Origin of the sequence: Candidatus Palauibacter scopulicola (assembly GCF_947581915.1) — a bacterium.
GTDB lineage: Bacteria > Gemmatimonadota > Gemmatimonadetes > Palauibacterales > Palauibacteraceae > Palauibacter > Palauibacter scopulicola.
On sequence record NZ_CANPWG010000060.1, the window covers coordinates 1 to 114,872 of the forward strand.

Here is a 114,872-nt window from a genome sequence, read left to right on the forward strand (position 1 = left end):
CGCCCGTTACGCCGAGCCTGAGTCGGTGCATGTCCGCCCCCGGGGAGGTGTGTGCAGGGAACGTCGATCTCGGACTGGGGACACAGGTTCGACGCAAGAGAGTTGCGTCGCGTTTACGTCACGACCCCGCGCGATCCGGCCGGGTCACTTCGCGAGGTCTCTCAGCGCCTTCCGGAATCGCTGCTGAGCCTCGACCGCGATGGCGAGTCCGTCGTCCACATCCGGGTCGTGGGGGGTCAGCAGGATCCCGCTCGCCGTCTCGACCGCGAGCACTTCGTCGCCCGCCTCGAGGTGGAGGCGTTGCACCATGTCCTCTGGCAGCGTGACGCCGATGGACCCGCCCATTCGCCGCAGCCTCACACGTCGAACCATGAAGTCTCCAGGTGACACCCGAATGTTCCGCCTGGTCCGGGCCTATCGTTCCCACAAGTTGAACATCGTATGATGAGACGCACGCCCCCATTATACCCCTGGTATCGAGGTTCAGATGCGTTCCCTGTCCGTTGCCCTCGTTCTTCCCGTCGCCGCTCTCGCGCTGCCCGTCGAGACGCCGCTCGCGGCGCAGGAGCGGCCGTTCACGTTCATGGATGTGCAGGAGATGAAACGCGCCGGTTCGATGACGCCGAGTCCGGACGGGGCGTGGATGCTGTACACGGTGACGACGCCGGACTGGGAGGCGGCGGAGTCCCAGACGGACATTCACCTCGTGTCGCTGAGCGAGGGCGTCCCGTCGGACCGTCGGCTCACCTACACGGAAGACAAGAACGAGACGAACCCGACCTGGGCTCCGGACGGGTCGTTCTTCCTCTTCGCCTCCAACCGGGACGGGGACGACACGCAGCTCTACATGATGCGCCACGACGGGGGCGAGGCCCGGAAGATCACCGACGCAGCGGAGGGCGTGTCCGGCTTCGCGTTCAGCCCCGACGGGCGCTGGCTCGTGTACCGCTCCGGCGAGAACGGCCGGGAACAGCTCTACCGGCTGCCGGCCGGCGACCTCGCGGACGCGGAACCCGAGCAGCTCACCGACGGCGAGGCCGGCGTCGACCAGTGGGACTTCTCCCCCGACGGGACCCGCGTCTACTTCGCTCGTCCGGATTCATTCGACGAGGACGAGGTGAAGCGGCGCGAGGAGGGCTTCACGGTCGACGTCCGGAACGCGGTCACGCCGCTCTCGAGCCTGTGGAGCGTGGAGATCGAGACCGCCACGGAGAGCCGCGAGACGGACAATCCATCCTACAGCGTGAACGGCTTCACGATCTCCGATGACGGCCGCTGGATCGGGATCACCGGCGGCTCGACGAAGCGCTACGAACGCAACATCACGGCGCAGCGGCTCTACGCGGACCTCTATCTCATGGAAGTCGCGACGGGCGAGATCGAGCGCCTCACGAACAACTACGAGGTCGGCGAGGGCGGGCTCAGCTTCTCCCCCGACGGCCGCTGGCTCGCCTTCTCCGCGCCGGCTGAGATGGAGCGCTACTCGATGACGGAGAACCGCGTCTACATCCGCGAGGTGGACGACCGCGGGGGCGCGTTCCGGAAGCTCGGCGCCGACTTCGACCAGAGTTCGAGCGTCGGGTTCTGGTCCGAGGATTCGAACACGATCTACTTCAACGCCGGCGTGAAGGTGACGACGCAGTTGCACGCCCTCGACGTGGAGACGGGGGCGGTGCGGCAGCTCACCGACGAGCGGGCGGCGCTTTCGGTCTCCCGCGACGACGACACGGGCACGCTTCTCATCGGCTACAGCGACCCGAAGACGCCCCCCACGGTGTTCGCGGTCGCGAGCGTGGACGATGTCCCGGACCGCTCCAAGTGGACGCAGCTGATCGACGTGAACCCGCAGTTGCGCGAGGTGGCCTTCGGCGAGGAGACCGAAGTCAACTGGCGTTCGTCGGACGGCAAGATGGTCGGCGGCGTCCTCGTCTATCCCGTCGGGTACGAGGAGGGGACGCGCTATCCGCTCATCGTCTCCATCCACGGGGGCCCGGCGTCGGCCGACATCCTGCGCTTCAACGGCGGCTACAACGCGCAGGTCTACGCGGGCGCGGGCTACGCCGTGCTCAAGCCCAACTACCGCGGCTCGCGCAACTACGGGAACGCGCACCGCACGGACATCGTCGGCGACTACTTCACGATGGGCTACGAGGACATCATCACGGGCGTCGACTACCTGATCGCCGAGGGGATCGTGGACGGCGATCGCATGGGCGCGCTCGGCTGGAGCGCGGGCGGCCACTGGTCCAACTGGATCCTCACCCAGACGGATCGCTTCAAGGCAATCAGTTCGGGAGCCGGGACGATGAACTGGATCAGCATGTACGCGCAGAGCGACGTGCAGCGGAACCGCCAGTTCTACGTGGGCGACGGCTTCCTGTACGAGGACTTCGACACGTACTTCGACCAGTCCCCGCTCAAGTACATCATCAACGCGAAGACGCCGACGATGATCCACGTCGTCGAGGGCGACCCGCGCGTGCCGAGCCCGCAGTCGGTCGAACTCCACATGGCGCTCAAGAAGCTGGACGTGCCCACGGAACTGTTCATGTATCCGGGCCGCAGCCACGGCATCCCCGACCCGCGCAACCGGCTCGTGAAGGCGGTGAGCGAGATGGCGTGGATGGACTACTACGTCCGCGGCATGGGCGAGAAGTTCCAATGGCGCCAGGTCCTCGAAACCCTCGAGCCCGAGGAGGCCCCAACCGTAGTCTCGGAACGGTAGCCCAAGCCCGGGAGCGGGTGAAACCGTGAGTCGCCTGGTCTGGCGGGCGGGCTGGATTGCGGCCGCGGTGGCGCTCGTCGTGGTGCCTTTTGGTTATGCCATCACCGAGGTCCACCGGGACGTCCTGATGGGGGCGGGCTGCGGGCTCGCCATCGGCGTGGGTATCGGCCTCCGGGGAGGCGCGCAGGCCGGTCCCTGGATGGGGATTCTGATCGGTTCGATTGTCGGGATCGCCACCGCGTTGATTGCCGGCGTGGCCCCCCGGGACGGGTTCCTGGTTCTTGTCCCACCCATCCTGGCCCTGGCGGTCGGCATGCACGATGGGCTCCGTGAGACCTCCTTCTCCCGTTATCGGGACATGAGCCGCGAGACGTTCATCGTGTCTGCCCTGCTCGCGCTGGGGTTCTTCCTCGCTTGGATCGTGTCCGGAGAGTTGGCGTCCGCGGTGAGGTTGGCGGTGGCTCCGTTCGCATGCATGCCCTGGATCGCACTGATTTCCGGCCTCCTCAGCCACCGCCGCGAGGGCTGGCTCGACACCCGTCCTCCCCGACTCCTCGTCCTGAGTGCGGTGCTCCTGTTTGCCACGCTGCTTGTCCTGCTTGTAGACGAGCAGTTGGGATACGCCAGAAACGCTAATGTGATCCCAGGCATCGTTCCGGTCCTCCAATACGTCGGCGTGTGGGGGCTCGGGCTGGCGGCAGTTCCCGCCGCCGCGTTTCTGCTTGGGCGCGTCGCAGTCATGTGGTTGCAGCCGCGGCTCCGGGTGTACGGCCGGCTTGCCGACTACCTGCGCATCATGTGGGTGCCCATCGGCGGGTTCGCGGTCGGCTACCTCATGATCATCGTGCTGTTCGCCGGTTTCTACGGCATGTTGGAGCGGTTCAGCCCCGGGGCGTTCGCCGACGCCGCCGTCGGGATCAAGGGATGGCTCTTCTTCGCCTTCTTCACCGGCCTCGCCCAGGACTACGCGACGGTCGTCCCCGTCTCGGACGGCGCCCGGTTGCTCGTCGGCGCCCACCTGATCCTCTCGGCCGGTTGGATCGTCGTACTGTTCGCGGCGGTGATGTCGTTCATCGGCCCGCAACTGGAGAGGATCGCCAGACGCCACGCGGAGGAGGAATCGTGAGCCGGTTGATCTCGCTGGGGGTTCGGATTGCGGCCGCCGTCGCCCTCATCGTCGCGACCTGCGGTTATGCGATCACGGGGAACCACACGGATGTCTTGCTGGGAGCGGGGAGTGCGGTGGCCATCGGCGTGGGCGTGGGTCTGCGAGGGGGATCGAGCGGCGGCCCGTGGGTCGGCATCCTCATCGGCTCGATCGTGGGGGTCGTCACGGCGTTCCTGGCCGGCGCCCTGAGCGTCGGCTGGGGCGTCATCATTCCGCCCCTTGGCCCATTGGCAGTCGGCTTGATCGGCGGGCTGGACCGGTCGTCCCTCTCTGGGTACGGGGATGTGACCCGGGAAATGTTCTTCGTGGCTGTCCTGCTGACCCTGGGGTTCATCCCCGCGCTCGTCGCGGGTGACGTTGCCATTGCGCCGGTCGTGGCGGCGTTCCCGCTCGCGAGCGTGCCCTTGGGAGCGCTCCTGATTGGCCTCATCAGCCGGCGCCGCGAAGGGTGGGAAGACGCCCGGCCTCCCCGGCTGCTGGTCCTCGGCGCCGTTGCGTTGCCCGTCTTGACGGGCCTCCTGTTCGCGTTCGGGGTGGTATATGAGGACGTCGGATTATCGGGCATCGCCGAGATTCTCGTGATTGCCCTCATCGTGATCATCCCGCTTGCGGTGCTGCCGCTGACCGCGTTTCTGATCGGGCGCGCCGCCGCCACCTGGCTCCGGCCGCGGCTCCAGGTATACGGCCAGCTCGCGGCGTACCTGCGAGTCATGTGGGTCCCGATCGGCGGATTCGCCCTCGGATACCTGACGATCATCTTCCTCTTCGCGGGCTTCTACGGAACGCTCGAGCGTTTCCGCCCGGGGTCGTTCGCCGACGCCGGCGCGGGGCTCGCCGACTGGGTGTCCTTTGCCTTCTTCACCGCCCTCGCCCAGGATTACGCGGCCATCGTCCCCGTCTCGGCCGGCGCCCGGATGCTGGTCGGCTTCCACCTGATCCTCTCGGTGGGCTGGGCGCTCGTGCTGTTTGCGGCGGTGATGACGTCCATCGAGCCCAAGCTCGCCCGGATCGCGCGGCGACACGCCGAGGAAGACACCGACTCAGAATTGGAGGATTCACAATGACCAGGAGAAAGCAGGCGAGCGACTTCCCGCAGGAGGTGCTGGCCCTCTTTGACGGCTACGTGCATGGGTTCATTCCACGGCGGGACTTCCTTAAGGGAGCCGGGAAGGTGCTGGGCAGCACCGCGGCTGCGGTGGCGGTCCTCGAGGCACTTCGTCCCAACTACGCGTGGGCGCGGCACGTGGCGACCGACGATGCCCGAATCCGGCAGGAGTACGTCACCTACCCTTCGCCGGACGGTTCGGGGACCATGCGCGGCTACATGGCCGTGCCCGCCGACGCGACGGAGCCCAGGCCCGCGGTCCTCGTCATCCACGAGAATCGCGGCTTGAACCCTTACATCGAAGACGTGGTCCGCAGGTTCGCCGCCGCGGACTTCGTGGCGCTGGGGCCGGACGCGCTTACCCCCCTGGGTGGCTATCCCGGCAACGACGACGAGGGCCGGGTGATGCAGCGGCAGCTCGACCGGGACACGATGATGGAGGACTGGGTGGCCGCGTTCCGGTTCCTCCGCGACCATGACACGACCACCGGGCGAGTCGGGGCCGTCGGGTTCTGCTACGGCGGCGGAGTGGTGAATCAGCTCGCGGTCCGCCTTCCGGATCTGGGCGCTGGCGTGCCGTTCTACGGGTCGGCCCCAGCCGCGGAAGACGTGCCCTCGATACAGGCGCCCCTGATGATCCAGCTCGCGGGCCTGGATGAGCGGATCAACGCCGCCTACCCGGCCTACGAGGAGGCGCTGGAGGCGCACGGAAAGTCCTTCGTGGTCCACGTCTACGAGGGAGCCAACCACGGCTTCCACAACGACACCACCCCACGCTACGACGAGGAAGCCGCCAGCCTCGCGCAGGATCGGACCATCGCGTTCTTCAACGAGCACCTGCGGGGCTGAAGCGGCTCCACCGTGTTCACGGTGCCGGGCGTGGGCGCGCGCTGCGCCTCCACCAGCGCGGCACCGTCGTCGCATGCACGTCGTAGAGGTGCCGCAGGTCGATGATGTTGCGCGGCGAGCCCAGGATCGTCAGGCGGTCGCCCGTCTCCATGAGGGTGTCGTCGTGCGGGACGATGAGCTGTCCGCGCCGCCTGATCATCGCCGCGAGCGTGTCTTCCGGGAGCGCCATCTCCCGAATCGTCATCCCCGCCAGCGTGCTGCTGGCGCCCTCCGGCAGCACCTCCACGACGAGCATGCGCTCATCGCGCAACATGACCTCGCGCAACTCCAGGTCATCCTCCGCCTCGAGCCACTCGGTCAGGAAGCTCTCGTCGTCCACGCGACCCGCGATCTGAGCCAGGATGCGCAGGTGGCGGCCGTGGTCGGCCGCCGGGCTCGCGAGGAAGAAGGCGGCCTGGATGAGTTCGTCTTCGGCCGGCGGTACGTCCGGCTCCCCCGTGTCGATCTCGATCCCGCCGCGAACGCGGGCGAGGACCATGCGCGGCCCGGAGATCTCGTCCAGGTGCAGGTGCGGCAGGACGACGCCCTCCGACATCGGCGTGAGGCCCGTGCCCGTGCCCTCGAGAAGTCCCTGCGCGATGCGGTCGGCGCTCACGCCCAACTGTTTCGAAAGCGCCACTGAAGCGCGGTCCACGAGCCTCGAGAAGGGCACCGCGCTCTCGTAGTCCAGCACATCCGAAGAGGCGATGAGTTCCTCGAAGGGATCCGCGTCGCGCAGCCCCTTCTCCTTGAGGATCCCGCGCAGCTCGCGCTCCAGCCCCTCGTTCCGCTGCTGGCCCAGCCGCTCGAAGACATGGTAGATCGCGCCCTCGCGGCGCACGTGGTCCCGGGCGTAGACGCGGTACCAGAGGAGGCCGAACACGACGAACGCGACGCTGAACAGCGTCGCCAGCCATCCCATCTGGACGATCAGCGGAAACGGCATGACGAGGCCGACGATCTGGACCCAGGGGTAGAAGGGAGCGCGGAAGCCAGGGTCGTACGGCGCGAGGCCGCTTTCGCGCATGACGATCACCGCCAGGCACGCGAGCGCGAACATGATGAGCTGGAAGGCGCTGGCGAGCTTCGCGATGCCCGAAGGGTCGAAAAGCACCAGCCAAAGGACGATCAGCCCCGCGGTCGCGAGAATCGCGACCCACGGCGTGCCCCAGCGGCTGATCCGGCGCATGGCCGCCGGCAGCACGTGGTCGCGGCTCATCGCCAGCGGGTAGCGGCTCGCGGACAGGACCCCGGCGTTGCCGACCGACGTGAAGGCCAGGATGGCCGCCACGGTCATGACGGCCTCTCCCGTGGGACCCGCGACGGCCCTCGCCATCGCCGCCGCCGGGGCCAGGTTGCCGCCATCGGCGGAGAGCGCCTCCACGCCGACGGCCCCCACCATGGCCCAGGTGCCGAGCACGTAGACGAGCAGCACCGTGACGAAGGCCAGCAGCATGCCCAGCGCCAGATTGCGGTCCGGGTTCTTCACCTCTTCCGAGACCGAGGCCACGTGGGTAAGCCCCATGTAGGAGACGATCACGAGTCCCACGGTGGAGAAGAACGGCGAAGCCCCCAGGTCGAACGCTCCGGCGAAGGCATCGGGATCCACGGCCGTCACGCCGGCCCCGATGAGCCAGCCCAGCATGGCCAGGAGGATCACGGTCAGGACCATCTGGATGGAGCTGGTCTTCTTGGCGCCGAAGAGGTTGACCGCGGCGAAGCCCAGCGCGAAGGCGAAGGCGATGGGGCCGGTGGGAGCCTGGGGGAAGTAGACCTGCAGGTAGGCGCCGAGGCCCACGAGCGCGAAGGCGGACTTGAGCGTCAGCGTCGTCCAGGTGCCGAAACCGCCGATCGCCCCCACCCGCTGGCCCATGCTGCGGTCCAGGAAGTAGTAGATGCCGCCGGCGCGCGGCATGGCGGTCGCCAGCTCGGCCATGCTGAGGATGCCGGGCAGGAGCAGGAGGCCCGCCAGCAGGTACGCGACGGGGATCGCGCCGCCGGCCTGCGCGGCGGCGAGACCGGGCAGCAGGAAGAAGCCCGAACTGAGCGTCGCGCCGGTCGCGATGGCGTACACGTCGAACAGCCCCAGTTCGCGCTTCAGTGTGCCCATGGCTGCAGTGTGGCTCCCTGCCGTGGTCGTGATCGTCGTACCGGCCGACCCGCGTCCCGGGCATCCGGCCGGCCGGACTGGTGCCGGGACCTGCGGGCGACGAACATCCTCACATGACGTTCGACATCGCATTCGTGCTCGCCCTGACGCTGGCGGCCCTCGTCCTGTTCGCCATGGACCGGCTGCGGCTGGACCAGGTCGCCATGTCGGTCCCGGTGGTCCTCCTCCTGAGCGGCATCATCACGCCGGCCGAAGCCGTATCGGGCCTGTCGAGCCGCGCCACCGTGACGGTCGGCTCGATGCTCGTGCTCGGCCTGGGGCTCCGCAAGACCGGGCTCGTGTCCGCCATCGGGGCCTGGGCGCGCACCGCCCCCCTCGGCGGCAAGTACTCTCGCATGTTCGTGCTCTGCCTCGTCTGCGCGCTTCTCTCGCCCTTCCTCATGACCACCGCCGTCGTCATGGTGTTCCTGCCCGTCTTCGTCGCGCTCGCCGACCAGGCCGAGGAGCCGGCCTCGCGGTATCTCATGCCCCTCTCCTTCGTCTCGATTCTCGGGGGCACCGTCACCTTGATGGGAACCTCCACCAACCTGGTCGTGCACGGCGAAGCGATGAGGCGCGGGTTCGACGAACTTCACATGTTCTCGATCACCCCGCTCGGCCTGATCTGTCTCGCCGTGGGCCTGCTGTATCTCTTCACCGCCGGCCGTGTGCTCCTGCCGCGCCGCGTCCGGGAGCCGGACCTGTCCAGCAAGTACGACATCCGCCGCTTCGTCACCGAACTGCACGTCCCGGAGGACTCGCCGGCGAACGGCCGCTCGCTGGCCGAACTCAAGTGGGGCGAACGGTACGGCGTCACCGTGCTGGACATCGAACGGGGGGAGCAGGAGATCACCGCGCCCCACGGAGACCGCCACATACGGCCGGGCGACGTGCTCTACGTGCAGGGATCCGCGGAACGCCTTCTCGAACTCGCGCGCCGGCAGCGACTCGAGACGCCGCGGGAGCGGAAGGAACAGGGACTCGACCTGGCGGGCGGCAGCGGGCGGCTGGTCGAAGTCCTCGTCGCGCCCGGCTCGAGTCTCGTGAGCCGGACGCTTCGCGATCTGAACTTCGCGCAGCGCTACGACGCGGCCGTGCTCGCGATCCAGCATCACGGCGTCACCGTGACGGAGCGGCTGGCGGAGGTCTCGTTCCGCGTCGGCGACCTCCTCCTGGTCCACGGGACCGCGAACGCGCTCGGACGCCTCGTCGAAGACCCCGGGTTCGTCCCCGTGGGCGAAGTGAAGACGCAGACCGGGCGCAGGCCGCGGGCCGGCGTCGCCGCCGCGATCATGGTCGCCGTCGTGCTCAGCGCCAGCCTCGGCCTCCTCGACATCATGACGGCCGCGCTCTCGGGCGTCGGCCTCATGGTGTTCACGCGCTGCGTGCGCGTCGAGGAAATCTACGCGGAGATGGAGTGGCTGGTCCTCTTCGTGCTGGCCGGCCTGATCCCGCTCGGGGTGGCGCTCGAGACCACGGGGGCGGCGGAGCTGCTCGCGCGCGGGGTGGTGGCGGCGACGGCGCCGCTGGGAGCGTCCGGACTCGTCGCGGCCTTCTACCTGGTGACCGTCCTTATGACGGCCATCGTGTCCAACGCGGCGACGGCCGTGATGCTCACCCCCGTCGCGATCCTCGCCGCCAATCAGGCCGGCGTGAACCCCTACGCGCTCCTCATCGCCGTGATGTTCGGCGCATCGGCCTCCTTCGTCACGCCCTTCGGCTATCAGACCAACGTCATGATCTACGGGCCGGGCGGATATCGCTTTTCGGACTTCGTGAAGGTGGGCGGCCTGCTCAACCTCGTCCTCCTCATCACCGCCAGCTTCCTCATCCCCATCTTCTGGCCCAGCTAGCCGTTTCCACCACAGCCGGGCGTCAGGCTTTTCGGAAGCGCCAGCCGTACAGGACGCGGCCGTAGTAGTTGAACATCTTCCGTGCCTCGGCGTCCTCGAAGGGGTAGTCGGCGCCGATCTGTCGCGCGGCCGCGAGTCCGGTGACGAAGGCCGTTTCCTGGCTGTTGATCAGCGTATGGGCGCCGCAGTGCCAGCTCCCTCTCTTTCCCTGAATGAAGCGGAAGAGGGGGACGAGCCACGCGACATGGCGCACGTCGTGTACGATGTGCTGGAACCACCGCCGCTCGATCACCTTCTCGTCGTCGATCTCGCTGATCGGGTTGTACGTCACGAGGCAGGGCTTGTCCGAGCGCTTCGCCCACGGCTGCTGGTTGTGCATGATGTAGGTGATCTCGTAGTTGTCGGGCCGGGCGCCGTACTGCTCGATATGGTTGCTCCGGGTTTCCAGCGCCTTCACCTCGTCGTCCGGCAGAACCGAGGCGTCCGAATGCACGACCGTATGGTTGTGGAGTTCGCTCTCGTAGCGGACCGACGAGAGGATGTAGCGTTCCAGAAACGTCGGCTCGTCCAGCATCATCAGCGTCTGGTTCGCGTTGCAGGCGAAGATCACCGCGTCGAACGTCTCCTCCACGCCGTTCTCGTCTTCGACCACGACGTGGGATGGCCCCCGCACGACCCTGCGGACTGGCCGGTTGAGATAGACCTTCTCCCGGAAGCCGGCCGACAGGTGCTCATAGATCCGGCGCGTTCCCTGATCCCACGTCTGCATGGTCGTCGCGGCTTCGATGTCGAAGAACTCCAGGTATCTGGAGAAGAGGGAGGCGGGCATGTCGAAGACGTTCGTCGCCATCAGGAAGTTGACGAACATCGGCTTCAGCACCTTGTACCTGAAGTCCCCGGAGAAGCCGGCCACGTTCAGGACCGTTCCCATGCTGATGTAGTTGAAGGGGTTGAGGCCGTTCACGAGCTTCGACCGGGAATGGGTCAGCCGCCCGAACCGGTGCAGGGTCCGCAGGATGCGCTGGAACTTCCGGATCTCGACCTGCAACTGTCGTCGGATGTCGGAGTCGAAATCGTGGGCGTAGGTCCCCCCGCGGTACTTCACGCTGTAGCTGAACCTCGTGTCGATCAGCTCGATGCCGAACTGTTCCAGCAACACGACGAAGTGCTGATAGACGGAGGGGATGCAGGCGGTGACGGAGATGTCGAACGGGATCGAGCCGCCGTCCTCCTGGGGCATGTCGACGGTCACCGCGTTCCCGCCGAGTTGCTCGCGGGCCTCGAACAGCCGGAAATCGAACCGGTCCGAATCGTGATGCAGCGCCCATGCCGCCCCGAGGCCCGAGACGCCGCCGCCGATGATGGCGATGTTCTTCATCGGTCTCCCCTCTCCGCGGGAGGTCGTGTCCTCCCGTCCCGGAAACGTCACCGTGCCGGTGCGTGTTCAAACATGCGGACGCCGCCGACGCGCGCGGCGGTCGGCGCCGCCGGCGAGCCTTGCTGTCCGGGGGCCGCCGGCACCAGTTTTTGCGGGCTTCGCCAACCCATGACCAACGAGATCGAACGACTATGATTTTCCCTGGAGATGAGATGATCAAGCGGACCCCACTGGCGATCTTCGCCGCCGGGCTTCTTCTGTCGACCGCGACTCCGGCGCTGAGCCAGGAGGTCATCCAGTCGGCGTACCACGACTACAGGCTCGTCCCGGTCGTCGAGGGGCTGGTGCAGCCCTGGTCGATCGCGTTTCTGCCGGACGGCGAGATGCTCGTGACCGAGAAGGCGGGCACGCTGCGCGTCGTGCGCGACGGGATGCTGCTGCCCGAACCGGTCAGCGGCGTGCCGGCCGTGATCGCGGAGGGACAGGGCGGACTCCTCGACGTCGTGCCGCACCCCGACTTCGAGAGCAACCAGCTCCTCTACCTGAGTTTCTCTCAGCCGAACGAGACGGAGCGCGGGACGACCGCGGTCATCCGCGGACGGTACGAGAGCGGCGCGCTCACCGACATCGAGGAGATCTTCGTCGCGGTGTCCGAGGGCCGAGGTCACTACGGATCGCGCCTGGTGTTCGACGGGCAGGGACACCTTTTCATCACCGTCGGCGAGCGGCAGGCTCCGACGCGTGGAGATCTCTCCGCGCACCCCGCGCAGGATCTCTCGAACCATCACGGCACCGTGAGCCGGGTCTACGAGGACGGCACGATCCCGGAGGACAACCCGTTCATCGGCGACCCGAACGTGCGCCCCGAGATCTGGAGCTACGGACACCGCAACCAGCAGGGGATGGCCATGAACCCCGAGACGGGCGACCTCTGGGCCACGGAGCACGGCCCGCAGGGCGGTGATGAACTCAACCTCATCGAGCCGGGGCTCAACTACGGCTGGCCCGTCGTCGGCTACGGGGTGAACTACCGCTCGGGCTCGGCGATCCACGAGGGAACGCACAAGGAGGGGATGGAGCCGCCGGAGCACTACTGGGTGCCGTCGATCGCGGTTTCCGGGCTTGTCTTCTACACGGGCGACCGCTTCCCGCACTGGAAGGGGAACCTGCTCGCGGGCGGGTTGGCCGGACAGCAGTTGGCACGCCTCACGCTCGACGGACAGCAGGTCGTTCGCGAAGAGACGCTCGTGCAGGGCTTCGGGCGCATCCGCGATGTCCGGCAGGGGCCGGACGGGCTGATCTACATCGCGATCGACAGCCGAGGCGGCGGAGCGACCGCGATCCTCAGAATGGAGCCGGTGGCCACGCGATAGCGCGGTGCCTCAGCGGGCCTCCGATCCTTCGGGGGCCACGGCCCGCCGGTAGGCTTCCGACAGCGCCCGGGTGATCTCGCCCGGGCGTCCGCTTCCCACGGGCCGGCCGTCCAGTTCGACGGTCGGCCGAACCTCCGTCGTCGTCCCCGTGAAGAAGATCTCGTCCGCGCCCCGGAGTTCCTCCGCTGTGAATGCGCGCTCCCGGGCGGGGATTCCCAGTCCCGCGCACAGTTCGAGTGTGAAGGCGCGGGTGACTCCGTGCAGGATGTGGTTCGTGGCCGGGGCCGTCGTCACCTCCCCGCCGAGCACCGCAAACACGTTGTTGTGCGTCCCCTCCTGCGCCATCCCTTCGCGGATGAAGATCGCGTCCTCGACCTCCGCCTCCACCGCGGCCTGCTGCGCGAGGACGTTGGGCAGGAGGCCGGTCGTCTTGATGTCGGCGCGGGCCCAGCGCTGGTCCGGCAGCGTGATGGCGCCGAAACCCCGCTCCCACCGCTCCGGCGTCGTGCGGACGAGTTCCTTCGCGAAGGCGTAGACGGTGGGCGGGACCGCCTCCTTCGGGAACGCGTGCGTGCGGGGGGCGGCGCCGCGCGTCACCTGCATGTAGAAGACGGAGAACTCGGCCGCGCCGAGGCCGTTCCGCGCGATGAGTTCGTCACCGACGTCGGCGAGGGGAGCCACGTCCGCCTCGATGCGGAGCGTTCGGAGGCCCCATGCGAGCCGGGCCAGGTGGCGCTCGCGCAGGAAACAGCGGCCCGCGTAGGCCGGGATCGCCTCGTACACCGCGTCCGCGAACAGGAAGCCCCGGTCGTTCACCGAGACCCGCGCCTCACCGACGGGGAAGTAGTCTCCGTTCAGATAGACGATGATGGTCTGCAACTCTCCGTTTTCGGGAATCGCCCGCGGTCCCGCCGCGCCTCGTCGCTCCTTGTCAGGCGAGCGCTTCACCACTCTCGGCGCTGACGCGGGGTTTTACCACGGCCTGCTAGATGCCCGTATGCAGGTCGGAGGGGCAAGTTCTGTCCCGATCTGGTTCACGTTCGTGCGCCGCGTTAGCGTTCAGCAAGCGGGTTCAGCGGGTGGGTTCCGCGTTCGGCCCGTTTTCTTCTGCTTCCGGAGGACCGATGAAGGTTTCGCGGCGAGTTCGCGGCATCCCTGCCGCTCGGTGGCTCTTCCTGGCGATCATCCTGCCCTCGACGATCCTCGCGGGCGCGACGCCGTTCACCCCGGCGCTGGCGGCGCAGGAGGCGCGCACGCTCTCCTACGGCGAACCGGAGGAGGTCGGCATGTCCCGCGCCGTCCTCGAGGGCGCCCTCGGACTGTACCACGAGGCGGTCGAGCGGGGCGACATCGTGGGCGCCGTCCTGCTCGTCGCCCGCAAGGGGAAGATCGTCCTCCACGAGGCGGTCGGCATGCGCGACAAGGAGCGCGGGCTGCCGATGGAGCGGAATTCGATGTTCCGCATGGCCTCCAACACCAAGCCCGTCGTGGCCACCGCGGTCGCGCGGCTCGTCGAAGAGGGCAAGCTCTCCTACGACGACCTCGTGCGGGAATACCTCCCCGAGTGGGACAACTACCGCGCGGGCTTCATCACGGTCGGACACCTGCTGTCCCACAGCAGCGGGCTCCGGATCCCCACGCTCTTCCTGCAGCCGCTGGGCGACAACCCGACGCTGCAGAGCGAGTCGGCACGCTTCGGCACGATCGGGGCGGAGGTGACGCCGGGCGAGACGTACTCCTACAACAATCCGGGCTACAACACGCTCGGCGCGCTGGTCGAGCTCGCCTCCGGCCAGTTGCTGGAGGACCGGCTCATGGAGACGGTGTACAGACCGCTCGGGATGGCGGACAGCTACAATCACCACGCCGAGCACCCCGTCGGCGGGAAGGTCGACCGCATGGGCTCCGTCTACTACCAGCGCGGCCCCGACGGCGATTGGATGCCCGGCGGCACCCCGGGAGGCCCGGTGGCCTTCCCGTTCGCGCGCGCCTCGGGCGGGATGATCTCGTCGGCGTGGGACTACGCCGTCTTCGCCCAGACATTCCTGAACGGCGGCACCTATGACGGGGCCGAGATCCTGACGCCGGAGTCGGTCGAACTCATGACCTCGCCGAAGATCCACATCGCGGGCGAGGGAGACGAGGCCAGCTACTACGGATACGGCTGGCGGCTCGCCGACGGCACGTACGGCCACGGCGGCTCGGACGGCACGAACGCGTGGCTCGACCCCGACCGCGAGATCATCGGCCTCGTGTTCACGCAGACGCCGCGCGGCGACAACCGCGGCACCCGCCTGGAGCGCTTCCGCGAACTCGTGAACCTCTCGCTCGAGGGCAACTGACGGCGCGGAGATTCAGGCGGACGAGCGGCGGCGGAGCCATTCGACGGTCAGCAGGAGCGCGAGGGCGAACCCGACGAGGAAGGTGGCCACGGCGAGGATCGCCGGGCTGATCTGTTCGCGGATACCCGCCCACATCTGCCGCGGGATCGTCCTCTGTTCCAGTCCGCCCATGAAGAGGACGACGACGACCTCGTCGAACGACGTCGCGAAGGCGAACAGGGCTCCGGAGATCACGCCGGGCGCGATGAGCGGCAACTGCACGGTCCGGAAGATGCGCACCGGCCCGGCGCCGAGACTGGCCGCGGCCCGGGTGAGGTTGCGGTCGAAGCCCGCCAGCGTGGCGACCACCGTGATGACGACGAAAGGCATGCCGAGCGTGGCGTGGGCCAGGATGAGCCCGAGGTGCGTCTGGGCCAGCCCGACGTTGGTATAGAAGAAGAACATCCCGGCCGCGGAGATGATCACGGGCGTGACCATCGGCGAGATGAGGAGTCCCGTGATGAAGCGGCGGGCCGGCATGGCGGGGCTCGAGAGCCCGAGGGCGGCGAGCGTGCCCAGCGCGGTCGCGAGGACCGTGGCGGAGATGCCGATCACGAGGCTGTTCGCGAGGCCCCGGGTCCAGGCCTCGTTCTCCAGGACCTCCCGGTACCAGCGCAGCGACCACGCCTCGGGGTCGAGCCGGAGCATCCCCTCGGTGAAGGTGAAGTAGGGTTCCGCGTTGAAGCTCAGCGGCACGATCACGATGATCGGCGCCACGAGAAAGACGAAGACGAGGACGCAGAAGGCGAGGTGCGCGAAGCGGCCGATGCGGGCTCCGGTCATGGTCTCTCGGCCCCTCTGGCGTAGCGCCGCATCAGTCCTAACTCAGGCTCATGCGCTCGACGCCCACCAGCCGGTCGTAGAGCAGGTAGAGAACGAGCACGCCGGCGAGGAGGAGCGCACCCAGCGCCGCCGCCAGCCCCCAGTTCAGCGACGTCTGCATGTGGTAGGCGACCATGTTCGAGATCAGCTGGCCGCTGCTTCCGCCCACCAGCGCCGGGGTGATGTAGTAGCCGATCGCGAGGATGAAGACGAGGAGCGATCCGGCTCCCACGCCGGGCAGCGTCTGCGGCCAGTAGACCCGCCGGAACGCCTGCGCGGGCGTGGCTCCCATCGAGGCGGCCGCCCGCATGTGCAGCGGCGGGATCGAACGCATCACCGAGTACAGGGGCAGCACCATGAAGGGGAGCAGGACGTGCGTCATGGCCACGAGCGTGCCGGTCATGTTGTAGACCATGGAGAGTCGGCCATCGTCGCCGACAAGCCCGACCGCCACCAGCACGTCGTTGATCACCCCATGTGTCTGGAGGAGGACGATCCACGATGTGGTGCGGACGAGGAGCGACGTCCAGAAGGGCACAAGAACGAGGGCAAGCAGCAGGTTGCCCCGGCGCGGCGGCGCGTGCGCGATGAGGTGCGCGATCGGGTAGCCGAGGATGAGGCAGAACACGGTGATCGCCAGACTCACGAGCAGGGTGCGCCACAGGAGGGGCAGGTAGATGCGCCGTTCCTCGGGCTGGGGGGCGACGGATCCGTCCGGCAGCCGCTGCATGTCGACGGCGTTGAGGTAGTGGCGGGCCGTGAAGCGCTCGCCCGCCGCGCGGACGGCGTGCCAGGTCCCCGGGTCGACCCAGGCGGAGTCGATGCCCGCCATCGCCTCGCGCCACGGCCCGCCCGTCACATCTTCAAGGTTCCGGGCGGTGCGCGTGAACACGCTGCGCAGCCCGCTTCGCAGCCGGTTCACGCGGCCGGCGACCTGCCCCAGCGTCCTCGCCTCCCGCGCCAATCCGAGTTCGCGCGCCGCCGCCTCGTACACTGCCTCGGGAGGCAGCCCTTCCCCCTCCCACTCGCGCAGCGCGCCGAGGGTCGCGGGCAGCGCATCGGCGACCACCGGGTCATGGACGCTCCGCAGCAGCATCGTCGCCAGCGGGGCCAGGAAAGTGACGCCGAGGAAGACGAGCAGCGGCAGCACAAGCCCCATCGCCCGCAGCCGCTCGCGGGGGGGCGGACCGACGCGGCTCAGCGCGCCAACCACGCGCTGAAGCGCTCGTTCAGCACGTCCTGGTTATCCACCCACCAGACCCAGTCCCTGCGGAGCGCGCGCGCCATGTTGGCGGGATGCGTGGGCAGGTGCGGCCCCATCTCCACGCCGGTCTCCAGGTGGGTCGTGATCAGCGGCGCGGCCGAGGTCCGGGCGGGGCCGTACGAGATTCGGCGGCCTAGCGCCGCGAGCGCCTCGGCGGTACTCGCGAAGCTCACGAGTCGCATCGCCTCCTCGACGCGCGGCGTGCCGGCGACGATGGCCAGCTGGTTGATGTCCAGGAGTTGCCCGTCCCAGACGATCTCGAACGGCTTGTTCTCCAGCACCTGTGCGTTGAAGATGCGTCCGTTGTAGGCCGTGCTCATGACGACCTCCCCGTCGGCCAGCATCTGTGGCGGCTGGGCGCCGGCCTCCCACCACACGACGTGATCCTTGATCGTATCGAGCTTGCGGAACGCCCGGTCCAGACCCTCCGGTGTGTCGAGCAGGGCGTACACCTCCTCCGCCGGCACGCCGTCCGCCATGAGGGCGGATTCGAGGTTGAACATGGGAACACGGCGCATGCCGCGGCGCCCGGGAAACTTCTCGAGATCGAAGAAATCGGCGATCGTCTCCGGTCTGTCGCCCGGGAAACGGCTCGCATCGAACGCGTAGATCGTGGACCAGACGACAACCCCGGCCCCGCAGTCGGAAAGGGTCCCGGACAAGAAGTCCTCCGCCGCCGGCGTCCCGTCCGCTCCGGGGGGCAGAACCTCCGTATCGATGTACTCCAGCAGCCCCTCGTCGCAGGCGAGCATGACGTCCGACACGTTCAGGTCCACGACGTCCCAGTAGACGTTGCCGACCTCCACCTGGGCGCGGACCTGGGCCAGGGCGCCGGTGAAGTCCTCGACATCCACCCGGATCCCGGTGGCGGCGGTGAAGGGCTCGAACCACGCCTCCGTGCTCGCCTTCTGATACGAGCCACCGTACGAGACGGCGGTGATCGACTGGGCGGCCGCGTGTCCGGCGACACACGCGACGAGGGCGGCGGCGCAAGCGGACGTGCGCGCCACGGCGTGCGCGAGCGGGTCAGTTCGCACGGGTCAGCCAAGCGCTGAAGCGCTCGTTCAGCGCGTCCTGGTTGTCGACCCAGAACTCCCAGTCGTTCCGCAGGGCGCGCGCGATGTTCTCCGGGCTCGTGGGCAGGTGGGGCGCCATCTCGACGCCGGTCGCGAGGTGCGTCGTGACGAGCGGCTCTCCAGACCGGCGGGCCGGACCGTAGGAGATCCGGCGCGCGACCGCCGCCAGCGATTCCCCGGTTGTCGCGAAGGCGACGAAGCGGAGCGCGTTCTCGAGCCGCGGCGTCCCGGCCACGATGCTCAACTGGCCGTAATCGAGCACCTGGCCGTCCCACACGATGACGAACGGCTGCTCCTCCAGGATCTGTGCGTTGAAGATGCGGCCGTTGTAGGCCGTGCTCATCACGACTTCCCCGTCCGCCAGCATCTGCGGCGGCTGGGCGCCCGCCTCCCACCAGACGACCTGGTCCTTGATCGTATCGAGCTTGTCGAAGGCGCGGTCGAGCCCTTCCGGCGTCGAGAGCGTGGCGTACACATCGTCGAGCGGGACCCCGTCCGCGATGAGGGCGAACTCCAGGTTCACCTGCGGGACGCGGCGCATTCCGCGGCGCCCCGGGAACTTCTCGAGGTCGAAGAAATCCGCCATCGTCGCGGGCCGCTCATCCGGGAAGTGGTCGGCGTTATACGCATACACCGTGGAGTAGAAGAGCATCCCGGCTCCGCACTCCCCCTGCATCTCCGGGTAGAAGTCCTCCCTCGCGGGCGTCCCGTCGGGGGCCGGGGGCAGCATGTCGATGTCGATCGGCTCCAGCAGGCCCTCGTCGCAGCCGCGCATCGCGTCCGCCATCTCCAGGTCCACGACGTCCCAGTAGACCGCGTCGACATCGACCTGCGCCCGGATCTGGGCGAGGCCGCCGTTGTAGTCCTCCATGTCCACCCGAATCCCCGTCTCATCCATGAACGGGACCTGGATGGCCCCGCGATACGCCCGGCCGTAGGAGCCTCCCCAGGAAACGGCCGTGATCGCCGGATCCTCCGGCGCCTGCGGCCCGCACCCGAGCGTGAACGCCGCGGCGGCGACCAGGGCGGCGAGCGTTACGCCGCGTGAGGTGTGAACCGCAGACCCCTTCTTCGTATTCATGATTTTCATGCGTTTCTCCCAGCCTCCTCGTCGCCTTCAAAGTCCAGCGCGCGGCAGTCGTTGACGGTCCAGCCGATGCGGACGGTGTCACCCACCATCATGGCGCCGTGCCCCACGATGTTCGGAATCTTGGCCACGACATCCCGGCCCCCGCAGGCGGCCAGCCGGACGCGCAGGTGGTCGCCCAGAAAGGTCATGTCCTCGATGGCGGCCTCGACCACGTTGTGGTACAGACCCTCCTCGGGCTTGATCGCGATCCGTTCGGGGCGAATCGAGAGCGTGACCGTGTCGCCGACCCCGCACGGGGCGATGCGAAAGGCGCGGATCCGCTCGCCTCCCACGTCCACTTCGCACAGGTCATCCTCCACGAGCGTCACCCGGCCGTGGAGCCGGTTGTTCTCGCCGATGAAGCGGGCCACGAAGGCGCGTTCGGGCTCCTCGTAGAGCCCCTCCGCCCCGGCGATCTGCTCGATCCGGCCGCCGTTGAGGACGGCGATCCGATCCGACATCACCATCGCCTCCTGCTGGTCGTGGGTGACGTAGACGACGGTCACGCCCAGCCTCTGGTGGATGGAGCGGATCTCGTACTGCATCTCCTCGCGCAGACTGCGGTCCAGGGCGCCCAGCGGCTCGTCCATGAGCACGAGTTCGGGCTCGAACACGAGGGCCCGCGCGATGGCCACGCGCTGCTGCTGGCCGCCGGACAGCTGGCCGGGCCGCCGGTCCTCCAGCCCGCCGAGGCGGACGAGGTCCAGCGCACGCTCGACGCGCTCGCGGCGCCGCGCCTCGGCGATGCCTCGCACTTCCAGCGGAAACGCGAGGTTCGCGCCCACGGTCATGTGCGGAAAGAGCGCGTAGTTCTGGAACACCATCCCGATCCCGCGCTTGCGGGGCGGCAGATCCTGGACGGAGCGCCCGCCGATGCGGATCGTGCCGGATGTCGCGGTCTGAAAGCCGGCAAGCATCATCAGGATGGTCGTCTTCCCCGAACCGGAAGGACCGAGCAGGGTCACGAATTCGCCCTTGCCGATGCCGAGGTTCAGGTCGTCCACGACCAGCGTGCTGCCGTCGTAGCTCTTGCTCACGCCCTCGAACTCCACGTGCGCGGCCGGGCTGTGACGGCCGCTCTCCGCGCCGTTGGGACCCGCGATCATCTGGCGATTCTGCCTTGTTGTTCGGAATATGGAATGGTGATCGACTCATATGGGACGGTGATCGACCCCGGTTGAGGTCGACCAACTTGAAGGCGGCGGCGCCAATCCGCGAGTGCGCGCGGCCGAGGCTGTCTCGAGCGGAGGAGGAACGATGAAGATCAGGAATCGGACGGCGGGACGGGTCACCTGGGCGACCTGCCTGCTCGTTCCCGCGGCCGCGTTCGCGCTGGCGACCGGAGGAGCGCCGGGCGCGAAGGTGGATTCGGCCTCCGCCGCACAGGCCTTCATTTCCCTGCTCGACGAGGCGGGACGGGCGAAGGCGCTCTTCTCGCTGGAGGACGAGGAGCGTTTCAACTGGCACTTCGTCCCCCGGGCCCGGAACGGACTGCCGCTCGCCGACATGACGACCGCGCAGCGCGGCGCCGCGCACGATCTCCTTCAAGCCGCCATGAGCAGCCAGGGGTTCCTGAAGGCGAGCGCGATCATCGAACTGGAGCGCATCCTCGGACTCCTGGAGGGACGGCCCGAGCGCCGGGATCCGGAGAACTACTATGTCGCGATCTTCGGCGACCCCTCGTCGGAAGGGCCATGGGCGTGGCGGTTCGAGGGACACCACCTCTCCCTCAACTTCTCATCGCCTTCGGGTCTGCTCACGGTGACGGGCCCCGCGTTCATGGGCGCGAACCCGGCCCGCGTGCCATCGGGTCCGAAGGCGGGCTGGCGACCGCTGGGGCGGGAGGAAGATCTGGCCCGGGCGCTGATGCGGAGCTTCACGCCGGAACAGCGCGAGCGCGCGACCCTCGCGGCCGAGGCCCCCAGCGACATCCTCACGGGAAACGACCGGGAGGCCCGGCTCGACGCGTTCGAGGGTCTTCCCGCCGACGCCATGACGGCGGAGCAGCGCGCGATCCTGTTCGAGATCGTGCACGAGTACGCGGGGAACGCGACGGCGGGCCCCGATTGGATGGCGCGGGTCGAGAACGAGATTCCGGCGAGCGACATCCACTTCGCCTGGGCGGGACCGCTCGAACCCGGCGAGGGACACTACTACCGGGTGCATGCGCCGGTCTTCCTGATCGAGTATGACAACACGCAGAACGACGCGAACCACGTCCACTCCGTGTGGCGGGATCTGGAGAACGACTTCGGAGGCGACGCGCTCGCGCGCCACTACGAGGAGTCCGACCACCACTGACCGGGCGCGACGGCCCCGGTCCCGCGCGGGGGCCGGCGTGACTAGCGGCCGATGAGCCTCAGGAAGCGGGGGTCCTCGCGCACGCGCTCGAAGTCGTCCGCGTCGGGCAGGGTCCGGCGTCGACCCGGATTGAGTTCGACCGCCCGCGCCAGGGCGTCGAAGGCGTCCTCCTCGCGCCCGTCGTCGAGCAGGAGCGCGGCCAGCGTCACCCACGCGTTGTCGTTCTCCGGCGACCTCTCCGAGGCGTCGCGCGCCAGCGCCAGGGCGCCCGGCAGATCGCCGTCCCGCCTCAGCCGCGAGGCGTCGCGCAACATCCGGCCCGAACGGTACATGTCCAGGACCCGGCGCAGTTCGGCGAGCGGTTCGTCGTGGTCGTCCACCCGGATGTCGACGACGCGGTCGCTGTAGCCGCCGTTCACCCGCGGCGCCACGACGAGGATGGCGCCGGACTGCATGCCGCGCGCATCGCCGCCGGCCGCCTGCGCGGCGTCGAGCGCGTCCATCAGCCGCTCCGCGAGCGGTCCCGCGGACGACTCGAACGAGGCCGCCATCGCGTCGACCACCTCGGGCCCCGTGAGGATGTTCCCCTGCGCGCAGTAGTCCACGCCGCACCTGTGGCCCTTCCAGTCGCTCGCGCCCGCGCCGGTCCAGGCGGCCGTCCGCCCCTGCTGGTCGAGGATCGCGACCTGGCGGCGATCCCGGCCCTCGTCACTCCCCACCATCATCTCGAGGGCTTCCTCCGGCGAGTATCCGGCCTGGAGGAGTTCGATGCCGATCGCCCCGTACATGGGGTTCGCGGCGGCCTGGTGGGCGATGATTACGAGCCCGCCCTTGGCGTGCATGGCGCGGTTCCCCGCCCCGAACGCCTTCGACTGCACGCCCATCCCCAGTTCGCCGGTCGCGGGATCGCGCCCGATGATCGAGTACGTCCCGAGGTAGTTCGGGTCGGCGAGGTTTTCACCGCTGCCGGACGTCGGAACCATCTGCGGCTCGGGAACCGCCTCGGGCGAAGCCCAGGCGCCGCCCAGCGCCCGGTGGACGGCCAGCCGCGCGAGGGCCAGGTCTCGCGTCGCGCCCGCCAGCGCCGCCTCGACGTTCAGGAGCGTGCGCAGGGCGTCGAGGTAGTCGGTGTAGCCCACGACCCCCGATTCGTAGCGCTGCGACTGCAACTCCATCGTCGCCAGCGCCTCCTCGCGCTGGGAGGCGAGGAACGCGTGCCGTCGAGTCTCGTTCTCCAAACCGGCGAGCGCGGTTTCGACTTCGTTCACCGCCGTCACCACGGTCCGTCCGTACGCGTGTGCGGCTTCATCGAAACGGGCCTCGGCCAGCGCGAGATTGTTCCGGAGGCGACCGGCCTGGAAGATGGGCGCGGTCAGGTTCGTGATCAGATTCGTGAACCACTGCTGTGCGTTGAAGAGCTCGCCGGCGTCCGCGCTGGCGAGCCCGATGGAACCGGACAGCGAGAGCGACGGCAGCAGTTGGGCCCGGCGTGCGCCGATACTGTAGCGGGCCGCGTCGAGCCGCTGGCCCGCCGCCCTCACGTCGGGCCGCTGGTGCAGGAGATCCGCCGGTATCCCGGCGGGGACGGGGTCCGCCGCGAGTTGCGGCGCGAGGGAGTCGGGCAGAATCACCTCGACATCCTCCCGATAGCCGCCCAGCAGGACGGCCAAGCGAGCCTCGGCACTCGTGAGCTGCGTCTCGAGCTGCGGCAGCCCCGCCTGCGTGTTCCTGAGGTCCTGGCGGACCTGGGACAGCGTCCACGAGTCGATCAGGCCGCGATCGTAGCTCGTCGAGGCCAGCGACTCGCGTTCGAGCAGCACCTCCACCGTCTCGCGGGCCAGTCCGGTCTGCCGCCGCAGGCTGACGATGTCGAAGTACGTGGTGATGGTCTCGGCCAGGATGCCGATCCGCGCCGCATGGAAGTCCGATTCCGACGCCAGGTACTCCGACCCCGCCGCCCGCGCGTCGTTGCGGGCGCGTCCCCAGAAGTCCAGCTCCCAGGAGAGATCCGCGCTGACCGAATACGTCGTCAGATCGATTCTGTCCGGAAACACGAACCCCGCGATCGAATCCCCCGGACCGCCCAGCCCGAGGGCCTGGATCTGCGCGCCGATGCCGGCGTCCGTCGGGGTGTCGGTATCGGTGACGTTTCCGCTGGCCCCGACGCTCGGGAAGAGGTCGGCCCGCGCCATGCGCGCCCTGGCGCGAGCCTGCCGAACCCGAGCAACGCCCGCGGCGAGGTCGAAGTTGGAGGCGAGCACGGAGTCGACCACGGCGTCGAGCACCGGATCCCGGAACGTCGTCCACCACTGCAGCGGCTCGTACATCCCCGGCTGGAGGTCGGCCGAGAAATCCTCCGGCATTTCCGCCACCGGCTCCGGGAGCGACGGCCCGGGAGCCAGCGAACAGGCGGAGAGCAGCAGCAGCGGGGCGGCCCGCAGCAGCTTCGTCACGCGCGGTACTCCCGGGCGCGCCATCGCGTGCTCAGGGCGCGATGCTGAAGCCGAACACGAGGTGCGCCCGGTCCTGGTCGGGATTCAGGATGTACGCGACGCTCACCGGCACGGCGAAGGTCTGGGTGATCGCAAGATCCTTGCTCGCCGTCACCCCCAGGTTGACCACGGCCGCTTCGTGGGTGCCGTAGAAGTCGCTCTCGCCACCCACGAAACCCATGTGCAGCTGCAACCCGACATCCACCCCGGAAATCGCGAAGGGCACGCCCACCTCCCCGTAAAACACTCTGCTCTCGGTGAGCACGCCTCCGAAAAGGGAGATCGGGAACGTCTCCGGCCCCGAGAAGGCGAGCGACATCTCCACCGTGTGCGCCGCACCGGCCCCGAAGCCGGCGCTGGCGTCGGGCGAAGGGAAGTAGTAGTCCGTGATTCCGACCGCGACGGAGAGGCCCGATTCGGCCGTCACCGTGTAGGTCGCCCAGAGGTCGTTTTCGTTGGCCGAGGCGCCCGGGGCGGAGATGGAGTACGAACCCCACGCACCGAACTCGAGCCCTCCGGCCCCGAAGGTGATCGCCGGCTGCACGGCCATGGATTCGCCGAAGTCGACGCCGCGCCACACGTAGCGGCTCACGACGTCGGCCCCGATCGAGACGGATTGCCCCCACACGGGAACGGCGAACGCGAAGAGGGCCGTGACGACGGCGGCGAGCCGGCGGCCCCGGAACCGGAACGAATCAACGCGGATCACGGGCACGATGCTTCTCCTCTCTCAATGGTGACCCGGGTGCGAAGCATCGACTCCGCAGAACCCCGGAAGACGCCGCGAGTGGGCGGAACATCGGCATAATCGCGGCCCACCGCGACCCGCACATGGCGCACATCGCATTGTGTGTCGTTGGTCGGATCGAAGCCGACCCATCCTGCGCCGGGAAACCAGCTCTCGACCCAGGCGTGGCTTTCGCCTCTCGTTACGCCGCCGCCGTCCCCGCTATCCGGACCCAGATAGCCCGACACGTAGCGGGTCGGGATCCCCCAACCCCGCAGGATCGAAGCCATGACGTGAGCGTAGTCCTGGCACACGCCCTCGCGGCTCTCGAGGATGCGCTCGATCGGCGAATCCACGGCGGTCGTACCTGGAATATAATCAAACGACTCGTGGAGCCGGCTCCGCAGCGCCGTGGCGGTCGCCAGCGGATCATCCCCGCGTTCGAGGCCGCGGCTCTCGATGAAGTCGGCGAGGAGCGGCGAGGAGCGGACGAAACGGCTGGGCTGCAGCATCAGTCCGAGTTCGGGAGCCCTCGCCGCGGCGTCGAGCCGGGCCCACGCCTCTTCCCCGACCTCCAGGGGCGCCTCCGGTATCGGACCCACCTCCACGGTCGAACGTCCGACGATCGAGAGACGGCGATGCGTGCCGGGGCGATCGAAGAAGTGGCCCCGGTTGTGGAACGGTCCTTCGAATTCGAACACGGGGCCGGACGGGTCGGTCTCGATCGCGAACCCGCGCACGACCTGCCTTCGGTCCTGCACGGGGTGCAGATGGAGCGTCATGACGGACCCCCGAACCGGCGCGCTGTACACGAACTCGACCGCGTGTTCGATCGTGTAGCGCGCGATCATGACGGGAGCCCCGCGGTCACCGGATAGTCGACGTACGTGGCCTGCACGAGGTCGTGCAGCGTCCGGCTGTCGCGCGTCAGAGGTCCGAAGGGCTCCCCCGCTTCGGCATCGGGTGCGGCATCGGATGCGGCATCCGCCTCGCCCGGATCCAGTTCGAGGGCGGCCGAGATGCGAAGCGCCAGGCGGTGCGGCGCGGCGAGTGGCGGGCGCCCGCCGGCCGGGTCGATGCCCCGCAGCGTGGACTCGATGCGGTCGGTCGCGTAGTGCAGCGAACGGGAGACCTCCGGGTTCCGCATCAGAAAGCCGAGGACGGAACCGCGGTGCAACGTGAGCGACCGGTCCCGGCGGTAGGGTTCGAAGGCGCCGCACACGCGCAACAGGTCGGCCCAGGAGAGGGCCAGGCCGCCACCCTGCGGCCGCGCGATCCGATCCCACACGTCGAGCAGCACGATCTGCTGCTGCAGCCGCTCCACGTAACGGCCGAGTTCGAGGAAGCGCCACGCATCGTCCCGCGCCATGTTGGCGTCCACCACCCCGGCGAGGAGGCGGAGCCGGTCGATCGCCTGGCTCACCAGAGCCGCCGGTCCCTCGCCCCAGGCGTCGGCGAACTCCGTCTCCTGGAGCCAGAGGTACCCCTGGTTCAGGCACACCCACACGCGCAGGGGCAGCCGCGGCCGGATTTCCCTGGCGTTCTCCCGCGCCATCCCCCAGCACGAGATCATCGACGCCGGGTTCGTCGTGTCCTCGACGAGGCCGCCGGTCAACGTGTAGGCGTCCGCGATGAGGAAAGCTTCGGCCTCGTCCACATCGGCCGGCGCCTGGGGAGGCGGCTGACTCAGGGCCCGGTACACGACGCGCCATCCGAGGGCGAGTTCGTCGGCATCCGCATCCACGAGCCGGGTCAACTGGTACTCGAGCAGGCGGGCCGTGTTTTCGGTCCGTTCCGCATAGCGGCCAAGCCAGTAGAAGTTCGCCGCCATCCGGGCCAGCATCATCCGCCGCTACTCACGGAGAATCCATAGATCCTTGCAGCCTCCGCCCTGGCTGGAGTTCACGACGAGGCTCCCCTTGCGCAGCGCGACGCGGCACAGCCCCCCGGGAACGACATGCTGCTCTTCGCTCCCCTGGAGGACGAAGGGGCGCAGGTCCACGTGGCGAGGCTCCAGTCGTCCGTCCACGAAACAGCCCGCCCGGGAAAGGGGCAGCACCGGCTGCGAGATGTAGTTCGCCGGGTCGTTCCGCAGGTGCTCCGCGAACGCCTTGCGCTCAGCCTTCGTCGCGTGCGGGCCCACGAGCATCCCGTAGCCGCCGCTCCCGCCGACCTCCTTGACGACGAGCTCCTTCAGGTTGTCCAGCGTGTAGGCGAGGCCGTCCGGCTCCCGGCAGAGATGGGTTTCCACGTTGGCCAGGATCGGCTCTTCATCCAGGAAGTAGCGGATGATGCGGGGGACGTACGCGTACAACGCCTTGTCGTCCGCCACGCCCGTGCCCGGCGCGTTGGCGAGCACCAGGTTGCCGGCCCGGTAGGCGTGGAAGAGGCCGGCGGCCCCGAGCACGGAGTCGTCGCGGAAAGCGACCGGATCCAGAAAATCGTCGTCGATCCGACGGTAGAGCACGTCGATCCGCCGCAGACCCGCGGCCGTGCGCGCGTACAGCGTCGCGTCGTGCACGACGAGATCCCGCCCCTCCACCAGGTCGACGCCCATCTCGCCGGCCAGAAACGCGTGCTCGTAGTACGCGGAGTTGTATCGGCCCGGCGTCAGCACCGCCATGCGGGGCGTCTCCGCCGTCCGCGAGAGCGACGCGAGCGTCGAGTAGAGGCGCTCCGGGTAGTCCGCCACCTCGCGGACCCCGTACGCCCGATACAGGTAGGGGAAAGCCCATTTCATCGCCGTGCGGCAGGCGAGCATGTAGGAAACGCCCGACGGGACGCGGAGATTGTCCTCCAGCACCGCGAACGTGTCGCCCGCGCGCACGATGTCCGTCCCGCACACGGCGACGTATACGTCGTGCGGCACCCTCATCCCCCGCATCTCGAGACGGTACTGGGGACAGCCGAGCACGAGGTCGACCGGGACGATGCCATCCCGCAGCGACTTCCCGTCGTGGTAGACGTCGTGCAGGAACAGGTTGAGGGCCGCGAGGCGCTGCTTCAGTCCCCGCTCGATGTGATCCCACTCCTCGGCGGTGATGAGGCGCGGCACGCAGTCGATGGGGATGATCTGCTCCGAGACATCTTCGACGCCGAGGACCGTGAACGTGATCCCCTCATGGACGAAACGGCGGTACACGCCGTCCTGGAGCCGCTCCAGGTCTTCCGGAGGGATCCTGGAGAGGGCGGTCCGCAACCGGCGCGCCCGCGCCCTGGGGGTACCGTCCTCGTGAAACAGCTCGTCGTGAAAGGCGGCATCCAGTTCGTAGTGGCGGAAAGGCCCGGACCCCGCCGAGATCGCGGGGTCCGGGTCGGCATAGCCGTGATCGACGAACTTCACCGCCGACATTGAACGCTACCCGTGGGCGGACGCTCAGTCCGCGTCGCGGAAGTCGTTGTCGTCGTCCGGATCCACCATGAGCACGAATTCGGGATAAGCATCGATCCCGAGCTCCGCGGCATCCTGGCCGATGCTCTCGACGCTCCGCGACACGCGAACGCCCAGCGTCCTGTCCAGCACCGTCCAGAAGACCCAGGAAATGAAGAAGACGAACGCGCCGACGGCCGCCACGCCGGTCAGCTGCACGACGAAATCGCCGCCGGCCGCGATGCAGGTGGCGAGCGTGCCCCAGGCTCCGGCGAACAGGTGCGCGGGCACGGCCCCGACCACGTCGTCGATCCGCCGCATCTCCAGCAGCTTCAGCCCGAACATGCACAGGAGGGAGCCGACGGCGCCGATCAGGATCGCCCACAGCGAGTTGGTGATGTTCGGTCCGGCCGTGATCGCCACCATGCCGGAGATCGCCCCGTTGAGCGTGGCGAAGAGGTCGACCCGGCCGAGTATGGACCGGGACAGGCAGAGCGCCGTGATGACGCCGGCCCCGGCGGCGAGGTTCGTGTTCACGAGGATGTTGCTCATCGAAACCGCGTTGACGACGCCCGAGAGGGCGAGTTCGGAGCCGCCGTTGAAGCCGAACCAGCCCATCCAGAGGATGAACACGCCCAGCGTAACCGCGGGGATGTTCGATGGAGGCGTCGCCTTGACGGAGCCGTCCTTGCGGTACTTGCCCCAGCGCGGGCCCACGACGAGCGCGCCGGCGAGCGCCGCCCAGCCGCCGGTCGAGTGCACGATCGTCGAGCCGGCGAAGTCCGTGAAGCCCATCTGTCCGAGCCAGCCGCCGCCCCACGTCCACGCGCCGACGATGGGGTAGATGACCCCGGTGAGCCCGCCCACGAAGACGAAGAAGGTCCAGAGCTTGACCCGCTCGGCCAGCGCGCCGGAGACGATCGAGGCGGTCGTGGCGACGAAGACCATCTGGAAGAACCAGTCCGACATCACGGAGTAGCCGTTCTCCGCGACGGCGGCGGCCGCGCCTTCGTCCCCGCCGATAAGCGCGATCTCGTCTGCGGAGGGGCCGTAGAGGAAGCTGATCGATCCGATCACGCTCCCGACATCGACGTACATGAGGTTGTAGCCGATGACGTAGTACATGAGACCCGCGATGGCGTACAGTCCGATGTTCTTCATGCAGATCATGGACGCGCTCTTGGACCGCACGGACCCGGCTTCCAGCATCGTGAACCCGGCGCACATCCACATCACGAGCACGCCCCAGACGAGGAACGAGTACGTGTTGAGGACGAACCCGAGGTCTCCGGCAACGTCCTGCGCGGCGAGGAACGCCGGCGCCAGTAGGAGGCCCGCGCCGGAGAGCAGCGCGGCGGTTGCAAGGTTCCTTCCCGCCGTGAACCGGCGGGACCAGCGTACCTGATGGGTGCTCACGGCGGCTCCTTCTTCAAACGGGTGTTGTCGCTCGATCATGGCCCTCCGCGACTCTCGATCTAGGTTGCGTCCCTGCTCGGCATCGCGCAACGGGTTCTCGGCGGCCCGGTAGCCGAACGGCGGCAGTCGCTTATCTTCGGGTGTGACCGGGCTACACCGGAATCTTCGACGAGAGGGCATATCATCATGTGGAAACGCTCCATCGGAGTGGTCGCCGCATTTGGGTTGGGGCTCGCGCTCGCCGCCGTCCACCCCCTCCTTGCCCAGGAAATCCGGGCGCGTGGCGGCTCCACCGTGACCGTGGGCGCCCGCGTCCAGGCACAATACGAGGCTTCGAGCGTTGACGAGACGCCGTCATCCTTCTTCATCCGCCGCGCGTGGGTGACGATCGACGGGAGGCTCAACGAGCTCGTCACAGCCAGGGCTCAGTTCAACATCGACGGCGCAGCGGTGCTCGAAGCCTACCTGGAACTCACGCCGAGCGAGGCGCTGCAGATCCAGCTGGGGCAGTTCAAGAAGGGGATGTCGTACTTCTGGCTGGTGCCCAACTCCTGGCTTCCGATCATCGAACGAGACGCCAGGGTCACGGGGGTGGATCACTGCCCCGGCGTCGGGAGCGTATGCACCTTCGGCCGCCTCACCGACGCGCTGGGGCTGGATAACTACGAGCCGGGCATCCTCGCGCAGGGGCGCTTGAGCGACCTCTTCGGCTACCGGTTCACGCTCACCAACGGCGAGGGGATCGGGAACAAGGACGTGAACACGGGGAAGTCGGCCTCGGGCCAGCTCTCGCTCTTCCCCACCGGAGGGGACACGCGCGTGTCCGCCTACTTCGCCCTGGACGAGACGCTCAACAGCCGGGACGAGACGATGGGCGTCCCGGCGATCGGCGCCGAGGTGGAACTCGGGACGTGGCTCGGCGGTCCCCACCTGATCGCCAACGTCCTGCAGGGCCGCAACTGGAAGCTGAACGATGACGCGAAGTTCTCGGCCTTCCAGTTCATGGCCTTCTGGTATCTTCCCACGGCGCCCGAGTCCGGGGTCTCGGGGATCGAGCCGATGCTCCGTGTGAGCTGGGTCGATTCCGGCGCGGAACATCCGGAGAAGGTCACCGGGACGGTGGTCACGCCCGGCGTCATGGTGTACTTCGCGGGCCGAAACGGGATCTCCACCAACGTGGACTTCTACAGCTCTGGCGGCCGGTCGGACTGGTCCTGGAAGGTGCAGGCGTTCGCTTTCTTCTGATCGGGCCCGGACGGGCCGCGACGAATCAACGGATCGGGGGGCGCGCTGGCGATCCGGCGCGCCCCCCGATCCGTTTCCCGGTCTCTTTCTACGTGAAACTCGCCTGAGCTTCCTCGACCGTATCGAAGACCTTGGTCAGCCGCACGAAGCCGCTGACCTCCAGCACTTCGAGGATATTCTCCGGGACTTGGCACAGGGCGAGCCCGCCGCCGGCCTGGTTGGTCTTGCGGATGGCGATCAACAGCGCCCGTAGCCCGGCACTGCTGATGTAGCGCAGGCTTCCGCAATCCAGGACCAGGTTGGTCGCTCCCCCATCGATGATGCCGGAGAGCTCCCCGTCGAAGTCCTTGGCGTTGCTGGAGTCTACGCGCCCGCTGACCACCCCCACGGCGGTATCTCCCGAATAGCTGGTCTCAATGTTCATCTGGCGATTCCTCGCTTCCGGCAGCCCCCAGCGGCTGCCTTAGGGTAAGGCAGTTGAAACCCTCGACCCGCTCGTACGCAAGCGTGTCAATAAAAGACTTCGTCAGGTGGATGCCAAGCCCCCCGATGGGACGATCCTCCGCCGCAAGGCTTATGTCGGGAGTCTCCGCGTCCTCAAGCGGGTTGAAGGACCGGCCGTTATCTCGAATCGTGATCTCAATGTCGGCGTCTCCGAGGCGAATGTCCACCGTGATGACCGGATCATCCGCAACTCCCTCGAATCCATAGGAAATGACGTTCGTCAGAAGCTCGTCCAGCGAGAGCTGAAAACGGAAGACGATGTCGTTGGAAATCCCGCGCTCCAGGCAGAAGCGCTCGACCTCGTCCACCACGCGGCGTGGCTCGCTCGGGTCCGGCTTGACGGCGATCCGCACTCCCGTTCCGCTCCTGTCGGTTGGTTGTCCACTCGCTGTTCCGGGCGCCCCCGGCGCCAAAACCATGCATGCTGCCGAGGTTCGACATATTGCGCGGCCGGTCCCCGGTTGTGGAGATTCCCGCACCGCAGCGCGGGGACCCCCGCGCCAAGATCGACAGGGACGATGACGACTGGACGCGGTTTCGGACAAGGGCGGGAACTCATGACCGACGATTCACCTCAACCGAGGCTTCGATGCCGAAGATCCTGGTAGTAGACGACGAACCCGATCTGGAGCTGCTCCTCCGGCAGAAGTTCCGGCGCCGGATCCGCTCGGGCGAATTCACGCTGGTCTTCGCCCAGAACGGGGTCGAAGCCCTCGCGAAGCTCGACAAGCACGACGATGTCGACCTCGTGCTCTCCGACATCAACATGCCCGAGATGGACGGCCTCACACTCCTGGGGCAGCTGGCCGAACTCGACCGCGACCTCCGCGCCGTCATGGTGACGGCCTACGGGGACATGAAGAACATCCGCACCGCCATGAACCGCGGCGCCTTCGACTTCGTCACGAAGCCGATCGACTTCGGGGACCTGGAAACCACGATCGCCAAGACCCTGGAGCACCTCGCGGTGATGCGAGCCGCGCTGCGCGACCGGGACGCGCTGGTGGCGTTGCGCCAGGAACTCGGCGTGGCGGCGCGGATGCAGGAGTCGATCCTGCCGACGAACTACCCCAGCGACCCGCGCTACGAGCTCCATGCCTGGATGACGCCGGCCCGCGAAGTGGGAGGGGATTTCTACGACTTCTTCCGCCTCGAGGAAGACCACATGGCGATCGTCATGGCCGACGTCTCGGGCAAGGGCGTGCCGGCGGCCTTCTTCATGATGGTGAGCCGCACGCTCCTCAAGGGGACGGCGATCGGCGAGCCGGACCCCTCGGTCTGTCTCGACGAGGTGAACCGGCTTCTCATCAACGAGAACGAGGAGTCGATGTTCGTGACCCTCTTCTACACCAAGTTCAATCCCGTGAACGGTAAGGCCACGTTCGCGAACGCCGGGCACAATCTTCCGTTCCTCATCAAGGCGTCGGGAGAGGTCGAGCAGATCGCCGCCGATCCGGGACTCGTCCTCGGGGTCATGTCGGGGATCGACTTCCCCAGGGGGTCGATCACGCTCGAGCCGGGCGATGCCGTGTTCTTCTACACGGACGGCGTGACGGAGGCGATGAACGAGGATGGCGTCGAACTCGGCGAGAAGGAGCTGGCCGAGGTGCTGGGCGAATGCCACGGCTCGTCGGCGGAAGACATCAACCGCCACGTGATACGGGCGGTGCAGGAACATGCGGGAGAGGCGGACCAGTCCGACGACATCACCTGCCTGACGCTTCGGTACCTGGGGGCAGCCTCCTGATGCAGCGCCGGTTTCTCGCGCTCGCGGCCGTGGTGGCGGCCGGCACGCTGCCGGGCGCCGCCATGTCGCAGCAGAGCGAAGCCGCGGCCGAGGGCGTGCACGCCGATTCCATCGTTTTCGGCCAGTCGGCTGCCCTCGAAGGGCCGGCGGGGGAACTCGGCCGCAACATGAACCTCGGCATCCGGGCCGCGTTCGAGGAGGCCAATCGGGAGGGCGGCGTCCACGGGCGCGCCCTCCGCCTCATCGTCCGCGACGACGGCTACGAACCCGAACCCGCCGTCGCCAACACTCAGGAACTCATCGAGCACGGCGTGTTCGGCCTCATCGGCGCCGTCGGCACGCCGACCTCCGCTGCCGCGGAACCGGGCGCGAGCGACGCCGGCGTCCCCTACATCGGGGCGTTCACGGGCGCCGGCCTGCTGAGGGGCCCGGACCAGCGTTACGTCGTCAACCTGCGCGCGTCCTACGACCAGGAGACGCAGGAGATGGTGGACCGCCTGGTGGAGGACCTCGGATTTGAGCGCATCGCGGTCTTCTACCAGGATGACAACTACGGGCTGGCCGGTCTGACGGGCGTCCGCAGCGCGATGGACGCGCGCGGCATGGCACTCGTCAGCGAGGCCCCCTACATGCGGAACACGCGGGCCGTGAAGCGAGGGCTCCTCGACATCCAGGCCGGCAACCCGCAGGCCGTCATCATCATCGGCGCGTACATCCCCGTGGCGCACTTCATCCGGTGGGCGAGGAAGATCGGCCTCGACGCCCTGTTCGTGAACATCTCCTTCGTCGGCAGCTACGCCCTCCTCGACGAGCTGGGCCGCGCCGGCGACGGCGTCGTCGTGACGCAGGTCGTGCCCTTCCCCCGCGACCCGAGCATCCCCGTGGTGGCGCGCTATCAGGCCGCGTTGCGGGCGGTCGATCCCGCCGCCCGGCCGGGCTTCGTGTCGCTGGAGGGCTACCTGGCCGGGCGGCTGGTCGTGGAGGCGCTGGCGGCCGGCGATCAGGACGTTCTGCCCACGCGGGAGTCCTTCCTCCGCACGCTGGCGGAATCCGGCCCCATCGACCTCGGCGGTTTCACGGTCGAATACGGGGCGGAAGACAACCAGGGCTCTGACCTCGTGTTCCTGACCGTGATTCGGGAGGGAGAGTTCGTGCCCGTAACCCGGCTCTCCCGGTGAGTACCGAGGGCCCTCCGGTGAAACAGAGCGACGAGCGCATCCACCGCGCCTTCGAGTGGGCGCTGGCGCGGCTCCCCGGCCGGCTGGGGGCGCGGGCGCGGGAGGCGACCGGCGGCCGGTTCGGCATCGGCAGCCAGATCGTCGTCGGACTGGGCGGCGGCGTGCTCCTTACGATCAGCGCCATCCTCCTCGCGCTCCTCCTCATGACCATCGTGGAGCGGGGACAGAGCGAGGTCACGCAGGAACAGATCCCCTCGCTCCTCGCGGGCCACCGCGTGACGCAGCACAGCGAGGGGCTCCTGCGCGCATCCCCGCAGCTCCTGTCGGCCGCCGACCCCGCGACGCTGGCGGACGTCCGGGCCGCCGTCCTGCTGGAGCAGGACAGCCTCCAGTACTGGGTCGGCGAGGTCGGCGGCGGAGCGGGCATGGATGCGGATGTCGCGGGCCTGGCCGAAGACCTGGTGGCGAACATCAACGAGATCTACGAGTCGGTCAACAACCGGATGACGTACGCGGCCCGGCTCGCCGAGATGGCGACGACCGTCGAGGAGACCGGACTCCGTCTCCAGTCGGTGCTCGAGGAGGCGATCGACGACCAGTATTTCTTCATGAGCACGGGGCTCCGCCAGCTGACGGACGTTCCGGCGCCGAATTCCCAGCGCCAGGCGTTCGACGAAATCGAGCAACTCGACGGCCTCCTGAACTTCAAGGCGTCGCAGAACCAGGCGATCACGCTCATCCAGCAGGCCTTCACCGAGACCGATGCGGAGCAGTTGCTCGCCAACCAGGGACGCGTGGAGACCGCCCTCCGCGACGTGAGGGCGACGCTGCCCAGGATCCGCCCGCTCCTGAGGGAGACGCTGGCCGACGCGGTGAGCGTCCCCAGCGAGCTGTACGGAGGTTCCGCCGGCATCTTCCAGACCCGGCGGCGGGAACTGGAGGAGGTCGGCCGGGCCGAGGACCTGCTCGAGCGCAACCGGCAGACGACGGCGGAACTCGACATGGGGGTCCGGGCGCTCATGGAACGCGTCGAGGAGACCGCCCGCGATGCGGCCAGCCGCTCCGAGTTCCTCGTGCAACTGGGGTTCTGGTTCCTCCTCGCCGTGATCCTGTTCACGATCGGCGCGGCCCGCGTCGCCTGGAAGACGTTCGGCCGCTCCCTCATCGTCCGATTGAACAGCCTGTTCGCGACCACGCGGCGCATGTCCGAGGGCGACCTCGAAGTGAAGGTGGAGGTCGAGGGGAACGACGAGGTCACCGACATGGCGCACGCGCTGGAGGTGTTCCGCAAGCACGCCCTCGAGGTGCAGCGGCTGAACCTGGTCGAGAAGCTGGCGCAGGAGGTGCAGACGAAGAACGAGGCGCTGGAGCAGACGCTCGACGACCTCCGGCGTACGCAGGAACAGGTCATTACGCAGGAGAAGCTGGCCTCGCTCGGCGCCCTCACGGCGGGGGTCGCCCACGAGATCCGCAATCCGCTCAACTTCGTGAACAACTTCGCGGTTCTGTCGAAGGAATTGATCGACGAACTGAAGGAGGAGCTGAACGAGGTCGCGGAGGGGAACGCGGAGATGGACCGCGAGTTCATCGATGAGGTCCTCGGCGACCTCGAGATGAACGTGACCAAGGTTCGGGAGCACGGAGGCCGGGCCGACCGCATCGTGGAGGGGATGCTGGCTCATTCGCGCGACGAGGCCGGCGCCGCGGAGACCATCGACGTCAACCAGCTGGTCGACGAGTACGCGAAGCTCGCCTACCACGGTTTGCGCGGCACGGACTCCTCCTTCAACGTGACGCTGGACCGCGATTTCGATGACGAAGCCGGCGAGGTCACCGGCATCGCCCGCGACCTCAGCCGGGTCTTCCTGAACATCGTGACCAACGCCTGTCACGCGACGGCCGCCCGCAAGGAGGAGGAGGAGGAGGACGCCGACTATTCTCCCACCGTCGCGCTCAGGACGAGGGGCTACGACGACCACGTCATCGTGTCGATCCGGGATAACGGCACCGGCATTCCGGACTCCATCGTCCGGAAGATCTTCGAGCCGTTCTTCACGACGAAGTCGGGGACGCAGGGAACCGGGCTCGGGCTGTCGATCTCCCGCGACATCGTCGTGGGCCACGGCGGCGAGCTCGAGGTGGAGAGCGAGCCGGGCGAGTTCACCGAGTTCCGGGTCAAGCTGCTCCGCGAGAGCAACATTTCCGAAGTGGCGGCGGCCGTGACATGAGGGTTCGCCGCATGGATCATGGAGGGATCATGAGAACGAAACGGTATTGCCGGGTCATCCTGACGGCGGCCGGGGTCTTCCTCCTCGGCGCGGGATCGCTGCTCGCGCAAGTCGGCCGCCCGGAAACGACGCCACGCGGCGCCGACGAGGGCGACGGCCCCTACGACCGCCTGATTCTTCGCGGCGTCACGATCATCGATGGAACGGGCGCGCCGCCGCAGGGCCCCGTGGACATCGTCATCGAGGGCGACCGCATCGTCTCCGTCAACACTGTCGGCTTCCCGGGTCTCGACATCAGCGAGGATCGCCGGCCCGACGTGGAAATCGAGGACGATCCCGGCGCGAACGTGCACGAGGTCGACCTCTCCGGGCACTTCGTCATGCCCGGCTTCGTCGACATGCACGCCCACACCGGCGGCCTCCCCAAGGCGCCGCAGCCCGAGTACGTCTACAAGCTCTGGATGGCGCACGGGATCACGACCTCCCGCGGCGTGGGCCACGGGCCGATGATGTGGTCGCTCGAGGAGAAGGCGAAGGCGGCGCGCAACGAGATCGTCGCCCCGCGCATGTACACCTACGTGCGGCCCGGCGAGGCCTGGGGCCAGGGGCTGGTGCACTCGCCCGAGACGGCGCGCGAATGGGTGCGCTGGGCGGCGGCGCAGGAAGTCGACGGACAGAAGATCGACGGGCTCAAGCTGGGCTCGTACGACCCGCCGATCATGGAGGCGCTGATCGACGAGGCGCGGCAGCACGGGCTCGGCACCGTGGCCCACCTCGGCCAGATGGGCGTGGGGCGGATGACCGCGCTCGACGCGGCCGAGATCGGGCTCGACATGATGACCCACTACTACGGCCTGTTCGAGTCCATGCTGTCCGACTACAGCGTCCAGGACTGGCCGCTCGACTACAACTACCAGAACGAGCAGCACCGCTTCGGCAACGTGGCCCGGCTCTGGGACCAGGTCGACGGCCCCGGCTCCGAGAGCTGGAACGCGCTCCAGGAGCGCTTCCTCGAACTCGGGTTCGGGATCGATCCGACGATGACGATCTACGAGGCGAGCCGCGACGTGATGGCCGCCCGCAACGCGGACTGGCACGAGGAGTACACGCTCCCCAGCCAGTGGGACTTCTATCAGGCAAGCCGTGCCGCGCACGGCTCGTACTGGTTCTACTGGGGCACGGAGGAAGAGGTCGCGTGGCGGAACTTCTACAAGGTGTGGATGCAGTTCCTCAACGAGTTCAAGAACCGCGGCGGCCGGGTGACGACGGGCTCGGACTCGGGCTTCATCTACAAGCTGTACGGCTTCGACTACATCCGGGAGTTCGAACTGCTGCGCGAGGCCGGCTTCCACCCGGTGGAAGTCATCCGCTCGGCGACCCTGCACGGGGCGCAGGAGCTGAACGATCCCAAGGGACTGCCGCCCGACTTCGGGATGATCCGCCCCGGGCTCAAGGCCGATTTCGTCGTCGTCGAGGAGAACCCGCTTCAGAACCTGAAGGTCCTGTACGGAAACGGCGCGCTGAAGCTCAACGACGAGACCGGCGAGACGGAGCGCGTCGGCGGCATCAAGTACACGATCAAGGACGGCATCATCTACGACGCGCAGCGGATGCTGGCCGACGTGCGCGAGATGGTGCGGGCGGCGAAAGCCCAACTTGCGACGGAGGACGACGATTAGCGGCCGACGGGCGGAGGGCTCTGGAATGAAGTTCGCGCGCGGGGCCGGGCTCCTGCTCGTGGCGCTGGCCGCGTGCCGCGGCGACGCGGGCGAGGGGGAGGGGGAGGCACGGACGGTCCAGCCCGGCGCCCCCGGCGAGGCCACGCGCGTCCTGACGGTGGAGGAAGCCGCATCCCTCGAGAGCATCACGCACACGGAGGCGGACGTACGGTTCATGCAGGGGATGATCCCGCATCACGCCCAGGCGCTGGAGATGGCCGCCCTCATTGCGGAGCGGACGGACCACGAGGGACTGCACCTGCTCGGGCGCCGGATCGAGATCTCCCAGCGGGACGAGATCGCGTGGATGACGCGCTGGCTCGAGCGCCGCGGCGAGACGGCTCCGATGATGGGGACCGGACATGCGCACGGACTCGGCGAGGGCGAACTCATGCCGGGGATGCTGTCCCGCGAGGAGATGGACGCCCTCGCCGCTGCACACGGCGCCGAGTTCGACCGGCTCTTCCTGGAGGGCATGATCAAGCATCATCAGGGCGCCCTGATGATGGTGGCGGAACTGTTCGACAGTCCTGGCGGAGGCCAGGAGACGGAGATCTTCCGGTTCGCGGCGGATGTGGACGCGGACCAGGACATGGAGATCCTGCGCATGAGCGACATGCTGAACGCGATTCCATGAGCGCTCATCGACGATTCACGGAGGCAGGAGGTAGGAAGATGTCACGCAGAGAGACCTTGACCGTGGGACGGCGGATCGGCCGCCCGGCGGTGGCGTTGTTCGCGTTGGCGTTCGGCTGGCTGGCCGGCGCGGATGCCCTGGCGGCCCAGGACCCGCCGCCACCCCCTCCGGAGGCCGTCTGGGAGTGGGATCCGGACGATCCGCGCATCGGGCTCGCGCCGGGCCTCCACGATGCCGGCATGGCGATCGGCAACCTCGAGCGGCTGATCAGCCTCCCGAAGCCCGATCCCTTCCTCACCGACGAGGCGGGCGGACGCGGCCCGACGAACTCGGACCTGGCCTTCCAGGGGGACCTCGTCTTCCAGGGCAGCTACTGGGGCTTCCAGGTGTTCGACGCCTCGGATCCGGCCCAGCCCGAACTCGTCGTCGCGGTCGTGTGCCCGGGCGGACAGGGTGACGTCAGCGTGCACGAGAACCTCCTCTTCATGTCGGTCCAGCAGACGTCGGCCCGGCTCGACTGCGGCACCGAGGGGGTCCAGGACAGCGTCAGCACCATGCGCCTGCAGGGGATCCGGATCTTCGACATCTCCGACATCGGGAATCCGCGCCAGGTGAAGACCGTGCAGACGTGCCGCGGCTCGCACACGCACACGCTCGTCACCGACCCCAACGACAACTCGCGCGTCTACATCTACGTTTCGGGCACGGGACGCGTCCGTTCGGGCAGCGAACTCGAGGGCTGCTCCGGCCAGCCGGCCGAGGAGGACGAGAACACGGCGCTGTTCCGGATCGAGATCATCGAAGTGCCGGTGGATGCGCCGGAGGATGCCGAAGTCGTCAACATGCCGCGCATCTTCGCCGACCCCGAGACCGGGGATATCGCGGGGCTGTGGGCGGGAGGCGACCACGGCGAAGGCACGCAGGCGTCCCGTCTCACGAACCAGTGCCACGACATCACCGTGCGCTCGGATCTGGGGCTCGCCGCCGGAGCCTGCGCGGGGAACGGCATCCTGCTGGACATCTCCGACCCCGAGAATCCGACCCGCATCGACCAGGTCGTCGACCCGAACTTCGCCTACTGGCATTCGGCGACCTTCAACAACGACGGAACGGCGATCGTGTTCACGGACGAGTGGGGCGGCGGCGGAGCGCCGCGCTGCCGCGGCTCCGATCCGGAGACGTGGGGCGCCAACGCGATCTTCACGATCCGCGACCGCAAGATGGAGCTGGCGGGCTACTACAAGCTGCCGGTGCCGCAGACGGAGCAGGAGAACTGCGTGGCCCACAACGGGTCCATGATCCCGGTGCCCGGCCGCGACATCATGGTGCAGGGCTGGTACCAGGGCGGCCTGTCGATCTTCGACTTCACGGATCCGGAGAATCCGTTCGAGATCGCCTATTTCGACCGTGGCCCTCTCGACGCGGTGGAGATGCTGAGCGGCGGCTACTGGTCGGCGTACTGGCACAACGGTGCGATCTACGGCGCGGAGATCGCGCGCGGCGTGGACGTGTTCCAGCTCGCCGCCAGCGAGCACCTGTCGCAGGCGGAGATCGACGCCGCGATGTCGGTGATGGTCGGCGACTCGAACGTGCAGAACCAGGAGCGGTTCGACTGGCCCGCGAGCTTCGCGGTCGCGCGGTCGTACCTGATCCAGATGCAGCGCAACAGCGGCATCCGGGCCGAGCGCGGGGAGCGGGTGGCGGCGCTGCTCGACATGGCGGAGAGCCAGTCCGGCGCCGAGCGGAACGCCACGCTCGATGAACTGAACGCGGTGGCCGCCGAACTCGACGAGGACGCGCGTCTCGCCGCCAACGCGGCGGCGCCGGGAGATGCGCGGCGCCTGGCGCTGCTGGCCGACGCGATCCGCGACCTGACGGCCTCGCTGCGCTGAGCCTGGCCTGGCACGGGTAGCTCCGGGGGTCTTTCGGGCGGCCCCCGGAGCGAATTCCTGCCGGCGCGAATTTCTGCCGGCGCGGAACCCGGAGCGCGCGGGACCGTATGACGGTGTGACCACGTCGAGTTGAGCAGGTCCCGCGAAGCGAGCCCGTGACGAACCACGACACCCTGACCGATCCACCCCCCGCCGGCGAATTGACCCGAGGCATCGTCCCCGGAGGCACCTTCCTCGCCGATTTCCTCTACCCCGAACCGGCGGAGCGCCGCGTCGGGGCAATCATCGGCTGGTGGGAGAAACGCCGCCTCCCCTACAACCTCATCGTCGGAGGGACCGGACTCGTGACGATGGCGTTCGGCGCGGCGCTCACGGCGGTGGTCGCGACGCTTCAACCGGTCGACCTGGTCCGCGGGGCGATCTGGTGGGCCGTGTGGGCGAACGTGTGCTATTCGCTGGGTCCCGTCGTCGAGATCGCGCTCCAGAAGCTGTTCGGCGAACGGCTCCTTCCGACCGGTCCCCTTCTCTTCCGGGCGGGCGTGACCATCGCCGTCGGCGTCACGCTGCTGCCCATCATCCCCCTCACGATCGGATTCGTCCTGAACTTCCTCGGGCTGCTCGGACCAGCGGGATGAAGCCCGACGCCATGACGGATTCGACGTCCCCTGCCGGCGGAATCCCGCGGGGCAGCGTCCCCGGAGGCACCTTCCTCGCGGACTTCCTGTACCCGGCTCCGGCGGAGCGCCGGGTCGGGGCGATCATCGGCTGGTGGGAGAAGCGCCGGCTCCCCTACAACCTCATCGTCGTCGGAACCGGACTTGTGACGATGACCGTCGGCTCGCTGATCATGGCCTTGAACGGAGAATTCGAACCGCTCGTGTGGTTCCGGGTCGGTGTTTTCTGGCTGGTTGCGGCTAACGTGAGCTATACGCTGGGTGCCGCGATCGAGATCGCACTCGATAAGTTATTCGGCCGCGGAGTCCTTCCCGCCGGCCCTCTACTCTTCCGGGCCGGAGTGACCGCTTCCGTCGGCGCAACGCTGTTCCCCATCATCTTCATCGTGCTGGGGTACATTGCGATGAGTCTGGGCATCGGTTTCTGACCGCGGCACGTCCTTCGCGTTCCCGCGGGAACGTTCCGAAGCCGGTGACACTCGTCTTGCTCACGCCGCTCGAACGCAGCGAGGCTCTTGCCGAGCCGGCTAGATCGTTTCGAGGTCTCCGGCTCGTACCCAGCCCACCTTGCCGTCTTCCAGCACGATCTCGAGCCAGTCGCTCGATCTCCGGTCGATCCGGACGACGGCCCCCTCGTGGATCGTGAACAACTGCAGCGAAGGATCGTCGGAGGGCGCGCTCTGAACGGCGGCCTCCGTCTGCAGGATCACCCCGCGTTCCGCGCGCCCGATGCCGAAGTCGCGGATCAGGAGGTTCGTGCCGACAACGACGGTGAGCGCGGCGGCGGCGATGGCGGCGTGGCGGGTCCAGCGCGGCGGCCCGGTGGAGAGCAGCCGGTAGAGCAGGATGGACGCCAGCCCCAGGTAGCCCAGCGCCAGGATCGCGATGAGCCACCCGCGCGGCACGAGTTGCACCGCCCACGTGACGAGGCGGGGCACCCAGAATCCGGGAAGCGGCGTGATCTGGTCGGCGGTCATGGAGCGCGCGAGTTCCAGGTTCGTGCGCACGCTCTCATCCCGGGGCAGTGCGACGCTGGCGCGCTCGTAGAAGAGGATCGCCCGGCCCAGTTCGCCGAGCCTGAAGTAGGCGTTGCCGATGTTGTAGTGGAGTTCGCCGCTCTCGAACCCGTCCTCGTACAGCCCGAGCCAGGCCTCGATCGCTCCCTCATGGTCTCCGGCCTGGTAGAGGCTGTTCCCCGCCTGGAACCGGTCGGCGGGAGCCGAGGCGGGCACGGCATCCTGGGGGGCGGGGAACCCGGTCGCTGAAGCCGGAGCGGTGACCGAGGCGAAAGCGAGCACGGCGGTTGCCAGCCCGTACCGGCGCCCGAGGGCTCGAAGGGCCATCATCGGAGTTCTCCCGCGAGGGCGGACAGCACGGACTCGGCGCGGGCCAGAAAGGCCTTGCGTTCCTCGATCTCGGCGCCGACCGGGGCGAACCGCTGCCGGTCGCAGGCTTCGAGTACGGCGAAATACTCTTCGACGGCGGGCTCGCGGGCGCCGCGGCGGAGCAGAGCGGCGCGCAGGTCGTCGCGGATCATCCCGGCGGCGGAGGTGTCGAGCTTGTCGGCCACGAACCCCTCCAGCGCCTGGGCGGTCTCGGCGTAGAAGGCGCGCGCATCGTCGCCCCCCGCGAGCCCCGCCGCCCGGGCGAGGCGCTTCTTCGCCACGCGGGCGGCCCGGCGGTCGCGGGCGTAGGCCTGGTCGCCGGCGAGCCGGTCGCGGCGGCGGCGCAGCCCGGCCGCGCCCGCGACCATGCCGACGGGCGCAAGCGCGACGACCCAGAACCATGCCCGGTCGAACAGCGTCTCACCCCGGCGGCGGAAGCGCGGCGTGTCCATCCGGATGAAGCGGATGTCCGAGCGCAGCGCCTCGACGGAGCCGCGCGCGCGTGCTCCCGGCAGCGCGTCCTCGACGGCCCGGCCCGTGACCCGCAACTCGACCGGCGCCGCCGAAGCGATCTCGTACCGGTCCTCCGCTGCGTCGTAGTACCCCATGTCGACGCCCGGTATCGTCAGCACGCCGGGCGCCCGCGGGATGAGGACGTACTCCCAGGTCCGCGTCCCGGAGACGCCCGAGTCGGCGGTCCGCAGACGATCCGACACCTCGGGCGGAAAGGCCTCCACGGTCGGCGGGAAGGCGAGTTCCGGCGGCGCCAGCGCCTTCAGGTTGCCGGAGCCCGACACCTCCACCCGCAGCGTGGCCGCCTCGTTCGCGGCCAGGCTGTCCCGGTCGACGGAACTCGCGACCGCCAGATCCCCCACGAGACCCGTGAAGTCCGCGGGCCGGCCCTCGGCGGGGAGGGGGAGCACTTCGATCTCGACCGGACGGGAAGCGGCGCCCGCCGCCAAGACGTCTCCGAACAGGGAACTCCGGTTGAAGAACCCCCCGAACACATCGTCGAACGGATCGCGTGACCGCCGCTGCACGCGGACCTGCGCCTCGATCGCGAGCGGTTCGAGCGTCTTTGTGCCCGGCCCCGTCGGGTACAGGGCCACCTTCCGAATCACCGCGGTGGCGTACGCGACCTCGTCGCGCACGATCTGCTCGACCTCCGGCTGCTGCGGGAGTTCGAACTCCTCGACCCAGAAGCCCGCCGTGCCGGGGAGCCGCGTGACCCCGTAGGAACTCACGTTGACGCGCGTGAAGAGCCGGTATTCGACGATGACCGGCTCGTTCTCCCGCACGCGGCGCTTGTCCGGCTCGGCCACGATGAAGAGGTCGTCCGGGCCGATGGTTCCCGGATCGGAGGGCTGCCCCGCGGGCGCGCCCCCCGCGCCAGGTGTCGGCGGAGGAGCCGACGACACGCGCAGGCTCAATGGCTCCGTCGCAAGCGTCTCGCCCCCCGCCTCGACCGTCACCGGCCCGATCTCGAACGTCCCCTCCATCGTCGCCTGGAAACGGTACTGCACCGTGAGCGAGACGGTCGTCTGGCCGTTCACGATCCGGACCGAACTCTGGGTCCCGCTGCTGAGGAAGGCGGCGAAGCCGCCCATGTCCGGAAGGGCCGGGTCCTGGTCGAAGCGCTGGACGCCCTCCAGGACGACGTTGAGGGTGAAGGTCTGCCCCACCCCGACCTCCCCGCGGTCGAGGTGCGCGGAGGCCGTGACACCCTGCCCGGAGAGTGACCCCGGACCCAGAAGGCAGGCCATGAGCGAGCCGAGCGCGACGCCCGTGGCCGGACGCCCGTGGCGGGCCGGGAGTCCACCGCGTCGCATCACCAGTCCCTGCGCGGCCTCGTGCCGCGCGTCGGCGTGCGCGGCTGGCGGTTCACTTCATCCTGGTCCTCCTGGATCGCGCTCAGGAGCCGCTCGGCCTCCTCTCTTGTCATCTCGCCCGGAGGCGGCGTTCCCTCCTGCGGCTGCGGCTCCGATTCGTCCGGCTCCTGCCCGGGATTCGGCTGGTTCTGCGGATCCTGGTTCTGCTCCGGGTCCTGTTCGGGATCCGGGTTCTGCTCGCCGCCCTCCGGTGGCGGCTCGCCCTCGTCTTCGTTTTCTTCGTCGTCCCCCTCGTCGTTCTCTCCGTCGCCCTGCTGCTGCTCTTGCTGCTGCTGTTGCTCCTGCTCCTGCATCTGTTCGAGGACGCGCTCGAGGTTGTGCTTGGCGTCGGCGTCGGCCGGGTCGGCCCGCAGCGCCTGCTTGAAGGCCTCCAGGCTCTCGGGCAGCGCTCCCTGCCGGTAGAGCGTGTTCCCGAGGTTGTACCATGCGGCGGCCGCCAGCTCCGGGTCCCCGCTCTCCACCGCGGCGCGGAAGGACTCCAGCGCGGGCTCGTAGTTCTCGCCCTGGTAGAGCGCGTTCCCATCGTTGAAACGGATGACGGGGGAGTCGGGGGCCTCGAGGAGCGCCTCCAGGTACTTCTCGTGCGCCTCGGCGAAACGTCCCTCCTCGTAGAGGCGGTTCCCCTCGCGCGTCTCCGCGCGTCCCGCCTGCGCGCGGATGTCAGCCGGAGCCGCGGCCGCAGCCGCAAGCATCGCGGTGACCGCGGGCAGCCACAGCCGCCCCATGCCGCCGCACATCGTACTCACGAAAACCTCCCTCTCCAGACCCTCACCGTCTTCTTCCGATCCGTCCACAGGCCTTCCAGGAACAATAGGAGAATCGCAGCCCCGAGGAATATCTGGAACTGCTCCTCGTACTGGGTGACCTCGCGCGCGTCGATCTCCCGTCCGCCCAGCTCCGACACTTCTTCGATGAGTGCCGTCAACTCGCTCGCTTCGGGGGTGCTGCGGTAGAGCTGTCCCCCCGTTCGCGTCGCGATCTCCCGCAACGTCGTCTCGTCGAGCCGGGTCGTGACGACGGCCCCCGCCTCATCGCGCTTGAACCCGGCCGGCCGGCCCGCCGCGTCGTACTCGGGAATGGGGACGCCGTCCGTCGAACCCACGCCGACCGTGTGGATCGTCACCCCGGCCTCGAGCGCGCGATCCACGGCCGGCTCGATGCCCCCCTCGTGGTCTTCGCCATCGGTGACGACGATGATGATGCGTTCCTCCACCGGCGCGTCGGAGAAGGCGTCGAGCGCGAGTTCGAGCGCTACGCCGAGGTCCGTTCCCTGCACGGGCACGAGGTCCGTGTCCATGGCGTTGAGGAAGAGACGCGCGGCCCCGTAGTCCGAGGTCAGCGGGCTCTGGACAAAGGCCTGGCCGGCAAAGGCGATGAGGCCGATGCGGTCTCCGTCCAGCCGCTCGATGAGGCGCTGGATTTCGAGCTTCGAGCGCTGCAGGCGGTTGGGCGCGAGGTCCTCCGCCAGCATCGAGGTGGAGAGATCGAGGGCGACGACGATGTCCATCCCCTCGCGGCGGACGGTCTCCACGCGCGAGCCGAACTGCGGACGGGCCAGGGCTACGGCGGAAAGGCCGAGCACGGCGAGGAGTCCGACGGCCTTCCAGGCCCGGGCCCGCCGGTTCACGCTCCGGCTCAACTGGCGCACGAGCGCGAGATCGCCGAAGCGGGCCAGCGCCCGGCGCCGGTGCGCCGAGCCGCGCCACATCAGCCCGGCGGCCAGCGGGATGAGCGCGAGACCGAAGAGCGCCGTGATGAACCCGAAGCGGAACACGATCCCCCTCCCCGCCCTACGGCAGCCTTCTCAGGACCGTCTGCGCGAGGCCGATCTCGAGCAGCAGCAGTCCGAGTCCCGCCGCGAGCGGGAAGTGGAAGAGTTCGCCGTACCGCGTGAAGCTCTGCACGTCGATCTCGGTCGTCTCGAGGGCGTCGATTTCCTCGTAGATCCGTTCGAGACTCTCGCGGTCCGTGGCCCGGAAGTAGCGGCCTCCGGTGACTTCGGCGACCTCCGTGAGGGTCGGTTCGTCGACATCCACCGGAATCGAGACGAGGCGCCGCCCGAACACCGGATCGTCGACGGGAACCGGGGCCGTCCCCCGCGAACCGGCCCCGATCGTGTACACCCTGACCCCCAGCGCCCGCGCCATTTGAGCGGCGGTCGCCGGATCGATCTCGCCGCGGTTGTTCCGGCCGTCGGTGAGGAGCACGATGATCCGCGATTCGGCCTGGCTGGACTCCAGCCGCTTGAGCGCCGTCGCGAGCCCGAGACCGATCGCGGTCCCATCCTCGACCATCCCCACCTCCAGTTCGGCCATGACGGCGGAGACGGCCGGGTGATCGATCGTCAGCGGGGCCTGGGTGAATGCCTGGCCGGCGAACACGACGAGTCCGATGCGGTCGTTGCGGCGGCGCTCGACGAAGTCCGCCGCGACCTCCCTGGCCGCCTCCAGCCGGTTGGGCGCCAGGTCCTGCGCGAGCATGGAACTGGAGATGTCGAGGGCCATGACGATGTCGATGCCCTCGGTCGACACGTCCTCGCTCGTCGAGGCGGACTGAGGACGGGCGAAGGCGACGATGAGCGCGCTGAGCGCGAGAAGTCGCAGCGCCAGCGGCACATGGCGCAGGCGGCCGGTGCGGTCGGCCCCCGACCGGCGGAGGAGCGTGAGATCCGGATAGCGCAGGGCACCCGCCCGGCGCCCTCCCTTCGCCAGGTGCCGGTACGCGAGCGCCGGGACGAGGAGTGGCAGGAGCAGGAGAAACGCGGGATCCGCAAACCGGTGGATCATGGCACGGCCGCCTCGGACCGCTCGTCCGCCGCCGCTTCGGCTCCGGCAGCCATCGCTTCGGACTCCACGACGGCTGGCGGGGGCACGAACCTGGTCCGCTCCACCAGCGTGCGGGCGTCGGCGAGAATGCTCCGGCACGCCGCGTCATCCGGCCGCCATTTCGCGAACTTCACGAGGTCGCAGGCCTCCAGGAAGCGCTCGAAGGCTGTTCGAATCCCGGGGTCCACGCCGGCATGTCCCAGGCTCGAGATCACGTCCGGAGTGACCATCTCCAGCGCCCAGATCCGGTAGCGTCCCTCGAGGTACGCGCGGATGATCCGGGACACCTCGATGTGGTACGGCTTGATCTCGCCGCGCTCCAGCAGAGGGGACGCCTCGAGCCGGTCCAGTGCCTCGAGCGCGATCTCGTGCGCCGGCCGGGCCGGGACCGGCGGCCGTGAGTCGGTCCGGTCGGGGTGGCGCCGGCGGCGGCGTCCCCACCAGTACCCGAGGCCGGCGAGGGCCACGGCGAGCAGGAACCACGGCCACAGGAGCAGCCAGTCCCGCGCGATCGCGCGCGGGCCCTTCACGTCCCGGATGTCCCCGCCCTCGTCGAGCCCGACCGTGGTCACGCCGATGACCACCGGGTCCGTGGAGACGGTGACCATCCCCTCCCCTCCGTCCGAGAGTTCGAGGGTAAAGGACGGGATCTCCAGTTCCCCGAGTTCGAACGCGGTCACGTGAAGCACCGCCGCGGTCCGGGCGCCGGCCGCCGAGGCTTCGGACGGGCCCACCTCGAGCGCCAGCGCCTCGAAGGAGCCCAGCGAAAGGGAATCGGGCCAGCGCACCGCGAAGTCCGCCGGGTGCTCGACGGCGAGCCGCAGCGCGAGCGGATCGCCCACATGGATCTCCGTCGTGTCGGGTTCGATCGTGACGCGCGGCGTCTGTCCCCGGAGGTCTCCCCCCGCGCCGACAGCCCCGCCCGCCAGCAGGAGGCCCACGATCGCGGCCCGCCGGTTCCCCCGCGCCGACCCGCGACTCATACGCGCCGTCCCCGTTCCTCGAAGAAGCGCATCAGCGGCCGCAGGTACGGGCGCCCCGGACTGAGGTCCACGACATCGACCTTGCTGCGCCGGAAGGTCCGGTCCTGTCCCGCCCGCGCCTCCTCCCCGCGGTTCGCGAACGCCGCGCGGAAGGCCCGGTTCGAGGTGTCGACGACGAGCCGTTCTCCCGTCTCCGCGTCCTCGAGTTCGACGAGTCCGATCGGCGGCAGTTCCGATTCACGCCGGTCCCTCACGCGGAGGGCGACGACGTCGTGCCGCCGGCCCGCCACGCCGAGCGCCTTCTCGAAGGGTTTCGAGACGAAGTCCGAGACGACGAAGACCACGGCCCGCCGCCGGATGATGCGCGACAGGTATTCGAGCGCGGCGCCGAGATCGGTCGCGCGGCCCTGGGGCTCGTGATAGAGCATCTCGCGCAGCACGCGCAGGACGTGCCGCCGGCCCTTCCGGGGCGGGACGAACTTCTCGACGCGGTCGCTGAAGATGATGAGTCCGACCTTGTCGTTGTTCTTGATCGCGCTGAAGGCGAGGAGGGAGCACACTTCGACGGCGAGGTCTCCCTTCATGCGCTCGCGGGTACCGAAATCTCCGGACGCACTCACGTCAACGAGCAGCATCACCGTGAGTTCGCGCTCCTCCTCGAAGATCTTGACGTGGGGCGTCCCGGTGCGGGCGGTGACGTTCCAGTCGATCGTGCGGATGTCATCGCCGTAGTCGTACTCGCGGACCTCGGCGAAGTTGATGCCGCGTCCCTTGAACACGGAGTGGTACTCGCCCGAGAACACCTGGTCCACGAGCCCCCGCGTCGTGATCTCGATGCGGCGCACCTTCCGGAGGATCTCCCGCGGAATCATCCCTCGATCCCCTCCAATCCCCCCGCAGCCCTAGGGGACCTCGACGCTGTCGAGGATCCGGTTCACCACGTCTTCGCTCGTGACTTCCTCTGCCTCGGCCTCGTAGGTGACGAGCACGCGGTGCCGCAGGACGTCGAGGGCCACGGAACGCACATCCTCCGGCGTCACGTAGCCCCGGTGCCGCAGGAAGGCGTGCGCCCGCGCCGTGCGCGCCAGGCAGATGCTGGCCCTGGGCGACGCGCCGTAGGCGATGAGGTCGGCGAGGTCGTCGAGTCCGTGGTCGGCCGGCGCGCGCGAGGCGAAGACCAGTTCCACGATGTACCGTTCGACCTGCCGGTCCATGTAGATGAGGTCGACGGCGCCGCGGGCCCGAAGGATCTCGTCCGGCGTGACGACCGTCTGCGGCTCGGGTGCGGACCCGACGCCCATGCGCCGCATGATCTCCAGCTCTTCCTCCTTGTCGGGGTACCCGATGGAGAGCTTGAGCATGAAGCGGTCCACCTGCGCCTCGGGGAGCGGGTACGTCCCCTCCTGCTCGATCGGGTTCTGCGTCGCGAGGACGAGGAACGGGTCGTCGAGGGGGAAGGTCTCGTCTCCGATCGTGACCGTCCGTTCCTGCATCGCCTCCAGCAGCGCGGACTGGACCTTGGCGGGGGACCGGTTGATCTCGTCGGCGAGGATGATGTTGGAGAAGATCGGACCCTTCCGGGTCTGGAACTCGCTCCGCTTGGGGTCGAAGATCAGCGTTCCGATGAGGTCGGCGGGGAGGAGGTCCGGCGTGAACTGGATCCTCTGGAAGCCGGTGTCGATCGCCTGCGCGAGCGTCCGCACGGTGAGGGTCTTCGCCAGTCCCGGCACACCTTCCATGAGCACGTGACCGTCGGCGAGCAGGCCGATGAGGAGCCGCTCGACCATGGTTCGCTGCCCCACGATCACGCGTCCCACCTCGTCGACCAGCCGCTCCACGAAGGCGCTCTGCTCCCGGATCTTCTCCTGTATCGCTTCGATGTCGTGACTCACCGCGGTGCGTTCCTCTCCTCTCGAATCGTCTTTCGAATGATCTCGCGCGAAGGTCTCGAACGGCCCTGGACACCCAACGCCGATGGGGATCGGCGCTTGAAAGACATTTTATCGAATTTCGGCGTTGCCCGAAGGGTTTCCGGCGCCCCCGCGTTGACGGGGGCCGTGGCGGCGGGCACCGTGAACCGGACACCCTGTCGCGGAGTGCCAACCGGGAGGGCCGAATGTACGACACGCCGGAGCCGGGATCGGAATCGAAGGCCGTCCACCGTCGCGACCTCCTCCGCTGGCTTGCCGCCAGCCCTCTCCTTACCGCATTCGCCGGGTGTGACCTGGGCCTCGTCGGGCGCGCAATGGCGCAGGAGGCGCCCGCGCGGTCGCTCGACGACCTCGTCGGGTCGGCACAGGAGGCCCTCGATGTCTTCGACCTGGAGCAGGTGGCCGCGCAGACGGTCCCGACGGCGCACTGGGGGTACATCAAAACGGGCGTTGATGGAGAGGGGACGCAGGCGAACAACCGGGCCTCGCTCGAGCGGATCTACATCCGCGCGCGCCGACTGGTCGACGTCTCGAACCTCGACATGCGCGTCTCGATCTTCGGGCGGGAGTGGCCGACGCCGCTCATGATCGCGCCGGCGGGGAGCCAGGTCGGCTTCCACCGCGATGGCGAACTCGCTACCGCGCGGGCGGCCGCCGCCCGCAACCACCTGCAGACGCTCTCGTCGGTGAGTTCAACGGGGGTCGAAGCGGTGAACGAGGCGCGGGGCGAGCCGGTCTGGTACCAGCTCTACGCGCCCCGCCACTGGAACGCGACCGTCGCGCTCGTGAGCCGCGTTCGCGAGGCCGGTTGTCCCGTCATCGTGCTCACGGTCGATCTCCTTGGCGGGAGCAACCGCCTCACGCTGGAGCGCTACCGGCGGATCGACGACCGCAACTGCGAGAGCTGTCACCGCAGCGGCGGCCGCGCGGACCCCGTCAAGCCGATGTACGAGGGGCTGCCCCAGGGCCCGCCGGACAGCGGCGGCCCCACCATGACGTGGGACTACGTGCACCGCCTGCGCGACATCACGGATCAGCGGATCGTCGTGAAGGGGCTCGTGACCCGCGAGGATGCGGAACTCGCGCTGGAACACGGCGTGGACGGGATCTGGGTCTCGAACCACGGCGGCCGCGCGGAGGGAAGCGGCCGCGCGACGATCGACGCGCTTCCGGAGGTCGTGGAGGTGGCGGGCGGCGAGGTGCCGATCATCGTCGACGGAGGTTTCCGCCGCGGCACGGACATCTTCAAGGGCATCGCGCGTGGCGCCACGGCGGTGGCGATCGGGCGCCCCTACCTGTGGGGACTCGGCGCCTTCGGTCAGGCAGGCGTCGAGCGGGTGCTCGAAATCCTGATCGAGGAACTGCGGATCACGATGGGCGCCGTCGGGACCCCGTCACTCGCCGACATCGGCCCCCACTCCATAGGCGTCGACTGACGAAGCGGGGCTTTTCGGCGGGTTGTTAGCGCGTGCTTCGCCGCCGCATTTCCGTCGTGTAGTACTCCCAGAGCAGCCGCGCCGCCACGCTCCGCCAGGGTCGCCAGCGGCGGGCGATGTCGCGGAGCGCCTTCTCATCCGGTCGCTGTTCGAGGCCGAGCGCGTGTCCCGCCGCGTTTCGCAGCGCAAGGTCGCCCGCCGGGAAGATGTCGCTGTGGCCGGCGCAGAAGAGGAGGTAGACCTCGGCCGTCCACACGCCGATCCCCTTGAGCGCCGTCATGGTCGCGATCGACGCCTCGGCCGGCATGAGGCACAGCGCCCGCGGATCGAGACGACCGCTCTGAACCGCCTCCGCGGCGCCCTTGAGCGTCGCCTCCTTGGACCGGGACAGGCCGATCCGGCGGCACTGCGCATCGGAGAGCCCTGCCACCTGCGCAGGCTCGCAGCCCTCCGCTTCCTGGACGAGCCGCTCCCAGATCGCGGCGGCCGCCGCCTTCGAGACCATCTGCGCGACGATGGTCCGGGCGAGGCCCTCGAAGCCCGGAGCCCTTCGCCGCAGCGGCACCGGCCCCGCCTTTTCGACGACCTCGGCGAGCCGCCCGTCGATCCGCACCAACGCCTCCAGGCCCGCGGCGATATCGTCCGGTGTTTCTATCGTTCTTCCCTGCATTCTCCCCCTCCGCGCGTTCCCGCGGGAACGTCCCGGCGCGCTCTCTGGCCGATCCGTGTGCCTCACGTCAGTCTTATTGCGTGAAACGTCGAACGCTGATCAAGACGGTGGGCGCCGCGGCGCTGGGCTCGAGCCTCGGCGCGTGCTCCCCCGCGTGGCGCCGTCTTCCGCCGGGCCCCGCCGCCTGGAGCCTCCCCCTCCTCCGCGTCGCGCCGGATCGCGTCATCCGGACGACCGTGGGTCTCAGACCCTTCCGGCCGGCCGGCTTCCGCGTGGCCGCGGAGCGGCTCGACGAGAAGACCGTCATCCACAACTACGGCCACGGCGGCGCGGGGATCTCACTCTCGTGGGGGACGGGACTGCTCGTGTCCGAACTGGCCGAACCTCACCCTTCGAGGCAAGCCGCCGTCATCGGAGCGGGCGCCGTCGGGCTCGCCACCGCGCGGCAGCTTCAGCGCCGCGGGTTCGACGTTACGATTCACGCGCGCGCCCTCCCGCCCGACACGACCTCGAACATGGCCTACGCCGGGTTCTCGCCGCTCTCCAACCTCGTGTCGGCGCCGGAACGAACCCCGGCCTTTGACGCCCAGTTCGACCGGGCCGTCCGCGCATCCTACGAGCAGATGCAACGGTGGGCCGGAGCCGGGCGCGGCGTGTCGTGGGTGACGACCTACACCTGGACGAACCGCCTCTCGGAGCGGCGGGTGGAAGACTCCGGACTCGACGAGACCGAGAGCGGCCTCGACCCGGGCCTCGACGTGGGCCCCACCGTGCTGCAGCCGGGAGAACACCCCTTCCCCGGCACTTATGCCCTCCGCCGGCCGACCCTCCGCATCGAGCCGTCCATCTTCCTGGACCGGCTGATGGAGGAGTTCCTCCTGTTCGGCGGACGGGTGCGGGTCCGGGGGTTCGCGACCCCCCGCGACCTCATGTCGCTCGACGAACCGCTCATCGCCAACTGCACGGGTCTCGGCTCGCGCGCCCTGTTCGGCGACGAGACGATGACCCCCATCAAGGGCCAGCTCACCTTCCTCGCACCGCAGCCCGGGATCGACTACAGCCTCGAAGGCAGCGCGCCGGGCGGCGGCCGCATCGGGATCCTCCCGCGTTCGGACGGGATCGCGCTCGGACACGTGATGGAGCGCGGCGACTGGAGCCTGGAACCGATCGAGGAGGCGATCGCGACCCGGCTCGACCGCGCGGGCCGGCTCATGGCGGCGATGGCGGACCACCCCTCGGGGCTGGGCGGGGTCGCCGCCGCCCCGCGGTCACCCGCGCTGCGCGACGCGCTCGAAGACGATCCCGTCCCGGCGACCCCGCCCCCGGTCGAGAGCTTTTTCGACATCGAGTCCTGACCGTCCATTCCCAGGCGATCCGCCGCCACCGACATCTCATCATCTGGTTTATCGTCGTACCTCGACGTTGTCTGTTGACAAAAATGAATTGGTCCGTATTTTGTCGGTGTTCGGAGGATTGGCCGGTCGCCCACGCTGCGGACCGCAGTGGAACATCCGGACGAGTTCGACTCTGTTTTCAGACGCTGCTTGATGAGGAGATCGCCCCATGAGTTCCGAAGCTACGGTGGTCAAGACTGAGGTGAAGAAGAACGTCAACCGGAGCCCCAGGCACCCGTCGATCAACCTGGAGGACGCGATCGATCGGACCACGATGATCTATCGTTCAGCATGGGATGGTCCGGTCGGGATTGCGGCTGCCTGCGAAATCATAGGACTCTCGTACTCAGGCAGTACAGGAAAGCGCACCGTTTCCGCGCTGCTTCAGTTCGGCTTGCTTGAGAGCACGGGCAGAGGTGCCGAACGGACGGTGAAGCTGACGGAGCGGGCGCTCAACGTGGTCACCGACGAAGACGGAATCACCGATGAGCGGAACCGTGCCATCCGAGAGTGCGCTCTCATGCCTACGTCATACCGCACAGCTTGGGACCGCTGGGGCCCCCGCTTGCCGACGGACGACCGAGTGATGGCGCCGACGCTGATTCGGGACGGGTTTAACCCCAACTCGACCGCAGACTTCCTACGGGATTTTCGAGCGACGGTCGAGTTCGCCGCATTGGACAAATCCGTAGCTGTTAGTCCGCTTAGTGAAGACAAGACAGGCGACAACGCCGACGATCGGGTGCCCGGGAGCATGGAAGGTCTAGCAGAGGATGTACGAGATCTGAGCCAGCAGTCCGAGGCTCACACTCCACCACGGTCTTCCAGGTCAAGTTTCCGAGAGCTCACGATTCCGCTCCGCGGAGGGGAAATGGCGATACTCAGCGTGCCGATCCCGATGACGCGCCACAACTACAACAAGCTGTCCAGTTGGTTGGCGTGGGCCGAGGACACGTTGGTCGTGGAGGAGGAACTGGAGGAGGAGTAGCGAAAGGACAAAAAAAGGAGACGACATCATCGCAACATGATGCCGTCTCCGAAGGGGCCGTGGACAAACGGAAAGTCGCTTGTTATCGCAAAGCACGAGACCCGGGTTCGAATCCCGGCGGCCCCTCTCCGAGGGTTACGATACTTCGCTGGACGCAGCACCGCCATGTCTTGAGCGCCAGCTTAGGGAAGTGAGCGGGATGCGCGTGTAAGCTGCTGTATGGTCGATCCCGGCAAGTATCCTCACCAAATCAGCCCGAGGCGGTGCCCTCGTGACGGTCACACCGTCAGGCGTAGAGACGTCCTGCGGACTTACACGCACACCGATCGTTATCCGTCCGACAGCAGGTGGCGGAGCTGGCGCGCCACCGCGTCTAGGAGGGCCGCGTGCTCGTCGGCGATGTCGCGCACAGAAAGCGCGACTCCGGGCGCGATTTCGATACGGGACCAGGTCTCCACATTTCCAGGCGCAATCTCCCGACTCGTTACGTCCCGGAGAGCCGTGAGCAAACCGGCCAACTCCGAATCATCGACATCTCGACGTGCTCGCGGGGCCGCGTAGGGCGCCTCGGCCATGTCCGCCTTGAGAGACGCGGCGCGGCCTTCGTGAGCCCAGTACGCTTCCTCCTCCCGTACCATCAGCCTGTCCTCGAGGGCCGCGTGCCGCGCCCGCGGGGCGGCGAAAGCGACCGGCGCCTCGTGCCGTTCCGCCACGTCCTCCGTTCGTAGCCGCGAATCCGTTTCGGCGGACCCGGCGGAGAGGAGGTCGGCGGTCACGGCGATTCGTCCGTCCGCCACGCCCGCGATCAGTTCCGGCGACGATCCCTCGAACACCGCGCCGATCTCGCGGAGCGGGGTCGCCGGCACCCTCCCCGCCCCCTCCGCCTCGCGGACCCGCCGAATGAAGAGGAGGCGGTCCCGCACGAGCTTGGGATAGCGGGTCTTCGGCCCCCTGCGGCCGACGCGCGGAAGGAGTCCGACCTGCACGTAGTACGCGATCGTCCGCCGGCTGAACCCCGTCTCCTCCTCCAACTCCCGGGCCGTGTAACTGCGCATGCCGTTTCCGCCGTTTCGATGCGTAAGTGACATCTGCTGTCGTTTACCGACGACAACCGTTGACTTGTCCCAACCTCCCCGCTACTGTCAACAGCGTATCAACACTGACAATATCAAGGAGGGGAGAAATGAACCAGATCACGACCGCCATCGCCGGCCTCGACATCGGCGAACCGATCTTCCGCGGCGGCCTCACGGTGTTCCCCCTCCTTTCGCCGGAGATCTCGGACCTCGATTACCTGCTGCTGGGAGACGGGCTTCGCGAGGGCCGGGTCACGGTGCGCGAGGTGTCGATGGGGGGCAGTGTCCCCGACCTCGAGGTGGAGAACCGCGCCGACCGTCCCCTGCTCATCGTGGACGGCGAGGAACTCGTCGGCGCCAAGCAGAATCGGGTCGCCAACCTCACGCTGCTCCTCCCCGCCGGGAAGACGACGGTCATCCCGGTTTCGTGCGTGGAACAGGGCCGCTGGTCGTACGACAGCCCCGGATTCCAGGTGACGAACCGGATGCACTTCGCCAGCGGCCGGGCGGAGCGGTACGCGAGCGTGCAGCAGTCGATGCGCAGCGAGGGGACGCGGCGCTCCGATCAGAGCCGGGTGTGGAGTTCGATCGACGACAAGGCGGTGGCGATGGACGCACCTTCGGAGACCGGCGCCATGAGCGAGATCTTCGAGCGTCACGCGGCGACGCTGGACGACTACGTCCGGGAGGTGGAGGCCGCTCCGGATCAACTCGGCGCCATCTTCGCGGTGGCGGGCGGCAGCTACGGGCTGGACCTCTTCGACCGTCACGCCACCCTCGCCGCGTTCCTCCCCAGGCTGGTGCGAAGCTACGGCGTCGACGCGCTGGAACGGCGCACGGAGGGGGACACGGCGGCGCCGGCCTCCGCGGCGCGGAAGTTCCTCGACCGCCTGCGGGCGGGCTCGTTCGATGACCACCCCGCGGTCGGGCTCGGGCGCGATGTGGGCATCGCCGCCGAACGCGCCATCGGAGGCGCGCTCGTCGTGGACGACACCATCGTGCACCTCACGGGGTTCTCCAACCCCCGGGCCGGCCACGCCGAGCGTGACGGCGAACGGGTGTACGCGAACTACCGCCAGAGGCGCGACGCCCTCCACCGGCGTCAGAGCGATGTCGCTTGACTCGACGAAGGTAGGGCCATACTCCTGCAGTATGGCCACCACCACGATCAAATCAACGTACTCGCTTGACGTAGAGTCCGTCAGGACACTCGAGACCTTGGCGAAACGATGGCGTGTCTCCAAGTCCGAGGTGCTGCGTCGCGCGATAAGGGCGGTAGCGGCGGAAGAAGCCGGCGCCGTCGGCGGACCCCTGGACGCATTGCACCGGCTGCAGGCCAGCGTGCGCGACGAGGGCGTGGATCTCGACCGCTGGGCGAGGGACGTCCGGAGCGAACGCCGTGCGCCGCGTGCCGGTTATCCCCGCGCATGATTCACCTGGACACCAGCTTCCTGATTCTCGCGCTAGACGCCGGATCGCCGCAGTCACGGGAGTTGAACGCCTGGCTTCACGCGGGAGTGACGCTCGGGATGAGCGCCGTCGCGTGGACCGAGTTCCTGTGCGGACCTTTGTCGACCTCCCAGTTGGCGACGGCTGACAGCATCGTTGGCCCTCGCGCCGACTACACGGGCGCGGATGCCGCGGTCGCCGCGCAATTGTTCAACGAGACCGGGCGGCGGCGTGGGACGTTGCGCGACTGCATGATCGCGGCGGTGGCGTTGCGCGATGGGGCGCGACTCGCCACGGGCGATGAGGCCGACTTCCGCCGGTTCGAACCTCTCGGTCTGAAGTTGGCCTGAGGATCTCGCTCCCATGCTCCGGCCGCGCTTCGGCCGCGGCCGGCGGCTGGAATTGCCTCGCCGTCGCCACCACCTTACGCGACCCGCCAGCGCGTTGGCGGCGTTCCGGCTAACGATCGCGTGGAGGGCGGGTGAAAACACGGGGGCGGGGCCGCGAGGCGGCGATGGTCTTCATCTTCATCACCGTCTTCATCGACGTGCTGGGGATCGGGATCATCGTCCCCATCCTCCCCGAACTCATCAAGGAGTTCACCGGAGGAAGCACGGCGCGCGCGGGGCGCTGGTTCGGGGTGCTCGCGGCGACCTACGCCGTCACCCAGTTCTTCTTCGCGCCCATCCTGGGCTCGCTCTCGGACCGGGTCGGGCGCCGGCCCGTCATCCTGATCTCGCTGTTCGGCCTCGGAATCGACTACATCATCATGGGGCTCGCGCCCTCCATCGGCTGGCTCTTCGCGGGCCGCCTCATTGCGGGCGTGATGGGCGCGAGCATCACGACGGCCAACGCCTACGTCGCCGACGTGTCCGAACCCGAGAAGCGGGCCCGGAACTTCGGACTCATCGGGGTCGCGTTCGGCCTCGGCTTCATCTTTCGGTCCCGCGATCGGGGGGCTCCTGGGCGGGATCGACCTTCGCCTCCCCTTCTTCGCCGCGGCGGGCCTCGCCCTCGTGAACGCGCTGTACGGCGTCTTCGTCCTCCCCGAATCGCTGCCGCCGGAGAAGCGCGACGCCTTCAGCTGGCTCAAGGCCAACCCGATCGGGAGCCTGTTCGTGCTGCGCTCGTACCCGCTGGTCGCCGGCCTCGCCGTGTCCTTCGTGTTCATGATCCTCGCCCAGCGCGGCCTGGAGACCGTGTGGGTGCTCTACACGGGCCACAAGTTCGGCTGGGATGAACTCGCCAACGGACTGTCGCTGGCGCTCGTGGGACTCATGGCGGCCCTCGTCCAGGGCGTCCTGGTTCAGCCCGTGATCAAACGCACCGGGGAGCGCCGCGCGATCCTCGGAGGGCTCGCGCTGGCCGTGGTCACCTACCTGGGCTACGGCCTCGCCACGCAGGGGTGGATGCTCATCGCCTTCATCATCTTCGGCTCCATCGGAGGCGTCGCGGGCCCCGCGCTCCAGAGCCTCGTGGCCGGAGCCGTGGAGCCGCAGGACCAGGGGAAGGTACAGGGCGGCCTACAGTCGCTCATGAGCCTGACGAGCATCCTGAGCCCCCTGATCTTCACCAGCCTCCTGTTCAGCTACTTCACGTCACCCGCCGCCCCGGTGGAGTTGCCGGGCGCGCCCTTCCTGCTCGGCGCCGTGATGTACGCCACGGCCTTCGTGCTCGTGCTCCGCCTCTTCCGCCGCATCCCGCCCACCGGATAGACGCCGGCGCCCCCGCGGTCACGTCGCACTCCTCTCGGCTCCCGGGCGACCCAGGTCCCGCAGCGATACGGCAACGTCCGGCGCTACTCGCAGGACCTGGCGGTCCAACGTTGCCAGGCGGACCCCCAGGGCGCGCGCCACGGCCACGAACTCGGCATCGTAGGCCGTGAGGCCGCACTCGAGAGCGATATCGATCACCAGCCCGCCGGGGACGCCGACGATTCTGCTCCCGAGTACGTGCGCCGCGTCGTCACCCATCGCCTTGACCTGCGCGGACGTCGCGACGCCGCGACGCACGACTCCGAGCAGAGCGTTGCGCAACTCGCTCAGGAGAATGACAGGGGCGGCCCATTCCGGATCCTTCCTGAGGAGGTCGGCGGCAGCGGCCCCGTCCGTTCCGCCAAAGACGAAGCTCATCATCACGTTGGTGTCGACGACGATCATCGCCGCCCCTCGTCTCGCAGCCGTCGCACGTTCTCGGGGCTCAAGTCGATCGCCCCCAGAGTCTCGTGTCGGCGCGCTATCCGATCGAGCAATGCCTCGACATCGAGCGGCCCGGAATCCACGGAGGCCGTCAGGCGAGCAATGATCTCCCCGTTCAAGCTTCGGTGGTTGCGGGCCGCCGCCTCCTTGAGCTCGCGATGCAGGCCCGCGGGTATCCCACGGAGAGCCAGATTCGGCATGGTCGGATTCTCTCGCATGAAATCCATGATATCGATTTGATATCATCAAGGTATCAACATACGGAATCCCAAGCCACGACCCGGCTGGGATCCCAGGTCAAGGGATGGGGCGCGACCTTGCGGGCGAGTGGTGTCAGGACGCGCCGAGTTGCTGGAGCAGGAAGGCGAGTTCCATTGCGGCGTTGCGGACGTTGCGGGTGAAGGAGCGGCCGCCGGCGTGGCCCGTGCGCGGGTCGTAGTCGAGGATCACCGGCAGGCCCGAACTCGACGCGGCCTGCAGGCGGGCGGCCATCTTGCGGGCCTGCAGGGGGGGCACGCGGGTGTCGAGATCTCCCTGGGTGAGCATGACGGCCGGGTAGTCCACGCCGTCGCGCACGTTCTGATACGGCGAGAACGTCCGCAGCACCTCGAACTCCTCGGCCACGGCCGCGTTCCCGTACTCCAGGAGCGCCGGCATGTTGTTCGTGTCGGTGAACTGGTAGAAGCGCACCATGTCGAGGTCGGGCAGGCCGCAGTAGACGGCGCGGAAGAGGTCCGGCCGCTTCGTGAGGGAGGCGGCGACGAGCAGCCCGCCGTTGCTACCGCCGCGGATCGCGAGCCGGTCGGGGTTCGTGTAGCCATTCTCGACCAGCCACTCGGCCGCCGCGATGAAGTCGGCGAACACGTTCGGCTTGTTCTCGAGCATGCCCGCCCGGTGCCACTCCTCGCCGAACTCGCCGCCGCCCCTCAGCGTCGCCATCGCGTACACGCCGCCCTGCTCCAGCCACGCCGCGGCGCGCGCGTCGAAGCGGGGCAGCAGGTTCACGTTGAAGCCGCCGTACCCGTACAGGAGGGCGGGGCTTCGCCCGTCGAGAGCCAACCCCCGGCGGTGGGCGACGTACATCGGGGCCCGCGTCCCGTCCTCCGAGGTGTACCAGATCTGCTTCAACTCGTACTCCGACCCGTCGAAGGGGACGGATGACGGCCGCCATGCCTCCGTCTCCATCGTCTCGAGGTCAAGCTTGAGGATGGTGCTGGGGGTGAGGAGCGAGGTCAGCGTGAGCAGGGCCTCGGTTCCGTCATCTCCGTGCGAGCGCAGCGTCGCCACGTGGTGCGCGGGGATCGGGACCTCGCCCTTCACGGCGCCGTCCGGTCCGTAGCGCACGATCCGGCTGCTCACGTCGCGCAGGTAGTCGGCGTACAGGTCGTCGCCGATGAACCGGTATCCGGTGAGGAGGTCCTCGCCCTCGGGCAGCACCTCCCGCCACCGCGCCGGATCCGGGTCAGGGTTCTCCAGGTCCACCGCGAGGATGCGGTTCCTGGGCGCGTCCAGGTTCGTGAGCAGGTAGAGTTCGTCGTCCACGAACCGGGTGCTGAAGCGGGCGGGGGCGCCGACGATGAGCGGCGCGGGCGCCGTGCCGGCGCGCAGGTCGTGCAGGTAGACGTCCGTCCGCGCCCAGCCGTGCTGCACGGTGTAGACGTGCCACCGGCCGTCGCCCCCCTGCGAGAAGCCCACGAAGCGCTCCGGGCCGTGTCCCTCCCCGAACAACTCCTCGTCCTCTTCGAGGTCCGTCCCCAGCCGGTGGTAACGGATCCGCGCGCCCGTCTCCCGCGACCGGCGGCTGTAGTAGAAGCCGTCCCCCTCCGGATCGAAGGAGACGTTGCCGTACAGGAACGTCGGCAGGCGGTCGGGCAGGTCGTCGCCGCTCTCCAGGTCGCGGACGCGGTACTCCCGTTCGTCCCGTCCCCCGTCCCGGATGGCGTAGATCATGAGACGGCCGTCGGGCGAGAAGTCGATGATGCTCACGCCGGTCGTGGCGTCATCGCGGAGGTCGAGCGGATCGATGACGACCTCGAACTCGCCTCCGGGGTCCACCGGGTCCACCGGGTCCACCGGGCCCTCCTCCGGTTCGTCGGGCGCCGGCCTGCGGTAGATCGCTCCCACTTCCCGGCCCGGCTTCCGGAACGAGAAGTACTCGTAGTCCCCCGCCCGGCGCGGGAAGATCGCCCCGGGCGCGTCCATCAGTTCGCGGAGCCTGCCTTCGAGCGCCGTCCGCAGCGGCGTGTCGCCGACGATGCGTTCCGCGTAGGCGTTCTGTTCGGCGATCCAGGCGCGGGTCTCCGGGCTCTCCTGGTCCTCGAGCCACCGGTAGTCGTCCGTGAACTCGACGCCGTGCAGGGTGTCGACAACGGGAATCCGGGCGGTCTCGGGCGGGGGCGGGTACGCGTCGCACGCCGCCACGCAGACGGCGAGCGCAGCCAGCCGAAGCGGCGGGAGAGCCATGGCGCCTCCTGTCAGGCGTTCAGGGCGTGACGGTCACCCGGACGTAGGCGTTGCTCCAGCAGCACTGGTCGCCGCCGGCGCTGTCGTTCGCGTCCCAGTTGTCGGCGCGCGCGCGCAGGACGTACTCGCCGGGCTCGCTGAACGTCGCCGCGGTCGTCGTCTCGCCGGTGCCGCCCTCGACCGTGATCTGCCACGGCTCGAACGCCACCGGCGCGGCGGGCCCCTGGTGCTTGAACCAGGTCACCTCCACATCGACGACCTGGTTCACGAGGTCCTCGGGGTCCCGGATCGAGACCTCCTCGGTCCACAGCCGCAGCGTCAGGGGCTCCCCCACCCGGGCCGTACGCGGCTCGCCCCACACGCCCTGGACGTGCTGGCCCGCCTCCCCCTCGGGGTCGAAGCGGACGAGGGGCGGTATCGACCCCATGGCCCGCGGCCCGTAGTCGAGTTGCAGCGCCGGGGCGAACACGCGGGCCGGCACGGGATACGTCACGCCGTTCGACGTGATCGTCCACACGACGCGCTGCTCGCCGTCGCCGTACGACGCGGGCACGGTGACGGAGAACACGCCGCGGTCCCGGCGCGGCCGCACGGGGAAGTGCGTGGGCTGCGCCCCGTCGAACTCGGCCGGCTCGATGAAGTTGTCCGGACCGTGCGGGATTTCGATGACTTCCTGCGTGTTCAGGTTGAAGTAGCCGAACGAGAACGTGAAGGTACCGTCGTCGTTCCGATACCAGCCCTCGAAGAACGGGGCCACCGGCTCGCCCTTCGGCGGGATGGGCGCGAGCGGCAGCCGCTGCACCTGCTGGGCGTGAACGGGCGCCGCCCCCCCGGCGAGGGCGACCGGCGCCACCTGGGCGGCGACCAGGGCGGCCGCGATCTGCAGGCTGCGCATGCCTCGGCTCAGTTGTTGTCGTCGTTGCCGCTGTCGCCGGCGTCGTCGTCCGTCGCGAGTTTCTTCTCCCGCTCTTCGACGAGCCGCTGGTAGCCTTCCTCCGTGAGGTGGGTCACGGCGAGCCACGCGTGCGACATCTCGTCCCCCGTGCGCGCGCCGCGCGCGTACCAGATCTCCGGATCGGGGGTCAGTTCGTTCTCTGCCGTGTTGTCGTACCAGCCGGTCATGACGAGCACCGTCCCGGGCGGGAGCAGCGGCGCCACGTCATCCTCGTAGATGTAGCTGTGGTGCCAGCGCGCGTCGAAGTCCGTGACCATGCTGATGAGTTCGAGCCTGCCGTCGGGGTAGAGCGCCTGGATCGACATCGCGTGCAGGTGCACATGCCCGTGGGGCTGGAAGCTGTCGAGCCTCACCGGGTGGTCCCAGCGGTAGAACCCCTGCGTCATCGCGGTCCCTCCGGGCGCCAGCGCGATGTCCCCCCGGAGAGGATAAAGGCGCAGATCCTGCTGGAACTCGGGCTCGTAGCCCTCCTCGTGGAACCAGATTCCCAGTTCGACCTGGTCGCCGGGCACGTCGTATCCCATGGGATAGTAGTGGGCGTCCCACTCGATCATGTCGTTCGTCTTCAGGAGCCGGCCCGCGTCCGCGGGCACGATCTCCCCGACCTTGCCCATCGCGTACTCGGACAGGCTCTGGATGCGCTGGTACTCCCCTTCCTCGTTCAGCCTGAGGAGGCGCGGGATCGCGTGGTGCACCACCTGCCGCCCGGCGGGGAAGGAGGGACGCGTCTCGAACGCCATCACCCAACGGTCCTCGTCGAGTCCCGTCGGCACCTGCGGCCGCCACCAGGTGTCGCCGCCCTCGGCCGGGACGTCGAACGGCTTCGACTTGATCACGTGATCGGGCGGGCCGAGGATGTCCTCGAGCTGCCACTTCTGCTCGTTCGGCCACTCGATCGGGGGCGGCATGTCGGCCGGATCCCCTTCGGGCGCCCCGGCGTCGGCCCACGCGACGATCGTCCCGATGTCCTCCTCGCTCAGCCGCCAGTCATCCTTGATGTCCTGGATGCCGAGGCCGGTGTCGAGGTGGAACGGGGGCATGAGCCGCTTCGAGACCAGCTCCTTCATGCGCGAGGCCCAGCGGCGCGTGTCCCGGTAATCGAGGAGCGCCATCGGACCCACGGATCCCGGCCGGTGGCAGTTCTGGCAGTTCGCCTGAAGGATCGGGGCGACGTCCTTCGAGAACGTGACGTCGGTTTCGGAACCTCCGGCGCCGTTGGCGGCCGGCCCCTGCGCGGCGAGATCCCGGAAGGTGAGACTCAGGGCGAGGGGAACGATGAAGACGGCGAGGGCCGCTGCATGCGACCAGGCATGGCTCGAGTGACGATGCGATCCACGCATGAGGCATCCTCCTCCAGATGGAACGGCTCCGCCGCTGCTTCCGGCGACTCCTCTTTAACTACCTGATACAGTGCGAAGAAACGTCGCCCGCGTGCAAGGAGACGTTGCGCCCCGGGAAACGCCCGTCCACGATGGAGTGTTATCCTTGCCGGAGACCGGACGGCGAACTGCGGAAGAGAGAACAGCGAGAGCGGACGGATGATGACGAACCATCGGAGCTGGCGACCGAGCAGCGCCCTTCTTCTCCCCCTTCTCTTCGGAGCCATCCCGGGAGCCCCCGCCGCGGCGCAGGGCCCGGGCGTGGAGGGAGCCGCGTGGACCTACTACGGGGGCGACGCCTGGCACACCCGCTACACGCCGGCGACGCAGATCGACGCCTCCAACTTCGAGAGCCTCGAGGTCGCGTGGCGCTGGGACGCCTCGAGCTTCGGGCCGAGCACGGCGCGGGCCACCCCGTCCTACGTCGACGGAAAGCTGATGACGGTCACGGGCGAGAACCGGCATGTCATCGCCCTCGACCCCTCCACGGGAAGACTCCTGTGGAGCTTCGCCGAGCCCATGACGTGGCGGCACGAGTACTCGATGCGGAAGGCGTACGGCAAGGGCGTCGCCTACGCCGAGATCGATGGCCGCGGGGTCGTCTACATCATCAGTCCCGGGTTCTTCCTCTACGGGCTCGACGCCGAAACGGGTCGACCGCTCGAAAACTGGGGCGAGGCGGTGCCGCTGCCGGGATTCCCGTCCTCGGGGACGGTGGACCTGGTGGCGGACCTCATCGAGGGCTGGGGGCCGTGGGAGAGCCTGAACCAGGAGTACGACCCGGATCAGGGGATGCCTCTCGAGATCGGCTACATCACGGCGTCGTCCCCTCCCATCGTCGTGAACGATGTGGTCGTCGTCGGCAACTCGGCGGAGCAGGGCTACAACCAGACCCGGAAGGAGATGGTCCCGGGCGACATCCTGGCCTATGACGCGCGCACCGGCGAGTTCAAGTGGAAGTTCCACATCATCCCGCGGCCGGGCGAGTTCGGGCACGAGACGTGGGAGAACGACGCCTGGCGGTGGACGGGTGACGTGTCCCCGTGGGCGCCGCTCTCGGCGGACCCCGAACTCGGACTCGTCTATCTCGTCACGAACGGCGCCACGATCGACTATTACGGCGGTTTCCACCCCGGCGACAACCTCTTCGGCACGAGCATCGTCGCGCTCGACGTGGAGACGGGCGAGCGCCGCTGGCACTTCCAGTTCGTGCGACACGACATCTGGAACTACGACACGCCGACCGCGCCGCTCCTCATGGACGTCGTCGTGGACGGCCGGCCGATCAAGGGTGTCTTCCAGGCGACGAAGCAGTCGTGGCTGTACGCGCTCGACCGCGAGACGGGCGAGCCGATCTGGCCCATCGAGGACCGGCCGGTCCCGCAGTCGAAGGTGCCGGGCGAGAAGCTCGCGGAAACGCAGCCGCACCCGACGTGGCCCCTGCCCTACGACCTGCAGGGCCGCACGGAGCAGGACCTCATCGACTACACGCCCGAACTGCACGGGATGGCGCTCGAGTACGCGCGGGAGAACGACCTCTTCGTGCCACTCTTCAACCCGCCCACGCACGTCGGGAACCCCGATGGCGAGGGGGCGGCGCTCATCTGCCCCGGCGGTGGCGGGGGAGCGAACATCACCGGGCCGCCCGTCGCGGACCCGGTGAACGGGATCGTCTTCGTCACGTCGACCAGCGGGTGCTCGCCGGTCATGGTGGCGCCGGGGATCGAATCCGAACTCGACGGGCCGGAACAGACCGGCGTCACCCACTCCGAATTCTCCCGCGCGATCGGCGTCGTGACGGAGAGCACGGCGGACCAGGCAACCATCGAGGGGCTGAGAATCTGGAAGGGGCCGGTGGGGCGGATCACGGCGATCGACGTGAACACGGGCGAACACCTGTGGATGATCCCGCACGGCGACGCGCCCGAGCGGCAGCAGGCGGTGATCCGCGACCATCCGATGCTGCAGGGAGTGGACGTGAATCCGAACCAGGGGCGGCGCGGCCATTCCGCCATGGTTGCAACTCCAACGCTCCTTCTTGCGTCTGGACAGACGAGCGATGGGACGCCGCACCTGTTCGCAATCGACAAGCGGACCGGCGAGCGCGTGGGCCAGGTGGAGTTGCCCGGCAACACGCGCTACGGGATGTCGAGCTGGGTCCACGAGGGCAAGCAGTATGTGATCATTCAGTTGACCGACGGGCTTGCGGCGCTGGCCCTGCCCTGACGGCCACGCGGGCCGGACGGGCCGAACCCTTCTCAAGAGCGCAAGGAAGAAACAAAAAATGCTGCGTGAACATCTGAATTCCGGACGCGTAGGCGCCTTTGTCGCCGTCGCGTTGTCGATCGTGGTCGCGGGGGCCTGCATCGAGAGCGAGGACACGATGGACCCCGTGCCCGCGAACGAAGCACCGGTCGCGGTCGGCGTCGTGCCGCCGCTGGCCGTGGCGGCCGGCGACCATGTCATGGTGGACGTGTCGGGCTTCTTCCAGGATCCGGACGGCGACCCGCTGCTGTACGGCGCGGGCACATCGAACGCGCTCGTGGCCGGCGTCTCCGTCTCGGGCAGCACGATGACCGTGGTCGGGGTCGGCACCGGGCAGGCAGCCGGGTTGATCTTCGCTCGCGATCAGGCCGGCGGCGAAGCCGTGCAGAACTTCCTGATCACGGTGCCGAACCAGCCACCGGTCGCGGCCCAGGCGCTCCCGCCGCTGAGCCTGACCACGGGGCAGGTACACCAGATCGACCTGTCGCAGTACTTCAGCGATCCGGAGGGCGACGACCTGACGTTCAGCGTCACGACCGGGAACACGCTCGTCGCGGTGGGGGCGGTGTCGGGCAGCACCCTCACGGTGGTCGGCGTGACCGTGGGGAGCACGACGATCACCGTCACGGCGCGGGACGCGGACGGCGGCGAGGTCCAGCAGGAAACGCCGGTGGTGGTGCGGAGCCGCTAGCATGCTAGAGTCGGCGAGGGCGATGTGACCCGTCCGGGGATTGCTTCGTGTTAGGGGTGGCACACGGAAAACCCGGTGGGCGCGAGCGAATCGAAGTTCCGCTCAGGCGCCTTGAAGGAGGCAACGTGAAGTACCGACTCAGACAGTCCTCGATGGCGGCCGTCCTCGCCGTCATCGGGGGAGCCTGGGCGGCCGAAGCGCTCGCGGCGCAGGACTTTCTCTTCGGGCGTCCTTCCGTCACGCTTGGCGCCCGAATCGGGTACGCGATACCCCGCGCCGACAGCGAGATCTTCGATCTCACGCGCAGGGAACTGACGGTCGAGAAGGAGGACTTCAACGCGGTGGCGCTCGCCGCCGACGTCGGCATCCGGCTCTCCGACCGCATCGATCTCGCGCTGGGCATCGGGTTCGAGAACAGCGAAATCGACTCCGAGTCGCGCGAGTTCATCGGCTCGGACGACCTGCCGATCCTGCAGACGACGGACTTTCGCCGCATCCCGTTCACGGTCGGCCTCAAGGCCTACCTCACGGAGCGGGGACGGCGGATCAGCGACCTCGCCTGGATTCCGGGCAAGTTCGCTCCCTTCGTCGGAGGTGGCGTCGGCTTCATGTGGTACGAATTCGAGCAGGAGGGCGAGTTCGTCGACTACGAAACGCTGGACATCTTCCACGACTACTTCTCGTCCAGAGACGGGTCCGCGCTCGCCTACGCGACGGCCGGATTCGACTACTCGCTCGGGCTGCGGTGGATTCTGACCGCCGAAGCACGTTATTCTTGGGCCAGCGCGGCTATGGGCGGACACTTCGTCGGGTTCGACAAGATCGACCTGAACGGGCTCCGCGCCGCGTTCGGCTTCTCGGTACGGCTGTAAAACCTCGAGGGTTGGTCACATGACGAAACAGCGAACTGCTGGAATCGGCTCCGCTCTCTTCGTGGCGGTCGGGATGATGCTCGCGGCCGGGCCGCTGGCGACCGCGGCGGCGCAGGAGATGGACGAACGCTGGCTCGCCTGGATGGGTTGCTGGCAGCCTGTTCGTACGTCCACGAGTGCGGACGCGCCCGAATCGCTGCTCTGCTTCCGGCCCGGCGCCGAAGAGGCCGGCGTCGAGATGATCGCGGTCGAAGACGGTGAGATCGCGAACCGGGAAACCCTGCGGGCGGATGGGCTGCCGCACGAGGCGACCCTGGACGGGTGCACCGGATCGCGCCGCGCAGTCTTCGCCTCCCGCCCGGGCCGGGTGTTCATGGATGTGGACCAGGTCTGCGAGGGCGGCGTCGACCGATCGTCGAGCGGGATGTTCGCGATGATCTCGTCCGAATCCTGGATCGACGCGCGGGTCGTCACCGTCGGCGACGAGAAACTGACGTGGGTGACGCGATACCGACTGGCCACGCAGAGCCAGGCCGAGGAAGTCGGCCTGGGTGAGATCGCGGCCGACCGGAGCATGGCCGTGCGTTCGTTGCGGCTCGCGGCGTCGGGAAGGTATTCGGTCGACGACATCATCGAGGCGCAGGCTCATGTGGATCCCGAGGCGGTGGAGGCCTGGATCGTCGAACATGAGACGCCTCTCGCGGTCGACGCCGACCGGCTCGTCCAGCTCGCCGACGCCGGGGTGTCCGAAGGGGTCATCGACATGATGATCGCGCGGAGCTATCCGGAGCGCTTCGCGGTGTCCACGGGCGGGGACGGCGGCGCACAGCCCTGGCGCGGCGTGGGCGGTTACTACGATCCGTTCTACGGCGGCTGGGGTTACCCCTACTACGGCCGCTATGGCTACCGCTTCGGTTACGGCTACTCGCCCTTCGGCTGGGGCTATCCCTCCGGATACGGGTACGGCTACGGCTATGGGTACGGTCCGACGATCATCCGCACGGAGCCCGCAAACAGCGGCGGCCGGGTGATCAGCGGACGCGGCTACAGCAGCGGGACCTCCAGAGTCGGAACGCGGCCGACCGGGTCTTCGCGGGGGACGGCGTCGATCGGCACCTCGGGAGGCCGGTCGAGCGGGGGAAGCTCGACGGGACGGACCGCGCGGCGGCGCGGCGGCGGAAGTCTCTGAGTCCCGATCTCCGACCCACAGCCCACAGCTCTTCGAAGGGGCCCGGTCTTCCGGGCCCTTTCGCGTTTTACGTCTCGCGCTCGAAGGTCCGGAACCGCAGATTGGCGATGCGGTCGATTCCGATGCCGGCACCGAGGAGGAACGATGAACGTGGACCGATCCGCCGCGCGCCCCTTCACCTACGTCGCGATCGGCGTCCTCGGACTCGCCGCTGCCGCCGCGGTCCTCATTCGGCCGGACGCGGCCCGCACGCAGACCACGGCCGGCGACTGGGAGCCCCCGCTCACGGCGCACGGCCATCCCGACCTGCAGGGTAACTGGACCAACCAGACGCTGACCCCCTTCGAACGTCCGGAAGGCCAGGGGCCTGTGCTGAGCCCGGATGAAGTCGCCGCGGTAGAGGGCGGCCAGGCGCAGACCGTCGCCGAACGGACGGCGCCCGTGGACCCGGACCGGCCGCTGCCGCCGGGGGGAGAACACCGGGTCTGCATCGACGGGGCCACGACCTGCTACGACGAGTTCTACCGCGAGCCGGGCGAACGCGTGGCGGTCGTGAACGACGAGCCGCGGAGCTCCCTCGTCACCGACCCGCCGGACGGGCGGGTTCCGGATCTCACGCCGGAGGCGCGTCGGCGGCTCGAGGCGGCAGCAGAGTTCCGCGGTCGATTCGGCCAGTACGACCATCCCGAACTGCGGCCGCTCGCGGAACGGTGCATCGTGTCGTTCGGATCGAGCGCCGGACCGCCGATGCTCCCCAACTACTGGTACAACAACAGCTATACGATCGCGCAGAACGAGGACTTCATCGTGATCATGGCCGAGATGGTGCATGACGCGCGAATCATCCCCATCCGCGACGCGCGGGAGCCGCTCGAAAGCCGGCCCGAACCGGACCACGTCACTCCGTGGTTCGGAAGTTCGGTCGGTTGGTGGGAGGACGGAACGCTTGTCGTCGAGACGACAAACCTGAACCCCGAGCACGCCTTCCGGGGGGTGCCGCCCTCGAACGACCGGAAGGTCGTCGAGCGCTTCACGCGCGTGGATGAGGAGACGATCCTCTACGAGTTCACGATCGACGACCCCGCGGTGTACACGAGCCCGTGGGGCGGACAGGTCCCCCTCAAGCGCTTCGATCATCTGCTGTACGAGTACGCGTGCCACGAGGGCAACTACGCGATGTTCAACGTGCTCAGCGGCGCGCGCTACCAGGAGCGGATGGGGGGGAATCCGTAGCCCGCTCGCCGGTTCGCCTGTGTTCGCTGCTCGCCGCGCTGGCGGTCGCGGGCTGCGCCGCCGATCGTCCGCCGGAGAGCGCGGCCGAAGCCGAGCGCGCCCCGGCCGGGGTGCTCGGCCTGCGTCCGGGCCCTTCGCCGGATCGATCCTCGCCTGACTGGGAGCCGCCCGTGAAAGTCGTCGTCGCCGATCTGTGGCCCGGCCGCACGGCCGAACTCGCTGAGGTCGCGCCGGGCGTGGACCTCGTCGTCGTCGGAGACGGGCAGGCCGCGGCGGCCGAAGCGCACGACGCCGACGCGGTCCTCGGCGTGCTGAACGCGGACATCCTCGCTGCCGGCGACCGGCTCCGCTGGGTGCAGCTCGCCTCGGCGGGCGTCGAACGCTACCTCGCGCTCTCCGGGCTTTCCGAAGCCGAGGAACTCGTCATCACGAACGCCCAGCGGATCTTCGCCCCCGGCGGCGCGGAGCACGCGCTCGGCATGGCACTCGTGCTGGCGCGACGCTTCCACACAGCGCTCGACCTGCAGCGCGAGCGGCGCTGGGACATCCGGCCGCTGACCGGCCCCTCGCCCTACCGCGGAGAAGGGAGCGAACTGCTCGAACTCCGGGGCCGCACGATGCTCGTCATCGGCCTCGGCGGGATCGGCACGGAGACCGCGCGCATCGCGCACGGGATCGGCATGCGGGTCATCGCCACGCGGAACAGCAGCCGCGAGGGGCCCGATTTCGTGGAGCGGGTCGGGCTGGCGTCAGAGCTGCTGGATCTGGTTCCCGAGGCGGACGTCATCGTGAACGCCCTGCCGCTCACGCCGGAAACGGACGGCCTCGTCGACGAGGCCTTCTTCGAGCTGACGCGGCCGACCGCGCTCTACATCACGCTCGGGCGCGGACGCACGACGAATACGGCGGCGCTCGTCCACGCGCTGAGGGAGGGCCGGATCGCGGGCGCGGGGCTCGACGTGGTGGATCCCGAGCCGCTCCCGCGGGACCATGTCCTCTGGTCGATGCCGAACGTGATCATCACGCCCCACCTCGGCGGCGACTCCGATGAACACATGGAGCGGATGTGGACCCTCTTCCGCGAGAACCTGCGCCGGTTCGCGGCCGGCGAGCAGCTCCTCTCCGTCGTCGACCGGGAGCGCGGCTACTAGCCGGCCGGTCTCCCGGAGCCTGATCTGGGTGCGGTTTCCGGCTAGCCGCCGCGGATCTGGAACGTGAGCGTGGCCCAGTTCGACTCGTAGTCGAGGTCGGGCTCCGACGGCGTCTCCACCATGTGGATCGTCCGGATGTACCATCTGCCCCCGCCGACGAGCGGGATCGTCGCGACGCCGTCCGCGTTCGTGCGAGCCTCGACCGCCTCATTGTGCGCACCGGTGTCGTCGTGGGAGTGGGGGTTGAACTCGTAGTTCGCGTAGAGGAGCGCGTTCTCGACCGGCTCGCCCGCGCGGAGGAAGCGCACCTGCAGGTCATCGCCGACGACGAGATCGTACGGGTTCTGCAGCGGGATGATCTCCACCGGATAGCCGAGTTCCTCCGCCCATTCGCCGCTCCGGTCGTCGCCCACCTGGACGATCGCCTTAACGTGCTTGCTGTAGAGCTCGGCCGCGTCGTCGTTCGCCTTTCCGGCCGCTTCGCGCTCGGCGAGCTCGTCGACGAGGCCCTCGTGCACGAGGTACTCGTTGAACTCCGGCCCCGTAAGCGGGATCACGCGGGCCGCCGTCGACACACCGATCGTGTAGGTCCCGGCCGATCCCGTCTCGAAGGTCAGCAGCGCCGTGTCGACGCTGTCCGCGTGCCAGTGGAACATCGCCGTGTCGCGCCACGCCTCGGTCGGCGGGTGCACGACGCCATCCGGTCCCACGATGCTCACGTCGAGCATGCGGTCGCGCGTGATGTGGTTCTCGCTCTCGTCGAAGTCCCCGTTGAAGAGCGCAACGACGTTCGTCGAGTGCGGCTCCAGGAAGAAACTCTCGAGCTTCAGGAACATCGTGTGCGCCTGCGCGGTCGCGACGATGGCGACGGTGAGCGCGGCGGTCGTCAGCAGGACGCGGCGTCCGATCTTCATCAGGGATCCTCCGGAGTTTCCAGCCTGTCGGGTTCGGTGGCACGTCGCGGGGAAACATGCGTGGGTCAAGGCGGGGTCGGCCAGAGTTGGCGAGGGGCCGGCGTTGTCACCATGGCGCGAAAGGCCGATCATGGGCTTCGTCGCCAGCAGGCGGCTTTTGAGCGACCGCCTCGACACACGGAACACAGGGAGTATCGATGACGCTTCGCATCAACGACACGGCGCCGGACTTCACGGCGGATACGACGCAGGGCAGAATCCGCTTCCACGACTGGATCGGGGATGGGTGGGTCCTCCTCTTCTCCCATCCGAAGGACTTCACGCCCGTCTGCACGACGGAACTGGGGGCGGTGGCCTCCCTGCAGGACGCGTTCGCGGCGCGCAACTGCAAGATCATCGGGATCAGCGTCGACGGGGTGAGCGACCACGAGGCCTGGTCGAAGGACATCGAGGCCTCGCAGGGGCACGCCGTCGGCTATCCGCTGATCGGCGACCCCAGGCTGGAGATCGTCAAGGCGTACGACATGCTGCCGGCCGACGCGGGGGACACGTCCGAGGGCCGCACGCCGATGGACAACGCCACGGCGCGCTCCGTGTTCGTCATCGGCCCGGACAAGAAGATCAAGGCCACCCTCACGTACCCGATGAGCACGGGCCGCAACTTCGCCGAGATCCTTCGGCTCCTGGATTCGTGCCAGCTCACGGCCGAGAAGCAACTCGCCACACCGGCCAACTGGGAGCAGGGCGACGACGTGATCATCGCGCCGGCGGTCACCGACGAGGAAGCGAAGAAGCGGTTCCCGGAGGGCTGGGAGCAGCCCCTTCCCTACATCCGGATCGTCCCGCAGCCGCAGGACGGCTAGCCGTTGTCGCACGCGGTGAAAAAGGCCATTGCCCGCGCTGGCAGTGGATTTCTCCGCGGATTTCTCCGCGCCGGCGGAGGACTCCTGCTCGCCGGCGTTCTCCTGTCCGCGTGTACGGCCGGTGCCGATGCGGGCGATACAGCCCCGGAGGGCGGCCGGATCCTGATCGACGGCGGCACGGTCGTCGTCATGGACGAGGCGGGCGCCGTCCTCGAGGGAGGCGCGGTGCTCGTGGAGGGGGGCCGGATCTCCGCCGTCCTCGACGGTGAAGCTCCCCGCCCCGCCGGCGTGACGGTGCTCGACGCGACGGGGCACCTCGTGATCCCCGGCCTCGTGAACACCCACGGCCACGCCGCCATGTCGCTCCTGCGGGGACTCGCGGACGACATGCCGCTGATGACGTGGCTGAACGAGCACATCTTCCCCGCCGAGGCCGAACTGGTCGATCCCGACTTCGTCTACTGGGGCACGCTGCTCTCGTCCATCGAGATGCTGAAGAGCGGGACGACGACGTTCGCGGACATGTACTACTTCCGCGATGACGCTGCGCGGGCGGTCATCGATGCCGGCATCCGCGCCGTCATGGGTCCGCACGTCATCGGCTTCCCCGCCCCCGACTTCGCCTCGCCGGCCGAGACGCTGGCCGACGCGGCGGGGTTCATGGAGACGTATCGCGACCACCCCACGCTGGTTCCCGGAACGGCCGCCCACTCGCTGTACACGACTTCCCTCGACGACGTGCGTGCCGCCCTGCGGTTGGCCATCGAGCACGATGCCCCGTTTCAGATCCACACGGCCGAGGATGCGAGCGAGTTCGCGACCGCGACGGAACGGACCGGGATGGGCGTGGTGGAAGCGCTCGAGTCGATCGGCGCGCTCCGCCCGGGGACGGTGCTCGCCCACTCCATCTACCTCTCGGACGAGGACATCGAACGCATCGCGGCCGGGGGCGCCGGGATCTCGCACAACCCGCAGAGCAACCTCAAGCTGGGGATTCCGCGGGCGGCGCCGGTCGTGGAACTGCTCGCCGCGGGAATACCCGTCGGACTCGGCACCGATGGCCCGGCGAGCAACAACGACCTCGACCTGTTCGACGAGATGGACGCCGCCGCCAAGCTCCACAAGTTCACGAACGCCGACCCCACCGCGCTCCCGGCGGAGACCGTCTTCCGCATGGCGACGATGGGGGGCGCCCGCGTACTGAACCTCCACGACCGCATCGGCTCGCTCGAGCCGGGAAAGCGGGCCGACATCGTGCTGCTCGACACCCGGCGCGCCGGGCTCACGCCCCTCTATAACGTCTATTCCCACCTCGTGTACGCGGCTCGAGGGGGCGATGTCTCCACGGTCCTCGTGAACGGCCGCGTGGTCGTCAGCGAGGGGCAGGTCCGGACGGTGGACGAAGCCGAGGTGATGGAGCGGGCGCGGGCCTTCGGGGCACGGGTCCGGGCAGTGATTGAAGGCTCGCCGCCCGAATCTCAACGCTAGCACCGAATCGCAGGCTGGCACCGAATCGCGCAAAACGATCATTTCTTGCGAAATGGTCGTATTTATGGGTAGTATGACTTCACATTCGCGTTGTATCGTTTGTTTTCGACATGGAATGAACGGATGTGGAGTCTTGCGGAGAACCCTGCCGTCGACTTGGGAACCGGCGATGTAGCCGAGCTTCTCGACATCCATCCGTCGACCGTCAAGCGATGGTTCGACAGCCCCCGCATGGCCGCGACCTCCGGAGGGCACCGCCGCATCCCTCTCGACCTCGTGCTGGATGTGGCGCGCGCGCGGGACCGGAGGGTCTATCTCCACGGCTTCGGAAGCCATGCGACCCACGTCTGGCACGCAATGCAGGCACTCGAACGCGGCGATCCGGCACCGGCCTGCGATGCGCTCGTGCACTGGCTGCGGATCCGGCAATCGCGTCTGATCGGGAGGTTCCTGTGGCATGTCGCGGCCCGCGGCGACGTCCCGGATCCGGGCGTCCTCGACGGCGTGTTCGGCGGCTTCATGAAGCGGGTGGGAGACGGCTGGGAGCGCGGAGAGCTTCGCATCGCGGACGAGCGGGCCGCGAGCCGCGAGGCGGGGGAGGCGATCGGGCGATTGCTCGCCGCGGCCGGCGGGGAGGCTGACGAGCCCGACCCTCAAAGACCGACCGCCGTCGTCGGGACGGTCGAGCCCGAGCAGCACATCCTGGGATCCCAACTCGTGCGGCTCCTGCTCCTGCACAGGGGCTGGAACGTCGAGCACCTCGGGACGGGGGTGCCGGCTCCCGAGATCGTGGCGACACAGCGAGCGCTGGGCGCGTCGCTGGTTTGCGTATCGTTCACACCTCCCGCGACGGCCGCCGACCTCCTCCGCTTCGTGGAGGCGGCGGGGAGACTCGCGGATCCGGCCCAGCCCTTCGCCCTCGTTCTCGGCGGCAACGCGGTACGCGGCATACAGGTGAGCGGTGGCGACGGAGCGTTCACGGACCTTGTCGCGCTCGACGGTCTCGCCGCGTTCCGGGACTGGCTGGACGACCGTGGCTGATGCCGCCCGCCTCGCCGACCCGACGCACGTCGACCGGCTGGGGCTCGCCGTCCTGGGACTCTTTTCGGCCGCCTCCGTCGCGGGCTTCGCGTCGTTCGGGCTGCACCCGCAGCTCCTGGCCCGCTTCCCTTCGTCCGCCGGATTCTATGCCCCCGCCTTTCTGATCTTTGCGCGCGGACACGTGATCATCGCGTTCCTGGTTCTGGCGTACTCGCTCACGGCGCGTGTCGGTGCGCGCTGGATTCCCGCGCTCCTCGTCGCGGGCGGCCTCTCGCTGGGGGCCGAACTGCTGGGCACGGCGACCGGCTTCCCGTTCGGCGGATACCGCTACACCCCCATGCTCGGCTATCGCGTGGCAGGGCTCGTGCCGTTCCTGATCCCGTTCAGCTGGTTCATGATGGCCTTCCCCGCCTACGTCCTCGCGCGGCGCGCGTCCCGGGGGCGACTCGCGCGCTGGGCGGTCGGCGCGATCCTGCTCACGACCTGGGATCTGACGCTCGATCCCGCCATGAGTTCGCTCACGTCCTACTGGGTGTGGGAGTCCGCCGGACCCTACTACGGGATGCCGCTCGTGAACCTCGCGGGTTGGATGGTGACGAGCCTCTTCATCATGGCCGGGTTCGACGCGGTGCGGGCGGGCCCGGTGGCCGACCGGATCCCGGCGCGGCTCATGGCAACCTACTACGGGACGGTGCTGGCGCTCTCTGTGGCGATGACGCTCGCCGCGGGCTACTGGTGGGCCGTCCTGGCGACGCTGGCCGTCCTCCTGGCCGTGTGGAAGGGAGCGCGGGCGTGAGCGGGCAGAGCGTGGCCCGGGCCCCCGGCGAACCACTCGTCGCGGGTCTGGAGCGCGCGGCCGCGATCGCCGGCCGGCGCGGCGTCGAGGTGCCGCCCGTCCGCGGCAAGCTCCTGCGCCCGCACGCCGCGCTCGCGTTCGTTCCGGAGGTGCGGCGGGCGGATCTCGGCGACCGGTTCTGGCTGGGTTGTCTGGCGGTGCAGATGGCGCACGAGGCGTCGCTCCAGCACGACGACGTGCTGGACGGGGGGACGGAGCGCCGGAACGCGGCCACGCTGTTCGCCCGGCTCGGGCAGGGGGCCGCCCTCCTCGCGGGGGACCTCTACCTCACGGGCGCCTACCGCGTCGCCCACATGGTGCGGTCGGAGCCATTCCTCGCGGAGTTCACGGACGCGGTCGAAGCGACGGTGCGCGGCGAGCGCATGCAGCGCGAACTATCCGCCGCGGCGAACCCCGCCCCGCTGTACGGGGAGGTCGTGCGGGCGAAGAGCGGCGCTCTGTTCGGTGTCGCCGCGGCCCTGCCGGGCTGGATGGGCCGCGCCGGACGGCCCGATGGGACCCGGATCTCGCCCATCACGCTGCGCGAACTCGGGGTCCGGCTCGGCGCCTTCTACCAGGCCGTGGACGACCTGCTCGACTACTGCCCCGATGCGGGCACCGGGAAGCCGAAGCTGCAGGACTTCGCCAACCGCACCTGGACCTCCGTGCTCGGCGATCGCGGATGGGACTGGTTCGAGCAGACGCCGGAATCCGCCGTCGTCGAGTTCTTCCGGACCGGCATGGCCCAACAGGCGGCCGCACGCGTCCGGCTGGAGGGCCTCGCGCTTGGCGCCGATCTGCGCGCCGCGGGGGCGGACCCGTCCCTCGTCGACCTGGTCGTCTCGTGGAGCGACCGTTGCCGGCGGGCGGTCGCCCAGGGGCCCCGCGCGGGCTCCCGTCAGGTCATGGGTTCGCGGCCGTCACCGTCGTCCGCCACCACCGCCGCCCGGATCGCGGCCCGCGCCCTCGCCCTCGGGCCGCGCGCGAGCTGGGGTCGCTACTTCGCGCACCACAGCCGCAGCTTCTCGTTCGCCTCGCTCCTCTTTCCGCCGGAGGCGCGGAGGCTCGTGCGTGAGATCTACGCCTTCTGCCGGTTCACCGACGACCTCGTGGATGAAGCGGCCCGGCCGAACGGCGCCCGTGTCACCGTGGCGAGGCTCCACCGGACGCTCGATGTGTGGGAGGAGATCTGCCGGGCGGCTCACGAAGGCGAACGAACCGACCTCCCACTCGCCGACGTCGTGATGGGCGAGATGGCGCGGCGGGGGATTCCGTTCGACCTCGCGGCGGAGTTGATCGAAGGCGTGCGCATGGACGTGGAACCGCGCGCCTATCGATCGCTGGAGGAGTTGCGCGAGTACACGTATCGCGTCGCATCCGTCGTCGGCGCCTGGCTGACGCGGGCCTTCGGGGTATCCGACCCCTGGGTCCTGGAGCGGGCACACGCCCTCGGCCACGCGATGCAGCTGACCAACATCATCCGCGACGTGGGCGAGGATCTGGCGCTGGGCCGCGTGTACCTGCCCGCGGACCGCATGGCCCGCCACGGCGTCGCGCGGGCATCGCTCCTGCGCATGCGGGCCGGCGCCGAGATCCGGCCCGGCTACGTCGCGCTTCTCGAAGAGATGATGGCCCACGCCGACGCCGCCTACGAGGCGTCGTACGAGGGGATTCCGCACCTGCCGCCCTTCTTCCAGCGGCCCGTGACCGTCGCGGCCCAGGTCTACCGCGGGATCCACGACCGCGTGAGGGCGAACGGCTACGACAATTTCACCCTTCGAGCCCACACGTCCCTTCCGGACAAGGTCTCGCGGGCAAGGCAGGGCCTCGGGCGCCTCCAGACCCTCCCCCGCAGTCGCAGGGCCGGCCAGTTGCTCCCGACGGTCCACAAGGGAAGCGGCTGACGCGGACGGGGCCGTGAGCGGGAAAGCGGTGGTGATCGGGAGCGGTTTCGGCGGGCTGGCCGCGGCCATCCGTCTCCAGGCGGCCGGGGTTGCGACGACGCTCGTCGAGCAGCAACCGCAACTCGGCGGGCGCGCCGGACAGTTCCGCGATGCCGGCTACATCTTCGACACGGGCCCGTCCCTCATCACCGCGCCCAACCTCATCGACGATGTGTTCCGGGCGGCGGGCAAGCGGCTCTGGAACTACGTGTCGCTCGTGCCGCTCGACCCCTTCTACCGGGTCTGGTTCCACGACGGAAGCCACCTCGACTACACCTCGGACCTCGAGCGGATGAAATCGGCGATGGCGGAGTTCGACCCGCGGGATGCGGAGCGTCTCGACGACTTTTTCGCCGCGCTCGCCCCCATCTACGACGCCGTCATCCGCGAGGGACTCGGGGCGCGACCGTTCGACACCCTCTCTTCGATGGCGGCCTTCGCACCCAGGGTCGTACGCCTCCGTGCCTGGGAGCCCGTGGCACGCTTCGTCCGCCGCTACTTTCGCGACTGGCGACACCGGTTCCTGTACTCCTTCCACCCCCTCTTCCTCGGCGGCAGCCCGTTCCGCTCACCTTCGATCTACCTGATGATCCCCTATCTCGAGAAGGAGGGCGGGGTATGGTTCGCACGTGGCGGGATGTACAGCCTCGTGCAGGGGTTCGAGGCCCTCTTCCGCGACATCGGCGGGATCGTACGCACCGGGACGGCCGCGGTTCGCATCGAAGCGGAGGGGGGACGCACAACGGGAGTCCGGGTCGCCTGGGGCGATGATGATGAGAACCCCGCGGAAGCGCTCCTGCCCGCCGACATCGTGGTCAGCAACGCGGACATCGGCCATACCTACGGCGAACTCCTGGGTCACCTGCGGCGGCGACGCTGGACCGACCGCCGGCTCGCGCGAATGCACCAGTCGATGAGCTGTTTCCTCCTCTACCTGGGAGTCCGGCGCCAGTACCCCGAGTTGTCGCATCACACGCTGATTCTGGGACCGCGCTATGAAGATCTCGTGCGCGACATCTTCGACCGAAAATCGCTGGCGGCCGACTTCAGCATGTACCTGCACGCCCCCACCCGCACGGACCCGTCGATGGCCCCTCCGGGGTGCGAGAGCCTCTACGTGCTGGTACCCGTGCCGAACGCCGCCTCGGGCATCGACTGGGAGCGGGAGGCCGAACCCATGACCCGGAGGGTGATCGGGCGTCTCGAGACCTGGGGACTCGAGGGACTCGGGGATGCGATCGAAGTGAAGCATGTGTTCACCCCGGACAGGTTCCGCTCCGAGTACAACGCGACGCTCGGGAACGCGTTCGGCATCGAGCCGCGCCTCACGCAGACCGCCTGGTTCCGGCCCCACAATCGAAGCGAGGAGTTGCGGGGGCTTTATCTTGTCGGTGCGGGCACGCATCCGGGGGCCGGAGTGCCGGGCGTGATCCTGTCGGCCGCCGCAACTTTCCACTCGATCGCGGAGGACTTCGGCCTGTGAGCGAGTCTACGCGACGCCCATGTGCCCCGGCGGGGGGGGCGGCTCCCAACCCGTCGCGGCGCGGCGCTCCTGCACGCAGCGCCTGAAGCGGAAGGCGTTCTCGGGCAGCGCGAAGTCCATGCCGTAGTGGTCGGGGCCCACGGCGTCGACCCGGGCCACGATCACGCCGAGGTCGTCCCGCTCCATCGCCTCGACGAACGCCTCTCCGAACGCCATCGGCGAATCGACGGACACCGCGTGCTCGATCCCCGCCCCGCGCGCGATCGCGGCGAGGTCCGTGACGCCCGAGGTGGTGTGCGACTCGAACCCTCCCGTCGAGAGGAGGCTCCCGTTGTCGAAGATGATGTGGAGGAAGTTCCGGGGCCGGTAGCGCGCGAGGGTGGTGAAGGTGCCGAGGTTCATCAGCGCCGATCCGTCCCCGTCCAGCACGATCACCTTCTCGTGCGGCAGATGGTTCGCGAGGCCGAGGCCGATCGACGAGGCGAGTCCCATCGCGTGCTGCAGGTAGAAGAAGTTCTCGCGGTGGCCGAGGTCGTACAGCTCCTGGGCGCAGGCCCCCATGATCGTGACGACCAGCTTGTCCTCGATCTCCGGGTAGATCAGCTCCAGGCAGTCCGCCCGCTGCATCAGCGCTCCTTCCCCCGGGTCGATCCGCCGTCCCGCATCACACTTCCATCAGGTCGCGCGTCAGAAGCAGCGCGACCGGCGAGAGCGAACTCTGCGACAGCGTGTAGGCCTCGGCGATCTCCCTGGCGACGAGCGCCGGATCTCTCGCGTGGTGGTAGGGGATGTTGAGCGCCTGGAGCAACCCCTCCGTCACGATCCCGCCGCGAGTGTGCCACGGGTACGGCTCGCCCCAGTGCCCCCGGACCGCGATGAGCATGCAGAGGGGTACGGAGTAGAGCTGGGCGAGGGAGATGATCCCGTTCATCGCCGCGAAGAAGCCGTGGTTCTGCATGAGCAGGATGTGCGGTTCGCCGGCGAAGTACGCCCCCGCCGCGATTCCGACCGCCTCCTCCTCCTTGGCGACCTGGATGAGATCGACCTCGGGATCGTCCTCGGCGCGCTGCAGGAGGAGACCGAGCCAGGTCTCCGGCAGGGCGGAGATGCTCCGGATGCCGGCGGCCTTGATCCCGTCGAAGACGGCCTTCGAGTTCTCGTAGGAGACGGTCATGCGCCGAAGGGTGCGGGCGGGAACCCGGATGGCGCAATCCCCGCCGTTCGAACAACGTTCAGACGTGGCTTTCGACCTGATTTCGGGCTTCTTTCCGCCGCTTCGCCGTGGCGAGGCCGTTGCGCGGTCCAGCAGCCCGTGAACACCATGAACGGAGCAAGGAGTGCGTATGGACGAATCGGAAGGGCGGCCGGTCGACCGGCGCGGATTCATCAGGGACGCGGCCGTGGGAGCGGCCGCGTTCGCCACCCCGGGAAAGCTGATGGCTGAGCAGCCGGAGTCCCCCCACGCCCACGAGACCGGGCACGGACACGACCACGGGCACGACCACGGGCACGATCATGACCACCAGGACGTGCCGCCGGACATCGCCCTCCGGGTGCGGGCGCTGGAGTCCGTCCTCGTGGAGAAGGGGATGGTGGATTCGGCGGCGCTGGACGAGATCGTCGACACGTACGAGAACCGGATCGGCCCGCGGAACGGAGCCGAGGTGGTCGCGCGCGCGTGGGTCGATCCCGCGTACCGCGAGCGGCTCCTGGCGGATGGGACCGCGGCGATCGGCGAACTCGGCTATCTCGGCGGTCAGGGCGAGCACATGAAGGTGGTGGCGAACACCCCGGAGGTGCACAACCTCGTCGTCTGCACGCTGTGCTCGTGCTACCCGTGGCCGACGCTGGGCCTGCCCCCCGTGTGGTACAAGTCTGCCCCCTTCCGGGCGCGGGCGGTCATCGAGCCGCGCGCCGTGCTGAGCGAGTTCGGCCTCGACGTGCCCGAGGATGTCGAGGTCCGCGTCTGGGACAGCACCGCGGAGATCCGCTATCTCGTGCTCCCGGAGCGGCCCGCCGGCACCGAGGACATGAGCGAAGAGGAACTGGCGGGGATCGTCAGCCGCGACTCGATGATCGGCGTGGCCCGGGTCGAGGCGCCGGCGGGAGGCCAGTCCGGAGACCCGGCGGGAGGCGACCGGTGAACACGGTCCACGACATGGGCGGCATGGACGGCTTCGGTCCGATCGAGCCCGAGGAGAACGAACCCGTCTTCCACCACCGCTGGGAAGGGCGCGTGTACGCGCTCACCAGGGCGGTCGGTCCGTGGGGCCGGGGGCGCGAATGGCCCTCCTTCCGCTACACGCTCGAGAGCATCCCCCCGGTCGAGTACCTCAGCATGTCCTACTACGAGCGCTGGTTCCGGATGATGACGACCCGGCTGCTCGTGAGCGGTCTGATCTCCGAGACCGAGCTGGAGACGGGTTACCCGGATCCGGGGGCGCCGCGGCCGCAGCGGCTCCCGCCTTCGAACACCGGGGCGCCGGGCGCCGGGCTCCTCGACATGGATGTACCCGCCCGCTTCGCGCCGAACGACCGGGTGCGCGCGCGCAACCTCCACCCGCGCGGCCATACGCGGCAGCCGCGCTACGTCCGCGGGCGGCAGGGAACCGTGGTCGAGGACTACGGCGTCTACGCGCTGCAGGACACGGACGCGGACGGACGGCGTCCCCTGGACCGCCGCCCGCAACACGTCTACTCCGTGCGCTTCGAGGCGCGGGAACTGTGGGGCGAGCGGGCCGGCGCCGGCGACGCGATCTACGTCGACCTGTGGGAAGACTACCTGGAGCCGGCGTGATGACGAGCGCCGGGCGGGGCGGGGCCGGAGGGGGCGGGGCCGAACGCGTCGACGCCGAACGTCTCGCGGCGCTCCCTCCGCTGCCCGCGGACGAGGACGGCCCGGTGTTCGAGGCGCCGTGGCAGGCGCAGGCCTTCGCGCTCGCGGTGAAGCTCTCCGAGGAGGGTCACTTCACCTGGAAGGAGTGGGCCGGGACGCTCGCCGACGAACTCGCCGAGGCGGAGGCCCGCGGCGAGCCGGACGACGGCTCCCGGTACTACCACCACTGGGTCGCCGCCCTCGAACGGCTCGTCGTCGACCGCCGGCTCAGCTCCGCCGCGGCCCTCGACGATCGCAAGGAGGCGTGGGCGGACGCCTACCGCCACACCCCCCACGGCCAACCCGTCGAACTGCGCCGCACTCCCTAGCGCCGCCAGACGCCGACGCCGTTCTCATACGTGATTTCGGTGCCGTAGGGGCGTGACAGTTCGGCGAGGTGCTCGATGATCTGGCGGCCCAGTTCCTCGGGCGCGATCCGCGGCGTCCCCCGCCGTCCGCGCGGCGCCTTCCAGCTGAGTTCGATCGGGTGGAAGATGATTTCGACCACCTCTTCTCCCTCGAAGGTCGCGACCGGAACGACGCTCTCGTACCACTCGGACCCGATGGGGAAGCCCGTCGTGGGGTTGCCGTCCTCGTCCACCTGGAAGCGCGTGTCGTAGATCTCCGACGCGAGCCGGTCGAGCGGGATCCCGTAGCGGTCGCGCTGATCGGAGGGCATGGGGTCGATCGTCTCGTTCTGGAAGATGAAGTTCGCCAGCGAGTAGAAGATCGGCCGGCCCCGGTAGATCTCCACGCCGCGGAGCTGGTGCGGCCCGTGGATGATGAACGTATCCGCCCCCTCGTCGATCGTCTGCCGCGCGAACTCCTCCATCCACGCCGGCGCCGTCACGAAGGCGTTGCCCGGCTCGTGCGAGTGGCTGTTCACGACGACGTAGTCGGCCTGGTCCGTGGCGTTCCGCACCTCGTGCAGGACGCGCTCGCGGTCCTCGTCGTTGAGCGACACGGTCGCGCGGTCCTCGTCGCCGGGGAACACGGTGGAACCGAATACGCGGACGGGCGCGTCCGGGTCGTCCGACACGTTCGCGCCCTGCCGGCGCGCCACATCCCGCAGCGCGGCCATCGTCTCCGGCGATCCCTCGTAGCGCGTGCTCAGCCGCAGCGGGTTCAGCCCCGGCCGCCCCTGCACGGTGGGCCCGGTCTTGCCGGCGCGCGACATCGGCGTGAAGGTCGACGCCATCCCGATGAGCGCGATCCGGCCCTTCGGCGTCTCGAGATATCCGGGACGGCTGGCCCAGCCCAGGTTCTCGCCCGTTCCCGAGTGGATGAGGCCCCACTCGTCCATCAGCCGGTTCGTGAGGCGCATGCCCTCGACCCCGTAGTCCGTCGAGTGGTTGTTCGCCCGGTTGTAGAGGTTGAACCCCATGTCCACGAGATCCTTGAGCGTCTCGGGCGAACCCACCTCGTAGTTCCCGCCGTTCTCCGCCGCCGGCCAGCCCGTGAACTCCTGCAGCCGGAACACGGACTGCTCGAGGTTCAGAAAGGCGGCATCCGTCGCGCGGATGATGTTGGCGAGGTCGTGAAAACCCGGGTCGCCGGGGTGATCGAACGGCGCCGTGCGCCGGTTCATGATCACATCCCCCACCGCGGACAGCGTCCAGCGCGTCTCGGAATCGATCGGCGAAAGGCTCTGCGCTCGGATTTTCGACCCGATGGCCGGGGCCAGGGCGGCAAGAGATAGAACGAAGCAGAGAGCGAGAAGAGCGGGGCGGCGCATAGGGTCCTCCTAGTGTGGTATCGCAGAAGCCCACGGCCATTCGAGCGCCGATGCATCCGCCCCTGCGGCGTTGCTCCTCCTCTCGCAATAGCTCTGCTATTCCTCGTCGGAGCGCCTTGCAGAGATCGGCGCCTCGGCGCTCTCGGTGGCTCGCGGACTTCTGCGACACCACACCAATGACGTGCCGGGGCATCCATGCCTCTCACCAACGTACGGAAAGCACCGATACGCGCGCATGCGCCGGCGGCGCGCAGAATGCTGCGAACGGAACGGCCGTGCTGCGCGGGCACTGCGATGATGGATCGTTATTATGCGTCGTATACGGCGCGTTATATGTGTATTTGCTGTAAACACGCCATATGTTGCGTAATGGACGCAGACACGCTCCGTGCCTAGATTGGCTTCGTTTACGCGTCACCAAGACAGGGCGCGCTTGGCCATGGACCACGAATCGGACTGGAGCGCCGGCACATGGGAACCATCGTCGCCACGAGCCGCACACCGGATGTGATGCGGGAACTGGGCGCGCGGCTCAAGGCGTTGCGCCTCCGCCAGAACCTTCGCGTGAAGGATCTGGCCGCCCGTGCCGGAGTCGGAGCCCGAACGATCGACCGGGTGGAGGCCGGGCACAGCGTGGGCACGGAGACGCTGGTGCGGATCATGCGCGGCCTGGGGCGGGTCCAGGCGTTCGAGGCCCTTATCCCGCCTCTGGAGCCATCCCCCTATGAGATCGAGCAACTGAAGGGCAAGGTGCGCCAGCGGGCGTCCGGACGACCGCCGCCGGAGCCGGCTTCGTGAACGGATACACCACGGTCGGCGTGCAACTGTGGGGACGCGACGTCGGTCTCCTCCTCGAAACGGACGACGGGCGGATCACGTTCGAGTACGACCGCGCGTTCCGGGATTCCGGACTCGAGATCTCGCCGATTCACCTGCCGCTTGATCGCTTGGGACCGGTCTCCTTCCCCGAACTCGCCGGCAGGCCCGCGTTCCTGGGACTCCCCGGAGTGTTCGCCGATGCGCTGCCGGACCGTTTCGGCAACGCCGTGATCCGACGCTATTTCGAGGCGCGGGGGCGCCCGGAGGACGCATTGTCGCCGCTCCAGCGGCTGCTCTACGTGGGAGATCGCGCGATGGGCGCGCTGGAGTTTCAGCCTGCGCACGACCCCGGCCCGGGCACCGAGGAGGCGTTGGAGGTGCAAGCGCTCGTCGACCAGGCGCGACGCGTGATCGAGGGGGATGTCTCGGTCGCGGTGCCGGAAATGATGCAGGTGGGAGGAAGCGCGGGCGGTGCCCGGCCCAAGGCGCTGATTCGCTGGGATCGCGAAACGGGCCGCGTGCGATCGGGCTTCGCGCATCCAGAAGCCGGCGAAGAACTGTGGCTCATCAAGTTCGACGGCGTGAGCCGGGACGCGTCGGGGCTGGGCATGCGCACCCACCGACACCCCGGTCCCTGGGGTCGCGTCGAATACGCCTATTCCCGCATGGCGCGAGACGCCGGGATCCGGATGGCGAAGACCCACCTGCTGCGCGACGGCGATCTGGCCCACTTCATGACGCGACGCTTCGACCGCACCGATTTCGGACGACTCCACCTGCACAGCCTCGGTGGCTTGCAGCACATCGACTTCAACGACCAGTTCGTGTTCAGCTACGAAGGCTGGTTCGACACGATCCGTGCCTTGGATCTGGGGCAGCCATCGGTGAACGAGGCGTTCCGGCGCATGGTGTTCAACGTGGCGACGGTCAACTTCGACGACCACGTCAAGAACTTCGGGTTTCTCATGGATCCGAGCGGCCGCTGGCGGCTCGCGCCCGCCTACGACCTGACGTACGCGGAGAACGACACGTGGACGCGGCAGCACCAGATGTCGGTCAACGGGCGCTTCCGCAGCATCACGCGGACGGACTTGCTCCGTGTGGGACGCACGTTCGACGTCCCGGCCGACGGAAGACGCATCATCGAGCAGGTGATCGAGGCGCTGGACGGCTGGTCGGCCTACGCCGATGCGGCAGGCGTCCCGGAGGACATGGCAACCTTCCTGGACGACCGTTTCGAGCGAGAGATCGGAGTCAGCCGCTCATGACGAAGTAGCCGCCGCGGCGGCGCGGTCGAGGAGGGCCTGGTAGCGGGCTTCGGCCTCCTGTACGCGCGGTTCGAGGCGGAGGCGCTGCTGTTCCCATTCCTCTTCGAGGAGGCGGGTCGTCTCCCAGTACTCGAGATCGCCCGCGGGCCGGATGGGCTCGGTGAGCAGTTCCTGGAGCTTGGCCCGGTGGCGGGCGACGAGTTCGGGCACGGCCTCCAGCTTCCACCAGGGCTCGTCCTCCACGACGACGAACACCGGAGCGCTGTGCGCCACCGTCATGTCCCGTTCTCCGTCGCGGTCGCCGAAGGCGCGGACGGCGACCCACAGGCTCTCGTCGGCCTCGATCTGCGTGGCGAGCCGCAGCCGGTCGCCGTCCCCGAACGCCTGGGTCGCGGCGGCGACGACCTCTCCGTGGACGACGAGTTCCAGCCGGTTCAGGCGGTCGATGTCGGGGTTCAGCGACGCTTCCGCCACGATCTCGAGGCTCTCCCCGCGCTCGACGCGAAGCTCGGAGCCCATCTCCCGCCCGTTCACGCGGAACTCGAGGAAGGGTCCGTTGCTCACGTAGGTGTGGCCCGAGCGGTAGGCGTTGTACCACTCGTTCGGGGCGAACGGCCCGTCCAGCTTCACGTACGTGCGCTCGACCCCGGGCAGCGTGGGCCCGAAGTACGGGTAGTCGGCGCCGGCGATGGGGCGGACGTTGAAGCCGAGGTTGAGGAAGCTGTACCAGATGTCGTCGTACAGGCGCCCGCCCTGCAGGACCTCGATGAAGTCGACGAGGTCGAACGGCATATCGAGCGCGAGCCCCCGCTCGCCGTTGAAGAGTTGGCCCATGTGCGCGTAGCCGGAGATCCCGCCCTGAGCGCGCGATTCCTCGAACACCCGGTGATAGAGGAAGTAGGACTCCGGATCCGGGCGGATGGGACGCTGCAGGTTGTGGTGGATCGTGTGCCCCCGCTGGACGGTGCGCGGGTCCTCCTGCCCGGACACGAGCGCGTGGCCCTCGCGCACGTACTGTCCCGCTTCCCCCCACGCCGGCTGCTTGAAGTGGGTGACGGCGATGTTCCCCATCTCGAGCAGGTTCGCGACGTGGATGTCCTCGGCCGCGATCTGGGCCCATACGGCGTCGTCCTCCGTATGCTCGCGCGCGATGTGGACGTGGGAATCGCCGGAGTACCAGCCCTCGGCGGGGAGGTTGGCGTAGCGCTCCAGGGAGACAGTGAGATCGGTCGTCTCATCGGCGCGCACCTCGACGGTCCGCTCGTAGCCTCGGTATTCGGGGCCCCGCGTCGCGACGAGTTCGTAGCTCCCGACCGGGAGGCGGGCCTCGTACTCCCCATCGACGTAGAACGCCAGCCGGTGTTCGGAGGGCCACCACGTGCGCGGGTTCACCCACAGGAGCCGGACCTCGTCGACGAAGCGGTGCACGAGGACGGAGCGCTCGGAGGGGAGCGGAGCGCGGCCGGTCTCGTCGTAGAGGCCGAACCGTGCTGGGACCGGACGCCCGCTCGCCGCATCCTCGACCGCCAGGCGCAGCGTGCCGTAGCCAGCCGGGACGGGCGTGGCGTGGCTGCGCACGACCTCGATGTCGCACAGGGCGATCCCCTCCGGGCCGCCGATGGCGAGGTCCGTGTCGCGGATGCCGTGCGCGGCGAAGCGGGCGCGCTCGAGCCTCACCCGGGCGGTGGCGAGCGCCGAGCCGGACGCGGGGCCGGACTCGGGCTCGACGGTCGCGGACTCGCCGATCCCGTCGCCGCCGTTGTCGTTGAACCCGACGCTGAACGGCCCCGTGAATTCCGGCGCGTACGTGACCACGAGGTCGACGGGCTCATCGATGTCGAACGCGAACCCGTCGTCGATGTCGAGCGCGAAGAGGGGGCCGACGACGCACGTCAGGTCGCCGATGTCCCGCGTCTGGAACGGGTTGCCGCGGCCGTACATGCCGAGTTCCGAGCGGGCGACGCCGAGCGTGCGGGCGATGTTCTCGCGCGGCCACTCGAGTTCGACCACGAAGCGGGCATCGCTGCCGTGCGGCGGGGAAGGCGCGCCCTCCCCCGCCGGGCCCGCGGCTCCCGACACGAGGAGGCCGGCCCCGGCGAGCAGGTAGATCCGGCGGGCGCGAGTGGTGGCATGGATCTTCGCACTCCGGCTCATCACGGCATCGCTCCCGTTTCGCGGCGCAGGAGCCGACCGGGCTGCGCCGCCGTCAGCGCGCCGCCGTCGATCACCGGCACGCCGTTCACGAACACGTAGTCCATCCCCTCGGCATAGCGCATCGCGTCGCCGAAACGGGCCATGTCCCGCACCTCCTCCGGATCGAAGATGACGAGGTCCGCCGCCATCCCCGGCGCGATCAGGCCCCGGTCCGCCAGCCCCAGCCGGCGGGCGGCGAGCGAGGTCATGCGGCGCACGGCGTCCTCCAGACTCAGGATCCCGTCCTCTCTCACGTACTTTGCGATCACGCGCGGGAAGGCCCCGAACGCCCGCGGATGAGAACTCGCCGTGGTCGCCGGATTCACCGGAGAGGCGTCGGTGTCGATCATCACGAACTCGGCCCGGAGCGCCTGCCACTTCTGCTCCTCGTTCATGCTTTCCGGGTTCACGCTCACGCCGCCGGCCTGCACGAGATCGAAGAACGCGTCCCAGGGATCGGTCCCGAGGAGGTCCGCCGCCTCGGCGACCGAGAGGTTGATCACCCGCTGGTCCACTTCGTCGGGAGCGGAGACGATGAGGACCTTGTCCCAGTCCATCCCCACGTGGCGGTACCAGTTCTCCCAGTCCGACGTCATCTCCACCTCGCGGCGGAGTTCGGCCCGCACCGCGGGGTCGGACAGGGTCTCCAGGAAGGGAGCCCTGCCGCCCGCGTAGTGCCGCGGGTGGAGGAAGGACCCGAGGCCGATCCCGTTCCGGATGTAGGGATAGATGTCCGCCGTTACGTCGATCCCGGCCACGCGCGCCGAGTCGATGAGGGCGAGGGCCTCGGCCATCAGCGGCCAGTTCTCCTGTCCCGCGGCCTTGAGGTGATAGATGTGGGCGGGGGTGCCGGCGCGGACGCCGATCTCGATCGCTTCGCGGATCGCCTCCAGCACCGAGTGCGATTCGTTCCGCATGTGCGTGAAGTAGGTCCCGCCGTACTCGCCCGCGACGCGCGTGAGTTCGACGAGTTCCTCCGTCGTCGCGTACACGGCGGGGGGATAGATGAGAGACGTGGAAGCCCCGACGGCGCCGTCCTCCATCGCCTGTCGCACGAGCGCCTTCATCTCCTCGAGTTGTTCGGGCGTCGGCTGCACGTCCTCCTCGCCCAGTACCACGCGCCGCACCTGGGTGAGTCCGACGTTGTGGACGACGTTGATCGGGATCCCGATGCGCTCGACGTGCGCGAAGTACTCGGCGTACGTCCGCCAGCGCAGTTCCTCGCCGTTCACGATCAGGCCCCAGGGCTGCGTGGCATCGCTCTGGGGCGCGGCCGACCCGCCCTCGCCGGAGAGGTAGGTCGTGATCCCCTGCCGCAGCTTGCTCTCGGCACTGGGCGGATCCGTGATGAGGACGACGCTCGACTGACCCATCATGTCGATGAAGCCAGGGCTGACCACGCGGTCCGCCGCGTCGATCGTGCGCGCCGCCGGGTGTCCCGCGAGGTTCCCGACCGCCACGATCCGGTCCCCGCGCAGGCCGACGTCGCCCCGCACCCAGGGGTTCCCCGCCCCGTCCACGATCCGCGCCCCCGTGAGGAGCACGTCGAACGGCCCGACGGACGTCGGTCCCTCGGCCACCCCGCACCCCGAGACGCCAACCCCCAGGAGACCCACGCACAATACACATGGCAGTAAACGCATCGGCCTGCCGCCTCTCCTGCTCACCGCCGCCCCGCGTCGCGCAGGACCTTCCAACTCACGCCGTCCAGCCTGCTCTCCTTGCGGAGCGCGAGCAGCGCTTCGATCGCGCGTTCGATTTCCGCGTCGCGTCTCTTCTTCTCGGCAGCGTCGTGATCTTCCGTCATCGAGCCGGTCCTTGAACAGGCAAGTTGGTGTACCATCAAGGATCGACCGGACCTCGTCCGGCGGCAACCGCATCTCCGGCCACCGCTTGGGGAAGCGAGGGCGGACGCGGCCCCGCTTCTGGGGCCGTTGAAGTCAGGTTGACGGCCGAGCGCAAGTTGTCGGAAGGTATCGGTGGGCGCGGCGCAGCGTGGCTCGTGAGCCGCGCCGTGGTCTTGCGCGAGCGCGGCTACCGTGACACAAATAGCATCTTATGGCACACAAGGTGATCTCTGAGACTCGCATGGCACACGAACCTTCTTGCGCGCCACAAGCGCAACGCTGTGGCGTGGATCCCGTCTAGTCATGCCTCCGATTCGATACGTGGAGGGGGCGTTTCCCCCTGACGACCGACTGGACTGGTCGAAGCTCATCCCGCTGATCGGGCCGGCCTCTTCTGCTCTGGCCCGTTACGATGAGTTACTCGCGACGATACCCGGCCCGGACATCCTGCTGACTCCGCTGACAACGCAGGAGGCGGTCCTCTCCTCGCGCATCGAAGGCACCCGCGCCACCATGGGCGAGGTGCTCGGATTCGTGGCCGGGGAACGAACGGCCTCCACCGAACGCCAAGATGACATTCAGGAAGTACTGAACTATCGCGCAGCGATGCGCGGAGCCATCGCGCTCCTTGAAGACCTTCCGCTGTGCCAGCGCGTAATCCTGACGGCGCACCGCGTGCTGCTCGAGGGCGTTCGAGGCACGGGCAAGTCCGCTGGGGCGTATCGGCGGATTCCCAACTCGATCGGGCCGCCGGGATCGCCCCTCGAGGCTGCCACTTATGTGCCGATAGGCGCCGACAAGCTTCCCGCCGCCATGGACATGTGGGAGCGCTACCTGCACGGCGAGACGTCCGACCGGCTTGTCCAGCTCGCCATACTGCATGCCGAGTTTGAGGCGATACATCCGTTCCTTGATGGAAACGGCCGGCTGGGCCGCATGCTCGTGCCCCTGTTCCTCTGGCAACACGGGCTGATCCGGGAACCCGTCTTCTACGTCAGTGCATATCTCGAGGAGAGGAGAGACAGGTACTACGACGGCTTGCTCCGCGTTTCGCGCGACGATGACTGGACCGGCTGGTGCCAACTCTTTCTCGAGGCAGTGAGAATCCAGGCCGAAGACAACCGAACCAAGGCCAAGGCGATTCTGGCTCTCTACGAAGAGACCACGGGCTGGTTCACCTCCGTTACGCGTTCGCGGGGAGCGATCGACGCTCTCCGCTGGTTGTTCGAGAACCCCATCCTCTCCAGCTCCGCCTTCGCCCACGCCTCAGGGGTTCCCCGGCGAACAGCCCTGCGCTGGGTCGGAGCATTCGAGGACAGGGGCGTCCTCAGGGAGATCACCTCTGGCAGCGGCCGCCGAGCGCGCATACTGGTCTTTCCGAAGCTGCTGAACATCGCCGAGGGCCGAGAGGTATTCTGATGTCAGGTCGAATCGCCAACCGCACCGTTCCTGTTGTCCAGTTCCCGCCGTTTGCGTGCCACATCTACAGAGCTATGGCGCGCAAAACAGCAGACGTGCCACATATGGCACGCGAGACTCGTCGCATGCCACAAGTCGCGAGATGGGCCGAAGTCATTGCGACCTTCGAGGAGGGTCTCCGACTGTACCAGGCCCAGGCCGACGATGGTCGCTGAGGGTCGCGGTCCGGATACCCCGGCGACCCCGGCGACCCCAGCGACCCCAGCGACCCCGGGACTCCGGGTACCCGGCAATTTCGTCAACCGTCAAGTGGCGTTGGACGCCCTGCCCGGCGCGGAGGCCGTGGATTGGATGCCGCTTCACCCGCGTTTCGCGAGGCGCCTCCAGGTCGGGGCGACCATCCGGGCCGTCGTCTACGTCCTGGGGGCCGGAGGGTTCCAGATGGCGGTATCCCCTCGCAACCGGGCCGCCATCGCGGAGTCCGTGCCGTGGCTGCCGGCCCTCCTGTGGACGGCCCTGGGGGTCTTCTGCGTGTGCTCCATCGTATGGCCGCTCATCGCCGTCCCGCGTCGGGGGTACGTCGTCCGCGAGAAGGACCTCCTGTACAAGTCCGGCGTCCTGTGGCGCTCCGTGAAGGCGTTCCCCTTCAACCGCGTGCAGCACACCAAGCTCCACAGCACGCCGCTGGACCGCCGGTTCGGGCTGGCCAGCCTGTCGGTCTTTCCGGCGGGGGGCGGCCTCGGCAACCGCGTCCGCGGTTTGGGACGGGAGACCGCCGAGCGGCTGCGCGTCTACATCTCGGAACGAATAGAATCCGGGGCGCCCGCCGCGGATTCCGACGAACGCTTCGAAACCGCGGGGGACACCGGCCGGTGAATCCGCCGAACCCCGGCGAATGGCAGCGCTCCTCCCCCTTCGCCCTTCTCTTCTTCGCCGGAAACGTCTTCAGGATCCTGGCGCGAGCGATGATGGGCGCCCTGATCCCGCTGATCGCGATCATACCCCTGGTGCGGGACGATCCCGGCGCTCTCGGGATTCTGCTCCTCGTGCTCGGGGCGGTGCTCCTGCTGCCCTTCGTAGTGGGCGCGGTTCAGTGGGCGTGCTTCAGGTTCAGGATCGCCGGCGACCGACTCCTCATCCGCAAAGGCGTGTTCAAGAAGACGGCGCTCGACCTCCCCTACGAGCGCGTGCAGGGCATCAACGTCAGGCGGTCCCCGGTCGACCGCCTGTTCGGGCTGGTGTCGGTCACCCTGGATACGTCGGGCTCGGTCCAGGCCGAGGGCAAACTGCCGTCGATCAGGACGGAGGTCGCCCACCGGCTGCAGCGCAGCGTGACGGCGCTTCGACCCGTCCTCGAGGGCCCCGCCGCGGGCGAGGGGGACTCGGCGGCGGCGGCCGCGAGCGGGTCGGCCGCTCCGGCGGAAGCGCGGTCCGGCGTCAGACCGGGCCCCGTCCTTCTCCGGCTCGGCCCGGCCGACATGGTGCGCATCGGGCTCGCCAGCCGGAACTTCATCTTCGTGGCGGCGCTGGTCGGCGTGCTGACCGACCTGCTCCAGCCCGGCGATTCCCTCGATCCGATCCTGGAAGCGGTCGAGGCCGGCGTCGACACTGCCGCGAGCGCGTTCACCGGTCTCGGGGCGCTCGCCCAGGTGGGGCTCGCGGCCGCCGTGATCGCCTCCATCGCGGGCGTGGCGCTCCTGCTCACGGTGACGGCCGCGTTCCTGCGACACCACAACTTCACGCTCCGCCATGACGGCGGCAGGTTCCGTTCGCGCGCGGGCCTCCTCACGCAACGCGAGGTCGTGGTCGAGGCGCCGAAGATCCAGCAACTGACCGTGAGCCAGGGCCTCGTGCTGCGGTGGTTGCGGCGGTACCGGCTCTACGCCCTCCCCGCCGCGGCCGTCTCCCCGGAGGCGGGCCGGGTCTCCGCCGTCGACGTGCCGGACGTGCTCGAGGTGCCGCTCCTGGGCGACCGGCTCGCCGAGGAACTGCGGGCGCTGGTGTTCGCGCGGGAAGCGACGGCGGTTCCCGTTCTGCCCCGAAGCCGCGGTTTCGAGCGGGTGTCGCCCCACTACATTCGCGCCCTCACCCTGCGGTACGGCCTTGTCCTGGCCACCGTCTTCGGAACCCTCCTGGTGCTGGCGTGGGCCGGAGTGTTCGGCCGCACGTCCACGATCCTCTTCTGGTGGGCCGCATCCATCCCGGCCGCGGCGCTCGCCGCCTGGCAGCACTGGCGCCGGCAGGGATACGCGTACGACCGCGACGGACTCGCGAGCCGCAGCGGATTCGTCGGAAGCGAGGTGAAGGCGTTCCCCCTGCGGAAAGTTCAGTCCGCGACCGTGAGACAGTCGCCGCTGCAGCGCCGGAAGGAGCTGGCCACGCTGAGGGTCCAACTGGCGTGCGGGAGGATCACCGTCCCGTACATCGACCGCCGCGTGGCGTGCGCACTGCGGGACTACATCCTCTACCGGGTGGAATCCTCACACCGACGCTGGCACTGACCCGGATCGGCGCCCGCCCCTTGGCGGTCCCGGCTACCGGCCCTTGAAGTTCGGCTCCCGTTTCTCCGTGAAGGCACGGGGCCCTTCCGCGTGGTCGTCGGAGACGAGCATGCGCTCGTAGGCGGGGAATCGGCCCTCGTGGACGGCCTCGAAGGCGTCGCGCATCGACCAACCCTCGATCCCGCGCACGATCTCCTTGATCGCCCGCATCGAGAGCGGGGCGTTCCGGGCCAGGCCCTCGGCCACTTCGCGAGCCTTGGGCAGCACCTGCTCCGAAGGGACGACCCAGTTCACGAGGCCCCACTCGTGCGCCTCCGCCGCCCCCATACGGCGACCCGTGAGCAGCATCTCCATCGCGACGTTCCGCGGCAGCCGCCTCGGAAGCCGCTGGACGCCGCCCGCGTCGGGCACGTTCCCCAGGCGGCCCTCGGGGAACCAGAACTCGGCGCCCTCGCTCGCGACGATGAGGTCGGCGGCGAGCATGATCTCGCACCCTCCCCCCACCGCCAGGCCGTTCACGGCGGCGATCACGGGCTTCGTCAGGTCCCACAGCTCCGTGATCCCACCGAAGCCGCCCGCGCCGTAGTCCATCCGCTCGTGCTCCCCTCCGGCCGCGGCCTTCAGGTCCCAGCCGGCCGAGAAGATGCGGTCGCCCGTCGAGGCGAGGATCGCCACGCGAAGGTCATCGTCGTCGCGAAAGTCGCAGAAGACCTCCCCCATGCGGATGCTCGTCGCCGCGTCGATCGCATTCGCCGGCGGCCGGTCCAGCGTGACCTCGAGCACGTGCCCGCAGCGTCGGGTTCTCACCGGATCGGACATGTTCAGCGACTCCTTTCGCGGTAGCCCCGCAGGCGGGCGAGGTTCCGGATGTCGGCGTCCGCGCCGTCCTCCCCCTTCGGGGTCTCCAGGATCTTGGGGACATGGCGCAGGCGGGCGTCCCGCATCAAGCGCCGGAACGGGCTCTCGCCGAGGCTGCCTCGTCCGATCTCCTCGTGGCGGTCCTTCCGCGAGTCGAAGGGGTGCTGCGAATCGTTCACGTGGATGAGACCCAGGCGTTCGAGTCCCAGCACGCTGTCGAACGCCTCCCAGACGCCATCGTAGTCGCCGACCAGGTCGTATCCGGCCGAGTAGGCGTGGCACGTGTCGAAACAGATGCCCACGCGTCCCCGCTCGGACTCCGGGATCCGGTCCAGGATGCTGCGGAGATTCTCGAAGCTCGCCCCGACGGTCGTCCCGGCGCCGGCCGTGAGTTCGAGGAGGACGCGGGTCGGGCCCTCCACGGCCTCCAGCGATTCGGTCACGCCCCGCGCATTGCGCGCGAGCCCCTCTTCGATGTCGCCGTCCGTCGCGTTCCCGGGATGGGTCACGAGGAAATCGAGGCCGAGACGCGCGCAGCGCCGGAGTTCGCTCTCGAAGCTGCGTTGCGACATCCGCCACAGCCGCCGGTCGGGGGACGAGAGGTTGATGAGATAGGAGTCGTGGGCCCCCGCGACCGCGATCCCGTGCTCGGCGCACGCCGCCTTGAACGCCGCCGCCGTCTCGTCGTCGATTCGCGGCTCGGCCCACCGGTTGGGCTGCTTGGTGAAGAGCTGGAGGTTGGCCGCCCCGATCTCCGCCGCCCGCCGCGGCGCGGTCTGCACGCCGCCCGCCACCGAGACGTGGGCGCCGAGTTCGTCGCGGGCGCCTGCTCCCGGACTCTCCGGCGGCGCGCTCACGCCTTCCGGGGTGGATGGGAGGGACGCAGTTCGACCCGGCTCACGTGGGCTTCCTTCGGATAGGAGAGCAGCTGCATGACCGCCGACGCGCAGTCGTCCACGTGCAGGCGCCAGGTCCGCTCCGGCACCTGCTCCCGGCCGTTGAAGTACGTGTCCACGCTCCCGGGCATCACGATGCTGACCCGCACGTCGTCGTAGCGCACGTCGAGCAGCATCGCCTCGGTGAGTCCGAGCAGGCCGTACTTGCTCGCGTTGTACCCGGTGCCGCCGCGGAAGGGATGGCGGCTGGCGAGCGACGCGATGTTCACGATGAAGCCGTCGCCGCTCGCGCTCAGGTGGGGGAGCGCGGCCCGCGAACAGTAGAAGACGCCGCCCAGGTTCACGTCGATCTGGAGTTGCCACTCCTCGACGCTCATCTCCCGCAGCGGCTTGAAGATCCCGAGTCCCGCATTGTTCACGAGGATGTCGAGCCGGCCGAAGCGGGCCACGGTCTCCTCGACCATGCGCTCGCAGGCGCCCGCATCCGCCACGTCGCACACGATGCCCAGCGCCCGGTCGCCGAGTTCGACCTCGGCCGCCCGCACCTCCGCCCCGGTCCTCGCGCAGACCGCCACGGAGGCCCCCGCCGCGAGCAGGTGCTCCGCGGTCGCGCGCCCGATCCCTTTGGTCCCGCCCGTCACGAGCGCGACTTTCCCCGTCAGGTTCGTCGTTCCCATTCCGCCCTTCTTGTTGCCCCTCTCACGTTCGATTCGAGACGCTCTCCGTGATCCTAGCAGGCCGTGGCAAAAGCCCCGCTGCGTTCGAGCGGCGCTGCATCTCGCCTGAATCGCTGCGCTCTGCGTCGCTCCTCGGTCACGTAGCGCTGCTATGCTCTCTCGTCGCTCCTTGTCAGGCGAGTGCTTCACCGCTCTCGGCGCTCACGCGGGGTTTTGCCACGGCCTGCTAGATCGGGAGCCAGTAGGCGACCTTGAGCAGGAAGACGTGTTGCCCGCGGGAGCGCAGGCTGTCGACGAGGCGGCCGGGGTCCACGAGTTCGCCCGAAGTCCGCATGTCGGAGCGGTCCTGCTGCCACACGAGGAAGAGCGTGCTGCCCGGCTGCCACTCCCAGCGCAGGACGACGTTGCTCCGCAGAGAGAGGATGTTGAAATCCCCGTCGGGGAGCGTAAACGACCGGCCACCCTCGGTCACGTCCCAGGACCCATCCACCCGGCGGTCGATCCTCGACCCCATCTCGCCGTAGGGGAGCAGGTGCCGCTGGCCGGGTTCGAGGAGTTCGCCCAGCCCGTGGCGGCGTCCGCTCGCCGCGAACGGCTCGAAGTAGGCCTCGAGCGTGAGGTCCGGGCCGAAGGCGTAGGCGCCGCGGAGGCGGAGGGCGAGGGTGCTGCGGTCGATGGCGGAGAAGATGTAGCGCCGGTCGAACGTGGCCCGCCGCCCGCCGGACAGCGTCGTGAGGTACTGGCGCGATTCCGTTTCGCGCCGGTAGCTGGGTTGGACTTCGAGTTGGAGCGCGGACCCCGGGCGGAGCGTGAGCGCGCCGCCCACGTCGTACGCCCATCCGCCGATTTCGTCCCGCCCGTAGGACCCCCTGAGCCGGAAGCCGGTCCGGAAGGAGCGGTCGGTGGCGAGCGCGAGGCCGGCCTGCCAGCGGGCGAGCGTCTCCATGAGGGGGCCGCCGCGCGTGAGGTGGTCGCTGAGCGCGCGCGGGTGGTAGCCGCCCTCGAGCGTCGTGCGCAGGTAGTTGTGCCAGGTGGCGGTTGCCCGGGCCCCGAACGTCGTCTCGGTGCGCACGCCGTCGAAGTTCCACGAACTCGCCGAGGTGAGGCCGACCTGCCAGGCGCGGGCGAACGCGGTCGGGATCGTCTCGCGGATCGCGATGTCGGCTTCGGCCGTGAGGCGGTCCGCGTTGAACATCTGGCCCACATCGTTGATCTCGAAGCCCGGCGAGACGGCTTCGCCCTGCACGCGCCACAGCCAGCGCCGACCGCCCACCTTCTGCATCCCGAGGGCCGCGGTATACCCGGAGAGCGCGGAACGCGAAGGGTCCAGCCGCGCGGTCGCGCGGTCCGGACGCTGGAAGAAACGCGCGCTCGAGCGCTGCACGCGCAGGATTGCATCGGGGTTCCCGCTGAGGTGCGAGAACCCCGCATGTCCCGTGAGTTCGTACTCGCCGCCGGCAAAGCGCAGGTTCCAGTCCGTGCCGCCGGCGTAGGCGCGCCACGGGAGGAGCGCGGCGAGTTCGGGACGGCCCTCGCGGCTGAGCGTGGTCCCCGTGAAGCCGAGGGTGGAACCCTCCTCCCCGAACTCCTGCTCCAGTCTCGCCACCGCGAAGGCGCTCAGCGGGGCGATCGGGACGGCGCTCTCGACCGTGTCCGTCGCGGCCGGGCGCTGCGTGAAGTGGAACGCCCGGGCATCCTCGCGACCGGTGACGGCGAAGAGCGCGCCCACCGAGGTCCCGCCCGGGAGCCGGCCCGTGACCTTCCCCGCCCCGAGAATCGTGGTCTGATCGGGCGCGACGACGCTGTCGGCCTCCGCCCGGCCCGCGGGCGGGGCCCCGATGCGACGCGAGTAGAAGTAGCGCGGACCCAGCCCCTCCATGAGTTGGCGACCCTCCGTGAAGAAGGGGCGGCGCTCCTCGAAGACTTCCTCGAACGCGGTCAGGTTCACGACGGCGGGGTCCGCCTCGACCTGTCCGAAGTCCGGGTTGACGGTGGCGTCGAGCGTCAGGCTCGAACCGAGACCCACCTTGAAGTCCGCCCCCACGCGGGACTCGCTCCGCGTCACCACTCCCGCCATGGGACCGCCCGTGGGCGTGCGCAGATCGCCCGCCACGTAGGGGAGGAACTCAATCCCCCGGCTCCCCCGCACGCCCTCGAGTCCGGTCAGGTCGCCGAGGCGCGAGGCCCAGCCCGGCTCGCTCCGCACCACGAGTTCCCACAGCAGGTTCTCCTGCACGTCCGGCATGTAGCGGTTGATGTTCACGCCCCACGCCGATTCGTCGCCGTTGAAGCGCAGTTGCGAGAACGGCATGCGCATCTCGGCCGTCCAGCCGAGCGAGTCGCGCTGCACGCGCGCCGACCACACGGGATCCCACGTGTAGTCGCGGTTCGTCACGTTGTCCTCGGGGTGGTACCAGTCCGTGCGGCTGCCCGCCGCGTTCACCCCGAAGGAGACCGCCGTGCGCCGGTTCAGGTAGGGATCGAGCGAGACCAGCAGGCGCTCCGAACCGGTGTTCTGGTCGCGGCGCGTGCGGTAGGCCTGGATGCCGTCGGGGTCGTCCGTGTACATGCGACCGGCGATCCACAGCGCGTCGTCGTCGAACGCGAACGCGACCTCGGTCCGCCGCGTAGCCGGCTCGCCCTCATCCGGCTCGCGCTGCCAGAACGTCGTCGCGAATTCCGCCCGCGCCCACACCGCGTCGTCCAGGCGGCCATCCAGTTGGAGCGTCCCATCGGTGTCGCGCGTGGCCCTGAGCTGCTGCCGGTCCTCCGGGCCCAGACCCTGCGCGCCGAGCGCCGGGGCCGCGGGGAGAGGGACCAGGATGACAACGGCGATGGCCAGCGAGACGCGGCGCGCGAAGCCGGGCTCCCGGATCGTGCGCGTGCGATTGCCGCGCGGACGGGCCCTGCGCGGGCAGGCCCTGCGCGAACCGTCAGCGCTCAAGGAACACGTCCTTGGGGATGAAGCCCGTGACGACCTGGGTGAGATCGACGACCTCGCTCACCCGGAAATCGACGGCGATGCTGGCCAGGGAGAGGGCCCTGTCAGGCGTCAGTCCCTTCTCCTCCACGAGGAACTCCACCACGAGCCGGGTCGCCTCGCGCGCGGCGCGGTCGAGGTCGAGATCGATGCCCATGATCAGGTAGTGCGTCGGGGTCTCGGCGCGCGGGGCGGGGATCGTCACCCCCTTGTGCACGACGAACCGGAACACGCCGGTGAGCGACTGCTCGATCGCGGTGCCGCTCACTTCCCCGTCGCCCTGCGCGCCGTGCCCATCGCCCGCGTAGAAGAGCGCCCCCGAATGGAAGACGGGGAGGTACAGCGTCGTTCCGGCCGTGAGGTCCTTCACGTCGAGGTTGCCGCCGAAGGCGCCCGGCGGGCGCGACCCCTGGACGCCGGGCACCGTCACGCCCGGCTCACCCACGACCGGATCGGGAGCGACGGCCATGATCCCCATGAACGGCGCCAGCGGCACCTGGATGTCGGGCGAGAAGAAGGCGACTTCCCGCCCGTCCGCGTCACCCGTCCGAATCAGGTGCCGGCCGGCCGGGATGTCGAGCGGTTCGTCCCCCTCCCGCGCGCCGGGATAGCTCGGGGAGAAGACGCCGCCCCGGCCGCTCGTGGAGTTCACGCCCCACGGCACGCGCGTCTCGATGTCGAGGATCCGAACCTCGAGCATGTCGCCGGGCTCGGCCCCCTCGATGTGGATCGGGCCGGTGATGACGTGCCCGCTCCGCCCCTCGCGTGGACGGCCCTCGCGCGAGGCCCAGAAGTCGATGGCGTCGTCGAGGATCTCCTCCTGCGGCACCCCGAGTCCCGTCAGGAACTCCACCGGGTGCTCGTTCTGCGTGGCCCCCACATGGGTCAGCGTCTCGATCCGCACCGTCTCCCCGGACGCGATCCGCAGCACCGGCTCCTTGTCGATCGGGAACCAGCCCCAGTTGAGGGCTTCGGGCCGGGAGGGCAGGAAGTGATCGGCCTCGATCTCCCCGGTGTCGGCGACACTCGCTTCGGCAACACTCGGGTCGTCGACAGCGGGCGGCGCGCACGCCAGCGTGATCGTGCATCCCAGTGCCACCAGACCCGGCCTCATTTGACGCGACATGGAAGGCTCTCCCACGCTGAGGTGAGCGTGTACAGTGGATCTTCCCGTTCCGGGAGGCAACGATCCCGGACCGAACCCGGACAGAACGCAGAGGGCGGCCATGAAAGACGGCATCCGGCGCGTGATCTTCCTCCTCCCGATCCTCCTTTCGGCGTGCTCGAACCCGGGGGCGGGCGGCCCCGGGGATGGTGCTCCAGGGGAGGGTGGTGTGCCGACCTTCGCGGTGGACCCGGGCTGGCCGCGCGAGATGCCGAACCTCTGGATCATGGGCTCCATCACGGGCGTGTTCGTCGACGCGCGCGATCACGTCTGGGTCACCCACATCCCGGAGTCGCTGACGCCGGAGGAGACGTCCGCCGTGCAGGATCCGCCGATCGGCGCCTGCTGCGTCCCGGCCCCGGTCGTGACCGAGTTCGACCCCGAGGGGAATCTCGTCCAGGGGTGGGGCGACCCGGCCACGCAGGACGTGTCGGAGTTCACGCGCTCCGGCGACCTCGTCATGACGATCGGTCGCTACGACGAGAACGCGGGCAGCGATGACCCGGAGCTTCTCGGCGGCCCCGCCGGCGTCTGGGTGGACCCCGAGGACAACGAAGTCTTCGTCGCCGATGGCTACCAGAACCGCCGCGTCGTGGTCTTCGACGGCGAGATCGGAGCTTACCTCCGCCACCGGGGCGCCTACGGCGAGCCGCCGGACGACGCCTACGAGTACGATTACGTGGGCTGGACGCCGGGCTCGGCACCGCCGCGCCAGTTCTCCACCGTCCACGACCTCATCGGGTCGAACGACAGCCTCATCTACGTGGCCGACCGCCGCGGAAACCGGATCCAGGGTTGATACGGGACAAGATTGCGACACGCCGGTTCCGGAGGCTCAGGCACGACCATGTAAGCAGCGAACCCGGCGGGTGGTGGATTCACCGAGTGGCGCCGTTCCACGCCTCGGGAGAGCCGTTCGACCTCTTTCGTCGCCTCCAGGCAGTCGTCGCCGCCATGCCGCGTACTCACATCGTCACCGCGACGGACGATTACCTGCACGCGGTCTGCCGAACCCGGCTCGGGTTCCGCGATGATCTCGAGTTCCGATGGTGCCCGTCGGAGAACGTCGCCCATGTAGCGTCGGCGTCTCGCATCGGCCTCTTCGACTTCGGGGTAAACCGGCGGAGGGTAGAGCGGGTACGCAGGAGGCTTGAGGCGATCAGGTCAGGACAGGCTTCAGCCGCCGGCGATACCTCGTGACCCATCAGCCGCGGGGGCGATTCGCAGCTTCGTCCCCCGCGGGTAGTTCTTCACCCTGCGGGGTGGCGGAGGGCCGTCTTCGAGCAAGCCGGGGATCATGGCTTGTTGCGAGGTCGCCTTCGGCGTGCTCCTCGACCCGCGTGCCGCGGCCGAAGGCGAGCGACATGTGGACGTTCGTGTCCACGAACCCGGGCGTGACGAACTTCCCGCTCCCGTCGATGACCTCCGCGCCCGCGGGAACGGCAACGTCGGCGCTCGAACCGACGGCTGCGATGCCGTCCCCCTCGATGACGATCGTCCCGTCGACGATGGGGGCGCCCCCGTGTCCGTCCATGATCGTCGCCCCGACGATGGCGAGGGACCTGACAGATTCCTGCGCGGTGGCCGGACTCGGCCAAGACAGGAGGGAGAGAAAGGCGACCGTCGCTACAACCGATCGTGAGCCCATGGTCCCGACTCCGGAGAAAGACAACGACACCGAAGTGCTGCAGTTTTGAAGAAAATCGGGGCGGCGAGATTTGAACTCGCGACCTCCTGAACCCCATTCAGGCGCGCTACCGGGCTGCGCCACGCCCCGAAGTGAACCGGAAGGTAGTCGATCCCGTGATTCGGTCAAGCGCTTTGACGCGCTCTTGATGGGCGTCCGCATCCTTTCTTTGCGCCTTCGATGCGTGTGGAATTAATATATACTCATAGGAGTAGGCTATGCTTCACAGGAGTGTTGCCGTGGCAAGCTACCGGTTGCAGGTGCTGATTCCGGGATCCCTTGAGAATCGCCTCCGGAAGGCGGCGAAGCGGGCGCAAACCTCGCGGGGTGCCTGGGTGCGCGGGGCGATAGAAGAGCGGCTCGAGCGCGAGTCGGGAGACTTGCCGCGCGACCCACTTGCAGCGATGCAGGAACTCAACGCCCCCACCGCAGACATCGACGTGATGATCGCCGAGATCGAAGCCGCCGATCGTGAAGGTCTTCGTGGACTCAAACATCCCGATGTACGTCGCGGGGGCAGATCACCCCCACCGGGCCCCCTCCATCCAGTTCCTGAAGAACGCGGAGGCCGATGGGCTCGAACTCTGCACGAGCACCGAGGTTCTGCAGGAGATTCTGTACCGCTTCTCCGGGATGGGCAGACGTGATGTGGGGGCCCGATTGTACGACCTGTTCGTCTCTCTCATGCCCGAGGTGTTCGATGTCACGCTGGCCGACACCGACCTGGCGAAGGTACTCCTTCTTGCCCACCAGGGGATATCGGCGCGGGACGCGGTACACGCGGGCGTCATGATCAATCGTGACGTCCAGGTCATGGCGACCTTCGACCGGGGCTTCGACGACCTCGACGGGATCACGCGGCTCGAGCCCGGCCGCTTCTGACAAGCCGCTCGATCGGACCGCAACGCGCAAGCCTCCGCTGGCGTCCGCACTATCATATCCATATATTGGGATTTATGGATACGACAACCCTGCGAGCGCCCGCACCGACGCGGGATCTTCTCTCCCGTTTCGAATCGCTCGGGGACGAGAACCGGCTGCGGATTCTCACCCTGCTGGACCGTAACGAGTTCACGGTGTCCGAACTCGTCTCCGTTCTGCAGCTGCCGCAGTCGACCGTTTCGCGCCACCTGAAGGTGCTCGCGGATGACGGCTGGGTGCGCCGGCGGCAGGAGGGGAAGACCCGGTACTACCGGATGGAGGGCGACCTCGAGCCGGAAGCGGGGGAGCTGTGGCGGCTGGCAGAGGGGAGTCTCACCGGCGCCCGCTGGATCGCGGACGATGCGGAGCGGGCCGAGAGTGTCCTCGCTGAGCGCCGGGATCGGGCCGCGGCCTTCTTCTCGGAGTCTGCAGCGGGGTGGGACGCACTCCGCGATGAACTGTTCGGGCGCGACGCCCGCTTCGGCGCCCTGTTCGGCCTGCTCGATCCGGAGTGGGTCGTGGGAGACCTCGGCGCGGGCACCGGAACGCTCGCAAACATGGTCGCCCCCTTCGTGAAACGCGTCATCGCGGTCGACCGCTCGCCCGAAATGTTGGAGGCAGCAGCCGTGCGTCTCGGCGAGCGCGACAACGTCGAGGTCCGCCAGGGGGAGCTGGAGTCGCTCCCGGTCGACGACGGAGAACTCGACCTCGCCGTGCTGATGCTCGTCCTCCACTTCACGGTCGAACCCGGCCGGGTACTGGCGGAGGCGGCGCGGGCACTGGCCCCGAACGGGAGACTCCTCGTGCTCGACATGCGCGCGCACGAGAGAGAGGAGTATCGCGAGACGATGGGCCACCTGTGGCTCGGCTTCACGGAGGATCAGATGCGCGACTGGACGCGCTGCGCCGGTCTCGAAGGGTATCGCCACCTTCCGCTCGCCCCCGAACCCGAGGCGTCCGGACCGGCCCTCTTCGCCGCCACCGCCCGGAAAAGGAGATAGACGATGGAAAGCGCCGTACTTCACGAATCGACCCAGGCCGCCGCCGGCCGGATTCCCTTCAAGGTCGCGGACCTGAGCCTGGCGGAGTGGGGCCGCAAGGAGATCCGCCTCGCCGAGCACGAGATGCCCGGACTGATGTCGGTGCGGGCGGAATACCGCGACGCGAAGCCGCTCGCGGGCCGGAAGGTCATGGGGTCGCTGCACATGACGGTGCAGACGGCGGTGCTCATCGAGACGCTGGCCGATCTGGGCGCGGACGTGCGCTGGGTCTCCTGCAACATCTTCTCGACCCAGGATCACGCCGCCGCCGCAACCGCCGTGGGGCCGGACGGCACCCCGGAGGACCCGCGCGGCACACCGGTCTTCGCCTGGAAGGGGGAGACGCTCGAGGAATACTGGTGGTGCACGGAGCAGGCGCTCCTGTGGCCGGACGGCTCGGGCCCGGACCTCATCGTCGACGACGGGGGTGACGCGACGCTTCTCCTCCACCGCGGGCTCGAGTTCGAGCGGGCGGGACGGATCCCGGACTTCGACGCGGAGACGGAGCCGGAGGAGTGGGGCGTCATCCTCGAGACGCTGCGCAGGATCGCGGCGAAGGATCCGGGACGGTGGGAGCGCACGGCGCCCGGCATCCAGGGGGTGTCGGAGGAGACGACGACCGGCGTCCACCGCCTGTACGAGATGGCGTCGGAAGGCACGCTTCTCTTCCCCGCCATCAACGTGAACGACTCGGTGACGAAGTCGAAGTTCGACAACATCTACGGGTGCCGCCACTCGGTCATCGACGGGCTGAACCGCGCCTCGGACGTGATGATCTCGGGCAAGACCGCGGTTGTGTGCGGCTACGGCGAGGTCGGCAAGGGGTGCGCGCAGGCGCTGAAGGGGCAGGGGGCGCACGTCGTCGTGACGGAGATCGACCCGATCTGCGCGCTCCAAGCCGCCATGGAGGGTTTCCAGGTACGGACGCTCGAGGACGTGGTGGAGACGGCGGACATCTTCATCACCGCGACCGGCAACCGGGACGTGATCACCTTCGCCCACATGGCGCGCATGAAGGACAAGGCGATCGTCGGCAACATCGGCCACTTCGACAACGAGATCGACATGGCCGGGCTCGCGAAGGGCGGCGTGACGCGGAACAACATCAAGCCGCAGTACGACGAGTTCGTGTTCGAGGACGGGCACTCGGTGCTCATCCTGTCCGAGGGGCGGCTGCTCAACCTCGGCAACGCGACGGGGCATCCGAGCTTCGTCATGAGCGCGAGCTTCACGAACCAGGTGCTGGCGCAGATCGAACTCGCGCGGAACCACGAGGCCTACGAGCGGCAGGTCTACATGCTGCCGAAGCACCTCGACGAGAAGGTGGCGCGGCTGCACCTCGACCACCTCGGCGCGCGGCTCACGGAGCTGACGGACGATCAGGCGGACTACATCGGCGTATCAAAGGACGGGCCCTTCAAGCCCGACCACTACCGCTACTAGCCCGGACCACTACCGCTACCGGCAGAGAACGGAGACTGAGGATGTTCCCAAGAGTGTCGACCACAGGCCTGCTCGGCTGCCTCGTGTTGGCGGCTCTCGTCGCCACGGGCGGCCTCGCCGGCCAGGCGGACGAGGGCAATGCGGGGAATGGCGGAGCCTACCTCCGCCTGGCGTTTCCGCTCGGACTGCTGAGCGCGACCATGCAGAAGTCGGTCGACAACACGTCGCCCAACACGCTGGTGCCGGAACCCAGGCGCGGGCAGATCTTCGAAGACGAGGCTTCCGGGGACGCGCTCTCCTACGGCATCGGTCTGGTCGCCGGGTACCGGCTGCCGTTCTCGAGCGGAGTCTACTTCGTCGATGCGGCCGTTGACGTGGCGACGCTCGGCGGCGGCGTGGAGGCGGAGTTCCCGGGCGTGGGGATTTCGCCGGAACGGAAACAACTCGGAGAGAGTTGGCCGGACCGATGGAACCTGGATCCGGAAACGGGCTACGGGGCGACGCTGAGGCTCGGTGGCAGTCCGGGCGGCCTGCAGTCGCGGGGCATCAGCCTGCACCTCCTCGCCGGCGTCCGCTTTGCCGGCGCGCAGTTCACCAACCACGTCGACGGCTGTTTCACGACGGAACCCTGCGATCCCTCCCAGTTCGAGGCGGGCGAGGAAGTCCGCGACCTGGACTTCACGGGCTGGACGTCCGGCATCGGACTGGAAAAAACCTTGAGCCAGCGGGTCACCCTCCGGTTCGAAGCGAGCTATTCGATCTACGCCCGGGAAGAGTGGACCACGGAGTTCGAGGACGTCGCCGTCACCGTCCGTTCGAGCATGAAGGCCAGCGCAGCGGGCCTGGGCCTGGGCCTGATCCTGCGCCCCTAGAGTTATCTCTCTTCGACCAGGCGGCCGGCCAGATACTTGTGGATCACGCTCGCCAGTAGCGTCTGGTACGGCATCCCCTCTTCGCGCGCCCGGGCGTGGGCGAGATTGAAGTCGCGTTCCGTAACCCGGAGGTTGACGCGACGGGTCTTCTTGAACGTGCTGCGAGCCGCTTGGCGCGCAATCGTCATTTCGCCCTCGACGCCGGTGACGGGACGCAACTCGCCCCGGTCGAACTTCTCGAGGATCTCCCGCTCTTCCCGGTTCAGTTGGTCGTTCATGGCGATTGCCTCCTCCGGTAGTCCCGAGTCGCCTTCCGGCTGGGGATGATGGTCTTCAGGAATCGCGTGCCGTCCTCGGCGACTACGAACGGTACGAGGTAGAGGTACCGGTCGACGTCCACGACGTAGATCATCTGCCCCGGATATCTTTCCTGGTTCGGGTGCTTCAGCACGTCCACCAGACCTCCGCGCTCAATCGCGGAAATCACGCGCTCGAACGAGACGCCCCGCCGTTCGGCGAGTTGCCGGTTCTTCTCCAGATTCCAGTCAAAGCTAGCGGACATATCCAATCGTCACACATTGTGTGCGTTTTGGCAACACATGTTTGCACCTCCGCGTGCAACCCTCGCCGGACGTTCCACTGTCACAGGCGCAGCATATGCCGTCGAGACGTCGCGATCGGGTATTGGAGGCTGGATGGCCAAGGCCACAAGAGGGGAGGACTCCGTGGATACAAGTGTCGAACGGTTGACGCGTACGATGCGCTGGCTCCAGGTCTACGCCGCGTTGATGACCGTCGCGCTGGTCGCGTTCTTCGTCAGAAGCGGGGCGGCGACCGACGATGTGATCAGAGCTCAGGGGCTGATCATCGAGGACACTGACGGGCGGGAGAGAATCCTCATCGGCGCTCCGATCCCGGAGGCCGCCGACCGCGTGCGCACCGATGAAGCCCGGGTGCGGGAGATTTGGGGACCCCGATTCCCGGACGCCTACATGGACTTCTACCAGGACTACAACCACGAGACCACCGGCATGCTCATCCTCAGCGAGGATGGATTCGACCGCCTCGTCGTCGGGGATCCGGTGCCCGATCCCAACATCGGGCAGCGTAGCGCACCGGCTACCGGCATGGTGATCAACGACGTCGAAGGATTCGAGCGGACGGGGTATGGCCTGTCGCCTGTGGACGGGCGGTACAACGTCGGCTTGGGCCTCGACACGGATCGTATCGAAGAGGGTCTTGTCCTGATGCTGGAAGACGATGGCCTAAACGGCGTTCTGGTGGGCACCGGGCCGGACAGGATCTTTCTTGGCAGCGCGCCCGCGGGCCACGGGTGGACGGGCCTTGAAGAGGAATTTCAAGGACTGCTGGTCCAGCGAGACGGCGAGACCGTGCACACGTTGAATCTCGCGGCCGACAACTGACACACAGAGGTAACCACTGGCCGGGCACCCCATGCTATGCCGAGACGTGTGGAGTAGCTGACGTGAAGGCGGGCGGCAAGGCGCGACGGTATCATCCAGTAGAGACCAGGCGGAGGATTCATGCCGAGAACAACATCCGGAATAGAGACCATCCTTGCCTTGCTGGTCTGTTTCATGATTCCGGGACCCGGAAGCGGTCAGCAGGTCATTGCACTCCCCTCCGAGGACATCTGGTTGGAGCCCGACTTCGAGGAGCTGTACCGCGTTGGCTCGTTCGATGGGCCGGAGTGGCAGCAATTCGGGATGATCGCAAGTGTGGCCTTCGACGCGGCGGGGACGCTTCACATCCTCGATGGGCAGGCGGCACGTGCGTTTGTCGTCAGTTTGGACGGTGAACTCGTTCGTGAGTACGGACGACCGGGGGAAGGACCTGGCGAATTCGAGGAAGCTGGCTGGATCGGCGTCGCGGAACGCGGGCAGGCAATCGTCTTCGATTTCCAGCGCAACGGCTTTCACATCTTCGATTCCAAGGGTGAGATCGAACGCCTGGTGCGGTTACCGGGAGACTACAGCTTCATGCCGGCGCAACTGGACGTCCATCCCGGCGGCGGAATCACGTTGGTTCCAAACGGCGCCGTGGGGGCGGTCTCGCTGGCGGCGGCATTGGCGGGGAACCATCCCGCGAACGCGAAAGCAACGCGGCCCGTCGTCCGCCTTGTCCTGGACGGCGATGTAGTGCGGACGGATACTCTCGCCCAAGCATGGATGCCGAGTCTGGAGCAACGGCGTTTCCGTATGCCAAGCGGATTGTATCGGGAAAGAAGACTGACCCCACCGTTACTTGTCGGAACTCTTGCCGGGGGTGGCGTAGCGTTTTCGGACACATCCGCCTATCGGATCAGGATAACGGACCCCGAAGGGGCGATTGAACGCGTGCTCAGGCGCCAGTTCGCTCCGAAGCCGATGACGGATCGGATGCGGGAAGTCGCGAGGCAACACGACATCGAGGTCTTCGAACGGGAGCTTCCGACCCTGAGGAACGCCATCAACATTTCGGATCGCTTTGTCGCCCGCATGCGCGCCAGGGAAGAGTCCTTCGAGTACTACCACGAGTTGTCGGTGATCCGAGACCTCCAGACGAGCCCGGAGGGAACGATCTGGATTCGGCGGAGCGGTGACGATCCGACTGCCGAAGGACCGATCGATGTCCTTACTCCCGACGGTCGTTATCTGGGCAGCTATCCAAGTGACACGCTCATGCCAGCCGCGTTCGGCCCCAACGGGCTGCTGGCATTCATCGAAACGGACGAGTTGGGGCTGCAAACCGTGGTGGTAGCGCGGTAGGATCGGTAGGAGGCGGGGGGGGCTGATTCGCCCGTCAACTCATGTATGTAGTCCCCTAACCACTCATACCATGCCGGGTGCCGCCGATCAAAGCTTGGCACTGAAGGGGAGGACCGACCATGGCCATGCATGACCCGCCGCATCCGGGCGGCATCGTGAGGCGTCAGTGCCTCGAACCGCTGGGTCTGACCGTGACGCGGGCGGCCGAGGGCCTGGGCGTCACCCGGCAGGCGCTCTCGGAGCTGTTGAACGGGCGCACAGGCGTGTCGGTCGAGATGGCGATCCGGCTGTCGAAGGCCTTCGGCTCGACGCCGGAAACCTGGCTGGGGATGCAGATGGCGTACGATCTCTGGCAGGCGCGCAGCCGCGCGGGCGAAATCAGGGTCGAACGCTTTGCGGCGGTATGAGGAGGGTCATCCTCTTCGACCAGGCGACCGGCCAGGTACTTGTGGATCACGCTCGCCAGTGACCATGCCGGGGGCCGTCGATCAAAATCTCGAGGGGAGATCACGCTGCGACCATTCGCGGTTCTAGTCGTTCCGATCCTCGTTTCGGTTGCGTCGTGCGAGGAGCGACCGGCAGAGGTTCCCTCTCCACCCTTCGAGGAAGTCTTCGAGCTGGCGGAGGTCATCGTCCTGGGCGAGGGCCCGTCCGACTCCGTCGCCGAGGTGGGCGAGTTCTTCGAGCGACGTGACGGCGGTTTCATCATCGCGGACCGGTTGCTCCCACGGGTGCGGACCTACCGCGAGGACGGATCCCTGGAAGCCGGGTTCGGACGCTTCGGCGACGGACCGTGGGAATTCCGCACGATTCGGGGCGTAGCCGAAGTCGCGGATGGTCGAATCGCCGTGACGGGCGCGCAGAACGGGGCCGTGACCTATCTGGACCCGGACCTGACTCCTCACAGCATGCTGCTGATCGAAGACTTCACATCCAGCATGCTGCTGCCCTTCGGCCGCGACCTCGTGTTCACCGGCAGAGCGCGGGACGTGAATCTCGTGGCCGAAATGGACGGCATCTTCCATCGGCTGGTCGACAGTGCGGTCACCTGGAGCCGCTGGAACACCCCCGCCGCAAGCAAGCCCTATTGGAACGCTCTGGGCGGGTTGCACGGCGCCGTGGGCGGCGATTCGGTGTACGTGATGGCGGGCCTCCTGTATCCCGCTACGATTCTGAGCGCCGCAGGCGATTCGGTGGGAAGCATCGGGACGCCGTCGCCGGATTTCCGCAGAGTGCCGGAACTCGAGCCGGGGGCTTTGGCGTTTGCCGGCGGAGCGGGCGCGGCGGCCCAGGCGGGCACGGGGCTGAAGACGTTGATCGAGAGCTTCGATCTCGTGACCGGCATGGACATCGTGGACGACTACCTGGTGTTCACGGTCGGTCGGCACGATCCCGCCAAGCCCTGGTTTCCGTTCAAACAGCTCGATGTGTTCGTGGAGGCCTACGATCGCCATACAGCGGAGAAACTCTTCGAGAACGTGCCGCTGCCGGAGGGTTCGAAGGTGCTGGGCGGGGGCAGGTATCTCTACGTGCTTGTGAATCCGGAGTTCCCTCCGTGGCGAATCGCCAGGTACAAGCTTCGAATCCCCTAACGTCAAGGAGCAGCGCCTTGGGCAAGATCATCCTCGTCACGGGGGCTTCCTCCGGCATCGGCCGGGCGGCCGCGATCCTTCTCGCCCGTGAAGGCCACACCGTGTACGCCGGCGCGCGCCGGGCGGACCGAATGGAAGATCTGCCGGAACACGGCGTCACTCCCGTCGAGATGGACGTCACCAGGAGCGACGACAACGAGCGGGCCGTGAGCCGCGTCATCGCGGATCCGGGACGCATCGACGTCCTGGTCAACAACGCGGGCTTCGGGCTCTACGGCCCCGTCGAGGACGTTCCGCTCGACGACGCGCGCTACCAGTTCGAGGTGAACCTGTTCGGGCTCGCCGACCTCACCCGGCTCGTGCTGCCGCACATGAGAGCGCAGGGTTCGGGCCGAATCATCAACGTCTCGTCGATGGGAGGAAGGATCTTCACCCCCCTCGGGGCCTGGTACCACGCCACCAAGCACGCCCTCGAGGGCTGGTCGGACTGCCTGCGCGTGGAGACCGCCCCCTTCAACATCCAGGTCGTCGTGATCCAGCCGGGCGCGATCAGGACCGAGTTCGGCGACGTGATGGGAACCCACATGAGGAAGTACTCCGGGGACACGGCGTACAAAACCCAGGTGGACTCGTTTCTGAAGCTGATGGACGGCCTCGACCCCGGCCGCGGCACCGCACCGGAAGTGCTCGCCAAGGTGTTCGTCAAGGCCGCGACGGCCCGAAAGCCGCGCCGGCGCTACGCGAGCGGCTCTATGGCGCGCCCCTTCATGTTCCTCCGCAAGTGGTTCGGGGACGGAGTCTACGAATTCCTGCTGCGGCGCATGTTCCGCTGACCGGCCGGCCTGAGCGGAGCGTCGGCAGAGGGCGCTGCCGAGGTAGCCGGAAGCGGAGAGCGACTAGCGAGCAACCAGCTCGTACACCACGACGCTCTCCACATCCATCATGTCTCGCTGGATACCGAGCACGAGCCCGTGCGCCGCGTCCAGGATCCGAAGACCCGGCGGGGCCTCCACTGTACCCAGCCACTCTCCGTCGGCGGAAATGACCGTGTAGTGCGACGCGCCTTCGCGCGCAGCTCCCGGGCGCCAGGAAGGCAACCACACCCGTCCATTCGAATCTCCGAAGGGACTGGCGAACAGCGGCATCGGCCCGCCGATTCTCGCGCGGTAGACGGCCATGTTCTCATCCGTCAGCCGGTCGATAGCGGCAGCCGCGGCGCCGGGATTGGCCATCCGGATGCCCGCGCGGAGTCCGGCCTCGACGCCTTCGAGCAACTCCTCGGTCAGAGGAGCCGCCTCGGCCTGCCAACGAACGATCTGCGTGACGGTCCCGTCAGGACTGCGCCAGGTGATCTCCGGCCTGTCGGAACGCGTGTAGACGAAGTGACCGGCGGCGACCGCCACGCGGCCGAATGCACCGATCGGGTCCCAGCGCAGCCCCGGCGGAGTTCGCGACGCGAAGTCGTAGGATGCCACCGTGTCGAGGGCGCCCGTGTCCATGTCCAACCGGGCCATGTGCCCCGGCAGCCACGGCTCTTCGAAACCGGACAGGAAGCTGCTCGTGGCCATCAGCAGCCGACCGGATGAGTCGATTCCACGGACACCGAGGCCGTGCGCGCTCCGGATATCCACCGTGCGCTCGACCGAGCCGTCGGCGAAGACGGTCACGCGGCCCAGGCTGCGGTCGGCGGCCAGAACCGTCTCCCGCCCCAGCGCGTACACGGCCCCGATGTAGCCGACTTCGCCCGGCCCCTGTCCCGGCCCGGCAAGCACCTCGTACGAGGCGCCATCGGGGCTCAACACGACCAGTTCCCGGTTGAAGACATCCGATATCGCGACGCGCCCGTCGGGGAGGATGGCGCCGGGATCGATCCCCTGGAAGGTGTAGTCACCCGGGTTGGCGCCGTGGCGGTAACGTGGATGCGCGGGAAACCGGAACGCCGCGCTCACAACCGGGGTTCCCGCGTACTCGACGATCCGCACGCCCGCGCTGTCCTCTACTTGAACCGCGGCACCGGCCTGCGGGCGGGCATCGCGCTCACAAGCTGCGAGGCCCATGCCCAGCAAGGCGATGAGGAAAACTGCGGCATCCCGGTTCTTCATCACGCGAACCCGTTTCGGCCATAGCCAGTTCGGTCCGGGCGTCCTGCGCGTTCCAAGGCCCGCTCGAAGCCGACGAGACGACGGATCAGCGCGATCAAGGAGGCGATTCCGTGGGGGTGACGGCGAAGACCTCGACCGGCACCGCGAGGTTCGGGACTCCGGCCAGCCGACGGTCCGTGGTGAGAAGGGGGGCTTCGAGAGTCTCGGCCAGTGTGACGTACGCGGCGTCGTACGCGGTGAGGTGGTGGCGGCGGGACCAGATCCTCGACAGGAGCGGCTCGTGGCCGTGCCGCCACACATCGAGATCGAGGAAGTTGCGATACGCCTCGCCGGCGCGGGTCGGGGAGACGGCCCCGGTGCTCTCGTAGCGGCGCAGAACATGCAGAACCTCGAGGTCCAGTAGTTCGGGGCCGTGCAGGGACGTCACGGGGTCCGATACCCTGTGCATGATGCGGGCGCCGCGCCGCGTGCCGAGCACCAGCTCGACGACGGCCGATGCATCCAGGACGACGATCACGCCGTTTCAGCGCCTCTCACGTGCCTCCCGCAGGATCTCGCTCGGGGGGGGATCGACGTCGATCGGCGGCAGCCGGGCGATGCGGGCGAACAGTTCTTCCCGGGTCGGCCTTTCCAGCGACTGGCGGATCCCGCGGAGGACATAGTCCGACATCGATGTCCCGGCGAGCGCCGCGCGGGACTTGAGCCGACGGTGCAGATCGTCCGGGATGTTTCGGATCTGAAGCATCTTTGGCATGTGATAAGCATGATTTCATGTTAGACACATG

Annotated in this window: 103 protein-coding genes, 2 tRNA genes and 1 pseudogene; 56 read left to right on the forward strand and 50 right to left on the reverse strand. The window is 68.5% G+C overall.

Translation table 11 applies throughout. From position 1 onward, the window contains the following. Positions 1-144: 144 nt before the first annotated feature. Positions 145-372 (reverse strand): AbrB/MazE/SpoVT family DNA-binding domain-containing protein, encoded by a 228-nt coding sequence (locus RN743_RS11585; RefSeq protein WP_310780011.1) that lies wholly within the window; start codon positions 370-372, stop codon positions 145-147. Between the two features lie 115 nt (positions 373-487). Between RN743_RS11585 and RN743_RS11590 the strand changes: the two genes are divergently transcribed. Genes RN743_RS11590 through RN743_RS11605 form a run of 4 tightly spaced genes read left to right on the forward strand, consistent with a single transcriptional unit; the run spans position 488 to position 5,847 of the window. Continuing rightward, the gene (locus tag RN743_RS11590) at positions 488-2,725 is read left to right on the forward strand and encodes a S9 family peptidase (protein ID WP_310780012.1); all 2,238 of its coding nucleotides are present in this window, start codon (positions 488-490) and stop codon (positions 2,723-2,725) included. Between the two features lie 25 nt (positions 2,726-2,750). Beyond that, the gene (locus RN743_RS11595; RefSeq protein ID WP_310780013.1) at positions 2,751-3,851 is read left to right on the forward strand and encodes a hypothetical protein; all 1,101 of its coding nucleotides are present in this window, start codon (positions 2,751-2,753) and stop codon (positions 3,849-3,851) included. Then, positions 3,848-4,957, forward strand: a complete 1,110-nt coding sequence (locus RN743_RS11600) for a hypothetical protein (RefSeq protein WP_310780014.1) — start codon at positions 3,848-3,850, stop codon at positions 4,955-4,957. Before RN743_RS11595 ends, RN743_RS11600 begins: the two co-directional genes overlap by 4 nt. Beyond that, positions 4,954-5,847, forward strand: a complete 894-nt coding sequence (locus RN743_RS11605; RefSeq protein ID WP_310780015.1) for a dienelactone hydrolase family protein — start codon at positions 4,954-4,956, stop codon at positions 5,845-5,847. Before RN743_RS11600 ends, RN743_RS11605 begins: the two co-directional genes overlap by 4 nt. 16 nt (positions 5,848-5,863) lie before the next feature. On the opposite strand, the gene RN743_RS11610 is transcribed toward RN743_RS11605, so the two are convergent. Next, positions 5,864-7,996, reverse strand: a complete 2,133-nt coding sequence (locus RN743_RS11610; protein ID WP_310780016.1) for an amino acid permease — start codon at positions 7,994-7,996, stop codon at positions 5,864-5,866. 113 nt (positions 7,997-8,109) lie between these two features. On the opposite strand from RN743_RS11610, the gene RN743_RS11615 reads away from it, so the two are divergent. Then, a complete protein-coding gene (locus RN743_RS11615; RefSeq protein ID WP_310780017.1) occupies positions 8,110-9,888 on the forward strand; it encodes an SLC13 family permease in 1,779 nt (592 codons plus the stop codon). A gap of 22 nt (positions 9,889-9,910) precedes the next feature. On the opposite strand, the gene RN743_RS11620 is transcribed toward RN743_RS11615, so the two are convergent. Continuing rightward, positions 9,911-11,266 carry an FAD-dependent oxidoreductase gene (locus tag RN743_RS11620; protein WP_310780018.1) on the reverse strand — a complete coding sequence of 452 codons (1,356 nt, stop codon included), beginning with the start codon at positions 11,264-11,266 and terminating at the stop codon, positions 9,911-9,913. 212 nt (positions 11,267-11,478) lie between these two features. Here RN743_RS11620 and RN743_RS11625 point away from each other — a divergent pair, with 212 nt between their 5' ends. Further along, positions 11,479-12,639 (forward strand): PQQ-dependent sugar dehydrogenase, encoded by a 1,161-nt coding sequence (locus RN743_RS11625; protein WP_310780019.1) that lies wholly within the window; start codon positions 11,479-11,481, stop codon positions 12,637-12,639. Positions 12,640-12,648: 9 nt separating this feature from the next. Here RN743_RS11625 and RN743_RS11630 read toward each other — a convergent pair whose 3' ends face one another. Next, positions 12,649-13,518 carry an aminotransferase class IV gene (locus RN743_RS11630; protein WP_310780020.1) on the reverse strand — a complete coding sequence of 290 codons (870 nt, stop codon included), beginning with the start codon at positions 13,516-13,518 and terminating at the stop codon, positions 12,649-12,651. A gap of 245 nt (positions 13,519-13,763) precedes the next feature. On the opposite strand from RN743_RS11630, the gene RN743_RS11635 reads away from it, so the two are divergent. Next, entirely contained in the window at positions 13,764-14,981 is a 1,218-nt protein-coding gene (locus tag RN743_RS11635; RefSeq protein WP_310780021.1) for a serine hydrolase domain-containing protein, read from the forward strand. 12 nt (positions 14,982-14,993) lie between these two features. Here RN743_RS11635 and RN743_RS11640 read toward each other — a convergent pair whose 3' ends face one another. From RN743_RS11640 to RN743_RS11660, 5 genes are read right to left on the reverse strand one after another with little or no spacing between them, the layout of a single operon-like run. Continuing rightward, on the reverse strand, positions 14,994-15,803 hold the full coding sequence (locus tag RN743_RS11640) for an ABC transporter permease (RefSeq protein ID WP_310780022.1): 810 nt from the start codon (positions 15,801-15,803) through the stop codon (positions 14,994-14,996). Between the two features lie 37 nt (positions 15,804-15,840). Continuing rightward, positions 15,841-17,055, reverse strand: a complete 1,215-nt coding sequence (locus RN743_RS11645; RefSeq protein WP_310780023.1) for an ABC transporter permease — start codon at positions 17,053-17,055, stop codon at positions 15,841-15,843. Then, positions 17,040-18,143, reverse strand: a complete 1,104-nt coding sequence (locus tag RN743_RS11650; RefSeq protein ID WP_310780024.1) for an ABC transporter substrate-binding protein — start codon at positions 18,141-18,143, stop codon at positions 17,040-17,042. The genes RN743_RS11645 and RN743_RS11650 overlap by 16 nt, the downstream gene beginning before the upstream one ends. After that, positions 18,133-19,272 (reverse strand): ABC transporter substrate-binding protein, encoded by a 1,140-nt coding sequence (locus tag RN743_RS11655; protein WP_310780025.1) that lies wholly within the window; start codon positions 19,270-19,272, stop codon positions 18,133-18,135. Before RN743_RS11655 ends, RN743_RS11650 begins: the two co-directional genes overlap by 11 nt. Next, positions 19,269-20,417 carry an ABC transporter ATP-binding protein gene (locus tag RN743_RS11660; RefSeq protein WP_310780026.1) on the reverse strand — a complete coding sequence of 383 codons (1,149 nt, stop codon included), beginning with the start codon at positions 20,415-20,417 and terminating at the stop codon, positions 19,269-19,271. Before RN743_RS11660 ends, RN743_RS11655 begins: the two co-directional genes overlap by 4 nt. A gap of 151 nt (positions 20,418-20,568) precedes the next feature. Here RN743_RS11660 and RN743_RS11665 point away from each other — a divergent pair, with 151 nt between their 5' ends. Then, a complete protein-coding gene (locus RN743_RS11665) occupies positions 20,569-21,612 on the forward strand; it encodes a DUF3500 domain-containing protein (RefSeq protein WP_310780027.1) in 1,044 nt (347 codons plus the stop codon). A gap of 41 nt (positions 21,613-21,653) precedes the next feature. On the opposite strand, the gene RN743_RS11670 is transcribed toward RN743_RS11665, so the two are convergent. Genes RN743_RS11670 through RN743_RS11695 form a run of 6 tightly spaced genes read right to left on the reverse strand, consistent with a single transcriptional unit; the run spans position 21,654 to position 29,617 of the window. Further along, positions 21,654-24,065: an efflux transporter outer membrane subunit gene (locus RN743_RS11670; RefSeq protein ID WP_310780028.1), complete on the reverse strand. Its 2,412-nt coding sequence runs from the start codon at positions 24,063-24,065 to the stop codon at positions 21,654-21,656. Positions 24,066-24,096: 31 nt separating this feature from the next. After that, positions 24,097-24,813: a TorF family putative porin gene (locus RN743_RS11675; protein ID WP_310780029.1), complete on the reverse strand. Its 717-nt coding sequence runs from the start codon at positions 24,811-24,813 to the stop codon at positions 24,097-24,099. After that, complete coding sequence (locus RN743_RS11680) at positions 24,810-25,682, reverse strand: transglutaminase family protein (RefSeq protein ID WP_310780030.1); 873 nt, start codon at positions 25,680-25,682, stop codon at positions 24,810-24,812. The genes RN743_RS11675 and RN743_RS11680 overlap by 4 nt, the downstream gene beginning before the upstream one ends. Beyond that, a complete protein-coding gene (locus RN743_RS11685; RefSeq protein WP_310780031.1) occupies positions 25,679-26,677 on the reverse strand; it encodes an alpha-E domain-containing protein in 999 nt (332 codons plus the stop codon). Before RN743_RS11685 ends, RN743_RS11680 begins: the two co-directional genes overlap by 4 nt. A gap of 6 nt (positions 26,678-26,683) precedes the next feature. After that, positions 26,684-28,174, reverse strand: a complete 1,491-nt coding sequence (locus tag RN743_RS11690; protein WP_310780032.1) for a circularly permuted type 2 ATP-grasp protein — start codon at positions 28,172-28,174, stop codon at positions 26,684-26,686. Between the two features lie 33 nt (positions 28,175-28,207). Then, positions 28,208-29,617 carry a hypothetical protein gene (locus RN743_RS11695; RefSeq protein ID WP_310780033.1) on the reverse strand — a complete coding sequence of 470 codons (1,410 nt, stop codon included), beginning with the start codon at positions 29,615-29,617 and terminating at the stop codon, positions 28,208-28,210. Positions 29,618-29,803: 186 nt separating this feature from the next. Between RN743_RS11695 and RN743_RS11700 the strand changes: the two genes are divergently transcribed. Next, positions 29,804-30,862, forward strand: coding sequence for a porin (locus RN743_RS11700; RefSeq protein ID WP_310780034.1), 1,059 nt, complete (start codon positions 29,804-29,806; stop codon positions 30,860-30,862). 88 nt (positions 30,863-30,950) lie between these two features. On the opposite strand, the gene RN743_RS11705 is transcribed toward RN743_RS11700, so the two are convergent. Further along, on the reverse strand, positions 30,951-31,286 hold the full coding sequence (locus tag RN743_RS11705) for an STAS domain-containing protein (protein ID WP_310780035.1): 336 nt from the start codon (positions 31,284-31,286) through the stop codon (positions 30,951-30,953). After that, entirely contained in the window at positions 31,276-31,719 is a 444-nt protein-coding gene (locus RN743_RS11710; RefSeq protein WP_310780036.1) for an ATP-binding protein, read from the reverse strand. The genes RN743_RS11705 and RN743_RS11710 overlap by 11 nt, the downstream gene beginning before the upstream one ends. Before the next feature lie 236 nt (positions 31,720-31,955). Between RN743_RS11710 and RN743_RS11715 the strand changes: the two genes are divergently transcribed. From RN743_RS11715 to RN743_RS11750, 8 genes are all read left to right on the forward strand, one after another. Then, positions 31,956-33,113 carry a SpoIIE family protein phosphatase gene (locus tag RN743_RS11715; protein WP_310780037.1) on the forward strand — a complete coding sequence of 386 codons (1,158 nt, stop codon included), beginning with the start codon at positions 31,956-31,958 and terminating at the stop codon, positions 33,111-33,113. Further along, a complete protein-coding gene (locus RN743_RS11720) occupies positions 33,113-34,291 on the forward strand; it encodes an ABC transporter substrate-binding protein (protein ID WP_310780038.1) in 1,179 nt (392 codons plus the stop codon). The genes RN743_RS11715 and RN743_RS11720 overlap by 1 nt, the downstream gene beginning before the upstream one ends. A 17-nt stretch (positions 34,292-34,308) precedes the next feature. After that, entirely contained in the window at positions 34,309-36,519 is a 2,211-nt protein-coding gene (locus tag RN743_RS11725; protein ID WP_310780039.1) for an ATP-binding protein, read from the forward strand. Positions 36,520-36,548: 29 nt separating this feature from the next. Then, on the forward strand, positions 36,549-38,198 hold the full coding sequence (locus RN743_RS11730) for an amidohydrolase family protein (RefSeq protein WP_310780040.1): 1,650 nt from the start codon (positions 36,549-36,551) through the stop codon (positions 38,196-38,198). Positions 38,199-38,223: 25 nt separating this feature from the next. Then, the gene (locus tag RN743_RS11735; RefSeq protein ID WP_310780041.1) at positions 38,224-38,874 is read left to right on the forward strand and encodes a DUF305 domain-containing protein; all 651 of its coding nucleotides are present in this window, start codon (positions 38,224-38,226) and stop codon (positions 38,872-38,874) included. A 38-nt stretch (positions 38,875-38,912) separates the two neighbouring features. Beyond that, positions 38,913-40,766 carry a hypothetical protein gene (locus RN743_RS11740; protein ID WP_310780042.1) on the forward strand — a complete coding sequence of 618 codons (1,854 nt, stop codon included), beginning with the start codon at positions 38,913-38,915 and terminating at the stop codon, positions 40,764-40,766. Positions 40,767-40,921: 155 nt separating this feature from the next. Next, a complete protein-coding gene (locus RN743_RS11745) occupies positions 40,922-41,401 on the forward strand; it encodes a hypothetical protein (protein ID WP_310780043.1) in 480 nt (159 codons plus the stop codon). An 11-nt stretch (positions 41,402-41,412) separates the two neighbouring features. Continuing rightward, on the forward strand, positions 41,413-41,868 hold the full coding sequence (locus tag RN743_RS11750) for a hypothetical protein (RefSeq protein ID WP_310780044.1): 456 nt from the start codon (positions 41,413-41,415) through the stop codon (positions 41,866-41,868). A gap of 99 nt (positions 41,869-41,967) precedes the next feature. Here the strand turns inward: RN743_RS11750 and RN743_RS11755 are convergent, their stop codons facing one another. The 8 genes from RN743_RS11755 to RN743_RS11790 are packed head-to-tail and all read right to left on the reverse strand — an operon-like array spanning position 41,968 to position 50,414. Then, entirely contained in the window at positions 41,968-42,786 is an 819-nt protein-coding gene (locus RN743_RS11755) for a tetratricopeptide repeat protein (RefSeq protein WP_310780045.1), read from the reverse strand. Beyond that, entirely contained in the window at positions 42,783-44,654 is a 1,872-nt protein-coding gene (locus tag RN743_RS11760) for a BatD family protein (RefSeq protein WP_310780128.1), read from the reverse strand. Before RN743_RS11760 ends, RN743_RS11755 begins: the two co-directional genes overlap by 4 nt. After that, positions 44,654-45,451, reverse strand: a complete 798-nt coding sequence (locus RN743_RS11765; RefSeq protein WP_310780130.1) for a tetratricopeptide repeat protein — start codon at positions 45,449-45,451, stop codon at positions 44,654-44,656. The genes RN743_RS11760 and RN743_RS11765 overlap by 1 nt, the downstream gene beginning before the upstream one ends. 5 nt (positions 45,452-45,456) lie before the next feature. After that, a complete protein-coding gene (locus RN743_RS11770; protein ID WP_310780046.1) occupies positions 45,457-46,488 on the reverse strand; it encodes a VWA domain-containing protein in 1,032 nt (343 codons plus the stop codon). A 16-nt stretch (positions 46,489-46,504) separates the two neighbouring features. Then, positions 46,505-47,500 carry a VWA domain-containing protein gene (locus RN743_RS11775; RefSeq protein ID WP_310780047.1) on the reverse strand — a complete coding sequence of 332 codons (996 nt, stop codon included), beginning with the start codon at positions 47,498-47,500 and terminating at the stop codon, positions 46,505-46,507. Next, on the reverse strand, positions 47,497-48,522 hold the full coding sequence (locus tag RN743_RS11780; RefSeq protein ID WP_310780048.1) for a hypothetical protein: 1,026 nt from the start codon (positions 48,520-48,522) through the stop codon (positions 47,497-47,499). Before RN743_RS11780 ends, RN743_RS11775 begins: the two co-directional genes overlap by 4 nt. After that, positions 48,519-49,394: a DUF58 domain-containing protein gene (locus RN743_RS11785; RefSeq protein ID WP_310780049.1), complete on the reverse strand. Its 876-nt coding sequence runs from the start codon at positions 49,392-49,394 to the stop codon at positions 48,519-48,521. Before RN743_RS11785 ends, RN743_RS11780 begins: the two co-directional genes overlap by 4 nt. 30 nt (positions 49,395-49,424) lie before the next feature. Continuing rightward, positions 49,425-50,414: an AAA family ATPase gene (locus tag RN743_RS11790; RefSeq protein WP_310780050.1), complete on the reverse strand. Its 990-nt coding sequence runs from the start codon at positions 50,412-50,414 to the stop codon at positions 49,425-49,427. Between the two features lie 224 nt (positions 50,415-50,638). Between RN743_RS11790 and RN743_RS11795 the strand changes: the two genes are divergently transcribed. Further along, entirely contained in the window at positions 50,639-51,889 is a 1,251-nt protein-coding gene (locus tag RN743_RS11795) for an alpha-hydroxy acid oxidase (protein ID WP_310780051.1), read from the forward strand. 25 nt (positions 51,890-51,914) lie between these two features. Here the strand turns inward: RN743_RS11795 and RN743_RS11800 are convergent, their stop codons facing one another. Next, on the reverse strand, positions 51,915-52,559 hold the full coding sequence (locus RN743_RS11800) for a DNA-3-methyladenine glycosylase (protein WP_310780052.1): 645 nt from the start codon (positions 52,557-52,559) through the stop codon (positions 51,915-51,917). 80 nt (positions 52,560-52,639) lie between these two features. On the opposite strand from RN743_RS11800, the gene RN743_RS11805 reads away from it, so the two are divergent. The 3 genes from RN743_RS11805 to RN743_RS11815 all read left to right on the forward strand — a co-directional run bounded on the left by RN743_RS11805 (position 52,640) and on the right by RN743_RS11815 (position 55,067). Continuing rightward, on the forward strand, positions 52,640-53,914 hold the full coding sequence (locus tag RN743_RS11805) for an FAD-dependent oxidoreductase (RefSeq protein WP_310780053.1): 1,275 nt from the start codon (positions 52,640-52,642) through the stop codon (positions 53,912-53,914). Positions 53,915-54,122: 208 nt separating this feature from the next. Further along, positions 54,123-54,941, forward strand: a complete 819-nt coding sequence (locus RN743_RS11810) for a hypothetical protein (protein WP_310780054.1) — start codon at positions 54,123-54,125, stop codon at positions 54,939-54,941. A 53-nt stretch (positions 54,942-54,994) separates the two neighbouring features. Further along, positions 54,995-55,067 (forward strand) — tRNA-Ala (locus tag RN743_RS11815). A 203-nt stretch (positions 55,068-55,270) separates the two neighbouring features. On the opposite strand, the gene RN743_RS11820 is transcribed toward RN743_RS11815, so the two are convergent. Beyond that, positions 55,271-55,996, reverse strand: a complete 726-nt coding sequence (locus tag RN743_RS11820) for a MerR family transcriptional regulator (protein WP_310780055.1) — start codon at positions 55,994-55,996, stop codon at positions 55,271-55,273. A gap of 128 nt (positions 55,997-56,124) precedes the next feature. On the opposite strand from RN743_RS11820, the gene RN743_RS11825 reads away from it, so the two are divergent. The 4 genes and pseudogenes from RN743_RS11825 to RN743_RS11835 all read left to right on the forward strand — a co-directional run bounded on the left by RN743_RS11825 (position 56,125) and on the right by RN743_RS11835 (position 59,181). Further along, positions 56,125-57,138, forward strand: a complete 1,014-nt coding sequence (locus RN743_RS11825) for a DUF6569 family protein (protein WP_310780056.1) — start codon at positions 56,125-56,127, stop codon at positions 57,136-57,138. Between the two features lie 306 nt (positions 57,139-57,444). Continuing rightward, positions 57,445-57,816 carry a PIN domain-containing protein gene (locus RN743_RS11830; protein ID WP_310780057.1) on the forward strand — a complete coding sequence of 124 codons (372 nt, stop codon included), beginning with the start codon at positions 57,445-57,447 and terminating at the stop codon, positions 57,814-57,816. A 164-nt stretch (positions 57,817-57,980) separates the two neighbouring features. Next, positions 57,981-58,346: pseudogene (locus RN743_RS16045) on the forward strand (MFS transporter); the annotation flags it as partial. A gap of 91 nt (positions 58,347-58,437) precedes the next feature. Next, positions 58,438-59,181, forward strand: coding sequence for an MFS transporter (locus tag RN743_RS11835; RefSeq protein ID WP_343219027.1), 744 nt, complete (start codon positions 58,438-58,440; stop codon positions 59,179-59,181). Positions 59,182-59,199: 18 nt separating this feature from the next. Here RN743_RS11835 and RN743_RS11840 read toward each other — a convergent pair whose 3' ends face one another. The 4 genes from RN743_RS11840 to RN743_RS11855 form a co-directional block, all read right to left on the reverse strand. Beyond that, positions 59,200-59,625 carry a type II toxin-antitoxin system VapC family toxin gene (locus RN743_RS11840; RefSeq protein ID WP_310780058.1) on the reverse strand — a complete coding sequence of 142 codons (426 nt, stop codon included), beginning with the start codon at positions 59,623-59,625 and terminating at the stop codon, positions 59,200-59,202. Between the two features lie 372 nt (positions 59,626-59,997). Then, positions 59,998-62,127: a prolyl oligopeptidase family serine peptidase gene (locus RN743_RS11845; RefSeq protein ID WP_310780059.1), complete on the reverse strand. Its 2,130-nt coding sequence runs from the start codon at positions 62,125-62,127 to the stop codon at positions 59,998-60,000. A 19-nt stretch (positions 62,128-62,146) separates the two neighbouring features. Further along, entirely contained in the window at positions 62,147-63,022 is an 876-nt protein-coding gene (locus RN743_RS11850) for a hypothetical protein (protein ID WP_310780060.1), read from the reverse strand. An 8-nt stretch (positions 63,023-63,030) separates the two neighbouring features. Beyond that, positions 63,031-64,422 carry a cytochrome c gene (locus RN743_RS11855; protein WP_310780061.1) on the reverse strand — a complete coding sequence of 464 codons (1,392 nt, stop codon included), beginning with the start codon at positions 64,420-64,422 and terminating at the stop codon, positions 63,031-63,033. Positions 64,423-64,620: 198 nt separating this feature from the next. Here RN743_RS11855 and RN743_RS11860 point away from each other — a divergent pair, with 198 nt between their 5' ends. From RN743_RS11860 to RN743_RS11885, 6 genes are all read left to right on the forward strand, one after another. Next, the gene (locus tag RN743_RS11860) at positions 64,621-66,687 is read left to right on the forward strand and encodes a PQQ-binding-like beta-propeller repeat protein (RefSeq protein WP_310780062.1); all 2,067 of its coding nucleotides are present in this window, start codon (positions 64,621-64,623) and stop codon (positions 66,685-66,687) included. 58 nt (positions 66,688-66,745) lie between these two features. After that, positions 66,746-67,417 carry a hypothetical protein gene (locus RN743_RS11865; protein ID WP_310780063.1) on the forward strand — a complete coding sequence of 224 codons (672 nt, stop codon included), beginning with the start codon at positions 66,746-66,748 and terminating at the stop codon, positions 67,415-67,417. A gap of 125 nt (positions 67,418-67,542) precedes the next feature. Next, entirely contained in the window at positions 67,543-68,289 is a 747-nt protein-coding gene (locus RN743_RS11870) for a hypothetical protein (RefSeq protein WP_310780064.1), read from the forward strand. 19 nt (positions 68,290-68,308) lie between these two features. Next, the gene (locus tag RN743_RS11875) at positions 68,309-69,478 is read left to right on the forward strand and encodes a hypothetical protein (RefSeq protein WP_310780065.1); all 1,170 of its coding nucleotides are present in this window, start codon (positions 68,309-68,311) and stop codon (positions 69,476-69,478) included. A gap of 144 nt (positions 69,479-69,622) precedes the next feature. After that, positions 69,623-70,711, forward strand: coding sequence for a hypothetical protein (locus RN743_RS11880; RefSeq protein ID WP_310780066.1), 1,089 nt, complete (start codon positions 69,623-69,625; stop codon positions 70,709-70,711). A gap of 170 nt (positions 70,712-70,881) precedes the next feature. Further along, positions 70,882-71,862, forward strand: coding sequence for a D-2-hydroxyacid dehydrogenase (locus RN743_RS11885; protein WP_310780067.1), 981 nt, complete (start codon positions 70,882-70,884; stop codon positions 71,860-71,862). Positions 71,863-71,903: 41 nt separating this feature from the next. Here RN743_RS11885 and RN743_RS11890 read toward each other — a convergent pair whose 3' ends face one another. Beyond that, positions 71,904-72,776 (reverse strand): DUF4198 domain-containing protein, encoded by an 873-nt coding sequence (locus RN743_RS11890; RefSeq protein WP_310780068.1) that lies wholly within the window; start codon positions 72,774-72,776, stop codon positions 71,904-71,906. A 197-nt stretch (positions 72,777-72,973) separates the two neighbouring features. Between RN743_RS11890 and RN743_RS11895 the strand changes: the two genes are divergently transcribed. The 6 genes from RN743_RS11895 to crtI all read left to right on the forward strand — a co-directional run bounded on the left by RN743_RS11895 (position 72,974) and on the right by crtI (position 80,429). After that, positions 72,974-73,639 (forward strand): peroxiredoxin, encoded by a 666-nt coding sequence (locus RN743_RS11895; protein WP_310780069.1) that lies wholly within the window; start codon positions 72,974-72,976, stop codon positions 73,637-73,639. A 15-nt stretch (positions 73,640-73,654) separates the two neighbouring features. Continuing rightward, a complete protein-coding gene (locus RN743_RS11900; RefSeq protein ID WP_310780070.1) occupies positions 73,655-75,127 on the forward strand; it encodes an amidohydrolase in 1,473 nt (490 codons plus the stop codon). Between the two features lie 156 nt (positions 75,128-75,283). Then, the gene (locus RN743_RS11905; protein WP_310780071.1) at positions 75,284-76,168 is read left to right on the forward strand and encodes a helix-turn-helix domain-containing protein; all 885 of its coding nucleotides are present in this window, start codon (positions 75,284-75,286) and stop codon (positions 76,166-76,168) included. Next, complete coding sequence (locus RN743_RS11910; RefSeq protein WP_310780072.1) at positions 76,161-76,964, forward strand: carotenoid biosynthesis protein; 804 nt, start codon at positions 76,161-76,163, stop codon at positions 76,962-76,964. Before RN743_RS11905 ends, RN743_RS11910 begins: the two co-directional genes overlap by 8 nt. Beyond that, positions 76,961-78,907, forward strand: coding sequence for a squalene/phytoene synthase family protein (locus RN743_RS11915; RefSeq protein WP_310780073.1), 1,947 nt, complete (start codon positions 76,961-76,963; stop codon positions 78,905-78,907). Before RN743_RS11910 ends, RN743_RS11915 begins: the two co-directional genes overlap by 4 nt. Positions 78,908-78,920: 13 nt before the next feature. Further along, the gene (crtI, locus tag RN743_RS11920) at positions 78,921-80,429 is read left to right on the forward strand and encodes a phytoene desaturase family protein (protein ID WP_310780074.1); all 1,509 of its coding nucleotides are present in this window, start codon (positions 78,921-78,923) and stop codon (positions 80,427-80,429) included. A 6-nt stretch (positions 80,430-80,435) separates the two neighbouring features. Here the strand turns inward: crtI and RN743_RS11925 are convergent, their stop codons facing one another. Both RN743_RS11925 and RN743_RS11930 read right to left on the reverse strand, forming a co-directional pair. Beyond that, complete coding sequence (locus RN743_RS11925; RefSeq protein WP_310780075.1) at positions 80,436-81,056, reverse strand: thiamine pyrophosphate-dependent enzyme; 621 nt, start codon at positions 81,054-81,056, stop codon at positions 80,436-80,438. 37 nt (positions 81,057-81,093) lie between these two features. Further along, entirely contained in the window at positions 81,094-81,603 is a 510-nt protein-coding gene (locus RN743_RS11930; protein ID WP_310780076.1) for a thiamine pyrophosphate-binding protein, read from the reverse strand. Positions 81,604-81,865: 262 nt separating this feature from the next. On the opposite strand from RN743_RS11930, the gene nthA reads away from it, so the two are divergent. Genes nthA through RN743_RS11945 form a run of 3 tightly spaced genes read left to right on the forward strand, consistent with a single transcriptional unit; the run spans position 81,866 to position 83,633 of the window. Beyond that, positions 81,866-82,573, forward strand: a complete 708-nt coding sequence (gene nthA / locus RN743_RS11935) for a nitrile hydratase subunit alpha (RefSeq protein ID WP_343219028.1) — start codon at positions 81,866-81,868, stop codon at positions 82,571-82,573. After that, a complete protein-coding gene (gene nthB, locus RN743_RS11940) occupies positions 82,570-83,226 on the forward strand; it encodes a nitrile hydratase subunit beta (protein WP_310780078.1) in 657 nt (218 codons plus the stop codon). Before nthA ends, nthB begins: the two co-directional genes overlap by 4 nt. Further along, entirely contained in the window at positions 83,226-83,633 is a 408-nt protein-coding gene (locus tag RN743_RS11945; RefSeq protein ID WP_310780079.1) for a nitrile hydratase accessory protein, read from the forward strand. The genes nthB and RN743_RS11945 overlap by 1 nt, the downstream gene beginning before the upstream one ends. Here RN743_RS11945 and RN743_RS11950 read toward each other — a convergent pair. Continuing rightward, a complete protein-coding gene (locus RN743_RS11950; protein ID WP_310780080.1) occupies positions 83,630-85,039 on the reverse strand; it encodes a CapA family protein in 1,410 nt (469 codons plus the stop codon). The genes RN743_RS11945 and RN743_RS11950 overlap by 4 nt on opposite strands. A gap of 471 nt (positions 85,040-85,510) precedes the next feature. Between RN743_RS11950 and RN743_RS11955 the strand changes: the two genes are divergently transcribed. Together RN743_RS11955 and RN743_RS11960 are read left to right on the forward strand one after the other, a co-directional pair. After that, a complete protein-coding gene (locus RN743_RS11955) occupies positions 85,511-85,837 on the forward strand; it encodes a helix-turn-helix transcriptional regulator (protein ID WP_310780081.1) in 327 nt (108 codons plus the stop codon). Next, the gene (locus tag RN743_RS11960; protein WP_310780082.1) at positions 85,834-87,126 is read left to right on the forward strand and encodes a type II toxin-antitoxin system HipA family toxin; all 1,293 of its coding nucleotides are present in this window, start codon (positions 85,834-85,836) and stop codon (positions 87,124-87,126) included. The genes RN743_RS11955 and RN743_RS11960 overlap by 4 nt, the downstream gene beginning before the upstream one ends. On the opposite strand, the gene RN743_RS11965 is transcribed toward RN743_RS11960, so the two are convergent. Genes RN743_RS11965 through RN743_RS11975 form a run of 3 tightly spaced genes read right to left on the reverse strand, consistent with a single transcriptional unit; the run spans position 87,121 to position 91,126 of the window. Next, a complete protein-coding gene (locus RN743_RS11965; protein ID WP_310780083.1) occupies positions 87,121-89,280 on the reverse strand; it encodes a CehA/McbA family metallohydrolase in 2,160 nt (719 codons plus the stop codon). The genes RN743_RS11960 and RN743_RS11965 overlap by 6 nt on opposite strands. Continuing rightward, entirely contained in the window at positions 89,280-90,962 is a 1,683-nt protein-coding gene (locus RN743_RS11970) for a D-aminoacylase (protein ID WP_310780084.1), read from the reverse strand. The genes RN743_RS11965 and RN743_RS11970 overlap by 1 nt, the downstream gene beginning before the upstream one ends. A 20-nt stretch (positions 90,963-90,982) precedes the next feature. Then, a complete protein-coding gene (locus RN743_RS11975; RefSeq protein WP_310780085.1) occupies positions 90,983-91,126 on the reverse strand; it encodes a hypothetical protein in 144 nt (47 codons plus the stop codon). A gap of 361 nt (positions 91,127-91,487) precedes the next feature. Here RN743_RS11975 and RN743_RS11980 point away from each other — a divergent pair, with 361 nt between their 5' ends. From RN743_RS11980 to RN743_RS11990, 3 genes are all read left to right on the forward strand, one after another. Beyond that, positions 91,488-92,585, forward strand: a complete 1,098-nt coding sequence (locus tag RN743_RS11980; RefSeq protein WP_310780086.1) for a Fic/DOC family N-terminal domain-containing protein — start codon at positions 91,488-91,490, stop codon at positions 92,583-92,585. Between the two features lie 351 nt (positions 92,586-92,936). Beyond that, positions 92,937-93,461 (forward strand): PH domain-containing protein, encoded by a 525-nt coding sequence (locus RN743_RS11985; RefSeq protein ID WP_310780087.1) that lies wholly within the window; start codon positions 92,937-92,939, stop codon positions 93,459-93,461. Beyond that, on the forward strand, positions 93,458-95,086 hold the full coding sequence (locus tag RN743_RS11990) for a PH domain-containing protein (protein WP_310780088.1): 1,629 nt from the start codon (positions 93,458-93,460) through the stop codon (positions 95,084-95,086). Before RN743_RS11985 ends, RN743_RS11990 begins: the two co-directional genes overlap by 4 nt. Positions 95,087-95,119: 33 nt before the next feature. Here the strand turns inward: RN743_RS11990 and RN743_RS11995 are convergent, their stop codons facing one another. From RN743_RS11995 to RN743_RS12015, 5 genes are all read right to left on the reverse strand, one after another. Further along, a complete protein-coding gene (locus RN743_RS11995; protein ID WP_310780089.1) occupies positions 95,120-95,905 on the reverse strand; it encodes an enoyl-CoA hydratase-related protein in 786 nt (261 codons plus the stop codon). A gap of 2 nt (positions 95,906-95,907) precedes the next feature. Beyond that, complete coding sequence (locus RN743_RS12000) at positions 95,908-96,801, reverse strand: deoxyribonuclease IV (protein ID WP_310780090.1); 894 nt, start codon at positions 96,799-96,801, stop codon at positions 95,908-95,910. Then, positions 96,798-97,517 (reverse strand): SDR family oxidoreductase, encoded by a 720-nt coding sequence (locus RN743_RS12005; protein WP_310780091.1) that lies wholly within the window; start codon positions 97,515-97,517, stop codon positions 96,798-96,800. Before RN743_RS12005 ends, RN743_RS12000 begins: the two co-directional genes overlap by 4 nt. A 226-nt stretch (positions 97,518-97,743) precedes the next feature. Further along, entirely contained in the window at positions 97,744-100,461 is a 2,718-nt protein-coding gene (locus RN743_RS12010; RefSeq protein ID WP_310780092.1) for a DUF5916 domain-containing protein, read from the reverse strand. Continuing rightward, on the reverse strand, positions 100,451-101,623 hold the full coding sequence (locus tag RN743_RS12015; RefSeq protein WP_310780093.1) for an acetamidase/formamidase family protein: 1,173 nt from the start codon (positions 101,621-101,623) through the stop codon (positions 100,451-100,453). The genes RN743_RS12010 and RN743_RS12015 overlap by 11 nt, the downstream gene beginning before the upstream one ends. Before the next feature lie 100 nt (positions 101,624-101,723). On the opposite strand from RN743_RS12015, the gene RN743_RS12020 reads away from it, so the two are divergent. Together RN743_RS12020 and RN743_RS12025 are read left to right on the forward strand one after the other, a co-directional pair. Beyond that, positions 101,724-102,461: a hypothetical protein gene (locus tag RN743_RS12020; RefSeq protein WP_310780094.1), complete on the forward strand. Its 738-nt coding sequence runs from the start codon at positions 101,724-101,726 to the stop codon at positions 102,459-102,461. A gap of 86 nt (positions 102,462-102,547) precedes the next feature. Then, positions 102,548-102,862, forward strand: coding sequence for a DUF1499 domain-containing protein (locus tag RN743_RS12025; RefSeq protein ID WP_310780095.1), 315 nt, complete (start codon positions 102,548-102,550; stop codon positions 102,860-102,862). Positions 102,863-102,866: 4 nt separating this feature from the next. Here the strand turns inward: RN743_RS12025 and RN743_RS12030 are convergent, their stop codons facing one another. After that, a complete protein-coding gene (locus RN743_RS12030; RefSeq protein ID WP_310780096.1) occupies positions 102,867-103,310 on the reverse strand; it encodes a hypothetical protein in 444 nt (147 codons plus the stop codon). 55 nt (positions 103,311-103,365) lie between these two features. After that, a tRNA-Pro gene (locus RN743_RS12035) sits at positions 103,366-103,439 on the reverse strand. Between the two features lie 393 nt (positions 103,440-103,832). On the opposite strand from RN743_RS12035, the gene RN743_RS12040 reads away from it, so the two are divergent. From RN743_RS12040 to RN743_RS12055, 4 genes are all read left to right on the forward strand, one after another. Next, positions 103,833-104,231: a type II toxin-antitoxin system VapC family toxin gene (locus RN743_RS12040; protein WP_310780097.1), complete on the forward strand. Its 399-nt coding sequence runs from the start codon at positions 103,833-103,835 to the stop codon at positions 104,229-104,231. Between the two features lie 74 nt (positions 104,232-104,305). Beyond that, positions 104,306-105,271: a metalloregulator ArsR/SmtB family transcription factor gene (locus RN743_RS12045; protein ID WP_310780098.1), complete on the forward strand. Its 966-nt coding sequence runs from the start codon at positions 104,306-104,308 to the stop codon at positions 105,269-105,271. 3 nt (positions 105,272-105,274) lie between these two features. After that, positions 105,275-106,753 (forward strand): adenosylhomocysteinase, encoded by a 1,479-nt coding sequence (gene ahcY / locus RN743_RS12050; RefSeq protein WP_310780099.1) that lies wholly within the window; start codon positions 105,275-105,277, stop codon positions 106,751-106,753. Positions 106,754-106,794: 41 nt separating this feature from the next. Next, positions 106,795-107,625 (forward strand): hypothetical protein, encoded by an 831-nt coding sequence (locus RN743_RS12055; RefSeq protein WP_310780100.1) that lies wholly within the window; start codon positions 106,795-106,797, stop codon positions 107,623-107,625. Positions 107,626-107,627: 2 nt separating this feature from the next. On the opposite strand, the gene RN743_RS12060 is transcribed toward RN743_RS12055, so the two are convergent. Further along, positions 107,628-107,903 (reverse strand): hypothetical protein, encoded by a 276-nt coding sequence (locus RN743_RS12060; RefSeq protein ID WP_310780101.1) that lies wholly within the window; start codon positions 107,901-107,903, stop codon positions 107,628-107,630. Then, on the reverse strand, positions 107,900-108,187 hold the full coding sequence (locus RN743_RS12065) for a hypothetical protein (RefSeq protein WP_310780102.1): 288 nt from the start codon (positions 108,185-108,187) through the stop codon (positions 107,900-107,902). Before RN743_RS12065 ends, RN743_RS12060 begins: the two co-directional genes overlap by 4 nt. A gap of 163 nt (positions 108,188-108,350) precedes the next feature. On the opposite strand from RN743_RS12065, the gene RN743_RS12070 reads away from it, so the two are divergent. The 5 genes from RN743_RS12070 to RN743_RS12090 all read left to right on the forward strand — a co-directional run bounded on the left by RN743_RS12070 (position 108,351) and on the right by RN743_RS12090 (position 112,818). Then, the gene (locus RN743_RS12070) at positions 108,351-109,049 is read left to right on the forward strand and encodes a hypothetical protein (RefSeq protein ID WP_310780103.1); all 699 of its coding nucleotides are present in this window, start codon (positions 108,351-108,353) and stop codon (positions 109,047-109,049) included. A 120-nt stretch (positions 109,050-109,169) separates the two neighbouring features. After that, positions 109,170-110,393 carry a hypothetical protein gene (locus RN743_RS12075; RefSeq protein ID WP_310780104.1) on the forward strand — a complete coding sequence of 408 codons (1,224 nt, stop codon included), beginning with the start codon at positions 109,170-109,172 and terminating at the stop codon, positions 110,391-110,393. 119 nt (positions 110,394-110,512) lie between these two features. Beyond that, on the forward strand, positions 110,513-110,800 hold the full coding sequence (locus RN743_RS12080) for a HigA family addiction module antitoxin (RefSeq protein WP_310780105.1): 288 nt from the start codon (positions 110,513-110,515) through the stop codon (positions 110,798-110,800). A 39-nt stretch (positions 110,801-110,839) separates the two neighbouring features. Beyond that, entirely contained in the window at positions 110,840-111,985 is a 1,146-nt protein-coding gene (locus RN743_RS12085; protein WP_310780106.1) for a hypothetical protein, read from the forward strand. 17 nt (positions 111,986-112,002) lie between these two features. After that, entirely contained in the window at positions 112,003-112,818 is an 816-nt protein-coding gene (locus tag RN743_RS12090) for an oxidoreductase (protein ID WP_310780107.1), read from the forward strand. Between the two features lie 63 nt (positions 112,819-112,881). On the opposite strand, the gene RN743_RS12095 is transcribed toward RN743_RS12090, so the two are convergent. From RN743_RS12095 to RN743_RS12105, 3 genes are all read right to left on the reverse strand, one after another. After that, a complete protein-coding gene (locus RN743_RS12095) occupies positions 112,882-114,087 on the reverse strand; it encodes a hypothetical protein (protein WP_310780108.1) in 1,206 nt (401 codons plus the stop codon). A gap of 94 nt (positions 114,088-114,181) precedes the next feature. After that, entirely contained in the window at positions 114,182-114,604 is a 423-nt protein-coding gene (locus RN743_RS12100; protein WP_310780109.1) for a type II toxin-antitoxin system VapC family toxin, read from the reverse strand. Between the two features lie 6 nt (positions 114,605-114,610). Then, entirely contained in the window at positions 114,611-114,841 is a 231-nt protein-coding gene (locus RN743_RS12105) for a hypothetical protein (RefSeq protein ID WP_310780110.1), read from the reverse strand. Between the last annotated feature and the right edge of the window lie 31 nt (positions 114,842-114,872).

What these genes read in the sequence shown, in the direction of transcription:
- RN743_RS11945 (WP_310780079.1), top strand. Translation starts at nt 83,226, where the DNA reads ATGACGAGCGCCGGGCGGGGCGGGGCCGGAGGGGGCGGGGCCGAACGC.
- RN743_RS11740 (WP_310780042.1), top strand. Translation starts at nt 38,913, where the DNA reads ATGTCACGCAGAGAGACCTTGACCGTGGGACGGCGGATCGGCCGCCCG.
- RN743_RS11665 (WP_310780027.1), top strand. Translation starts at nt 20,569, where the DNA reads ATGAAGATCAGGAATCGGACGGCGGGACGGGTCACCTGGGCGACCTGC.
- RN743_RS11730 (WP_310780040.1), top strand. Translation starts at nt 36,549, where the DNA reads ATGAGAACGAAACGGTATTGCCGGGTCATCCTGACGGCGGCCGGGGTC.
- RN743_RS11780 (WP_310780048.1), bottom strand. Translation starts at nt 48,522, where the DNA reads ATGAGTCGCGGGTCGGCGCGGGGGAACCGGCGGGCCGCGATCGTGGGC.
- RN743_RS11720 (WP_310780038.1), top strand. Translation starts at nt 33,113, where the DNA reads ATGCAGCGCCGGTTTCTCGCGCTCGCGGCCGTGGTGGCGGCCGGCACG.
- RN743_RS11800 (WP_310780052.1), bottom strand. Translation starts at nt 52,559, where the DNA reads ATGCAGGGAAGAACGATAGAAACACCGGACGATATCGCCGCGGGCCTG.
- RN743_RS11785 (WP_310780049.1), bottom strand. Translation starts at nt 49,394, where the DNA reads ATGATTCCGCGGGAGATCCTCCGGAAGGTGCGCCGCATCGAGATCACG.
- RN743_RS11840 (WP_310780058.1), bottom strand. Translation starts at nt 59,625, where the DNA reads ATGATCGTCGTCGACACCAACGTGATGATGAGCTTCGTCTTTGGCGGA.
- RN743_RS11700 (WP_310780034.1), top strand. Translation starts at nt 29,804, where the DNA reads ATGTGGAAACGCTCCATCGGAGTGGTCGCCGCATTTGGGTTGGGGCTC.
- RN743_RS11605 (WP_310780015.1), top strand. Translation starts at nt 4,954, where the DNA reads ATGACCAGGAGAAAGCAGGCGAGCGACTTCCCGCAGGAGGTGCTGGCC.
- RN743_RS11635 (WP_310780021.1), top strand. Translation starts at nt 13,764, where the DNA reads ATGAAGGTTTCGCGGCGAGTTCGCGGCATCCCTGCCGCTCGGTGGCTC.
- RN743_RS11820 (WP_310780055.1), bottom strand. Translation starts at nt 55,996, where the DNA reads ATGCGCAGTTACACGGCCCGGGAGTTGGAGGAGGAGACGGGGTTCAGC.
- RN743_RS11705 (WP_310780035.1), bottom strand. Translation starts at nt 31,286, where the DNA reads ATGAACATTGAGACCAGCTATTCGGGAGATACCGCCGTGGGGGTGGTC.
- RN743_RS12005 (WP_310780091.1), bottom strand. Translation starts at nt 97,517, where the DNA reads ATGGGAACGACGAACCTGACGGGGAAAGTCGCGCTCGTGACGGGCGGG.
- RN743_RS12105 (WP_310780110.1), bottom strand. Translation starts at nt 114,841, where the DNA reads ATGCCAAAGATGCTTCAGATCCGAAACATCCCGGACGATCTGCACCGT.
- RN743_RS11880 (WP_310780066.1), top strand. Translation starts at nt 69,623, where the DNA reads ATGAACGTGGACCGATCCGCCGCGCGCCCCTTCACCTACGTCGCGATC.
- RN743_RS11585 (WP_310780011.1), bottom strand. Translation starts at nt 372, where the DNA reads ATGGTTCGACGTGTGAGGCTGCGGCGAATGGGCGGGTCCATCGGCGTC.
- RN743_RS11985 (WP_310780087.1), top strand. Translation starts at nt 92,937, where the DNA reads ATGCCGCTTCACCCGCGTTTCGCGAGGCGCCTCCAGGTCGGGGCGACC.
- RN743_RS11830 (WP_310780057.1), top strand. Translation starts at nt 57,445, where the DNA reads ATGATTCACCTGGACACCAGCTTCCTGATTCTCGCGCTAGACGCCGGA.
- RN743_RS11850 (WP_310780060.1), bottom strand. Translation starts at nt 63,022, where the DNA reads ATGCGCAGCCTGCAGATCGCGGCCGCCCTGGTCGCCGCCCAGGTGGCG.
- RN743_RS11975 (WP_310780085.1), bottom strand. Translation starts at nt 91,126, where the DNA reads ATGACGGAAGATCACGACGCTGCCGAGAAGAAGAGACGCGACGCGGAA.
- RN743_RS11845 (WP_310780059.1), bottom strand. Translation starts at nt 62,127, where the DNA reads ATGGCTCTCCCGCCGCTTCGGCTGGCTGCGCTCGCCGTCTGCGTGGCG.
- RN743_RS11750 (WP_310780044.1), top strand. Translation starts at nt 41,413, where the DNA reads ATGACGGATTCGACGTCCCCTGCCGGCGGAATCCCGCGGGGCAGCGTC.
- RN743_RS12055 (WP_310780100.1), top strand. Translation starts at nt 106,795, where the DNA reads ATGTTCCCAAGAGTGTCGACCACAGGCCTGCTCGGCTGCCTCGTGTTG.
- RN743_RS11895 (WP_310780069.1), top strand. Translation starts at nt 72,974, where the DNA reads ATGACGCTTCGCATCAACGACACGGCGCCGGACTTCACGGCGGATACG.
- RN743_RS11625 (WP_310780019.1), top strand. Translation starts at nt 11,479, where the DNA reads ATGATCAAGCGGACCCCACTGGCGATCTTCGCCGCCGGGCTTCTTCTG.
- RN743_RS11640 (WP_310780022.1), bottom strand. Translation starts at nt 15,803, where the DNA reads ATGACCGGAGCCCGCATCGGCCGCTTCGCGCACCTCGCCTTCTGCGTC.
- ahcY (WP_310780099.1), top strand. Translation starts at nt 105,275, where the DNA reads ATGGAAAGCGCCGTACTTCACGAATCGACCCAGGCCGCCGCCGGCCGG.
- RN743_RS11655 (WP_310780025.1), bottom strand. Translation starts at nt 19,272, where the DNA reads ATGAAAATCATGAATACGAAGAAGGGGTCTGCGGTTCACACCTCACGC.
- RN743_RS12095 (WP_310780108.1), bottom strand. Translation starts at nt 114,087, where the DNA reads ATGAAGAACCGGGATGCCGCAGTTTTCCTCATCGCCTTGCTGGGCATG.
- RN743_RS11685 (WP_310780031.1), bottom strand. Translation starts at nt 26,677, where the DNA reads ATGATGCTGGCCCGGATGGCGGCGAACTTCTACTGGCTTGGCCGCTAT.
- RN743_RS11860 (WP_310780062.1), top strand. Translation starts at nt 64,621, where the DNA reads ATGATGACGAACCATCGGAGCTGGCGACCGAGCAGCGCCCTTCTTCTC.
- RN743_RS11965 (WP_310780083.1), bottom strand. Translation starts at nt 89,280, where the DNA reads ATGAGCCGGAGTGCGAAGATCCATGCCACCACTCGCGCCCGCCGGATC.
- RN743_RS11775 (WP_310780047.1), bottom strand. Translation starts at nt 47,500, where the DNA reads ATGATCCACCGGTTTGCGGATCCCGCGTTTCTCCTGCTCCTGCCACTC.
- RN743_RS11810 (WP_310780054.1), top strand. Translation starts at nt 54,123, where the DNA reads ATGAGTTCCGAAGCTACGGTGGTCAAGACTGAGGTGAAGAAGAACGTC.
- RN743_RS11765 (WP_310780130.1), bottom strand. Translation starts at nt 45,451, where the DNA reads ATGTGCGGCGGCATGGGGCGGCTGTGGCTGCCCGCGGTCACCGCGATG.
- RN743_RS11855 (WP_310780061.1), bottom strand. Translation starts at nt 64,422, where the DNA reads ATGCGTGGATCGCATCGTCACTCGAGCCATGCCTGGTCGCATGCAGCG.
- RN743_RS11970 (WP_310780084.1), bottom strand. Translation starts at nt 90,962, where the DNA reads ATGCGTTTACTGCCATGTGTATTGTGCGTGGGTCTCCTGGGGGTTGGC.
- RN743_RS12075 (WP_310780104.1), top strand. Translation starts at nt 109,170, where the DNA reads ATGCCGAGAACAACATCCGGAATAGAGACCATCCTTGCCTTGCTGGTC.
- RN743_RS12045 (WP_310780098.1), top strand. Translation starts at nt 104,306, where the DNA reads ATGGATACGACAACCCTGCGAGCGCCCGCACCGACGCGGGATCTTCTC.
- RN743_RS12060 (WP_310780101.1), bottom strand. Translation starts at nt 107,903, where the DNA reads ATGAACGACCAACTGAACCGGGAAGAGCGGGAGATCCTCGAGAAGTTC.
- RN743_RS11865 (WP_310780063.1), top strand. Translation starts at nt 66,746, where the DNA reads ATGCTGCGTGAACATCTGAATTCCGGACGCGTAGGCGCCTTTGTCGCC.
- RN743_RS11875 (WP_310780065.1), top strand. Translation starts at nt 68,309, where the DNA reads ATGACGAAACAGCGAACTGCTGGAATCGGCTCCGCTCTCTTCGTGGCG.
- RN743_RS11660 (WP_310780026.1), bottom strand. Translation starts at nt 20,417, where the DNA reads ATGATCGCGGGTCCCAACGGCGCGGAGAGCGGCCGTCACAGCCCGGCC.
- RN743_RS11615 (WP_310780017.1), top strand. Translation starts at nt 8,110, where the DNA reads ATGACGTTCGACATCGCATTCGTGCTCGCCCTGACGCTGGCGGCCCTC.
- nthA (WP_343219028.1), top strand. Translation starts at nt 81,866, where the DNA reads ATGGCTGAGCAGCCGGAGTCCCCCCACGCCCACGAGACCGGGCACGGA.
- RN743_RS12030 (WP_310780096.1), bottom strand. Translation starts at nt 103,310, where the DNA reads ATGGGCTCACGATCGGTTGTAGCGACGGTCGCCTTTCTCTCCCTCCTG.
- RN743_RS12065 (WP_310780102.1), bottom strand. Translation starts at nt 108,187, where the DNA reads ATGTCCGCTAGCTTTGACTGGAATCTGGAGAAGAACCGGCAACTCGCC.
- RN743_RS12015 (WP_310780093.1), bottom strand. Translation starts at nt 101,623, where the DNA reads ATGTCGCGTCAAATGAGGCCGGGTCTGGTGGCACTGGGATGCACGATC.
- RN743_RS11995 (WP_310780089.1), bottom strand. Translation starts at nt 95,905, where the DNA reads ATGTCCGATCCGGTGAGAACCCGACGCTGCGGGCACGTGCTCGAGGTC.
- RN743_RS11825 (WP_310780056.1), top strand. Translation starts at nt 56,125, where the DNA reads ATGAACCAGATCACGACCGCCATCGCCGGCCTCGACATCGGCGAACCG.
- RN743_RS12080 (WP_310780105.1), top strand. Translation starts at nt 110,513, where the DNA reads ATGGCCATGCATGACCCGCCGCATCCGGGCGGCATCGTGAGGCGTCAG.
- RN743_RS11610 (WP_310780016.1), bottom strand. Translation starts at nt 7,996, where the DNA reads ATGGGCACACTGAAGCGCGAACTGGGGCTGTTCGACGTGTACGCCATC.
- RN743_RS11795 (WP_310780051.1), top strand. Translation starts at nt 50,639, where the DNA reads ATGTACGACACGCCGGAGCCGGGATCGGAATCGAAGGCCGTCCACCGT.
- RN743_RS11890 (WP_310780068.1), bottom strand. Translation starts at nt 72,776, where the DNA reads ATGAAGATCGGACGCCGCGTCCTGCTGACGACCGCCGCGCTCACCGTC.
- RN743_RS11950 (WP_310780080.1), bottom strand. Translation starts at nt 85,039, where the DNA reads ATGCGCCGCCCCGCTCTTCTCGCTCTCTGCTTCGTTCTATCTCTTGCC.
- RN743_RS11760 (WP_310780128.1), bottom strand. Translation starts at nt 44,654, where the DNA reads ATGCGACGCGGTGGACTCCCGGCCCGCCACGGGCGTCCGGCCACGGGC.
- RN743_RS11955 (WP_310780081.1), top strand. Translation starts at nt 85,511, where the DNA reads ATGGGAACCATCGTCGCCACGAGCCGCACACCGGATGTGATGCGGGAA.
- RN743_RS12020 (WP_310780094.1), top strand. Translation starts at nt 101,724, where the DNA reads ATGAAAGACGGCATCCGGCGCGTGATCTTCCTCCTCCCGATCCTCCTT.
- RN743_RS11680 (WP_310780030.1), bottom strand. Translation starts at nt 25,682, where the DNA reads ATGATCGCGCGCTACACGATCGAACACGCGGTCGAGTTCGTGTACAGC.
- RN743_RS11590 (WP_310780012.1), top strand. Translation starts at nt 488, where the DNA reads ATGCGTTCCCTGTCCGTTGCCCTCGTTCTTCCCGTCGCCGCTCTCGCG.
- RN743_RS11620 (WP_310780018.1), bottom strand. Translation starts at nt 11,266, where the DNA reads ATGAAGAACATCGCCATCATCGGCGGCGGCGTCTCGGGCCTCGGGGCG.
- RN743_RS11755 (WP_310780045.1), bottom strand. Translation starts at nt 42,786, where the DNA reads ATGATGGCCCTTCGAGCCCTCGGGCGCCGGTACGGGCTGGCAACCGCC.
- RN743_RS11930 (WP_310780076.1), bottom strand. Translation starts at nt 81,603, where the DNA reads ATGACCGTCTCCTACGAGAACTCGAAGGCCGTCTTCGACGGGATCAAG.
- RN743_RS11735 (WP_310780041.1), top strand. Translation starts at nt 38,224, where the DNA reads ATGAAGTTCGCGCGCGGGGCCGGGCTCCTGCTCGTGGCGCTGGCCGCG.
- RN743_RS11925 (WP_310780075.1), bottom strand. Translation starts at nt 81,056, where the DNA reads ATGCAGCGGGCGGACTGCCTGGAGCTGATCTACCCGGAGATCGAGGAC.
- RN743_RS11715 (WP_310780037.1), top strand. Translation starts at nt 31,956, where the DNA reads ATGCCGAAGATCCTGGTAGTAGACGACGAACCCGATCTGGAGCTGCTC.